The sequence below is a fragment of the Pseudomonas sp. Marseille-P9899 genome (assembly GCF_903166565.1).
Classification (GTDB): domain Bacteria; phylum Pseudomonadota; class Gammaproteobacteria; order Pseudomonadales; family Pseudomonadaceae; genus Aquipseudomonas; species Aquipseudomonas huaxiensis.
The window spans coordinates 742501-855348 of the sequence record NZ_CAESCG010000003.1 but is presented as its reverse complement, the minus strand read 5'-3'; the positions used below and the strand labels follow the sequence as shown (position 1 = coordinate 855348).

101 protein-coding genes, 2 tRNA genes, 2 rRNA genes, 1 pseudogene and 1 riboswitch (1 of these 107 only partly in view) are annotated in these 112848 nt (G+C 63.6%); of the genes and pseudogenes, 43 read left to right on the top strand and 63 right to left on the bottom strand.

Translation table 11 applies throughout. The features are described 5' to 3' along the window. Positions 1 to 93 precede the first annotated feature (93 nt). The 8 genes from HWV67_RS19630 to HWV67_RS19595 form a co-directional block, all read right to left on the bottom strand. Positions 94 to 534, bottom strand: a complete 441-nt coding sequence (locus tag HWV67_RS19630; protein WP_175652440.1) for a YkvA family protein — start codon at positions 532 to 534, stop codon at positions 94 to 96. Positions 535 to 785: 251 nt separating this feature from the next. Continuing rightward, the gene (locus tag HWV67_RS19625; protein WP_175652439.1) at positions 786 to 1532 is read right to left on the bottom strand and encodes an FKBP-type peptidyl-prolyl cis-trans isomerase; all 747 of its coding nucleotides are present in this window, start codon (positions 1530 to 1532) and stop codon (positions 786 to 788) included. A gap of 196 nt (positions 1533 to 1728) precedes the next feature. Beyond that, the gene (gene pcaQ, locus HWV67_RS19620; protein ID WP_175652438.1) at positions 1729 to 2661 is read right to left on the bottom strand and encodes a pca operon transcription factor PcaQ; all 933 of its coding nucleotides are present in this window, start codon (positions 2659 to 2661) and stop codon (positions 1729 to 1731) included. Positions 2662 to 2781: 120 nt separating this feature from the next. Then, positions 2782 to 3159: a nitrite reductase small subunit NirD gene (gene nirD / locus HWV67_RS19615; RefSeq protein WP_175652437.1), complete on the bottom strand. Its 378-nt coding sequence runs from the start codon at positions 3157 to 3159 to the stop codon at positions 2782 to 2784. After that, a complete protein-coding gene (gene nirB, locus HWV67_RS19610) occupies positions 3159 to 5717 on the bottom strand; it encodes a nitrite reductase large subunit NirB (RefSeq protein WP_175652436.1) in 2559 nt (852 codons plus the stop codon). Before nirB ends, nirD begins: the two co-directional genes overlap by 1 nt. Before the next feature lie 316 nt (positions 5718 to 6033). Continuing rightward, the gene (locus HWV67_RS19605) at positions 6034 to 10029 is read right to left on the bottom strand and encodes a bifunctional nitrate reductase/sulfite reductase flavoprotein subunit alpha (protein WP_175652435.1); all 3996 of its coding nucleotides are present in this window, start codon (positions 10027 to 10029) and stop codon (positions 6034 to 6036) included. A 335-nt stretch (positions 10030 to 10364) separates the two neighbouring features. Next, positions 10365 to 10441 (bottom strand) — tRNA-Asp (locus HWV67_RS19600). A gap of 13 nt (positions 10442 to 10454) precedes the next feature. After that, positions 10455 to 10530: transfer RNA gene (locus HWV67_RS19595), tRNA-Val, on the bottom strand. Between the two features lie 159 nt (positions 10531 to 10689). Between HWV67_RS19595 and rdgC the strand changes: the two genes are divergently transcribed. After that, complete coding sequence (gene rdgC / locus HWV67_RS19590) at positions 10690 to 11610, top strand: recombination-associated protein RdgC (RefSeq protein WP_175652434.1); 921 nt, start codon at positions 10690 to 10692, stop codon at positions 11608 to 11610. Positions 11611 to 11760: 150 nt separating this feature from the next. After that, a complete protein-coding gene (sugE, locus tag HWV67_RS19585; protein ID WP_095155435.1) occupies positions 11761 to 12078 on the top strand; it encodes a quaternary ammonium compound efflux SMR transporter SugE in 318 nt (105 codons plus the stop codon). Positions 12079 to 12097: 19 nt separating this feature from the next. Here sugE and HWV67_RS19580 read toward each other — a convergent pair whose 3' ends face one another. Both HWV67_RS19580 and HWV67_RS19575 read right to left on the bottom strand, forming a co-directional pair. Then, on the bottom strand, positions 12098 to 13972 hold the full coding sequence (locus HWV67_RS19580; protein WP_175652433.1) for an MFS transporter: 1875 nt from the start codon (positions 13970 to 13972) through the stop codon (positions 12098 to 12100). A 107-nt stretch (positions 13973 to 14079) separates the two neighbouring features. Then, positions 14080 to 15228, bottom strand: coding sequence for a TDT family transporter (locus HWV67_RS19575; protein ID WP_175652432.1), 1149 nt, complete (start codon positions 15226 to 15228; stop codon positions 14080 to 14082). Between the two features lie 271 nt (positions 15229 to 15499). Here HWV67_RS19575 and HWV67_RS19570 point away from each other — a divergent pair, with 271 nt between their 5' ends. Then, a complete protein-coding gene (locus HWV67_RS19570; protein ID WP_175652431.1) occupies positions 15500 to 18976 on the top strand; it encodes a PAS domain-containing hybrid sensor histidine kinase/response regulator in 3477 nt (1158 codons plus the stop codon). Here the strand turns inward: HWV67_RS19570 and rmuC are convergent. After that, positions 18948 to 20462: a DNA recombination protein RmuC gene (gene rmuC, locus HWV67_RS19565; protein ID WP_371929315.1), complete on the bottom strand. Its 1515-nt coding sequence runs from the start codon at positions 20460 to 20462 to the stop codon at positions 18948 to 18950. The two genes, HWV67_RS19570 and rmuC, sit on opposite strands and share 29 nt — an antisense overlap. 58 nt (positions 20463 to 20520) lie before the next feature. After that, positions 20521 to 20949 (bottom strand): tetratricopeptide repeat protein, encoded by a 429-nt coding sequence (locus tag HWV67_RS19560; RefSeq protein ID WP_175652430.1) that lies wholly within the window; start codon positions 20947 to 20949, stop codon positions 20521 to 20523. A 944-nt stretch (positions 20950 to 21893) separates the two neighbouring features. Here HWV67_RS19560 and HWV67_RS19555 point away from each other — a divergent pair. The 3 genes from HWV67_RS19555 (at position 21894) to HWV67_RS19545 (ending at position 24303) form a co-directional block, all read left to right on the top strand. Next, entirely contained in the window at positions 21894 to 22118 is a 225-nt protein-coding gene (locus HWV67_RS19555; protein ID WP_095155718.1) for a hypothetical protein, read from the top strand. 268 nt (positions 22119 to 22386) lie between these two features. Then, positions 22387 to 22869, top strand: coding sequence for a hypothetical protein (locus HWV67_RS19550; RefSeq protein ID WP_175652429.1), 483 nt, complete (start codon positions 22387 to 22389; stop codon positions 22867 to 22869). Between the two features lie 147 nt (positions 22870 to 23016). Then, entirely contained in the window at positions 23017 to 24303 is a 1287-nt protein-coding gene (locus tag HWV67_RS19545; RefSeq protein ID WP_175652428.1) for an OmpP1/FadL family transporter, read from the top strand. A gap of 45 nt (positions 24304 to 24348) precedes the next feature. On the opposite strand, the gene HWV67_RS19540 is transcribed toward HWV67_RS19545, so the two are convergent. Next, entirely contained in the window at positions 24349 to 25284 is a 936-nt protein-coding gene (locus tag HWV67_RS19540; RefSeq protein ID WP_175652427.1) for a LysR family transcriptional regulator, read from the bottom strand. Positions 25285 to 25403: 119 nt separating this feature from the next. Between HWV67_RS19540 and HWV67_RS19535 the strand changes: the two genes are divergently transcribed. Then, positions 25404 to 25664, top strand: coding sequence for a DUF2798 domain-containing protein (locus HWV67_RS19535; protein WP_110969183.1), 261 nt, complete (start codon positions 25404 to 25406; stop codon positions 25662 to 25664). Positions 25665 to 25676: 12 nt separating this feature from the next. On the opposite strand, the gene HWV67_RS19530 is transcribed toward HWV67_RS19535, so the two are convergent. The 14 genes from HWV67_RS19530 to cobO all read right to left on the bottom strand — a co-directional run bounded on the left by HWV67_RS19530 (position 25677) and on the right by cobO (position 36878). After that, on the bottom strand, positions 25677 to 26228 hold the full coding sequence (locus HWV67_RS19530; protein WP_175652426.1) for a glutathione peroxidase: 552 nt from the start codon (positions 26226 to 26228) through the stop codon (positions 25677 to 25679). A 39-nt stretch (positions 26229 to 26267) separates the two neighbouring features. Next, complete coding sequence (locus HWV67_RS31790; RefSeq protein WP_256680152.1) at positions 26268 to 26390, bottom strand: hypothetical protein; 123 nt, start codon at positions 26388 to 26390, stop codon at positions 26268 to 26270. Further along, the gene (locus tag HWV67_RS19525; protein ID WP_175652425.1) at positions 26387 to 27595 is read right to left on the bottom strand and encodes an MFS transporter; all 1209 of its coding nucleotides are present in this window, start codon (positions 27593 to 27595) and stop codon (positions 26387 to 26389) included. The genes HWV67_RS31790 and HWV67_RS19525 overlap by 4 nt, the downstream gene beginning before the upstream one ends. Before the next feature lie 63 nt (positions 27596 to 27658). Beyond that, the gene (locus tag HWV67_RS19520; RefSeq protein ID WP_175652424.1) at positions 27659 to 28063 is read right to left on the bottom strand and encodes a MarR family winged helix-turn-helix transcriptional regulator; all 405 of its coding nucleotides are present in this window, start codon (positions 28061 to 28063) and stop codon (positions 27659 to 27661) included. 45 nt (positions 28064 to 28108) lie between these two features. Continuing rightward, complete coding sequence (locus HWV67_RS19515; protein WP_175652423.1) at positions 28109 to 28846, bottom strand: adenosylcobinamide-GDP ribazoletransferase; 738 nt, start codon at positions 28844 to 28846, stop codon at positions 28109 to 28111. Continuing rightward, positions 28846 to 29415 (bottom strand): alpha-ribazole phosphatase family protein, encoded by a 570-nt coding sequence (gene cobC, locus HWV67_RS19510; RefSeq protein ID WP_175652422.1) that lies wholly within the window; start codon positions 29413 to 29415, stop codon positions 28846 to 28848. The genes HWV67_RS19515 and cobC overlap by 1 nt, the downstream gene beginning before the upstream one ends. Beyond that, positions 29412 to 30467, bottom strand: coding sequence for a nicotinate-nucleotide--dimethylbenzimidazole phosphoribosyltransferase (gene cobT, locus HWV67_RS19505; protein WP_175652421.1), 1056 nt, complete (start codon positions 30465 to 30467; stop codon positions 29412 to 29414). Before cobT ends, cobC begins: the two co-directional genes overlap by 4 nt. After that, on the bottom strand, positions 30464 to 30985 hold the full coding sequence (cobU, locus tag HWV67_RS19500) for a bifunctional adenosylcobinamide kinase/adenosylcobinamide-phosphate guanylyltransferase (RefSeq protein ID WP_175652420.1): 522 nt from the start codon (positions 30983 to 30985) through the stop codon (positions 30464 to 30466). Before cobU ends, cobT begins: the two co-directional genes overlap by 4 nt. A 1-nt stretch (position 30986) precedes the next feature. After that, the gene (locus HWV67_RS19495) at positions 30987 to 32441 is read right to left on the bottom strand and encodes a cobyric acid synthase (protein ID WP_175652419.1); all 1455 of its coding nucleotides are present in this window, start codon (positions 32439 to 32441) and stop codon (positions 30987 to 30989) included. Beyond that, positions 32438 to 33430, bottom strand: coding sequence for a threonine-phosphate decarboxylase CobD (gene cobD, locus HWV67_RS19490; protein WP_175652418.1), 993 nt, complete (start codon positions 33428 to 33430; stop codon positions 32438 to 32440). Before cobD ends, HWV67_RS19495 begins: the two co-directional genes overlap by 4 nt. Further along, entirely contained in the window at positions 33423 to 34331 is a 909-nt protein-coding gene (gene cbiB, locus HWV67_RS19485) for an adenosylcobinamide-phosphate synthase CbiB (RefSeq protein ID WP_175652417.1), read from the bottom strand. Before cbiB ends, cobD begins: the two co-directional genes overlap by 8 nt. Then, complete coding sequence (bluB, locus tag HWV67_RS19480) at positions 34328 to 34978, bottom strand: 5,6-dimethylbenzimidazole synthase (RefSeq protein WP_175652416.1); 651 nt, start codon at positions 34976 to 34978, stop codon at positions 34328 to 34330. The genes cbiB and bluB overlap by 4 nt, the downstream gene beginning before the upstream one ends. After that, positions 34975 to 36270 carry a cobyrinate a,c-diamide synthase gene (locus HWV67_RS19475; protein WP_175652415.1) on the bottom strand — a complete coding sequence of 432 codons (1296 nt, stop codon included), beginning with the start codon at positions 36268 to 36270 and terminating at the stop codon, positions 34975 to 34977. The genes bluB and HWV67_RS19475 overlap by 4 nt, the downstream gene beginning before the upstream one ends. Then, the gene (gene cobO / locus HWV67_RS19470) at positions 36267 to 36878 is read right to left on the bottom strand and encodes a cob(I)yrinic acid a,c-diamide adenosyltransferase (protein ID WP_175652414.1); all 612 of its coding nucleotides are present in this window, start codon (positions 36876 to 36878) and stop codon (positions 36267 to 36269) included. The genes HWV67_RS19475 and cobO overlap by 4 nt, the downstream gene beginning before the upstream one ends. A 145-nt stretch (positions 36879 to 37023) precedes the next feature. Beyond that, positions 37024 to 37243: riboswitch (cobalamin riboswitch) on the bottom strand. Between the two features lie 151 nt (positions 37244 to 37394). Between cobO and HWV67_RS19465 the strand changes: the two genes are divergently transcribed. After that, positions 37395 to 37973, top strand: coding sequence for a hypothetical protein (locus tag HWV67_RS19465; protein ID WP_175652413.1), 579 nt, complete (start codon positions 37395 to 37397; stop codon positions 37971 to 37973). A 97-nt stretch (positions 37974 to 38070) separates the two neighbouring features. Continuing rightward, positions 38071 to 39387: a PQQ-dependent sugar dehydrogenase gene (locus HWV67_RS19460; RefSeq protein ID WP_175652412.1), complete on the top strand. Its 1317-nt coding sequence runs from the start codon at positions 38071 to 38073 to the stop codon at positions 39385 to 39387. Positions 39388 to 39393: 6 nt separating this feature from the next. Here the strand turns inward: HWV67_RS19460 and HWV67_RS19455 are convergent, their stop codons facing one another. The 6 genes from HWV67_RS19455 to HWV67_RS19430 form a co-directional block, all read right to left on the bottom strand. Next, on the bottom strand, positions 39394 to 40044 hold the full coding sequence (locus HWV67_RS19455; protein WP_175652411.1) for an O-methyltransferase: 651 nt from the start codon (positions 40042 to 40044) through the stop codon (positions 39394 to 39396). Positions 40045 to 40061: 17 nt separating this feature from the next. Beyond that, positions 40062 to 40595 carry a C40 family peptidase gene (locus HWV67_RS19450; protein WP_110969167.1) on the bottom strand — a complete coding sequence of 178 codons (534 nt, stop codon included), beginning with the start codon at positions 40593 to 40595 and terminating at the stop codon, positions 40062 to 40064. A 136-nt stretch (positions 40596 to 40731) separates the two neighbouring features. Beyond that, positions 40732 to 41361 (bottom strand): C40 family peptidase, encoded by a 630-nt coding sequence (locus tag HWV67_RS19445; RefSeq protein WP_175652410.1) that lies wholly within the window; start codon positions 41359 to 41361, stop codon positions 40732 to 40734. Between the two features lie 115 nt (positions 41362 to 41476). After that, positions 41477 to 42181, bottom strand: a complete 705-nt coding sequence (gene hda / locus HWV67_RS19440; RefSeq protein WP_095155407.1) for a DnaA regulatory inactivator Hda — start codon at positions 42179 to 42181, stop codon at positions 41477 to 41479. Positions 42182 to 42336: 155 nt separating this feature from the next. After that, complete coding sequence (locus HWV67_RS19435) at positions 42337 to 43410, bottom strand: AI-2E family transporter (protein WP_175652409.1); 1074 nt, start codon at positions 43408 to 43410, stop codon at positions 42337 to 42339. Positions 43411 to 43422: 12 nt separating this feature from the next. Then, on the bottom strand, positions 43423 to 44484 hold the full coding sequence (locus HWV67_RS19430; RefSeq protein WP_175652408.1) for a DUF2066 domain-containing protein: 1062 nt from the start codon (positions 44482 to 44484) through the stop codon (positions 43423 to 43425). Between the two features lie 331 nt (positions 44485 to 44815). Between HWV67_RS19430 and purM the strand changes: the two genes are divergently transcribed. The 4 genes from purM to HWV67_RS19410 all read left to right on the top strand — a co-directional run bounded on the left by purM (position 44816) and on the right by HWV67_RS19410 (position 47615). Then, on the top strand, positions 44816 to 45874 hold the full coding sequence (purM, locus tag HWV67_RS19425) for a phosphoribosylformylglycinamidine cyclo-ligase (RefSeq protein WP_110969163.1): 1059 nt from the start codon (positions 44816 to 44818) through the stop codon (positions 45872 to 45874). Beyond that, complete coding sequence (purN, locus tag HWV67_RS19420) at positions 45874 to 46527, top strand: phosphoribosylglycinamide formyltransferase (protein WP_175652407.1); 654 nt, start codon at positions 45874 to 45876, stop codon at positions 46525 to 46527. Before purM ends, purN begins: the two co-directional genes overlap by 1 nt. 8 nt (positions 46528 to 46535) lie before the next feature. Next, positions 46536 to 47246: a DUF3108 domain-containing protein gene (locus HWV67_RS19415; protein WP_175652406.1), complete on the top strand. Its 711-nt coding sequence runs from the start codon at positions 46536 to 46538 to the stop codon at positions 47244 to 47246. Between the two features lie 186 nt (positions 47247 to 47432). Further along, positions 47433 to 47615 (top strand): hypothetical protein, encoded by a 183-nt coding sequence (locus HWV67_RS19410; protein WP_095155401.1) that lies wholly within the window; start codon positions 47433 to 47435, stop codon positions 47613 to 47615. Positions 47616 to 47664: 49 nt separating this feature from the next. Here HWV67_RS19410 and HWV67_RS19405 read toward each other — a convergent pair whose 3' ends face one another. The 7 genes from HWV67_RS19405 to HWV67_RS19375 all read right to left on the bottom strand — a co-directional run bounded on the left by HWV67_RS19405 (position 47665) and on the right by HWV67_RS19375 (position 55911). Continuing rightward, positions 47665 to 48204: a DUF2058 domain-containing protein gene (locus HWV67_RS19405; RefSeq protein ID WP_110969159.1), complete on the bottom strand. Its 540-nt coding sequence runs from the start codon at positions 48202 to 48204 to the stop codon at positions 47665 to 47667. 28 nt (positions 48205 to 48232) lie between these two features. Next, on the bottom strand, positions 48233 to 49063 hold the full coding sequence (mazG, locus tag HWV67_RS19400; RefSeq protein WP_110969158.1) for a nucleoside triphosphate pyrophosphohydrolase: 831 nt from the start codon (positions 49061 to 49063) through the stop codon (positions 48233 to 48235). Positions 49064 to 49129: 66 nt separating this feature from the next. Next, positions 49130 to 51370 (bottom strand): GTP diphosphokinase, encoded by a 2241-nt coding sequence (gene relA / locus HWV67_RS19395; RefSeq protein WP_095155399.1) that lies wholly within the window; start codon positions 51368 to 51370, stop codon positions 49130 to 49132. Between the two features lie 88 nt (positions 51371 to 51458). Next, positions 51459 to 52826 carry a 23S rRNA (uracil(1939)-C(5))-methyltransferase RlmD gene (gene rlmD, locus HWV67_RS19390; RefSeq protein WP_175652405.1) on the bottom strand — a complete coding sequence of 456 codons (1368 nt, stop codon included), beginning with the start codon at positions 52824 to 52826 and terminating at the stop codon, positions 51459 to 51461. Further along, on the bottom strand, positions 52826 to 53728 hold the full coding sequence (gene cysM / locus HWV67_RS19385) for a cysteine synthase CysM (protein WP_175652482.1): 903 nt from the start codon (positions 53726 to 53728) through the stop codon (positions 52826 to 52828). The genes rlmD and cysM overlap by 1 nt, the downstream gene beginning before the upstream one ends. Positions 53729 to 53822: 94 nt before the next feature. After that, a complete protein-coding gene (locus tag HWV67_RS19380) occupies positions 53823 to 55193 on the bottom strand; it encodes a sensor histidine kinase (protein ID WP_175652404.1) in 1371 nt (456 codons plus the stop codon). Position 55194: 1 nt separating this feature from the next. Continuing rightward, the gene (locus HWV67_RS19375) at positions 55195 to 55911 is read right to left on the bottom strand and encodes a response regulator transcription factor (RefSeq protein WP_175652403.1); all 717 of its coding nucleotides are present in this window, start codon (positions 55909 to 55911) and stop codon (positions 55195 to 55197) included. 203 nt (positions 55912 to 56114) lie between these two features. On the opposite strand from HWV67_RS19375, the gene HWV67_RS19370 reads away from it, so the two are divergent. From HWV67_RS19370 to HWV67_RS19355, 4 genes are all read left to right on the top strand, one after another. After that, a complete protein-coding gene (locus tag HWV67_RS19370) occupies positions 56115 to 58868 on the top strand; it encodes a response regulator (protein ID WP_175652402.1) in 2754 nt (917 codons plus the stop codon). A 67-nt stretch (positions 58869 to 58935) separates the two neighbouring features. Then, entirely contained in the window at positions 58936 to 59925 is a 990-nt protein-coding gene (locus tag HWV67_RS19365) for a 2-hydroxyacid dehydrogenase (RefSeq protein ID WP_175652401.1), read from the top strand. 30 nt (positions 59926 to 59955) lie between these two features. Further along, entirely contained in the window at positions 59956 to 60393 is a 438-nt protein-coding gene (locus HWV67_RS19360) for a hypothetical protein (RefSeq protein ID WP_095155392.1), read from the top strand. Continuing rightward, positions 60393 to 60797, top strand: coding sequence for an META domain-containing protein (locus HWV67_RS19355; protein WP_095155391.1), 405 nt, complete (start codon positions 60393 to 60395; stop codon positions 60795 to 60797). Before HWV67_RS19360 ends, HWV67_RS19355 begins: the two co-directional genes overlap by 1 nt. 98 nt (positions 60798 to 60895) lie before the next feature. On the opposite strand, the gene HWV67_RS19350 is transcribed toward HWV67_RS19355, so the two are convergent. Further along, positions 60896 to 61360, bottom strand: coding sequence for a TlpA disulfide reductase family protein (locus HWV67_RS19350; RefSeq protein WP_175652400.1), 465 nt, complete (start codon positions 61358 to 61360; stop codon positions 60896 to 60898). 86 nt (positions 61361 to 61446) lie between these two features. On the opposite strand from HWV67_RS19350, the gene arsC reads away from it, so the two are divergent. Genes arsC through HWV67_RS19335 form a run of 3 tightly spaced genes read left to right on the top strand, consistent with a single transcriptional unit; the run spans position 61447 to position 62811 of the window. Then, on the top strand, positions 61447 to 61800 hold the full coding sequence (gene arsC, locus HWV67_RS19345) for an arsenate reductase (glutaredoxin) (RefSeq protein WP_175652399.1): 354 nt from the start codon (positions 61447 to 61449) through the stop codon (positions 61798 to 61800). Beyond that, complete coding sequence (wrbA, locus tag HWV67_RS19340) at positions 61797 to 62402, top strand: NAD(P)H:quinone oxidoreductase (RefSeq protein WP_175652398.1); 606 nt, start codon at positions 61797 to 61799, stop codon at positions 62400 to 62402. The genes arsC and wrbA overlap by 4 nt, the downstream gene beginning before the upstream one ends. Continuing rightward, positions 62395 to 62811, top strand: a complete 417-nt coding sequence (locus HWV67_RS19335) for a DUF2069 domain-containing protein (protein ID WP_095155387.1) — start codon at positions 62395 to 62397, stop codon at positions 62809 to 62811. Before wrbA ends, HWV67_RS19335 begins: the two co-directional genes overlap by 8 nt. A gap of 103 nt (positions 62812 to 62914) precedes the next feature. Here HWV67_RS19335 and HWV67_RS19330 read toward each other — a convergent pair whose 3' ends face one another. Together HWV67_RS19330 and ttcA are read right to left on the bottom strand one after the other, a co-directional pair. Beyond that, positions 62915 to 63586, bottom strand: coding sequence for a DNA-3-methyladenine glycosylase I (locus HWV67_RS19330; RefSeq protein WP_175652397.1), 672 nt, complete (start codon positions 63584 to 63586; stop codon positions 62915 to 62917). 3 nt (positions 63587 to 63589) lie between these two features. Further along, entirely contained in the window at positions 63590 to 64414 is an 825-nt protein-coding gene (gene ttcA, locus HWV67_RS19325) for a tRNA 2-thiocytidine(32) synthetase TtcA (RefSeq protein WP_175652396.1), read from the bottom strand. 270 nt (positions 64415 to 64684) lie between these two features. Between ttcA and HWV67_RS19320 the strand changes: the two genes are divergently transcribed. From HWV67_RS19320 to leuD, 4 genes are all read left to right on the top strand, one after another. After that, positions 64685 to 65284 carry a Yip1 family protein gene (locus HWV67_RS19320; protein WP_095155384.1) on the top strand — a complete coding sequence of 200 codons (600 nt, stop codon included), beginning with the start codon at positions 64685 to 64687 and terminating at the stop codon, positions 65282 to 65284. 132 nt (positions 65285 to 65416) lie between these two features. After that, on the top strand, positions 65417 to 65911 hold the full coding sequence (locus HWV67_RS19315) for a SprT family zinc-dependent metalloprotease (RefSeq protein WP_175652395.1): 495 nt from the start codon (positions 65417 to 65419) through the stop codon (positions 65909 to 65911). Positions 65912 to 66092: 181 nt separating this feature from the next. Then, the gene (gene leuC / locus HWV67_RS19310; RefSeq protein WP_175652394.1) at positions 66093 to 67514 is read left to right on the top strand and encodes a 3-isopropylmalate dehydratase large subunit; all 1422 of its coding nucleotides are present in this window, start codon (positions 66093 to 66095) and stop codon (positions 67512 to 67514) included. Between the two features lies 1 nt (position 67515). Next, positions 67516 to 68124, top strand: coding sequence for a 3-isopropylmalate dehydratase small subunit (gene leuD / locus HWV67_RS19305; protein WP_175652393.1), 609 nt, complete (start codon positions 67516 to 67518; stop codon positions 68122 to 68124). Between the two features lie 49 nt (positions 68125 to 68173). Here the strand turns inward: leuD and ttdR are convergent, their stop codons facing one another. After that, positions 68174 to 69082 carry an L-tartrate utilization transcriptional activator TtdR gene (gene ttdR, locus HWV67_RS19300; RefSeq protein ID WP_175652392.1) on the bottom strand — a complete coding sequence of 303 codons (909 nt, stop codon included), beginning with the start codon at positions 69080 to 69082 and terminating at the stop codon, positions 68174 to 68176. Positions 69083 to 69206: 124 nt separating this feature from the next. On the opposite strand from ttdR, the gene HWV67_RS19295 reads away from it, so the two are divergent. Further along, positions 69207 to 70541, top strand: coding sequence for a 2-hydroxycarboxylate transporter family protein (locus tag HWV67_RS19295; RefSeq protein ID WP_175652391.1), 1335 nt, complete (start codon positions 69207 to 69209; stop codon positions 70539 to 70541). A 56-nt stretch (positions 70542 to 70597) separates the two neighbouring features. Here the strand turns inward: HWV67_RS19295 and HWV67_RS19290 are convergent, their stop codons facing one another. The 4 genes and pseudogenes from HWV67_RS19290 to HWV67_RS19275 all read right to left on the bottom strand — a co-directional run bounded on the left by HWV67_RS19290 (position 70598) and on the right by HWV67_RS19275 (position 74966). Further along, positions 70598 to 71926 carry a dicarboxylate/amino acid:cation symporter gene (locus HWV67_RS19290; protein ID WP_095155382.1) on the bottom strand — a complete coding sequence of 443 codons (1329 nt, stop codon included), beginning with the start codon at positions 71924 to 71926 and terminating at the stop codon, positions 70598 to 70600. A gap of 329 nt (positions 71927 to 72255) precedes the next feature. Further along, complete coding sequence (locus tag HWV67_RS19285; RefSeq protein ID WP_175652390.1) at positions 72256 to 73602, bottom strand: ATP-binding protein; 1347 nt, start codon at positions 73600 to 73602, stop codon at positions 72256 to 72258. After that, positions 73599 to 74276 (bottom strand): response regulator transcription factor, encoded by a 678-nt coding sequence (locus tag HWV67_RS19280; protein WP_175652389.1) that lies wholly within the window; start codon positions 74274 to 74276, stop codon positions 73599 to 73601. The genes HWV67_RS19285 and HWV67_RS19280 overlap by 4 nt, the downstream gene beginning before the upstream one ends. 87 nt (positions 74277 to 74363) lie before the next feature. Next, positions 74364 to 74966 (bottom strand): annotated as a pseudogene (locus HWV67_RS19275) (hypothetical protein). A 159-nt stretch (positions 74967 to 75125) separates the two neighbouring features. Here HWV67_RS19275 and HWV67_RS19270 point away from each other — a divergent pair. Beyond that, positions 75126 to 75914: a dienelactone hydrolase family protein gene (locus HWV67_RS19270; protein ID WP_175652388.1), complete on the top strand. Its 789-nt coding sequence runs from the start codon at positions 75126 to 75128 to the stop codon at positions 75912 to 75914. Positions 75915 to 76061: 147 nt separating this feature from the next. Continuing rightward, complete coding sequence (locus tag HWV67_RS19265; protein ID WP_175652387.1) at positions 76062 to 76715, top strand: 4'-phosphopantetheinyl transferase family protein; 654 nt, start codon at positions 76062 to 76064, stop codon at positions 76713 to 76715. Position 76716: 1 nt separating this feature from the next. Here the strand turns inward: HWV67_RS19265 and HWV67_RS19260 are convergent, their stop codons facing one another. The 3 genes from HWV67_RS19260 to HWV67_RS19250 are packed head-to-tail and all read right to left on the bottom strand — an operon-like array spanning position 76717 to position 79576. Next, positions 76717 to 77244: a (2Fe-2S)-binding protein gene (locus tag HWV67_RS19260; RefSeq protein ID WP_256680151.1), complete on the bottom strand. Its 528-nt coding sequence runs from the start codon at positions 77242 to 77244 to the stop codon at positions 76717 to 76719. Further along, positions 77241 to 78854 carry an ATP-binding protein gene (locus tag HWV67_RS19255; protein ID WP_175652386.1) on the bottom strand — a complete coding sequence of 538 codons (1614 nt, stop codon included), beginning with the start codon at positions 78852 to 78854 and terminating at the stop codon, positions 77241 to 77243. Before HWV67_RS19255 ends, HWV67_RS19260 begins: the two co-directional genes overlap by 4 nt. Further along, positions 78851 to 79576: a response regulator transcription factor gene (locus tag HWV67_RS19250; RefSeq protein WP_095155374.1), complete on the bottom strand. Its 726-nt coding sequence runs from the start codon at positions 79574 to 79576 to the stop codon at positions 78851 to 78853. The genes HWV67_RS19255 and HWV67_RS19250 overlap by 4 nt, the downstream gene beginning before the upstream one ends. Positions 79577 to 80347: 771 nt before the next feature. On the opposite strand from HWV67_RS19250, the gene HWV67_RS19245 reads away from it, so the two are divergent. Together HWV67_RS19245 and HWV67_RS19240 are read left to right on the top strand one after the other, a co-directional pair. Then, positions 80348 to 83251, top strand: a complete 2904-nt coding sequence (locus tag HWV67_RS19245) for a ribonucleoside-diphosphate reductase subunit alpha (RefSeq protein WP_175652385.1) — start codon at positions 80348 to 80350, stop codon at positions 83249 to 83251. Between the two features lie 217 nt (positions 83252 to 83468). After that, a complete protein-coding gene (locus HWV67_RS19240; RefSeq protein WP_095155372.1) occupies positions 83469 to 84713 on the top strand; it encodes a ribonucleotide-diphosphate reductase subunit beta in 1245 nt (414 codons plus the stop codon). 101 nt (positions 84714 to 84814) lie between these two features. Here the strand turns inward: HWV67_RS19240 and HWV67_RS19235 are convergent, their stop codons facing one another. Next, positions 84815 to 85480: a DUF2971 domain-containing protein gene (locus HWV67_RS19235; RefSeq protein ID WP_175652384.1), complete on the bottom strand. Its 666-nt coding sequence runs from the start codon at positions 85478 to 85480 to the stop codon at positions 84815 to 84817. A gap of 257 nt (positions 85481 to 85737) precedes the next feature. Here HWV67_RS19235 and HWV67_RS19230 point away from each other — a divergent pair, with 257 nt between their 5' ends. Next, complete coding sequence (locus HWV67_RS19230; protein WP_175652383.1) at positions 85738 to 86256, top strand: BRO-N domain-containing protein; 519 nt, start codon at positions 85738 to 85740, stop codon at positions 86254 to 86256. Between the two features lie 314 nt (positions 86257 to 86570). Continuing rightward, entirely contained in the window at positions 86571 to 87128 is a 558-nt protein-coding gene (locus tag HWV67_RS19225; protein ID WP_175652382.1) for a DUF1523 family protein, read from the top strand. Positions 87129 to 87305: 177 nt separating this feature from the next. Here HWV67_RS19225 and HWV67_RS19220 read toward each other — a convergent pair whose 3' ends face one another. Further along, positions 87306 to 88643, bottom strand: a complete 1338-nt coding sequence (locus HWV67_RS19220; protein WP_175652381.1) for an OprD family porin — start codon at positions 88641 to 88643, stop codon at positions 87306 to 87308. A gap of 296 nt (positions 88644 to 88939) precedes the next feature. Between HWV67_RS19220 and accB the strand changes: the two genes are divergently transcribed. From accB to HWV67_RS19170, 10 genes are all read left to right on the top strand, one after another. Beyond that, positions 88940 to 89386: an acetyl-CoA carboxylase biotin carboxyl carrier protein gene (gene accB / locus HWV67_RS31930; RefSeq protein WP_175652380.1), complete on the top strand. Its 447-nt coding sequence runs from the start codon at positions 88940 to 88942 to the stop codon at positions 89384 to 89386. A 4-nt stretch (positions 89387 to 89390) separates the two neighbouring features. Then, complete coding sequence (accC, locus tag HWV67_RS19210; protein WP_175652379.1) at positions 89391 to 90746, top strand: acetyl-CoA carboxylase biotin carboxylase subunit; 1356 nt, start codon at positions 89391 to 89393, stop codon at positions 90744 to 90746. A 2-nt stretch (positions 90747 to 90748) separates the two neighbouring features. Further along, complete coding sequence (locus HWV67_RS19205; RefSeq protein WP_175652378.1) at positions 90749 to 91156, top strand: acetyl-CoA carboxylase biotin carboxyl carrier protein; 408 nt, start codon at positions 90749 to 90751, stop codon at positions 91154 to 91156. A gap of 4 nt (positions 91157 to 91160) precedes the next feature. Next, positions 91161 to 91928, top strand: a complete 768-nt coding sequence (locus HWV67_RS19200; protein WP_175652377.1) for a LamB/YcsF family protein — start codon at positions 91161 to 91163, stop codon at positions 91926 to 91928. 127 nt (positions 91929 to 92055) lie between these two features. Next, positions 92056 to 92802: an SDR family oxidoreductase gene (locus tag HWV67_RS19195; RefSeq protein WP_175652376.1), complete on the top strand. Its 747-nt coding sequence runs from the start codon at positions 92056 to 92058 to the stop codon at positions 92800 to 92802. 94 nt (positions 92803 to 92896) lie between these two features. Continuing rightward, a complete protein-coding gene (locus HWV67_RS19190) occupies positions 92897 to 93598 on the top strand; it encodes an amino acid ABC transporter permease (RefSeq protein ID WP_175652375.1) in 702 nt (233 codons plus the stop codon). Between the two features lie 6 nt (positions 93599 to 93604). Further along, positions 93605 to 94363, top strand: a complete 759-nt coding sequence (locus HWV67_RS19185; RefSeq protein WP_175652374.1) for an amino acid ABC transporter permease — start codon at positions 93605 to 93607, stop codon at positions 94361 to 94363. Positions 94364 to 94377: 14 nt separating this feature from the next. Further along, positions 94378 to 95106, top strand: coding sequence for an amino acid ABC transporter ATP-binding protein (locus tag HWV67_RS19180; RefSeq protein WP_175652480.1), 729 nt, complete (start codon positions 94378 to 94380; stop codon positions 95104 to 95106). Positions 95107 to 95164: 58 nt separating this feature from the next. Next, positions 95165 to 95998 carry a transporter substrate-binding domain-containing protein gene (locus tag HWV67_RS19175; protein WP_175652373.1) on the top strand — a complete coding sequence of 278 codons (834 nt, stop codon included), beginning with the start codon at positions 95165 to 95167 and terminating at the stop codon, positions 95996 to 95998. A 169-nt stretch (positions 95999 to 96167) separates the two neighbouring features. Next, positions 96168 to 97370, top strand: a complete 1203-nt coding sequence (locus tag HWV67_RS19170) for a pyridoxal phosphate-dependent aminotransferase (RefSeq protein WP_175652372.1) — start codon at positions 96168 to 96170, stop codon at positions 97368 to 97370. An 84-nt stretch (positions 97371 to 97454) separates the two neighbouring features. Here the strand turns inward: HWV67_RS19170 and HWV67_RS19165 are convergent, their stop codons facing one another. Genes HWV67_RS19165 through HWV67_RS19155 form a run of 3 tightly spaced genes read right to left on the bottom strand, consistent with a single transcriptional unit; the run spans position 97455 to position 100667 of the window. After that, entirely contained in the window at positions 97455 to 98426 is a 972-nt protein-coding gene (locus tag HWV67_RS19165) for a biotin-dependent carboxyltransferase family protein (RefSeq protein ID WP_175652371.1), read from the bottom strand. Beyond that, complete coding sequence (gene pxpB, locus HWV67_RS19160; protein ID WP_175652370.1) at positions 98423 to 99124, bottom strand: 5-oxoprolinase subunit PxpB; 702 nt, start codon at positions 99122 to 99124, stop codon at positions 98423 to 98425. The genes HWV67_RS19165 and pxpB overlap by 4 nt, the downstream gene beginning before the upstream one ends. A gap of 31 nt (positions 99125 to 99155) precedes the next feature. After that, a complete protein-coding gene (locus HWV67_RS19155) occupies positions 99156 to 100667 on the bottom strand; it encodes an MFS transporter (RefSeq protein WP_175652369.1) in 1512 nt (503 codons plus the stop codon). A gap of 271 nt (positions 100668 to 100938) precedes the next feature. Between HWV67_RS19155 and nac the strand changes: the two genes are divergently transcribed. Next, positions 100939 to 101853 carry a nitrogen assimilation transcriptional regulator NAC gene (gene nac / locus HWV67_RS19150; protein ID WP_175652479.1) on the top strand — a complete coding sequence of 305 codons (915 nt, stop codon included), beginning with the start codon at positions 100939 to 100941 and terminating at the stop codon, positions 101851 to 101853. A gap of 35 nt (positions 101854 to 101888) precedes the next feature. Here the strand turns inward: nac and HWV67_RS19145 are convergent, their stop codons facing one another. From HWV67_RS19145 to HWV67_RS19125, 5 genes are all read right to left on the bottom strand, one after another. Then, positions 101889 to 102632 (bottom strand): class I SAM-dependent DNA methyltransferase, encoded by a 744-nt coding sequence (locus tag HWV67_RS19145; RefSeq protein WP_175652368.1) that lies wholly within the window; start codon positions 102630 to 102632, stop codon positions 101889 to 101891. 137 nt (positions 102633 to 102769) lie between these two features. Continuing rightward, complete coding sequence (gene katG / locus HWV67_RS19140) at positions 102770 to 104908, bottom strand: catalase/peroxidase HPI (protein WP_175652367.1); 2139 nt, start codon at positions 104906 to 104908, stop codon at positions 102770 to 102772. Positions 104909 to 105217: 309 nt separating this feature from the next. Further along, positions 105218 to 107653, bottom strand: a complete 2436-nt coding sequence (locus HWV67_RS19135; RefSeq protein WP_175652366.1) for a TonB-dependent receptor — start codon at positions 107651 to 107653, stop codon at positions 105218 to 105220. 96 nt (positions 107654 to 107749) lie between these two features. Continuing rightward, positions 107750 to 108703 (bottom strand): FecR domain-containing protein, encoded by a 954-nt coding sequence (locus HWV67_RS19130; protein WP_175652365.1) that lies wholly within the window; start codon positions 108701 to 108703, stop codon positions 107750 to 107752. After that, positions 108703 to 109206, bottom strand: coding sequence for a sigma-70 family RNA polymerase sigma factor (locus HWV67_RS19125; protein ID WP_175652363.1), 504 nt, complete (start codon positions 109204 to 109206; stop codon positions 108703 to 108705). The genes HWV67_RS19130 and HWV67_RS19125 overlap by 1 nt, the downstream gene beginning before the upstream one ends. A 191-nt stretch (positions 109207 to 109397) precedes the next feature. On the opposite strand from HWV67_RS19125, the gene HWV67_RS19120 reads away from it, so the two are divergent. Further along, positions 109398 to 109691: a hypothetical protein gene (locus tag HWV67_RS19120; protein ID WP_175652362.1), complete on the top strand. Its 294-nt coding sequence runs from the start codon at positions 109398 to 109400 to the stop codon at positions 109689 to 109691. A 119-nt stretch (positions 109692 to 109810) separates the two neighbouring features. Here HWV67_RS19120 and rrf read toward each other — a convergent pair. Continuing rightward, positions 109811 to 109926 (bottom strand): 5S ribosomal RNA (rrf, locus tag HWV67_RS19115). Positions 109927 to 110072: 146 nt separating this feature from the next. Continuing rightward, positions 110073 to 112848, bottom strand: a 23S ribosomal RNA gene (locus tag HWV67_RS19110) (it continues 114 nt past the right edge of the window).

Sequence of the window (112848 nt, the reverse complement as noted above, 5' to 3'; positions counted from 1 at the left end):
CCTTGTCGGACTTCTCGCATGTAATCTGTAGGCATAATCGTTATGCCAATAATATTACCAGCCAACGGGGGAATTGCAGCAGCCCGGTTTTACTCAGTGCCGGTTCTGCTCCAGGCGCAGGGCTTCCGGGGTGTCTGGCAGGCGTTCGACCACCCGCAGTTTTTCCGGAGATTGGCGCTCGCGCCAGGCACGGAAAGCGTCCAGTTCATCACTCACGGTCTTGAGCACCCAGCCCAGCACGGCAATGTCGTCGAGCAGGCCGACGCCGAGCAGCCAGTCAGGAATGGCGTCCAGCGGGCTGACGAAATACAGCAGGCCCGCCACGATGGTCACCAGCGCCTTTGGACTGATGGCCCGGTACTCGCCGCGCCACCAGGCGACGCAGAGCGCCTGCAGCAGCCGCACATCGTCCTTGAGCTGGCCCAGCCGCGGGCCTTTGCGGGCGACGGCGAACAGCAGCGCCGGCAAGCGGCCACGACTGAGCAGGCGTTCGGCCAGGGGCAGGAAGCGAGCGAAATTCCACGGTGCTTTCATGTGACCTCCAACGGCAATGCCGGAAGGTTATCCACATTAATTGTGGATAACCTTGTGAACAGAGCCTCTTTTTAGGCCCGCGAATCCCGGTGGGCAAGGCCCGGGGTTAAATCGGGCGTTTTTTACACACTTGTTTCAATCCGCAATCGTTTCGCGAAGGGCTTCACAGTCCGGCCGCAACCGCCCTTCCCGTCCCGCACAAACGACAACGCCCCGTCATGACGGGGCGTTGGACAACAGCATCGGCCGAATTACTTGGCAGGTGCTTCCGCAGGAGCTTCCGGTGCTTCAGGAGCATCCAGCTTGGCCTGGTCCTTGATGCCCAGCAGTTCCAGGTCGAAGACCAGAACCGAGTTGGCCGGGATCATAGGGCTCGGGCTCTGTGCGCCGTAGGCCAGGTCAGCCGGAATGAACAGCTTGACCTTCTCGCCGACGTGCATCAGTTGCAGGCCTTCGACCCAACCCGGGATCACGCCGCTGACCGGCAGATCGATCGGGCTGCCGCGCTCGACGGAGCTGTCGAACACCTTGCCATCGATCAGTTTGCCTTCGTAGTGAACAGTCACCACGTCGGTCGGCTTGGGCTGAACGCCGTCGGCCTTCTTGACGATTTCGTACTGCAGGCCCGAAGCGGTGGTAACGACACCGGTCTTCTTGCCGTTTTCTTCGAGGAATTTCTTGCCAGCCGCGGCGGACTCTTCGCTCATCTTGGTCAGGCGCTCTTCAGCACGCTTCTGCAAGGCGGCGAAGGCTTCGATCAGCTCTTCGTCCTTGAGACGCTGCTCTTTCTTGCCTACGGCGTCTTCGATGCCCTGGGCAACAGCCTTGGAATCGAGGTCGTCCATGCCTTCCTGAGCCAGACTCTTGCCCATGTTCAGGCCGATACCGTAGGAGGCTTTCTGTGCCGGGGTTTTCAGCTCGACGCTGGTCTGCGAATCGCAACCCGCCAGGACCAGGCTAACCAGGGCAACCGCAGCCGCCAACCGATGCTGTTTCATGCTATTTCCTTGTTCATGCGCCAAAGGGGCAATCGGGTAAAGCCGCGAGAATATCAGGCGGCCACGACCAATGGCTACCGGCAATAGGAACGAGAAAAGTCCTAGAAGTTCAGCAAGATGAACAGGTCTTCATACAAGCATCCGGCACAGGGCCAGTATGGAAGGTTCGACCAGGGCAAAAGTGCCATTGCGCGGCTTACGGATAGTCGCCATCGCGGTACTGCGCTGCAACTTCACGCAACACTTCACACAGCCATTGCGCCGGCAACGGCAGTGGCAAGGCGGCATTGCTGCAGATCCCCACCGAACCGCCCGGCTCGCTGACGCCCAGGTCCAGTTCGGCCAGCTCGCCCCGATCCAGGTCGACCCGTACCGCGTCGCGCGGCGCGACCCAGATCGCATCGCTGCCCTGCACATAACGCCGGCTCAGGGCGGGAGAAAGGGTTTCCAGGCGCTGGCGCGGCTGTTCGATGGCGCATTGCACGAACAGGCTGTCGGCATGCTTGCGAATGGTCGTGCCGGCCAGCGGCAACACCAGCGGATAGGCGCCGAGCTGGCTGCGCTCGATCGGCAGGCGCGCCAGCAATGGATGACCGGGACGCACCACCAGCGACATCGATTCGCTGTACAGGTGCTCGAACAACAGGCCCTGGATTTGCGGGCTGTCGGTCATGCGCCCGATCACCAGATCCAGTTCACCGACATGCAATTGCGCCAGCAAGTGCGCGCTCGGCCCCGTGGCGACACTGACCACCAGCGCCGCATGGCGCTGGTGCAGACGGCAGAGGACTTCCGGCATCAGCAGGCTTTCCACCGTCGACAGCACGCCCACCTTCACCTGCGGCGGCGCATGCTCTTCGCCGCGCAGAGTGCTGACCCCTTCCCGCAGCGCCTGCACGCAAGGACCGGCGTAGCGCATGAAACGCACCCCGGCCGGGGTCAGTTCAACGCCCTGGCGACCGCGCTCGAACAGGCGGGTCTGGAGCAGATCTTCCAGTTCCTTGAGGGTCTTAGAAATCGCCGGCTGGGTGATGGCCATGGCGTCGGCGGCCTTGGCGAAACTGCCCTGGCGGGCAATTTCGAGAAAGCACAGGAGGTGGCGAAATTTGATGCGGGAGTCGAGGTTCATGGTCGGAGTTTATCGGCTTCCAAGCTCTCAAGCTTCAAGTTGCAAGCTTCAAGCGGCAAGAAACAGCGGCCGGCGTCGCCGCTGCTTTCCTCTTGCAGCTTGCAGCTTGTAGCTTGTAGCTTACAGCTCGTAACTGCGTTCCCCGCCGATCTCGACCCGCCCCTCATTCACCCGCACCGCCCAGACCCGCAACGCGTGCCCCTCATCCTCCAGGCAGCGCCCGTCTCGCAGCGAGAAATGCTGCTTGTACAACGGCGACGCCACCACCAGTTCGCCTTTCAAGCTGCCGATCAGGCCACGCCCGATCACATTGGCACCAGAGCGCGGGTCATGGTTGTCCAGCGCATGCACTTCGGTCTCGGCACCCGGCACATAGAACAACGCCACCTGCGCGCCCTCGTGCCACACCACCACGCCCGACTGGGCTACCAGGTCGGTTTCGGCGCACACCGGGATCCATTGGGTTGGCGATTTCGCTGCAACGTTCGACAGGCTCATCAGAGCACCTCCTCGGTGGTCGGGATCAAATGGAGTTCAGCCGCAGCAATCGGCCGGCGCTGGCCGCGCTCACGGACGAAATGCACGCCCGGATCGGCGCGGTGGTCGTTGACGAAGGTGCGGAAGCGCTTGAGCTTTTCCGGGTCTTTCAGGGCGTTGGCCCACTCGCATTCGTAGCGGTCGACCACATGCTGCATCTGCGCTTCCAGCTCGGCGGCGAGGCCCAGGCTGTCGTCGAGGACCACTTGCTTGAGGTAGTCCAGCCCGCCCTCCAGGCTTTCGCGCCAGACCGAGGTGCGCTGCAGCTTGTCGGCGGTGCGGATGTAGAACATCAGCACGCGGTCGATGATGCGCATCAGGCTATCGTCATCGAGGTCGGTGGCGAACAGCTCGGCATGCCGCGGGCGCATGCCGCCGTTGCCGCAGACGTAGAGGTTCCAGCCCTTCTCGGTGGCGATCACACCGATGTCCTTGCTCTGCGCCTCGGCGCACTCGCGGGTGCAGCCGGACACCGCGAACTTGAGCTTGTGCGGCGAGCGCAGGCCCTTGTAGCGGTCCTCCAGCAGCAAGGCCATTTTCACGCTGTCCTGCACGCCGTAGCGGCACCAGGTGCTGCCGACGCAGGACTTCACCGTGCGGGTCGATTTGCCGTAGGCGTGGCCGGTCTCGAAACCGGCGGCGATCAGCTCTTCCCAGATCAGCGGCAACTCGTGCAACTGGGCGCCGAACAGGTCGATGCGCTGGCCGCCGGTGATCTTGGTGTAGAGGTCGTATTTCTTCGCTACTTCACCGATCACGATCAGCTTTTCCGGGGTGATTTCACCGCCAGGAATCCGCGGCACCACCGAGTAGGTGCCGTTCTTCTGCATGTTGGCCATGAAGGTGTCGTTGGTGTCCTGCAGCGGCACCAGCGCCGGGTCCATGATCGGCTGATTCCAGCACGAGGCGAGGATCGAGCCTACGGTGGGCTTGCAGATATCACAGCCGATATGACCCTTGCCGTGACGTTCCAGCAGTTCGGCGAAGGTGCGAATCCCCTCGACCCGCACCATGCCGTACAGCTCCTGGCGGGTGTAGGAAAAGTGTTCGCAGAGGCTCTTGTCCACGGTCACGCCGCGGGCGGTCAGCTCATGCTCGAACACCTGCTTGAGCAGCGCCGCGCAGCCGCCACACCCGGTGGCAGCCTTGGTGCAGCCCTTGACCGCGGCGAGGTCGCCGCAACCGCTGTCGATGGCCGCGCAGATCGCGCCTTTGCTGACGTTGTGGCAGGAGCAGATGGTCGCGGTGTCCGGCAGTGCGTCGGCGCCAAGGGCCGGAGCGCCGGAGGATTGCGGCAGGATCAGCGAAGACGGATCGGCCGGCACCGCGATGCCGTTCTGCACGTATTGCAGCAGGGTGTCGTAATAGCTGTTGTCGCCCACCAGCACCGCGCCGATTACCCGCTTGCCGCTGGGGTCCAGCACCAGCCGGCGGTAGGCGCTGCCGGCCTCGTCGATAAAGCGGTAGCTGCGCGCACCAGGCGTGGCGCCGTGGGCGTCGCCGATGGAACCGACGTCCACGCCGAGGAGCTTGAGCTTAGTGGACATGTCGGCGCCTTCGAAGGCGCTGAACGACTGCCCCGCCAGTGCCGCTGCGAGGTTGCGGGCCATGTTGTAGCCGGGCGCCACCAGACCGAAGACGCTGCCGTTCCAGGACGCGCATTCGCCAATGGCGTAGATGCGCGGGTCGCTGGAGCGGCATTCGCCGTCGATTACCACACCACCGCGCGGGGCAATCTCCAGGCCGCAGCCACGGGCCAGCGCGTCCTGCGGCCGGATGCCGGCGGAGAACACGATCAGGTCGGTCTCCAGGCTCTCGCCGCCGTCGAAGTTCATGCGGTAGCGGTAGTCCTGGCCGTCGACAATGGCCTGGGTCGCCCGCGAGGTATGCACGCCGACACCCAGCGCCTCGATCTGCGCACGCAGGGCCGCGCCGCCTTCGCTGTCCAATTGCACCGGCATCAGCCGCGGCGCGAACTCCACCACATGGGCTTCCAGGCCGAGGGACTTGAGCGCGTTGGCCGCCTCCAGCCCGAGCAGGCCCCCGCCCACCACCACACCGCGCCGGGCGTTGGTGGCGGCGATGCGGATGGCGTCGAGGTCATCGAGGGTCCGGTAGACCAGCCGCGCCGCGCCTTCGGAGCCCTGAATCGGCGGCACGAAGGGATAGGAACCGGTGGCCAGGATCAGCCGGTCGTAAGGGTAACGGCCTTCGGAGGTCACCACTTCGCGACGGTCGCGGTCCAGCTCCAGTACCGTCTCACCCAGGTGCAGGGCAATGCCATGTTCGGCGTACAACCCCGCCTCGCCCAGCGCCAGCGCCTCGGCGTCGCTGCCGCTGAAATACTCCGACAGGTGCACACGGTCGTAGGCGCGTTGGCGCTCTTCGCCAAACACCCGCACCTCGAAACGGGCCAGGGCGCCGCGCTCGATCAGTTGCTCGACGCAATGGTGGCCCACCATGCCGTTGCCGACGATGACCAGCTTTTCTCGTTGTTCGATGGACGCGATGGCGTTCATGTCCGGATCCTCACGGTGCGGGGCGTGCCCCGAAAAAAACACAAAAAAAGGCGCCTGGAGCCGAAGCTCCAGGCGCCTTTGCCTGGTCTTGAATCGTTATGTAGTCCGTAGCGGTGATCGACGTTGACCACCTGGGACGTTGTGGAGTTGTAAAAGCAGGGAGTGTGCCAAGTAGGGAAATCAGGGAAATTGCAGCGAAACCGTGGGGAAATCGAACCACGCTGGTGCAATTCATTCCGGAGGTGAACCCTAATGGGGCTGCTTCGCGAGCAAGCTCGCGCCTACCGAGTCGGCCCGGTTGAGCTGCCGCGAGGCTTCAATACACATCCCGCAGATAACGCTTGTCCCGCCCCATCTGCGCAACATAGAGCGCAGCATCCTCGGCACTAATCCCACCCTGCACGGCAATCACCTCTTTCAGCGCGGCATCCACATCCTTGGCCATCCGCGCCCCATCGCCACACACATAGAAGCAGGCGCCCTCCTCCAGCCATTGCCACAACAGCGCGCCCTGTTCACGCATGCGCTGTTGCACGTAGATCTTTTCCTCTTGATCCCGCGAAAAAGCCGTATCCAGTCGGGTCAGAACACCCCTGTCACACCACGCCATCAGCTCATCGCGGTAGTAGAAATCACAGGCCTCCCGCTGCTCACCGAAGAACAGCCAGTTACGCCCCTTGGCCTGCCGCGCCTCCCGCTCCTGCAGAAACGCGCGAAACGGCGCAATTCCGGTGCCGGGGCCGATCATGATCACCGGCACGCCATCATCCGCCGGCAACCGAAAACTCGCCGATGGCTGCGGGAAAATTTGCACCTTCAGGTTCTCGGCGCGATCCGCGAGGTAGCTGGAGCAAACGCCTTTGCGCTGGCCGAAGCGCACGGTGGACATGGTCAGGTGTACCTGCGTCGGATGCAGTTTCGGACTGGAACTGATGGAGTACAGCCGCGGCTGCAACGGTTTGAGCAGCGCCAGCCACTCTGCCTGGGAAAGGCTCAAGGGAAACTCGGCGAGCAGATCGACCAACTGCCGTCCCCAGAGCCAGTCATTCAAAGCGGCCTTGTCGCCGGGCAGCCCGGACACTTTGGCCAATACCTGCGGTGTGATGCGGCTGATATCCAGGTGCTCGCCCAACGCAACAGCCAGCGGCATCGGTTCCTTGAGATTGACCACCGCATCGCCGTCCAGCCCGCTGCAACGCAGGAACTCCTCCACCAGTTGCGGACAGTTGCGCGGCCAGATGCCCAGCGCATCGCCCGCCTGGTAACTCAACCCGCTGTCGCCAAGGTCGAAGACGATCTGCCGGGTTTCCTTGCTCGCCCCCGGCCCATTGAGCACGCGGTTTTCCAGCAGTTGCGCGGGCAGCGGATGGCTTTTGCCGAACGCAGGCTTTGCCACCTCGGCGACCGGTACCGGCGCTTCGGCGAGCTTGGCCGTCAGCGCCTGCAGCCAACTGGCGAAGGGCTCATCGAAATCCGGCTCGCAATCGACCCGTTCCAGTAGGCGCTCGCCACCCAGTTCAGTCAGACGCTGATCCAGTTTTCGCCCGAAACCGCAGAACTGGTCGTAGCTGGAATCGCCCAGGGCCAGCACCGCATAAGGCCGCTTCGCCCAGGCGGCGTCATCCTGCAACGCCTGCCAGAAGGTGGTGGCGCTGTCGGGCGCTTCGCCATCGCCGAAGGTGCTGGTGATCAACAACAGGCTGGCCGCTTCGCCGACTTGCGCCGGCTTCGCCGCTTCCATGCAGTCCAGGTGCACGCTCAGCCCCGCCTGCCGCAGGTGGCTGGCGCAACGCTCGGCGAGGGTCTGGCTGTTGCCGGTCTGGGAGGCCCAGAGCACCAAGTGCGAGGGCTTTTGCTCGATCGTCGCTAGCGCGCTGGTGGTCGACGCCTCGCTGCGGGAATACATCCCAGCCAGCAGCCCATCGACAAACAGGCGCCGCGCCGGGGCGAGGGGCGCATTGGCGGGCAGTACCGGCACACCACCGGGCGTCGCTGCGCCGAGTCCGAGCAGGAAGCCATGCAAATACTGTTGTTCGCTTTCGGCCAGGGCCAACGCGGGGGGCGCACCCAGGCCCAAGACCTGGCGCAAGGTGTCGGTCGGCATCAGCCCGGCCTCCTTGGTAATGACGGGATTCAGTTGAAGTGCATCGATGCGCTCGCCGCTGACCCGGGTCAGGGCCACAGCGCAGTGCTTGAACGCCGGCTGCAGGGAAATCGGGTCCACGGCATCGCAGGTCACGGCGTTGATCGCGAGTTGCTCGCCATACAAGTCGTTCCAGTGAAACGGCGCAAAGCAGTTGCCCGCCAGGACCCGCGCGCTGATTCGCGCCGGCAGCACGGCCTGGCCGCGGCGGGAACTGACCTGCACCTGGTCCTTGTCGGCAATGCCCAGCGCGGCGGCGTCTTCGGGGTTGATTTCGAGGAACGGCCCAGGCTCGAGCTTGTTCAGGCTGGCGACCTTGCCGGTCTTGGTCAGGGTGTGCCACTGGTGCTGGACGCGGCCGGTATTGAGCACCAGCGGGTAGGACTCGTCCGGTAACTCGGAAGGCGGCAGCCAGGGACGGGCGAAGAAACGGGCCTTGCCGCTGGCGGTAGCAAAAACGATGGCCGGGCGTTGACCCTCGACGCCGTCGCGTGGCGTCTGGCTCAGGCCGTCATTGAGGTAGCGCAGCGGACTGCGGCTGTCGGCCCGCCCCGGCTCGCACGGCCATTGCCGTGGACCTTCTCGCAGTTGCTGATAATCGAGACCGCGCAGGTCGTAGCCGGTCGCCGGGTTCCAGGCCTGACGAATTTCCTCGAATACCGCTTCGGCGTTGGCATAGCTGAAACCCTCGGCGTAGCCCATGGCACAGGCCACCCGGGCGATGATCTGCCAGTCCGGCAGGCTATCGCCGGGAGCATCCACCGCCTTGGTGGTGAGGGTCAGGTTGCGTTCGGAATTGATCATCACGCCTTCGGATTCGGCCCACAGCGCGGCGGGAAGAAGGATGTCGGCGTAGCGATTGGTTTCGGTGTCGAGAAAAGCGTCCTGGCTGATCACCAGTTCCGCAGCGCGCAGGCCGTCGATCACCCGCTGACGATTGGCGACACTGGCCACCGGGTTGCTGCAGATGATCCAGCAGGCTTTCACCTCGCCCCCCGCCATCTGCTCGAACAGGCCGATGGTGCCCTCGCCGCCTTCGGCGCGCAGGCTGCCCGGCGCAATGTTCCAGAGGCCTTCGACAAACTGGCGATCGGCCTCGACCAGCGCCGAACGCTGCCCGGGAAGGCCGGGGCCCATGTAGCCCATTTCCCGTCCGCCCATGGCATTGGGCTGGCCGGTCAGCGAGAAAGGTCCGCTACCGGGACGGCAAATCGTTCCGGTTGCCAGGTGCAGATTGCACAGTGCATTGGTGTGCCAGGTGCCATGGATGCTCTGGTTGAGGCCCATGGTCCAGCAGCTCATCCAGTCCTTCGCCGCACCAATCCAGGCGGCGGCCTGGCGGATATCGGCTTCGGCCAAACCGGTGATTTCAGCCACCCGCGCCGGCGGGTAATCGGCGAGGAAGGCCGGTATCTCGTCCCAGCCCTCGGTGTAGCGGGCGATGAACTCGTTATCGGTATGACCGTTTTCGTGCAGCAGGTGCAGCAGGCCGTTGATCAGGGCGAGGTCGGTACCGGGACGGATCTGCAGAAACAGGTTGGCCTTGTCGGCAGTGGCGCTGCGCCGCGGATCAACGACGATCAGCCGCGCACCGGCCTTGAGCCGATCGAGCAGGCGTAAAAAGAGAATCGGATGACAGTCGGCCATATTGGCGCCGATGACGAAGAACACCTCGGCGTGCTCGAAATCCTGATAGCTGCCGGGCGGGCCGTCCGCGCCCAGCGACAACTTGTAGCCGCTGCCAGCGCTGGCCATGCACAGGCGCGAGTTGGATTCGATATGGCGGCTGCGGATAAAACCCTTCACCAGCTTGTTCGCCAGGTACTGGGCTTCCAGCGACATCTGCCCGGACACATACAACGCCACGGCGTCCGGCCCGTCACGGTCGATGATTGCGCGCAGGCGGCGGGCGGTCTGCTCGATGGCCTGATCGATCCCCAGACGCACCGGGTCGCGCTGGCGTTGATCGCGCAGAAACGCCCACTCCATGCGCCCGGACTCGCGCAGCGGCTGATGGCAGCTCAGCCCTTTGGTGCAGAGCCGGCCGAAATTGCTCGGGTGCTGCTTGTCACCGCTGACCTTGGTCACCCGGTTGTCGGTCACGCTCATGACGATGCCGCAACCGACACCGCAATACGGACAGACACTGCGCACCGTCGTGCTGGTCATGACCCTGACTCCCCTGCCTTTTGCACAAAAACAAAAAGGCGCCCTGCCGCTCCGCCCTGAAAACAGGGGAAGCAGCACGGCGCCTTTGTCGTAAACGGGGCAATCGACGTTGATTGCCTGATGGGCAGGTGAAAGCAAGGGGCGCGCCAGAGTGCTCGAAGCCCTGATTCATTGGGCGTGGCGGTCTGGCGTAAGGAAATGGCTGCACCGTGATGGTGAGCTGTGCACCAAGGCGCGGCATGGGATGCCGAAGAAATCGCAGGCACAAAAAAAGCGACCCTAAGGTCGCTTCCTTTGTAACTTCCGGGTGTTCAGTGGGCCCTGGAAGTTGAATATGGCGCAGCGGACGGGACTCGAACCCGCGACCCCCGGCGTGACAGGCCGGTATTCTAACCGACTGAACTACCGCTGCGCTTAACACTGAGTGGTGGGTGATGACGGGATCGAACCGCCGACCCTCTGCTTGTAAGGCAGATGCTCTCCCGGCTGAGCTAATCACCCTTCGTCTCGGTGTGGCGCGCATTCTACGGAGCACCCAAGGGTCTGTAAAGCACTTTTTGAAAAAAATTTTTCAGGCGTTCCAACGACTTAGCGGGGTTGGCCTCAGCGGCTCCCTCGGAGAATAATGCCCCCCTTATATAGAGAGGAGTGATCCGCCCCATGTGGTTCAAAAACCTGCTGAGCTACCGCCTGACCCAGGACATCCCGTTCGATGCCGAAGCACTGGAAACTGCACTGGCCACCAAGCCCGCTCGCCCATGCGCCAGCCAGGAGTTGACCACCTACGGTTTTGTCGCCCCCTTCGGCAAAGGCGAAGACGCGCCACTGGTGCATGTCAGTGGTGACTTCCTGCTGATCGCCGCGCGCAAGGAAGAGCGCATCCTGCCGGGCAGCGTCGTGCGCGATGCGGTCAAGGAGAAGATCGAAGAGATCGAGGCCGAGCAGATGCGCAAGGTCTACAAGAAGGAACGCGACCAGATCAAGGACGAGATCATCCAGGCCTTCCTGCCGCGTGCCTTTATCCGTCGCGCCATGGTCTTCGCCGCCATCGCACCGAAGCTGGGCCTGGTGCTGGTCAACTCGGCCAGCGCCAAGCGTGCCGAAGACCTGCTGTCGACCCTGCGTGAAGTGATGGGCTCGCTGCCGGTGCGTCCGGTGACCGTGAAGATCGCCCCAACCGCCACCATGACCGACTGGGTGAAAAGCCAGAAAGCCGCCCCGGACTTCTATGTCCTGGACGAATGCGAACTGCGCGACACCCACGAAGACGGCGGCATCGTCCGCTGCAAGCGCCAGGACCTGACCAGCGACGAGATCCAGTTGCACCTGGGCACCGGCAAGCAAGTCACCCAACTGTCCCTGGCCTGGCAAGACAAACTGTCGTTCGTCCTCGACGACAAGATGGTCATCAAGCGCCTGAAGTTCGAAGAACTGCTGCAGGATCAGGCCGAGGAAGACGGCGGCGAGGAGGCCCTGGGCCAGCTCGATGCCAGCTTCACCCTGATGATGCTGACCTTCACCGAGTTCCTGCCGGCGCTGTTCGAAGCGCTGGGCGGTGAAGATATTCCGCAAGGCATCTGATGAAGCGCGGGGCCGCAGTTGCGGCCCCGCCTACATCCTGTTTGCCCTTCGCACCAAGACTGTGCACTATATTGCGCACTGCGAGGACGGCCTCGCGACGCACCGCGTGACCATCCGGGGACGGCCCCATCACCTGATGGAGTAACAAGCATGTCCTGGATCATTCTGTTTTTCGCCGGCCTTTTCGAAGTCGGCTGGGCTGTCGGCCTGAAGTACACCGACGGCTTCACCCGCCCCCTGCCCACCGCTCTCACCGTCGCCGCCATGGCTGTCAGCCTTGGTTTGCTCGGCCTTGCCATGAAGGAATTGCCGCTGGGCACTGCCTATGCAATCTGGACCGGTGTCGGCGCCGTGGGCACGGTGATCGCCGGAATCATCCTGTTCGGTGAATCCATGGCACTGGTGCGGTTGCTCAGCGTTGCGCTGATCGTCGCCGGCCTGATTGGATTGAAGGTCAGCGCAAGCTGACCTTCGTCGCTCACGTCACTTAGCGAATCTCGCCGCGCAACGCCCCTACCCGTTCGCGCAACAGCGCCGGCTCCGCCTGCTCACCCACAACAGCGGAGCCGGCCACCAGGGTCACCCGCGACCAGAACCGCCGGAAGAAGCCCTTGCCCGGATCGCGGCTGAAGAAACTCCCCCACAACCCCTGCAACGCCAACGGAATCACCGGTACCGGCGTGCGCTGCAGAATCAGCTTCATCCCGCCCTTGAACTCATCGATCTCGCCGTCGCTGGTCAGCTTGCCTTCCGGGAAGATGCACACCAGCTCACCGTCCTCCAGGTACGCGGCGATCCGCTCGAAAGCCCGCTCGTAGGTGGCGAGGTCTTCGCTGCGCCCGGCGATCGGGATGGCGCCGGCGGTGCGGAAGATGAAGTTCAGCACCGGCAGGTTGTAGATCTTGTAGTACATGACAAAGCGCATCGGCCTACGTACCGCACCGGCGATCAGCAGCGCATCGACGAACGACACGTGGTTACACACCAGCAGCGCCGCGCCTTCGTCCGGGATCTGCTCCAGGTCGCGGTGCTTGACCCGGTACATGGAATGGCTCAGCAGCCAGATCATGAAGCGCATGCTGAATTCGGGAACGATGCTGAAGATGTAGGCGTTCACCGCAATATTGAGCAGGGACACCACCAGGAACAGCTCGGGAATCTCCAGCCCGGCCACGCCCAGCAGAACCATGGTGACAATGGCCGAGACCACCATGAACAGCGCATTGAGGATGTTGTTCGCGGCGATGACCCGGGCCCGTTGGTCTTCCGGGGTGCGCGCCTGGATCAGCGCGTACAGCGGCACGATATAGAAGCCGCCGAATACGCCGAGGCCGACGATTGACAGCAGAATCCACCAGGCCTTGGCCATGCCCAGCAGCGCCAGCCAGTCATACGGCGCGACGCCGGCCGGGATATCGCCGGAATGCCACCACCAGAGCAGGCCAAACAAGGTCAGGCCGAACGAGCCGAACGGCACCAGGCCGATTTCCACCTTGCGTCCGCTCAAGCGCTCGCAGAGCAGCGAGCCGAGGGCGATGCCCACCGAGAACAGGGTCAGGATCAGCGTGACCACGGTTTCATCACCGTGCATCCACACCTGGGCATACGCTGGAATCTGCGTCAGGTAAATCGCCCCGACAAACCAGAACCACGAGTTGCCGACGATCGAGCGCGACACTGCCGGGGTCTGGCGCAAGCCCATGCGCAGGGTCGCGCCGGTCTGGGCGATGATGTTCCATTGCAGCTTGAGTTCCGGCGACGCTGCGGCAGACCTTGGAATAGAGCGGCTGGCGAGATAACCCAGGACCGCGGTGCCGACGATGCCAGTGGCCACCACGGGAGCATAGGTGCTGCTGGACATCATCACCCCGGCGGCAATGGTGCCGGCGAGGATCGCCAGGAACGTGCCCATCTCCACCAGGCCGTTGCCGCCTACCAGCTCTTCTTCGCGCAGGGCCTGGGGCAGGATCGAGTACTTCACCGGACCGAACAGCGCCGAGTGCGTGCCCATGGCGAACAGCGCCAGGAGCATCAGCCACAACTGGTTATAAAGGAAGCCAACCGCGCCGATGCTCATGATCACCACCTCGGCCAGCTTGATCGCGCGGATCAGGGCGTCCTTGGTGTACTTCTCGCCGAATTGCCCGGCCAGCGCCGAGAACAGGAAGAACGGCAGGATGAACAGCAGTGCACAGAGGTTGACCAGCATCGAGCCATCGCCGCCGATGCTGAGCTTGTAGAGGATCGCCAGGATCAACGACTGCTTGTACAGGTTGTCGTTGAATGCCCCCAGCGACTGGGTGATGAAGAAGGGCAAGAAGCGGCGTTTCTTGAGCAAGGCGAACTGCGAGGTGTGGCTCATCGTCCATGTACCTGAGTGGGCTTTGTGATTTGAGGCGTCGAGCGCGAGAAAAGCCACACTTTGCCGGATTGGCCGTCTTTCAATCCAGTGCCGCTTGCCCCGATCAGTCAGCCCTTCTTGCGACCACAATCGGCAATGCACGGCGAAACAAACAACTCTCCCCGCCACGCTCCACACACGGTGCGCCAGGCCACCACCGACCACATCCCGATCAACGCCAGCACCAGCACGCCGCCGAGGGTCTGGAAGAATCCGAGCTTGAGCCACACCGCCAGTTTCAGCGTCGCCAGGGCGTACACCCCCAGCGGAAAGGTAAAGCCCCACCAGCCCAGGTTGAACGGCATGCCCTGATGCAGATGACGCAGGGTGATCAGCACTGCGGTCAGTAACCACCAGAATCCACAGCCCCAGAGCACGATCCCGGCGATCAGGCCCAGGCCGCGGGCGATTTCGCCGAAACCGGCCAGGCCGTTGGCGGCGAAGATCGCCGGGGCATCACCGCCGAGCAGCAGCATGCCCAGCGCGCCGGTGCCAATAGGGCCGAGCGCCAGCCAGCTCGAGGCGGCCATGTGCGCCGGCGGCAGTTTGTGCAGGGCCATGCGCAGGATAAGGATGGTCAGGATGCTGAACGCCACCGGCAACGACACCGCCCACAGCACATAGCTGGTGATCAGCACCTGGAACTGCCGCGCGGCGTCGTCCAGATGAACCGCCAGCAAGCCGCCACTGGCCGCCGCCACTTCCGCCGCCACCACCGGCAGCAGCCAGACCGCCGTCATCTGGTCGATGCTGTGTTCCTGGCGGGTGAACATCAGAAACGGAATCGCCACGCCACACAGCAGCGCCAGCGCTACATCCAGCCACCACAGCGCTTCGACCCACGGCAGGAGGCCGTCGCCAAAACGCGCGAGGCCAAACGCCAGGGCGCCGTTGAGCAAGGTCGCCAGCGCCATGGGAATGGTGCCGAAAAACATCGACACGGTGGAGTGGGCGAAGATGCGCCGCGCTTCATCGAAGAACAGCACCCAGCGCGCACCATAAAGAACACAGAACAACACGAACAAACCGATGGCCAGCCACCACAGCGCTTCGCCTACCCCCGCCAGTGCCGGCATCGCCTGCGGCAAGGCCAGCGCCAGCACACCGGTGCCCATGACCACGGCAAACCAGTTCGGCGTGAACTGGCGAATCACCTCGCGGGGATGGGCCAACTGGTTGAAGGGGCGTAAGGGATGGGCAGTGGTCTGGCAAGTCATGGCGGTTATCTCCTGTCCTCTGATGAGGTAGGAATGAGCTTACAACTGACAGGAATATCCATATAACGGGTATTTTCTCTATTTATTATCGATTTTACCGATAACAGAACCCTGCAATTGCGCCACAACCCGTCTGGATCGCCGCTTCCCTGCGACACCCCGCCACTGCGACCTTGGTCGGCGCTGACGAAGCGTTGGCGGCGTGCCAGACTGATTGATCGAGGCTCGCCGTCTGCCATGCCGGCCAGCTCATTTTTTGTTCGGAGTTGTCATGTCGTTGTCCAGCGGGCTGATCGCGGTGGTCGCCCTGGCCTATATGGCCATCATGTTCGCTATCGCCTTCTACGGTGACCGTCGCAGCACCCCGCTGCCGCCGCGCCTGCGCGCTTGGGTCTACAGCTTGTCGCTGGCGGTGTACTGCACCAGTTGGACGTTCTTCGGCGCGGTCGGCCAGGCCGCCGAACAACTCTGGGCGTTCCTGCCGATCTACCTCGGCCCGGTGCTGCTGATGATCTTCGCGCCCTGGGTGCTGCAGAAGATGGTGGCGATCAGCAAACAGGAAAACATCACCTCCATCGCCGACTTCATCGCAGCCCGCTACGGCAAGTCGCAGGCGCTCGCGGTGGTGGTCGCGCTGATCTGCCTGGTCGGCGTGCTGCCCTACATTGCCCTGCAACTGAAAGGCATCGTCCTCGGCGTCAACCTGCTGATCGGCGCCAATGCCGACGCCACCGGCAGCCGGGTGCAAGACACCGCGCTGGTGGTATCGCTGGTGCTGGCGCTGTTCTCCATCGTGTTCGGCACCCGCAGCCTCGACGTTACCGAGCACCACCGCGGCATGGTCCTGGCCATCGCCTTCGAAGCCATCGTCAAGCTGCTGGCCTTCCTCGCCGTCGGCGCCTTCGTGGTGTTCAACCTGTATGACGGTTTCGACGACCTGTTCAGCCAGGCCAAGGCCTCGCCAGCGCTGGACGCCTACTGGCAAGAGACCATCAACTGGCCGTCGATGGTGGTGCAGACCGGGGTGGCGATGATGGCGATCATCTGCCTGCCGAGGCAGTTCCAGGTCACCGTGGTGGAGAACATCGAGCCGCAGGACATGCGCATGGCGCGCTGGGTGTTTCCGATGTACCTGGTGCTGGCCGCACTGTTCGTGGTGCCGATCGCCCTGGCCGGACAGATGCTGCTGCCGGGCACGGTAATTTCCGACTCCTTCGTCATCAGCCTGCCATTGGCCGAGGCCCATCCGAGCCTGGCCCTGCTGGCGTTTATCGGCGGTGCTTCGGCCGCTACCGGCATGGTGATCGTCGAGGCCGTGGCGCTGTCGACCATGGTGTCCAACGACATGCTGCTGCCCTGGCTGCTGCGCCGCAACAACGCCGAGCGCCCGTTCGAAGCGTTCCGCCACTGGATGCTCACAGTGCGCCGGGTGACCATCGTGGTCATCCTGCTGCTGGCCTATGTCAGCTACCGCTTGCTCGGTTCGACGGCAAGCCTGGCGACCATCGGCCAGATCGCCTTCGCTGCGGTCACCCAACTGACCCCGGCCATGCTCGGCGCGCTGTACTGGAAACAGGCCAACCGCCGCGGCGTATTCGCCGGTCTTGCCACCGGCACCTTCCTCTGGTTCTACACCCTGGTGCTGCCGATCGCCGCCCATAGCCTCGGCTGGTCGCTGGAGCTGTTCCCCGGCCTGGCGTGGCTGCACGGCAACCCGCTGGACCTGCCGATCACCCCGCTGACCCAAGGCGTGGTGCTGTCGCTGGCCGGTAACTTCACCGTGTTCGCCTGGGTTTCGGTGCTGTCGCGGACCCGGGTCACCGAGCACTGGCAGGCCGGGCGTTTCATCGGCCAGCAAAGCAGCGCGCGGCCGAGCAACCGCTCGCTGTTGGCGGTGCAGATCGATGACCTGCTGCACCTCGCCGCACGTTTTGTCGGCGAAGAGCGTGCACGGCAGAGCTTCATCCGCTTCGCCTACCGCCAGGGCAAGGGCTTCAACCCCAACCAGAATGCCGACGGTGAGTGGATCGAACACACCGAGCGCCTGCTCGCCGGCGTGCTGGGCACCTCCTCGACCCGCGCGGTGGTCAAGGCGGCCATCGAAGGCCGCGACATGCAGCTCGAAGACGTAGTGCGCATCGCCGACGAAGCTTCGGAAGTGCTGCAGTTCAACCGCGCCCTGTTGCAAGGCGCCATCGAGAACATCAGCCAGGGCATCAGCGTGGTCGACCAGTCGCTGCGCCTGGTGGCCTGGAACCGCCGCTATCTTGAGCTGTTCAACTACCCGGACGGGCTGATCAGCGTTGGCCGGCCGATCGCCGACATCATTCGCTACAACGCCGAACGCGGCCTGTGCGGCCCCGGCGAGGCGCAGGTCCACGTCGCCCGGCGCCTGCACTGGATGCGCCAGGGCCGCGCGCATACCTCCGAGCGACTGTTCCCCAACGGCCGGGTCATCGAGCTGATCGGCAACCCGATGCCGGGCGGCGGTTTCGTCATGAGCTTCACCGACATCACCCCGTTCCGCGAAGCCGAACAAGCGCTCAAGGACTCCAACGAAAGCCTCGAACAACGGGTCGCCGAGCGTACCCGCGAGCTGTCGCAACTGAACCTGGCGCTGACCGAAGCCAAGAGCCATGCCGAGGCGGCGAACAAGTCCAAGACCCGCTTCCTCGCGGCGGTCAGCCACGACCTGATGCAGCCACTGAACGCCGCGCGACTGTTCTCGGCGGCGCTGTCGCACCAGGCCGAGGGCCTGTCCGGCGAAGCCCAGCAACTGGTCCAGCACATGGACAGCTCGCTGCGCTCAGCGGAAGAACTGATCAGCGACCTGCTGGATATTTCACGCCTGGAAAACGGCAAGATCACCCCGGACGCCAAGCCCTTCGCCCTCAGCGAGCTGTTCGACACCCTCGGTGCCGAGTTCAAGGTGCTGGCCCGCGAACAGGGCCTGGACTTCCGCCTGCGCGGCAGCCGCCTGCGGGTCAACAGCGACATGAAGCTGCTGCGGCGCATCCTGCAGAACTTCCTGACCAACGCCTTCCGCTACGGCAAGAGCCCGATCCTGCTGGGCGTGCGTCGCCACAAGGACCACCTGTGGCTGGAAGTCTGGGACCGTGGCCCGGGCATCGCCGACGACAAGCTGCAAGTGATCTTCGAAGAATTCAAACGCCTGGACAGCCACCAGACCCGCGCCGAAAAAGGCCTCGGCCTGGGCCTGGCGATCGCCGACGGCCTGTGCAAGGTGCTCGGCCATCCGCTGGAAGTGCAGTCATGGACCGGCAAGGGCAGCGTGTTCCGGGTCAAGGTGCCGCTGGCCAGTGAGCGGGCTATCGAACCAGTGAAGACGCCGGAACAGGCCGGCCAGCCGCTGGCGGGCCTGCAAGTGCTGTGCGTGGATAACGAAGACAGCATCCTGATCGGCATGAACAGCCTGCTCAGTCGCTGGGGCTGCCAGGTCTCCACCGCGCGCAACCGCGAGGAATGCGCCGCTTTGCTGGACAAGGGCCTGCGCCCGCACTTGGCGCTGGTGGACTATCACCTGGACGACGGCGAGGTGGGAACGGAACTGATGGCCTGGCTACGCACCCGCCTGGGCGAGCCGGTGCCGGGCGTGGTGATCAGCGCCGACGGCCATGGCGAGACCGTGGCCAAAGTGCATGCCGCGGGCCTCGACTACCTGAGCAAGCCGGTCAAGCCGGCAGCCTTGCGCGCCCTGCTCAATCGCCATCTGAGCCTGGTGCAGTAAGCAGGTCGTTGGCCGGGTTGTCGCCGGCCTGCATGGCTCGCTCCAGCAAATCGGTCGGCAAGCTCTTGCTGGCCCGGGCGCCGAGCAGCTTGAGCTGCTCGCTGCGGCTGATCAGGTTGCCGCGCCCCTCGCAGAGCTTGTTGCGCGCCGCCGCGTAAGCCTTGTCCACCTGTTGCAGGCGATTGCCAAGCTCGTCCAGGTCCTGGATAAACAGCACGAACTTGTCGTACAGCCAGCCGGCGCGCTCGGCGATTTCCTTGGCGTTCTGGCTCTGCCGCTCCTGTTTCCACAGGCTGTCGATAACCCGCAAAGTGGCCAGCAGCGTGGTCGGGCTGACGACCACAATCTGCCGGTCGAAGGCTTCCTGAAACAGCGTCGGCTCGGCCTGCAACGCCGCCGAAAATGCCGCTTCGATCGGCACGAACAGCAGAACGAAATCCAGGCTGCGCAAACCTTCAAGGCGGCTGTAGTCCTTGCTGGACAAGCCTTTGATGTGGCTGCGCAACGAGTGCACGTGCTGCTTCAATGCGGCTTGGGCGACATCGTCCTCGGTGGCGGCGACGTACTGCTGGTAGGCGGTCAGGCTGACCTTGGAGTCCACCACGACCTGCTTGTCGTCCGGCAGGAAAATCAGCACGTCCGGCTGGAAGCGCTCGCCATCGGCGCTCTTCAGGCTGACCTGGGTCTGGTACTCGCGGCCCTTCTCCAGGCCGGCATGTTCCAGCACCCGCTCCAGAATCAGTTCGCCCCAGTTGCCTTGGGTTTTCTGCCCCTTGAGGGCCTGGGTCAGGTTGGTTGCCTCGTCGCTCAGGCGCAGGTTGAGTTGTTGCAGGCGCTCAAGCTCCTTGCCCAGCGAGAAACGCTCGCGCGCTTCCTGCTGGTAGCTTTCTTCCACCCGTTTTTCGAAGGCCTGGATGCGCTCCTTGAGTGGATCGAGCAACTGCCCGAGGTGCTGCTGGCTGGTCTGGGCGAAACGCTGTTCGCGCTCGTCGAAGATGCGCGTGGCCATTTCCGCGAACTGTGCACGCAATTCATCCCGCGAGCCTTGCAGGTCGTTCAGGCGTTGCTGATGGCTGTCCTGCTGCTCGCGCAGCTCGGCATCCAGGGCGGCGCAGCGGGCATCGAGGCGGCGCAGTTCGGCTTCGCGGGAAGTGCGTTCAAGATTCCAGGCGTGGGCGGCATCGCGCGCGTTATCACGATCGATCTGCAGCAGGTCCAGTTCGCGGGCCTGGGCGGCGAGATTGGCCTGTTTGACGGCGTTGGCCTGGCTGAGATCGCTGATCTCGTCACGGCTGGCGTCCAATTGCGCCTGCAGGCCTTCCTGAGCCAGCAGCGCGCTGCTCAGGCGCTCCTCGTGCAGAATCGCCAGGGCCTGGCGCTCCGTCTGCTGGCGCTGCCAACGCAACAGGAGCAGGCCCGACGGCACCAGGGCCAGCACCACACCCAGCATCACACTGGCCAGATCGATTGCAGCCATCGACAACATGCTCACCCCCGGAAAAAAGTCCCGCAGAGCTTAACAGCACCCGAGCACGCTGCAGCACTCAGCCGCGTGGCAGTTGCCCGAGCAGGCGGCTGGCCTCGGCCGAGCCCTTGGCCGCGGCCTGTTCAAGCCAGTGACGGGCCTGCTCCGGCTCGTTGACCTCGGGCTGGCTGCAGAGCCGGCCGTATTCCAGCTGCGCCCGCCGATCACCGGCCCGGGCCGCCTGGCGCAGCAGTTCATGGCCGATACGCCGGTCGCGGGCATTGCCGCAATCGCGGCAGAGCATCTGGCCCAAACGGCTTTGCGCCACCACCACGCCTTCGCGGGCCGGCTGCTTGAGCAGGCGACCGGCAAAATGCTTGACCTGGGGTTTGTCACCCAGCCGCGGGCTGTCGAGCAGCCACAAGGCTACCTTCAGCGAAAAGCGCCGAGGCTCGGGTGCGGACGATGACGAGGGATTGGAGTCTGAGGATTTACCGCGAAACTTCATAAAAACAGGGAAGGAATTTCTTGGGGCGCGCACTCTACCCGATTTTTCCGACGATCGCCTGGCTCATTTCTGAAGTTTTTTTCGATTCGGCTGAAGTTTTTTCTTGACCTTTCTTAGGTGATTTTTTAGCCAGTACTACGCCCAAGGCAAATTGTCCGACAGCCTTCGCCCCGCTAGCACGCCCGTCCTAGAGCAACCGCTCGGGACAATCCACAGAAGCTGTGGATAACTCGGTGGACAACCGCCCCTGACACCCCGCAAACCCCGGTGGAATGGGGCTCCCAGTCAAACTGACGATTTTTTCACCAGCTCAAAAAAGTGTTTTTTTTCATTGACTTGTCCGTTCGAGCAAGTCAATGGCTGGCGTATCTCGGGCTGTTACAGCGCTGTGACACAGGTCGCGCCAAGTGTGCACAAGCGCCCCAAAGCGAGGCGGCGCACTGCACCATCACTGCCATTCGCAGCAAGATGCGGGGCTTCACAGCGACCCGCAAAGTGGACATAATGCTCGGCTCGCCGGACGAAAGATAAAAAGCTTGCCAATAGCGGACGAGCCCTATACTCTTGCCGCCGTTAGTACCAAGCTGAAACTCATTCTGGCAAAAGCGGTCCTTGCAGCATCGCCCACTCTTTTGGGCCATCCTGCTGAAACAGGACCCGCCACTCGAAAGCTCCCCAGGCAAATCCATACCCGCCCTGCAGAGCCAAAAAGCAGACTGAACAGGATCCTCACCCAGAGGCGCAGAACCCTGCCCTGGCGTGTTGCCCGTCTTCTGAAGTACCTACCAGTCAGCCCAGGCGCCCACTTTTTATTGCGCTCTTCACTGGCTGCCCTGTTCCAGTCAGGTTCTGCGCATCGCCTCATTAAAGGCCAGCGTTACTGGAACGTTTGAAATATATACGGCTCAAACTTGCCGTATCTCATGCAGGAACTTCCAATAATGATGAATCAAAACACCCGTACTCAGGCTGCCATTCGCACCCTCTCCCAGGCTTTTGCGCCACTGAACTGCATCATTCTCGCCTCGCGCAAGAACAGCTTCAGCTTCACTCTGGTCGACGAAAACGGCATCGCTCAACACAGCGAGCGTCTGTACCCCGACCAATACACCGGTGCCGAGCCGCTGCAAGCGGTCATCGACCGGACCCGTCAGGCGCTCGTCGCCTGATGGACACACGCCCAAGCCCCTCATTCGAGGGGCTTTTGCTATCCGCATGGCCGTTCCGGCACGCCTGAAACACCCCTGTTTTTTAAGCACCTAACGGCATATGACCTATAACGAAAAGCCGGAAATGATTTAAAAACAGCCCTTTACAGCGCAAATATGACACTACACTTCAACTCAAGCGGCCGTGTCCGCTTCCGGCGGGCCTGCCCCCCGTCCACCTGCTGCCAAGCACCAGCGTCCCGCCGGCCACTTTCAGTTCGAGGGCATTATGGGTATCGCCGCGAGCGAGTTGAGCCAATACGTGATCCGTCCGACCTTGATCTACCTGGACCGTCACTGCCCCAGCGCCGAAGCCCTTCTACTGGGCGTAGCGGCCAGCCAGTCAGCCCTCGGCGCCGCCCTCCACGACCGCCGCGGCCATGGCCTCTACCGCATCGCCGAGCTGCGTCACCAATCCGTCTGGGATCACTTTCTCGCCCGCGATCCGGAACTGGCCAGCCTGGTGCGTGGTCTGGCTAGTCAACATGCCTTTCTCAACGGCCCGCACCTGGAACTGACGGTCAATCTTCGTTACGCGACCGCCATTGCCTGGATGCTGATCGAAGAACAGGCGCCACGATTGCCCGATGCCGATGACCTGCTCGGCATGGCGAAAATATGGCGCCAGATATTTCAGCCCCAGGGCCGGCTGCGCGACTTCACCCGGGCCTGGCAGGCGTGCGTCACGCCGTTGGAACGCCAGGCATGTTAGGAAAATAACTACATCAGCAAACGGAAAAAATTGCCAACAATGGTCTGATTGTCCTACAAAACCGCTCTATCTCCGGCGATACAGCCTATAGCGCATGTAGGAAAATGTTGGTAATTTGCGCCCCGGTGATCCCCTGGAGTTCTAATAATGAAAAAAGTCACACTCATCAAAACCACCCTCAGTCTTGCCGTTACCCTCGCCTCTTCCAACCTGTTCGCCAGCGGTTTCGCGCTCAACGAACAGAGCATCAGCGGCATGGGTACCGGTTTCGCAGGTCGTTCTTCTACTGCCGATGACGCCAGCACCGTATTTGGCAACCCTGCCGGCATGTCGCGCCTGAAGCGTGAACAAGTCACTGTTGGCGGCGCTGCCGTCATTGCCAAGACCGACATCAAGCACGCGAGCGGCACTTTCGGCGGCAGCAACGACGGCGACATGGTCCCCGTGGTTGGCGTCCCGATGGGCTACTACGTCAAGCCGATCGATGACCACTGGGCCTTCGGCTTCGGTATGTACGTACCGTTCGGCCTGCTGACCGACTATGAAAACGGCTTTGCTGGCCGTTACTTCGGGAGCAAATCCGAAGTACAAGTCGTCACCCTGCAGCCAACCATCAGCTACGCCTTCAACGACAAGGTCTCGATCGGTTTCGGCCCGACCATCAACCGTATCGAAGGCGCCCTGGAATCCGCTGCGCTGAACCGCGCAACCTTGGGCCGCAACGACGGCAAGGTGAAGATTTCCGGTGACGACACCGCTATCGGCTACAACATCGGCATCCTGGTGCAGGCCACCGACAGCACCCGCGTCGGCCTGACCTACCACTCGATGGTCGACTACAAGCTCGAAGGCGACACCAAGATCCAGGGTTCCGGCTTTGGCCCGCTGAGCGGCTCCAAGTACGACGCCTCGCTGAAGATCAAGACCCCTGAGTCGGTAGACTTCTCGGTTACCCACGAGCTGGACGACCAGTGGACTATCTACGCGGGCAGCACCTGGACCCGCTGGAGCCGCCTGGAAGCCATCACCGTCAACAACGACGGCGTACCGGCTGCCCTGGCGCCAACCCTCGGCCAGATCAGCGAAGAGCAGAACTGGCATGACACCTGGGCACACGCCATCGGTGCTTCCTACAAGCTGAACAAGGAATGGGTACTGCGTACCGGCTTCACCGTCGACCAGTCGCCGACCAACAACGTCAACCGCTCGCCACGCATCCCGACTGGCGATCGCAAGATCTTCAGCCTTGGTGCCGGCTGGAGCCCGAATGACGACATGACCATCGACGTCGCCTACTCCTACCTGTGGGAAGAAGACGCGAAGATCAACCAGACCACGTCGCCGACCGACCCTGCGCACTTCAAGGGCTCGTACCGCGCCACCTACGAAAACAGTGCACACGGTGTGGGCGCGTCCCTGACCTACCGCTTCTGATTTCGCGTCTGGCTGCATGAAAAAACCGCCCTGGTGGCGGTTTTTTCATGGCTGCGATTTCACCTTCCACTCATCGCCCAGGTTCGCCTGGAGAAACGCCTGGAACGCGCGCACCTTCGGCGTCATCGCCAAGCGGTCGGTGACGCACAGGTAGATATCCATCGGCTCGGTCTGGGCGTAAGCCTGCTCCCCGCCCCGGCCCTCGAACAGCGGCACCAACTCGCCGCGCTCCACATACGGCCGGGCGACGAATTCGGCAAGCCGCGTGATACCGCCATCGCGGGCGGCCATTTGCGCCAGGACGTCGATATCGTCGCTGATCAGCACATCGCCGAACTCGGCGTCGAAGCGCAGGCCATCGCGCACGAAGCCCCAGCGCAGAAAGCGCCCATCCACCGGGTAGCGGAATACCAGGCAGCGGCGCTGCTTGAGCGCTTCCGGGCTTTGCGGCCAGCCTTCGCGGGCCAGGTAGCCAGGGGACGCGCAGCAGACAAACGGCACTTGGGCGATGTGCCGCGCCAGCAGGCCGTCTTCAAGCTGTGGGGTGATGCGGATACTCACGTCGACACCTTGACGGGCGTGATCGACCTTGTTGTCACTCGTAAGCAATTCAATCGAAAGCCGGGGATACAGCGCGCTGAATTCCGGAATCAACCGCCCCAGCACATGCCGACCGAACGCCGACGAGGTGGAAATGCACAAGCGGCCCTGGGGCTCGCTGTCCACCGTGGTCACCGCCTGCTGGGCCTCTTCCAGGTCGCGCTCGATATAGCGGACTTTTTCGTAATAGAGCGAACCGCTGGAGGTCAACACCATGCTGCGGGTGGTGCGAGCCAGCAGGCGGACCTGCAGGTGCGCTTCAAGACGGGCGATATTCTGACTGACCGCAGCAGCACTCAGGCCGAGCGTGCGGGCGCCACCGGCGATGCTGCCGGCCTCGACCACCTTGATGAAACTCTTGATCAGGCCCAGCAGGTTCACGGTCAATCTCCGGGATTCGTAAGTTTCCCTTTATAAAGACCTAAGATCTGCCCGTCTACTTGCCTCGCGGAGGCCTTGTTAACCTGCGGCCACTCAACTGGATCCTTCGAGGAGCATTCATGACTTCATCCGCCGTCACCCGTCGCCCGAAACTCGGCGTCCGCGCCACGCCCTACGTCTTCGCGTTTTACATGTCGTCCATCATGGCCATGCTGATGTGCTTCGTGATCACAGCCGCCAACAGCGGTGTCAACGAGCATTACCTGGGCAACGTGCTGCGCGCCTATCAACTGGCCATGCCGGTCGCGTTTGCCTGCGTGCTGGTGGTCCGGCCGATCGTGATCAAACTGGTGTCGTGGACCGTCCACCCGCCGAAATAACCCCGCGCCGCATCAGGGCCGGGAGGCGATGGCTTTTTCGATGGCGGCCTTGAACTCCGGATCATCCGGCTTGGTCAGGCTGGAGAAATTGGCCACCACCTTGCCCTGGCGGTCGACCACGTACTTGTAGAAGTTCCACTTCGGCGCACTGCTCTGCTGCGCCAGCTCGCGGAACAGCGGCGTGGCGTCATCGCCGCGCACCCGCTGCGGCTCGGTCATGGTGAAGGTCACGCCGTAGTTGGCGTAGCAGACCTTGGCGGTCTTCTCGCTGTCGGCGTCTTCCTGCTTGAAGTCGTTGGACGGCACCCCGAGCATTTCCAGCCCCTGCCCGTGGTGCTCCTTATAAACCGCTTCGAGCCCTTCGAACTGCGGAGCGAAACCGCAGTAGCTGGCGGTATTGACCACCACCAGCGGCTTGCCGGCGAACTGTTCGCACAGATCGATCCGCTCTTTGGCGCGCAGTTTCTGCAGATCGCCCTGGAGCAAGGCCGGGCAGCCGTCGGCCAGGGCAAAACCACTGAAGCCGAGCAGGAGTGAGGCAATCAACAGGCGGCGGACGTGCATGAAGGTTCTCCTTTTAGGGTGCGAACCTTCAGCCTACGCCTAACAGACGCCCATGCCCAACTGCATCAACGCCAGGCCGCCGCGCTGCCAGCCCCACCAGGCCAGCGCCAGCAACAGGGTTGCCAGCGACAGCCCGAACAACCACAGGCCGTAGCGACTCACGCCGCCCCCGCCGTGGCTTGCAGACGCGCCACGGGACGCTCGCGCACCGGCCAGTTCAACGCCGCCGCCAGCAAGCTGAGGACGATGGAAATCTGCCAGACCAGATCGTAGTGACCGGTCTGGTCATAGACCACCCCGCCCAGCCAGCCACCCAGGAAGGCACCGAGTTGATGGAAGAGGAAGACGATCCCGCCCAGCATCGACAGGTTGCGCACGCCGAACAGGGTCGCCACGGTGCCGTTGGTCAGTGGCACGGTGGACAGCCACAACAGGCCCATGGCGATGCCGAACAGGTAGGCGCTGAACGTGGTGATCGGCGCCCACAGGAACAGCACGATAACCACGCTGCGCAGCAGGTACAACGCGGCCAGCAGGCGCGGCTTGGACATCCGCCCGCCAAGCCAACCGGCGGTGTAGGTGCCGACGATATTGAACAGGCCGACCAGCGCCAGCACCGTGGTGCCGGTAGTCGCCGGCAGGTGCTGATCCACCAGGTAGGCCGGCAGGTGCACCCCGATGAACACCACCTGGAAGCCACAGACGAAGAAGCCCAGCGCCAGCAGCCAGAAACCCGGGTGCGAACAGGCTTCACGCAGCGCCTCGCCGAGAGTTTGTTCATGTCCTTGGACTGGCAACGGACGGTCCTTGAGCATGCTCACCAACGGCACGATGAATGCCACCATCAGGCCCAGCGCCAGCAACGCCAGCGACCAACCCAACCAGTTGATCAGGCCGAGGGTGCCGGGAAGCATGGCGAACTGGCCGAACGAGCCGGCAGCGCTGGCGATACCCATGGCCATGCTGCGTTTTTCCGGCGGGACGGCGCGACCGACCACACCGAGGATCACCGAGAACGACGTGCCGGACAGGCCGATACCGATCAGCAGACCAGCGCTGAGGGACAGCGTGACAGGCGAATCCGACATGCCCATCAGCACCAGGCCACAGGCATAGAGGATGCCGCCGATGACCACCACTTTCGCAGCGCCCAGGCGGTCAGCCAGTGCGCCGGCAAAAGGCTGGGCCAGGCCCCAGACCAGGTTCTGCAAGGCAATGGCGAAGGCGAATACACCGCGCCCCCAGCCGAATTCCGCGCTCATCGGCGCCAGGAACAGGCCAAAGCCGTGTCGCACGCCCAGCGACAACGCCAGGATCAGGGCCGCGCCCAGCAACAGCCAACCACTGGTTCGCCATACGGATGTCATTATTCTTCTCTCCTGTGCCGGCAGCTATTTGCGGGTATATACCCGCTTAAGGTCGTTAAAAACTCAGGCCAACTGTTTCAGCAAGCGAACCAGCTCATCACGCTGGGTTTCACCGAGGTTGTCCACCAGCCGTTCCTGGGCCTGCTCCCAAGCAGGTTCGGCAGCCTGCACGCGGGCTTTGCCCTGCTCGGTGAGGAGCACCAGGCGATTGCGCAAGTCATCGCCCTCGGCCAGGGCCACCAGGCCATCAGCCTCCAGCACCTTGAGGTTGCGCCCCAGAGTGCTGCGGTCCAGGCCCATGGCCTCGGCCAAGGACGAAATGCTGGGCTTGTCGAGGCGTTGCAGGTTCCGCAACAGGGAAAACTGGGCAACATTGATGCCGAAGCCTTCGAGGGCTTCGTCGTAATGCCGGCTCACCCCACGGGCAGCGCGACGCAGATGGGTGCAGATGCAGATACTGGTCAACATAGATGCGTGTATATACCCGCACTTCGATGAACGCAACAGAATATTTCAGCCGAGCTTCAGGGCCAGGGTCAGCAAAACCACCATTTCCAGCAGCTCCAGCACGGCGCCAGCGGTGTCGCCGGTGGTGCCGCCCAGTCGTCGCATCATCGAACGGCGCAAGGCGAAAAAGGCCAGCGCCGCCGCCAGCAATGCCACCGCTGCCGCGCCTCCGCCCAGAAGCAAACAGCCTGCGCCACTCAGCAACAGCACCCCGGTCGCGCCGCGCCGCGGCAGGTGTTCGGCCAGCGCCTGGCCGAGGCCGCCGGGGCGCACATAGGGCGTAGAGAGAAACAGCGCCAGCATCGCCGCCCGACCTGTCACCGGCGCGAGCAACAGCAGAGCGCCCTGTCCCGCCTCGATCAGGGCCAGCAACGCGCAGAATTTGAGCAGCAGCACCAACACCAGCGTAACCACCGCAATCGGTCCGCTGCGCGGATCCTTCATGATGGTCAACGTGCGCTCGCGATCGCCGAAACCGCCCAGCCACGCATCGGCGCTATCGGCCAGACCGTCGAGGTGCAAGCCACCGCTGAGGGCAACCCATGCACTCAGCAGCAGCGCCGCATGCAACAGCGGCGGGCTGCCGGCCAACAATGTGTTCAAGCCCCAGAGCAGCACACCGAACAACAGCCCCACCAACGGATAGAACAGCAGCGACCGCCCGTTCTGCTGGGGCGATGGCATGCCCGGCAAGGTCACCGGCAGGCTGCTGAGGAACTGCAAGGCGATCCAGAACGGCAACATCAGCAGATCTCCCGCAACCGGCCATCCGCCTCGACATGCAGCCGATGCAGCGCACCATGGCCAACCTGCACCTGCAACAACTGCTCACGGGGCAAACCACGGGCGCGCGCCAGCAACAGGCGCATGACCCCGCCGTGCGTCACCAGCAACACCCGCTGATCGGCATAAGCCAATTGCAACCGCTGCAACGCGGCCAGCACCCGTGCGGAGAACGCCTCCACCGGCTCGCCCCCCGGCGGCGTGAAACCATAGGGATCAGCCCAGAATTCGCCCAGCGCTTGTTCGTGGTCTTGCATCAGATCGAGGGCGCTGCGCCCTTCCCACTCACCGAAATGCAGTTCCTGAAGCCCTGGCTCCAGCGCCAGCGGCAGCTCCAGACGCGTGGCCAGCACCTCGGCAAACCGCGCGCAGCGCTGCAACGGTGAACTCACCAGTTGATCCCAAGGCCCGGCCTCGGACACCGCAGCGTGCATCTGCGCCCAACCCTGCTCGGTCAAGGCGTCATCAAGGCTGCCGCGAAAGCCGCCGCCCAGTTCGGTTTCACCGTGCCGCAGCAGGTCGAGGATCATGCCGGACGGTCCGCCACTGCGGCTTCGGCGAAAGTCGCCATCTGCCCGTGCAGGTCGCAAGCCAGACGCAACAGCGGCACCGCCAGCGCCGCACCGCTGCCCTCGCCCAGGCGCAGGCCCAGTTCCAGCAGCGGCTCGCCGTCCAGTTCCGCCAGCACGCGGCGATGCCCTGGCTCGGCGCCGCGATGACCGAAGAACAGCCACTCGCGGCAAGACGGATTGATCCGCACCGCCACCAGCGCCGCCACGGTGCAGATAAACCCGTCCACCAGCACCGCCACGCCTTCCTGAGCACAGGCCAGATAAGCGCCGACCAGCGCCGCGATTTCCAGGCCGCCGACATGGAACAGCGCCTGCAACGGATCGCCGTTGACCTCGGCATGACGCTTCAGCGCCGCCTCGATCACTGCCGCCTTGTGCCGCACGCCCGCCGCGTCCAGGCCAGTGCCTGGCCCGCTCAGTTCAGTCGCCGGGCAGCCGAGCAAAGCGCAGGCCAGGGCGCTGGCGGCGGTGGTGTTGCCAATGCCCATTTCACCGCCGATAAACAGCCGCGCACCCGCCTCGACTGCATGCAACGCGCTGTCGCGACCCGCTTGCAACGCCTGCCGGCCCTGCTCGTCGGTCATCGCCGGCTCGCGGGCGAAGTTGGCAGTGCCGGGGGCGATGCGCAGATGGCGCACGCCGGGCAGATCCAGCGCCAGGTTCACCGTGCCGAGGTCGACCACCTCCAGCCGCGCGTCCAGTTGCCGGGCAAGCACGCTGATGGCCGCGCCGCCGCTGACGAAATTCAGCAGCATCTGCCCGGTCACTTCTTGCGGATAAGCGGAAATGCCTTCGGCAACCACGCCGTGATCACCGGCGAAAATGCTGATCCAGACCTGCTCCAGGGCCGGCTTCACCCGGCCCTGCAACGCGGCCAGGGTTACCGCCACCTGCTCCAGCCGGCCAAGGGAACCGGCCGGCTTGGTCAGTTGTTGCTGACGCGCCAGCGCGGCAGCGCGCACCGATTCGTCAGCGGCGCGACAAGGGTTCAGCCACCAGGTTTGACTCATGATTCGGCTCCTTTGAGGAAAAGCGGCAGGCCCGCGACAGTCAGCACCACGCGCTGGCAACGTTCGGCGATGGCTTGATGCAACCAGCCGGCTTCATCGACGTAACGCCGGGTCAGCTCGCCCATGGGCACCACGCCGAGGCCGGTTTCGTTGCTGACCAGGATGATCTCGCCCGGCAGCGTCGGCAGGCAGGCCAACAGCGCGTCGCGCTCGGCGGCCAGGCGCTGCGGGTTTTCGAGCATCAGCAGGTTGGTCAGCCACAGGGTCAGGCAGTCCACCAGCAGGCAACGGTCGCTGGCGGCTTCGGCCTGGAGGACCCGGGCCAGGGCCACGGGTTCTTCGATCAGGGCCCATTCGGCGGGGCGGCGCTCGCGGTGCAGTTGCACCCGGGCGTTCATTTCGCCGTCGAGCGGTTCGCTGGTGGCGATGTAGGTCACCGCCAGGCCGCTGTCCACGGCGCGCTGTTCGGCGAGGCGGCTCTTGCCCGAGCGGGCGCCACCGAGAATCAGGTTGAGCATGTCAGTCGAGCCCACAGAGTTGACGGAGCCGGACGCAATCCAGGTGCGTATCCACCAGATCGGCCAGGCGTTCGATATCGCGTTCGCGCAGGGCGTGATAGTCGACCCGCTGGACCTCGCTCAGCCCGGCCCAGCGCAGCAACGCGGCGCAAGAGTCCGGCGCTTCGAACAGGCCGTGCAAGTAAGTGGCGAGGATCTGCCCGTCGGCGCTGATGGCACCGTCGCGACGGCCATCGGCCAGGTGCACCGCCGGACGGCCCAGGGCCGCGCCGCTGGTCACGCCAGCATGAATCTCGTAACCGCTGATCGCCGCCTGCTCCAGCTCAAGGACGCCGCTGACATTGCGCAGTTGCTTGTGGGTTTCCAGCACCGTGGCGTAGTCCAGCAGGCCCAGGCCCGGACTGCTGCCTGCGGCGCCTTCCAGACCCAGCGGATCATGTACCTCGCGCCCGAGCATCTGCAGGCCGCCGCAAATCCCCAGAACCTTGCCGCCATAGCGCAGATGGCGGGCGATGGCCTGTTCCCAGCCGCGCTCGCGAAGTTGCGCGAGGTCGCCGCGCACGCTTTTGGAGCCGGGCAGGATGATCAGGTCGGCGGGCGGAATCGGCTGGCCCGGGCCGATGAATTGCAGGTCCACTTGCGGGTGCAGGCGCAGCGGATCGAAATCGGTGTGGTTACTGATGCGCGGCAGCACCGGCACGATCACCTTGAGCACCTGCGCGACCTTGTCGCCCTGGCGCCGATCGAGGCCGTCCTCGGCTTCCAGGTGCAGGTCGGTGACGTAGGGCAGCACGCCGAGCACCGGTTTGCCGGTGCGCGCTTCGAGCCAGTCCAGGCCCGGCTGCAACAGGGCGATGTCGCCACGGAAACGGTTGATGACGAAACCCTTGACCCGCGCCTGCTCGCTCGGCGACAGCAACTCCAGCGTGCCGACCAGATGGGCGAACACGCCGCCGCGGTTGATATCGGCGATCAGGATCACCGGGCAGTCCACCGCCTCGGCGAAGCCCATGTTGGCGATATCCCCCGCACGCAGGTTGATCTCGGCCGGCGAGCCGGCGCCTTCCACCATCACCACCGGCCAGGCGGCGCTGAGGCGTTGGTGCGAAGCCAGTACCGCCTGCATGGCGATGGCTTTGTAGTCGTGATAGGCCACCGCGTTCATGCTGGTGACCGCACGGCCATGGATGATGACCTGGGCACCGGTGTCGCTGTTGGGCTTGAGCAGCACCGGGTTCATGTCGGTGTGCGGTTCCAGACCCGCGGCCTGGGCCTGGACGGCCTGGGCGCGACCGATCTCGCCACCGTCGGCGGTCACCGCACTGTTCAGCGCCATGTTCTGCGGCTTGAACGGCACCACGCCGACGCCCTGGCGTTTCAGCCAGCGGCACAGCGCGGTCACCAGCGTGCTTTTGCCGGCATCGGAGGTGGTGCCTTGCACCATCAGGGTGGTCATGGCGTTTCCTTGCGGTAGTCGTCCAGCGCCACGGCCAGCCGCTGCCAGTCGGCGTCCTCGGCGGGCAGGCCGAAGCGCAGGCTCGGCGGATGATCGAACAGGCGCAGGAGAATGCCGCGCCGGGCCATGAAGTCGTGAATCGCGGCGGCCTGGTCATGGCGCAGGTACTGGAACAGGTCGCAGCCGCCGGCGGGCGTGAGCCCGGCGCTGTCCAGCAGCGCGGCGAGACGGGTGCTGGCGGCGGCGCAGCGTTCGGTCTGCTGGCGCTGGCTGGCCAGATCAGTGAAACAGGCCTGGGCCAGCACCCGGGTCGGGCCGCTGACAGACCACGGCCCCAGCTCTTCGGCCAGCGCACGCAGCAGCAACGGCTCGGCCAGCACACAGCCAAGGCGGACCCCGGCCAGGCCGAAGAACTTGCCGAACGAACGCAGAACGATCAGGCCCTCGCGCGCGCTGTGGGCGGCGATGCTGTGCGCCGGCGTGTTGTCCATGAAGGCTTCGTCCACCAGCAGCCAGCCGCCGTGGCGCGACAGGCGCTGATGCCAGTCGAGCAAGGTGTCCGCCGGCAGCAGGCGGCCCGTAGGATTGTTGGGGTTGACCACCACCAGCACGTCGAGGTGGTCGAGTTGCCCGGCGAGTTGCTCCTCGCTCAATTCCAGCACGTGATGCCCGGCACGGCGCCAGCCTTCGGCATGCTCGGCATAGCACGGCGAGAGCACGCCGACGGTGCCGCGCGGGCGCAAGCGCGGCAGCGCCTGGATCGCCGCCTGCGAGCCGGCTACCGGCAGCAGGTGCGAGACGCCGTAATACCCGGCTGCGGCCTGCTCCAGGCCATCATCGGTTTCAGGCAGTCGCGCCCAGGCGCGCAATGGAATCTCGGGGATGGGGAAAGACCAGGGCGCTATGCCGCTGGACAGGTCCAGCCAGTCCTCGCGGGCGATGCCGTAGTGCTCGATCGCCCGCAGCAGGCGGCCACCGTGTTCAAGCATAGAATTCGGCTCCCAGGCACAGCAGCAACAGCCACAACCAGACGCCCTGACACACCAGCCGCCAGCCGCGCTCGATGGAGCCGGCGTCGGCCGCCGGGCCTTCGCCCAGGCGGGCGCGCTCGTGCAACTCACCGTGGTAGACCGCCGGCCCACCCAGCTCGACGCCAAGGGCACCGGCCCCAGCCGCCATCACCGGGCCGGCGTTGGGGCTGTCCCATTGCGGCGCCTGCTGGCGCCAGCACTTCAGCGCCAGGCGGGTCTTGCCGAGCAGCGCGTAGGTTAGCGCCACCAGCCGCGCCGGCAGGTAATTGAGCACGTCGTCGATACGCGCCGCGGCCCAGCCGAAGCGCTCGAAGCGTTCGTTGCGGTAACCCCACATGGCATCCAGCGTATTGCTCAGACGATAGAGCACCACCCCCGGCGCGCCAGCAACGACAAACCAGAACAACGCGGCGAACACCGCGTCGCTGCCGTTTTCCAGCACCGACTCGGTCGCGGCGCGGGCCACGGCGGTTTCGTCCAGCTCGGAAGTCTGCCGGCTGACCAGATAACCCACGCGCTGACGCGCTTCGTCCAGGTTGCCAGCGCGCAGGGCATCGGCCACCGGCTGCACATGCTCACCGAGGCTGCGCAGACCGAGGGCGCAGTACAACGCGAGGATCTCCACCAGCCAGCCGATGTACGGCAGCCAGGACAAGGCCGTGGCCAGCAGCGTCAATGGCACCACCGCGAGAACCCAGGCGGTGACGCCATGGCTGCGCCAGCCGCGCCCGCCCGCGTTGAAACGCTGTTCCAGGCGCCCGGCCATGTTGCCGAACGCCACCAGCGGATGCCAGCGCCGCGGTTCGCCCAGCAGAGCGTCCAGCGCCACCCCGGCCACGGTCAGCAAGGCCACACTCATTCGGCTTCTCCCCATTGGTTTTCAAACAGCATGTCCGCCAGCGGTCGCGGCGTGGTCCAGCCTTCCAGCGCCAGCATCGGCGCCGGGTAAAATTCGTGCACCGGGCCCAGGCAGAGAATCGCCAGCGGCTTGGCGCCCACCGGCATGCCCAGCAGATCGGCCAGTGCCTGCGGATCGAACAGCGACACCCAGCCCATCCCCAGGCCTTCGGCGCGGGCCGCCAGCCACAGGTTCTGGATGGCGCAGGACAGCGAGGCGAGGTCCATTTCCGGCAAGGTGCGACGGCCGAAGATATGCGCCTCGCGCTTGTCCATCAGCGCGGCGACCAGCACTTCGGCGCAGTCGTTGATGCCTTCGACCTTGAGTTTCATGAACTCATCGGAGCGCTGCCCCAGCGCTTCGGCGGTGCGTATGCGCTCGTCCTCCACCAGCGCCTGAATGCGCTGGCGCAGGTCGCGGCGGGTAATGCGGATGAAGCGCCAGGGCTGCATCAAGCCGACGCTGGGCGCCTGGTGCGCCGCCTCCAGCAAACGGGCGAGCAACTCGGGCGCTACCTCGCCGCCGCTGAAATGACGCATGTCGCGGCGCTCGCCGATGGCGCGGTAGATCGCCGCGCGCTCGGCCTCGCTGTAGGCGTGTTCGCTCATGGTGCCAGCAGCGCCGCCGTCGCATCAGGGTTGGACGGGAAGTAGAAATGCACGTACGACGCGGTCAACCGGCCAAGGCGGTACACCGCTTCGGCGCCACGTCCGCCGTTGGGGCTCTGGCCGCGGGCGATGGGTTCCAGTTCGGTGCTGGTCAGCGAATGGTGGTAGGTGTGCCCGCGCAGGGTGCCTTCCGGCAGTTCCACCGCTTGCAGGGCCAGCGCGGCAAGGCGCTTCTGCATCACCGCTTCGCCGGACAGCAGCCCGGCCAGCTCGGCACGCTCGCCGACGACATCGGTCAGCGCATCGAGCAGGAAGAGCATGCCCCCGCACTCGGCCAGCAACGGCTTGCCCGCCTGATGGTGGGCGCGGATGGCCGCCAGCATCGGCGCGTTCGCGGCGAGGGTGTGGTGGTGCAGTTCCGGGTAGCCGCCGGGCAGGTACAGGCTGTCGGCCGGCGGGATTTCGCGGTCGTGGACCGGCGAGAAGAAACTCAGCTCAGCACCCATCGCCCGCAGCAGCTCAAGGTTGGCGCCGTAGGTGAAGGCGAACGCTTCGTCGCGGGCCACGGCAATGCGCACGCCCTCAAGACGACGCTCGATGCTGCGCGGCGCCGGCCCGCTGAACGCCACCGGCGGCGGTAAGGCCGACTGGCAACTGTCGCCCAGCGCCTTGGCGGCGGCATCGAGGCGGTGGTCGAGGTCGGTCAGTTCGCTGGCCTGGACCAGCCCGAGGTGGCGACTCGGCAGTTCGATGCCGGTCTCCCGCGACAGCCCGCCGTACCAGCGCAGCCCTTCGGTCAGGCTGCCTTCAAGCAGCTGCGCGTGGCGCAGCGAGCCGACCCGGTTGGCCAGCACCCCGGCGAACGGCAGGTCGGGCTGGTAACGCGCCAGGCCGAGGGCCAGAGCGCCGAAAGTCTGGGCCATGGCCGTGCCGTCGATCACCGCCAGCACCGGCACGCCGAAATGCCGCGCCAGGTCGGCGCTGGACGGCGTGCCGTCGAACAGCCCCATGACGCCTTCGATCAGGATCAGGTCGGCCTCGGCCGCCGCTTCCCAGAGCAGGCGCCGGCTTTCCTCGGCGCCGACCATCCACAGGTCGAGCTGGTACACCGGCGCGCCGCTGGCACGTTCGAGAATCATCGGGTCGAGGAAATCCGGGCCGCACTTGAAGACCCGGACCTTGCGCCCCTGGTTACGGTGCAGACGGGCCAGGGCCGCGGTGACGGTGGTCTTGCCCTGACCGGAAGCCGGCGCGGCGATCAGTACCGCCGGGCAATGCCGGGTGTCGCTCATAGTTCGACGCCCTTCTGGGCACGGATGCCGGCCTGGAAGGCGTGTTTGATCATGCCCATTTCGGTGACGGTGTCGGCCAGTTCGATCATCTCGTCCTTGGCGCCGCGGCCGGTCACGATCACGTGCTGCATCGGCGGGCGGGCCTGCAGGTCGGACAGCACCTGTTCGAGGTCGAGGTAACCGTGCTTGAGGGCGATGTTCAGCTCATCGAGCACCACGAAGCCGATGCTCGGGTCTTGCAGCAGTTGCCGGGACACCGCCCAGGCGGCTTCGGCGGCGGCGATGTCGCGCTGGCGGTCCTGGGTTTCCCAGGTGAAGCCCTCGCCCATCACGTGATAGCGCACTTCTTCAGGGAAGCGGCGGAAGAACAGCTCTTCGCCCGTGGCGTTGCGCCCCTTGATGAACTGCACCACGCCGCACTGCATGCCGTGGCCGAGAGCCCGGGCGAGCATGCCGAAGGCCGAGCTGCTTTTGCCCTTGCCATTGCCGCTGAGTACCAGCAACAGGCCGCATTCATTTGGGGAGTTGGCGATGCGCTCGTCGATCACCGCCTTTTTGCGCAGCATGCGCGCCAGGTGGCGTTCGTCACGTTCGGTGGATTCGGTCATCGGGATCTCCGCGGGCCACTGTCGGCGCGGCTTGTCCGCTGGAGCGACAAGGCTGGGGGCAACGACAGATGAAGGGGTGGTGGCACACGGAACGCGCAGGAGTCGGGCGGCAAGACCCGAAAAACCGCGCATCACCCTCCGTGATGCCGTTGACTGTTTGCAGGCCGGTCTCCGGGCTCATGAGCGGATTTCAGATCCTGGCCGGGCGCCTTCCCGGGTGACGACACCCAGTGGCCATGCGCAGCCTTGACTCATTTACCGTTGCGGGGGCAGCGCCGGAATCGCACGTCTGGCGTGCTCACCGGCTTCCCTGTTTCACCCTGTCGGCCGGCGGGCCACAGAGCACCTGAAACAAGCCGCAAAGGTTAGAGGGTTGGACCCGGAGCGTCAATGAAAGGCGCCCGGTACGAGGCGACCGATGGCGTTTCTGTCGTCTTGTGCAACACTCAGTCGAGTGATATCAAAGTGCCACGGTTTTCCGCTGTACTCGTACAACAATTACGAAAGGAGAGCAGCATGCAAGGCCTGATCATCAACAATCCTCGCCTGGAATTCCTGCGCCCGGCGCTGGAGCGTTGGGGCGAATGCATCGAACGCTTCAACCAGACCCTCGGCGACAACGAAGGACCTTACTGGCAAGGGCTCCAGGGCAACCTCGGGATCCTCTCGGCAGCCATCTGGCAAGCCGAGCTGGTCACCCTTCAGGATTTCCAGAGCAAGAAACAGCGCGACGAAGGCGAACGCGGTGCCCGCTGCGACTTGCTGATCGCCAGCCGCGATGAATCGGCGTACCTGCATGCCAGCCAGCGCTGGCCGAAGGTCGGCCGGCTGGACCTGAGCCCGGCCTTGCAGGAAGTCAGCGCCAGCGCGCGCAATGTCGCCTACCCGAGCCAGTTGAAGATCGCCGCGCTGTTCGCCAGCCCGTGCAAACTGGGCCAGCATGCCAGCCCCGAAGAATTGCAGGACCTGGTCGACGACCTGCAAAAACACAACGCCTGCGTTATTGCCTGGTGTTTCCCGTATGGCTATCGAAAGCTGCACGACGAGTTCGGCCAGTACTATCCCGGGGTTGCCCTGCTGTTGAAGCAGGCCTGAGGATTGCCGGGGTCGCCTTGCGGCCCCGGCGATTGAACCTCCCTCCTCCGATCCGCCTCTGACTCCTTGTAAGGACCCGTTCCCCGAGGAGTCGCTCATGTCTTCACTACGCATCGCCCTGCTACTGGCCATCACCACCGGACTGAGCGCCTGCGGTGAAACCGCCCGGCTCCAGGTCACCGACGGCAGCGGCCCGACCCCGCAATTGCCGGAACCGAACAAGACGCTGATCCCCACCGTCAACATCGCCCCTGCGGTCGGCTGGCCGAAAGGCGCCAAGCCCGTCGCGGCGCCCGGCACCCAGGTGGCGGCTTTCGCCAGCGGCCTGGACCATCCGCGCTGGCTGTACGTGTTGCCCAACGGCGACGTGCTGGTGGCGGAAACCAACGCCCCGCCAAAACCCGAGGACGGCAAGGGCATCAAGGGCTGGGTGATGAACAAGGTCATGGCCCGCGCGGGTGCTGCCGTCCCCAGCGCCAATCGCATCAGCCTGCTGCGCGATACCGACGGCGACGGCATCGCCGAAACCCGCACGCTCTTCCTGATAAACCTCAACTCCCCGTTCGGCATGACCCTCGTGGGCAACGACCTCTATGTGGCCGACACCGATCGCCTGCTGCGCTTCAAATACGAAACCGGCGCCACCGTGATCAACACGCCCGGCGAAGTCGTCGCCGAGCTGCCCGGCGGCCCGCTGAACCACCACTGGACCAAGAACGTGATTGCCAGCCGCGACGGCAAGAAGCTCTACGTCACCGTCGGCTCCAACAGCAACGTCGCCGAGAACGGCCTGGACAAGGAAGAAGGCCGCGCGGCGATCTGGGAAATCGACCCGGCCACCGGCAGCCACCGAATCTTCGCCTCAGGCCTGCGCAACCCCAACGGCCTGGCCTGGGAACCGCGCAGCGGGCAACTGTGGACGGCGGTGAACGAGCGTGACGAAATCGGCAGCGATCTGGTGCCGGACTACATCACCTCGGTGCGCGACGGCGGTTTCTATGGCTGGCCGTTCAGCTATTACGGGCAACATGTGGATGTGCGCGTGCAACCGCAGGACCCGAGCCTGGTGGCCAAGGCCATCGCCCCGGACTACGCGGTCGGCCCACATACCGCGTCTCTGGGCCTGACCTTCGCTGAGCCCGGCGTCCTGCCGCCGCCGTTCGACCAGGGCGCGTTCATCGGCCAGCACGGCTCCTGGAACCGCAAGCCGCACAGTGGCTACAAAGTGCTGTTCGTGCCGTTCAGTACCACGGGCAAACCAGCGGGCAAACCGATCGATCTGCTCACCGGCTTCCTCAATGACGACGGCAAGGCCATGGGCCGGCCGGTGGGGGTGATCAACGATCAGCGCGGCGGGCTGCTGGTGGCCGACGACGTGGGCAATGTGATCTGGCGGGTCAGCAAGGCGCCTTGAGGACGTTCAGCGCTTGCGACACAGCGTCAGGCCGTCACCCAGCGGCAGCAGCGACAAATCCACCCGCACATCGTCACGCAGCGCCAGGTTCAAGGCCTGGATGGCACGGGTGTCGTCGCTGTCGGGCTGCGCCTGCAGCACCCGGCCGCTCCACAAGGTGTTGTCGAACAGCACGACGCCGCCCTGGCGCAGCAGGCGCAGGGCTTCTTCGAGGTAGCGTGGATAGTTGGCCTTGTCGGCATCGATGAAGATCAAGTCGAACGCGCCGTCCGCCAGCGTCGCCAGGGTGTCCAACGCCGGACCAGGGCGCAGCTCGATACGGCTTTCCACGCCCGCCTCCCGCCAGTAGCGGCGAGCGATGTCGTGGTAGTCGCCCGGCAGGTCGCAGCACAGCAATTCGCCCTCCGCTGGCAGGGCTTCGGCCATGCACAACGCGCTGTAACCGGTGAAGGTGCCCACCTCGATCAATTTGCGCGCACCGCTCAATCGCACCAGCAGCGCCAGCAACTGACCCTGTTCGGGGGCTACCTGCCAATTGGAGTTCGGCCGCGCGGCGGTTTCAGCACGAAGGCGCGTGAGCAACGGCGTCTCGCGCAGGGAAACGCGCCGGAGGTAATCGTAGAGGGCGTCGTCGAGGTAAAGCGTCTGACCGGTCATCGCTTACCTCGGCGGAATCAGGGGTTGTGCGCCAGATGGTTGCCTTGCAACACGCGCTTGGCGTTGAGGTAGGACTTTTGCCAGTAGTTGTTCGACAGATAGTCCAGCCGCACCGTCCCGCCCGTGGACGGCGCATGGACGAAGCGCCCCTCGCCGACATAGATGCCCGCATGGTTGACCTGACTGCCACCGTTGGTGGCGAAGAACACCAGGTCACCGGACTGCAAGGCGTCGCGGGACACGTTCGGGGCGCCCATGACGATCATCTCGCGGGTCGAGCGCGGCAAGGCGATGCCCGCGGCGTCACGGTAGACGTAGCCAATCAGGCCACTGCAATCGAAACCGGCATCCGGCGTGTTGCCACCCCAGCGATAGGGTGTGCCCACCAGGCCAAGCGCGCGGAACAGCACATCTTCGGCAACCGGGGAGAAATACACCTGAGGAGAAGTGAACGCCGGCTGGACCACCTGGGGCGGGGTCGGGGCGTGGCTGGAACAGGCACTGATCAGTGCCGCCAGGGACAATACCGCTAAGCGCGCCATTATCGACATCGTCAGAACATCCTGTCTGAAGCTGCCCGGCTGGATGCCGGCAAAGTGGTGAGAATCAAGATTAGACGCTTTCTGTAAACACGCACGGCGACGAGCTTTTCAGCATCGTCGCCGTGTACATGACGCTACGAAGGAATCAGTTGCGCGAGAGCGTGGTCGGTGCCATTGCCAGCGCGCGCTTGGCTTCGATGAACGTCTTGCTCCAGTAGCGATCGCCGAGGCTATCGATACGCACGCCACCGCTGCGACGGCTGCTGGAGTGGATGAACTGGTTGTCGCCGAGGTAGATACCGGCGTGGCTGACGCGACCGCGGCCGTTGGTGCTGAAGAACAGCAGATCACCCGGCTTGAGGTTGTTGCGCGAGACCAGCGGGGCATCGACGTTGATCATTTCGCGGGTGGAGCGCGGCAGGTTCATGCCAGCTTCTTCGCGGAACAGATAACCGATGAAACCACTGCAATCGAAGCCCGACTGCTCGGAGGTGCCACCGAAGCGGTAGCGGGTACCGATCAGAGACATGCCACGCTCGAGGATGCTGTCAGCCAGCACCGGCAGTTGATAAGGCTTGGAAGAGGAGAATTGTTCCAGTTCTTCCTCGGTGGCCAGCTCTTCTTCGAACACCGAAACGTCGGCGGAAGGCTGGGTGGCGACCTTGGCAGCGATGGAACTGTGATCTTGCTGTTGCGAAACCGGGCTGTGGGCAGCGCAGCCGAAAAGCAGTGTCACGAGTGCGAGGGGCACGAGGGGTGCGAAGCGATTTAGCATGGGCACGACCGTGTCTGGAATTCAAAGGAGCCGAGACTATGCCTTCTATCGATTTGATTTGCAAATTCAATCGAAAAAAATGTGACTTTTATGTGCCGAGGCTCTGGGACGCTGTTTACCAGCCCAACGTCTCTTTCAAAAACGGGATGGTCAGCTTGCGTTGCGCCTGCAGCGACGCCTGATCGAGGCGTTCCAGCAGGTCGAACAGTGCACTCATGCTGCGAGTTCCGCGGGTGAGAATGAAGTGCCCGACCTCGTCGGTCATGTGCAGGCCGCGACGCGAAGCCCGCAATTGCAGGGCGCGCAGCTTGTCTTCGTCGGACAGCGCACGCATCTGGAAAATCAGCGCCATGGTCAGGCGCGACTTGAGGTCGGCGAGTTTGATCGGCAGTTCGCGCGGCGAGCTGGAGGCCGCGATCAACAGGCGCCGGCCGCTGTCACGCAGGCGGTTGAACAGGTGGAACATCGCCTCTTCCCACTCCGGCTTGCCGGCGATGGTCTGCAGGTCGTCGATGCAGACCAGTTCGTACTGTTCGAGGTGATCCAGGAGTTCGACGCCACGGTCGAGCAATTGCGCCAGAGGCAAGTAGACCGCCGGCTCGCCCATCTGCTCGAAACGCAAACAGGCCGCCTGCAACAGGTGGGTACGTCCGACGCCCTGCTTGCCCCACAGGTAGATCAGGCTCTCGGTCCAGCCGGCGTCGGCTTCGCAGAGTCGCTCGACGTAGCCCAGTGCGGCGGCGTTGGCACCCGGATAGTAGTTGATGAAGGTGGCGTCATCGCGCAGACGCACACCCAGGGGCAACTGGATCGGTTTCATGCTGGCTGGGCGGTTGCGAGGAACCGCAAAGGGCCCTTGGTAAAAGTCTGCAAAGTCTATACCCGTGACGTCAGTCGCACAATGAGCGAAGACCACAAGGAAAATCAAAGGCTTGCGCCGGACACTCAGGCACGGTGCAAGCCTTTAGCCATTACTTAAAGGTCGGGGTCTATTTTCTCGCCATACATGTCCGACCTTTTATAGAAGTCGTGCGCATGACGCAGCAGCACCATGATCACCGCCGCCGCCGGCAACGCCAGTAACACACCGGTGAATCCGAACAACTCGCCGCCGGCGAGGATCGCGAAGATCACCGCCACCGGGTGCAGGCCGATGCGGTCGCCCACCAGCAGCGGCGTGAGCACCATGCCTTCGAGCATCTGGCCGATCATGAACACCGCAGCGATCCCCAGCAGCGGATAGATGTCGCCGCCGAACTGGAACAGCCCGGCAATCATCGCCGCGCCAATGCCAATGATGAAGCCCATGTACGGCACGATGGCCGCCAGCCCCGCCAACAGGCCGATCAGCAAGCCCAGTTCGAGCCCCACCAGCATCAGGCCCGAGGCATAGATCACGCCCAGCGCCAGCATCACCAGCAACTGGCCGCGGACGAAGGCGCCAAGGACTTCATGGCACTCCCCCGCCAGCTCCACCACCTGCTCTTCACGTTGACGCGGCAGCAGGCTGCGCAGCTTGGCCATCATCAGGTCCCAGTCACGCAGCAGGTAGAAGCCCACCACCGGGATCAGCACCAGGTTGGCCAGCCATCCGAGCAGCGCCAGGCCCGATGCGGTCGCCTGAGCCAGCACCGCGCCGACGATATCGGTGGTCTGGCCCATGTGCGCGCCGATCGCCGCCTTGACCTTGTCGAACTTCCAGAAGCCATCGGCCAGCCCCAGCTTGGCCTGTACCCACGGCAGCGCCGCGTGTTCCAACCAGTCGAGCATCTGCGGCGTCAATTCATAGAGGCGCACTAGCTGCTTGGCCAGCATCGGGATCAGCACCAGCAGCATCGTCAGCATGATCAAGCTGAACAGGGTGAAGACCACCACCACGCCCGCCGTGCGCGAGAGTCCCGCGCGTTCCAGGCGATCCACCAGCGGGTCGGCCAGATAAGCCAGGAGAATCCCGACAAGAAACGGCGAGAGGATTCCGTGCAGCAAATACAGCAGCACGACCAGGAGAAACACCGCGCCAAGCCACATCCAGCGGCGTACATCTATCATCACCACAACTCCTTACCAGCGAAAACGCAGACCGTTGAACGGTGCGGGGGCCGGAGCAGGCGCGGCGCCAGAGGCGTCCGCGGGCGCCGCCGGGTTGGTGACCGGTGCGACCGGCGCGGCTTCGGCAGGGATCTCCTGCAAGCGCGCCAGCCCCAGTTGCGCGCGCAACTGATCGGCGGTGGCGGTGGCCTCCCAGGTCATGACATCGCCCTGCACTTCAATGATGCGGCCGCCGAACGGCTCCAGCACTCGGCCAAGTTCCGCGTAACGCTCCAGATTGACGCCCTGCACCTGGATCGCCTGCTCGCTGCTGGCGCCCGGACGGACGACGAAACGCGGCGCCAGACGCTGACTCACCGCCAACATCACGGCATCGGCCACGGCGGCCTGGTCGGCGCCCTCGACCTTGCCCTGCTCGCGCTGGTCACCCAGCCACAGGCGCCATGTGCCGCTCCATTTACCCTCGGCCTCGGTGGCATGCACCGCCAGCAGCGCATCGGCCCCGTAACGCGAGGATGCCGCCTTGAGCGGCGCGGGGTCGGTGCCTTCGAGATTCTTCGCGGTGGCCACAAGCTGTTCGTCGAGGTCACCCAGTGGCAGGCGCAGTGGCAAACCGCGGTGTTGCGCGGCGCGGCGCAGCGGCTCGGCAGCGCTCTGGCCGTCACCGACCAGGTTCGAACCGTCGGTACCGTCATTCAGCCACCAGCCGAGGATCGCCGGGCGATTGTTGCCCCACAGCGCCAGACCCGCCTTGCGCAGCGCGCGCTCGGTGCTGCCCGGATCGAATTCCACCAGCAGCGTCTCCGGCGGCCCGGCCTCGGTGCCGAACTGGCTGATGATCTGTTGCGGGTCCTTGCGAAGCTCCGCAAGGCCCGGGTTCTGCGGCGCCTTCGGATCGCCGGTCAGGCGCAGCACCAGGGTATCCAGCGCGGCCTGGGTCGCCTGGGCACGTGCTTCGGCGCCCTGCCCGCTGACTGGCTCACGAACCTGATACAGCCCACTGACGGTCTCGGCCTGAGCAGCGAGGCCGAATAGCGCAACACAGCAACCGAACAGATAAGAACGCAAACGCATGAAGGATTCCTGTCCAGATAAAGGAAGAAGTGAAAGGTGACGCGTGAAGCCAAGACCCGCGCCGCAGCGCAAAATTCATTCATGGGTCGGTGTTTCCCTTCCTATACCTTATACAGGCCGTGACAAGGCAACCACCCGCGCGCAGAGAATCGATGTTTTTCACCGGATTCAGGTCCAGCCCGTCGGCCTGAGGATGGCCGCTGCCGGGCAACCCTGATAAAATCGCGCGCCTTCGCAGACCGCCGACGGTCAGGCAGGCGGATCTTTTTCCCCGCTCCCTGGCAGGTCACGGTCGATTCCCCCGAATCCCTCCCCCCTAAAGGCCTGGATCATGAGCAAGCAACCCTCCCTGAGCTACAAGGACGCCGGTGTAGACATCGACGCCGGTGAAGCATTGGTCGAACGCATCAAAGGCGTCGCCAAGCGCACCGCGCGCCCCGAAGTCATGGGCGGCCTGGGCGGTTTTGGCGCCCTCTGTGAAATCCCGGCAGGCTACAAACAGCCGGTTCTGGTCTCGGGCACCGACGGTGTCGGCACCAAGCTGCGCCTGGCACTGAACCTGAACAAGCACGACAGCATCGGCCAGGACCTGGTCGCCATGTGCGTCAACGACCTGGTGGTCTGCGGCGCCGAGCCGCTGTTCTTCCTCGACTACTACGCCACCGGCAAGCTGAACGTCGACGTTGCCGCCACCGTGGTCACCGGCATCGGCGCCGGCTGCGAGCTGGCTGGCTGCTCGCTGGTCGGCGGTGAAACCGCTGAAATGCCTGGCATGTACGAAGGCGAAGACTACGACCTGGCCGGCTTCTGCGTCGGTGTGGTCGAGAAAGCCGAGATCATCGACGGCTCCAAGGTCGCCACTGGCGACGCACTGATCGCCCTGCCGTCTTCCGGCCCGCACTCCAACGGCTACTCGCTGATCCGCAAGATCATCGAAGTCTCCGGCGCCGACATCGAGCAAGTCCAGCTCGACGGCACCCCGCTGACCGAACTGCTGATGGCCCCGACCCGCATCTACGTCAAGCCGCTGCTGAAGCTGATCAAAGACACCGGCGCGGTGAAGGCCATGGCCCACATCACCGGCGGCGGTCTGCTGGACAACATCCCGCGCGTACTGCCAAAAGGCGCACAGGCCGTGGTTGATGTCGCGAGCTGGGAACGCCCGGCGGTCTTCGACTGGCTGCAAGCGCAAGGCAACGTCGACGAGCACGAAATGCACCGCGTTCTGAACTGCGGCGTCGGCATGGTCATCTGCGTTGCCCAGGACAAGGTCGAAACCGCCCTGAACGTCCTGCGCGAAGCCGGTGAGCAGCCATGGGTGATCGGCCAGATCGGCGTCGCCGCCGAAGGCGCTGCCCAGGTCGAGCTGAAGAACCTCAAGGCGCACTGATGCCAAGCAAGACCTGCGATGTCGTGGTGTTGCTGTCGGGTTCCGGCAGCAACCTGCAAGCCCTGATCGACAGCGCCCGTGCCGGGGATTCCCCGGTACGGATCCGCGCCGTGATTTCCAACCGCGCCGATGCCTACGGCCTGCAGCGCGCCCGCGATGCCGGTATCGACACCACCGTGCTCGACCACAAGGGCTACGACGGCCGCGAAGCCTTCGACCAGGCCCTGATCGAATGCATCGACGCCTTCTCGCCGCAACTGGTGGTGCTGGCCGGGTTCATGCGCATCCTCAGCGGCGGTTTCGTCCGCCACTACGAGGGGCGCCTGCTCAACATCCATCCGTCCCTGCTGCCCAAGTACAAGGGCCTGCACACCCATCAGCGGGCGCTGGAAGCCGGTGACCGCGAGCATGGCTGCAGCGTGCACTTCGTCACCGAGGAACTCGATGGCGGGCCGCTGGTCGTACAGGCAGTCATTCCGGTGGCGCCGGATGACACGCCAGAGACACTGGCGCACAGGGTTCACAGCCAGGAACATCAGATTTACCCGCTGGCGGTGCGCTGGTTCGCCGAAGGCCGTTTGCGCCTGGGCGAACACGGTGCTCTACTGGACGGCCAGCCCCTGGCGGCCAGCGGCCACTTGATACGACCCTAGGAGATTTTATGCGTCGCGCCCTGCTCTTCGCCCTCGCCGTGCTCGCGCTGCCGCTTCAGGCAGCCGACCTGAAACCGTTCTCGGCCAGCTACACCGCCGACTGGAAGCAACTGCCCATGAGCGGCACCGCTGAACGCAGCCTGGAAAAGAATGCCAACGGCACCTGGAGCCTGAACTTCAAGGCTTCGATGATGATCGCCAGCCTGACCGAGCAAAGCACCCTGACTCTGGACAAGGACACCCTGCTGCCGCAGAGCTACCACTTCGAACGTGGCGGCCTGGGCAAGGCGAAGAAAGTCGACCTGGACTTCGACTGGTCGACCAAGATGATCACCGGCAGCGACCGTGGTGACGCCGTCAAGCTGCCGCTCAACCGCGGCGTGCTGGACAAGTCTTCCTACCAGTTGGCCCTGCAGCATGACGTGGCCGCCGGCAAGAAGAGCGTGAGCTACCAGGTTGTGGATGGCGACGAGATCGACACCTACGACTTCCGCGTGCTCGGCACCGAGAAAGTCACCACCCGCACCGGCCTGGTCGATGCGGTGAAGGTCGAGCGCGTGCGCGACCCGAGCCAGAGCAAGCGCATCACCGAGCTGTGGTTTGCCAAGGACTGGGACTACCTGCTGGTGCAACTGCGCCAGGTCGAGACCGACGGCAAGGAATACGTGATCGTGCTGCAGGACGGTACGGTGAATGGCAAGGCGGTCGAGGGCAACTGACCGACCTGCTTGCCGGCAACACCCGAAACCCCGCCTTGTGCGGGGTTTTCTTTTGCCTGCGGTGCGGTTCCCCAGCCAACCATGAAACATCTTTCATGGCCCTTTTAATTTACTCAGCCAGCTAACAAACCCTATAAAAGAGTCCTGCGACAGAGTGCCGCAGTTAACCGGATTTGGAGTTTGCACATGACTGTCAAAGTAACTGAGCGCGACGAATCGAAACTGTCCCATGAAGGCGTGGCCGCAGGCGTGCGCATCTGGGATGTGCACCAGCAGGACCAACTGGTCGGCATGTTCCACAACGAAAGCGATGCCCACCACTACCGCATGGAACTGGAAATCTGGGAAACCCGGCAGACGAAGTCCTGACCCGCTCTCCCAGAAAGTACAAACCCCGCCGAGGCGGGGTTTGTCGTTGTTACCACATCAGGTCGTCGGGGATGACGTAGGCGGCGTACGGATCGTCGGCATCCGGTTCTTCCACCTGGGTGTTGAGCAACAGGATGCGCTGGGGATCGCGCTCCTGGATCTTCACCGCCGCTTCCCGCGGGATGATCTCGTAACCCCCGCCATGGGCGACGATGGCCAGCGAGCCGCTGCTCAGCTTGCTGCGCACCAGGGCATTGACCGCGATGCGCTTGACCTTCTTGTCGTCGACGAAGTTGTAGTAGTCCTCGGTGTTCAACTTCGGCAGGCGGGACACGTCGATCAATTGCTTGACCTGCGCGGCACGGGCCTTCTGTTCGGCCTTCTCCTGCTGCTGGCGGTTGAGTTCCTGGTCACGCGCGGCTTTCTCGGCCATCGCATCCTTGGCCAGGCGCTGCTGGCTGTCGTCGACCTCGACCTGGCCTTTTTGCTCCAGGCGTTTCTGTTTCTTCTGGTCTTTATTGACCTGCTTGACCTGCTTCTGGTTGACCAGACCGGCTTTGAGCAATTGGTCGCGAAGGGAAAGGCTCATTGATGTTCACTCACTTAATGCAAACAGCTCAGCCGCAGCTGGGCAGGTTCTTTTCCTGACGCTTGGCTTCGCCCCAGAGCGCGTCCAAGTCTTCGAGGGTGCAATCTTCAATCGGACGACCTATGTCGCGCAATGCCTGCTCGATAAAACGGAAGCGTCGTTCGAACTTGGCATTGGCGCCACGCAGGGCGTTTTCCGGATCGAGCTTCAGGTGCCGGGCCAGGTTGACGGTGGCGAACAGCAGGTCGCCGACCTCGTCGGCCATCGCCGCCGCGTCTCCGTCCGCCATGGCTTCGAGCACTTCGTCCAGTTCTTCGCGGACCTTGTCCAGCACCGGCAGCGGTCCCGGCCAGTCGAAACCGACCTGGGCCGCGCGCTTCTGCAACTTGGCCGCGCGGGACAAGGCCGGCAGCGCCGCTGGTACATCGTCGAGCAGGGAAAGCTGCTCGGGCACGCTTTTCTCTGCGCGCTCCTCGGCCTTGATTTCTTCCCAGCGCTGCTTGACCTGTTCTTCATCCAGCAACGGGGTGTCCAGCGGCGCATACAGCTCGCCGGTGGGGAAGACATGAGGGTGACGGCGGATCAGCTTGCGGGTGATGCTGTCGATCACCCCGGCAAATTCGAAACGCCCTTCCTCCCGCGCCAGCTGGCTGTAATAGACCACCTGGAACAGCAGGTCGCCGAGTTCGCCCTGCAGGTGCTCGAAGTCACCGCGCTCGATGGCATCGGCCACTTCATAGGCTTCCTCGAGGGTGTGCGGAACGATGCTCGCGTAATTCTGTTTGAGGTCCCACGGGCAGCCGTATTGTGGGTCACGCAGGCGGGCCATGAGGTGCAGCAGATCGTCCAGGGTGTACATCGTCGGCTCTCGTCTGGCAGATAAAACCTCACCGCCCGCCCCGGTTTCCGGAGCGGGCGGCGGGTATCAAGGCGTGCGGTTGCGGCGGGTCTCGATGATGTTCGGCAACTGCGAGATGCGCCCGAGCAGGCGCCCGAGAGCGTCCAGGCCGGGGATCTCGATGGTCAGCGACATCAGCGCGGTGTTGTCTTCCTTGTTCGAGCGGGTGTTCACCGCCAGTACGTTGATCCGCTCGTTGAGCAGGACCTGGGAGACGTCACGCAGCAAGCCCGGACGGTCGTAGGCACGAATGACGATATCCACCGGGTAGGTTTGCACCGGCACCGGCCCCCAGCTGACCTGGATGATCCGCTCCGGCTCGCGCCCGGACAGTTGCAGCACCGAGGCGCAGTCCTGACGGTGGATGGTCACGCCGCGGCCCTGGGTGATGTAGCCAACGATTGCGTCGCCGGGCAGCGGCTGGCAGCAACCGGCCATCTGCGTCAGCAGGTTGCCGACGCCCTGGATCTGGATGTCACCACGCTTGCCTGGCTTGTAGCCGGTGGCCTTGCGGGTAATCAGCTCGACTTCTTCGATGCGCTCCGGCTCGACCAGTTGCTGCGCCGCGTTGACCAGATGGGCCAGACGCAGGTCACCGGCACCGAGGGACGCGAACATGTCTTCGGCGGCCTTGAGGTTGGCCTTCTCGGCCAGCCGTTCGAAGTCCACCTGCGGCAAGCCGAGGCGGCTCAGTTCGCGTTCGAGCAGGGTCTTGCCGGCAGCGACGTTCTGGTCGCGGGCCTGCAGCTTGAACCAATGGACGATCTTCGCCCGCGCCCGCGAGGTGGTGACATAACCGAGGTTCGAGTTCAGCCAGTCGCGGCTCGGGTTACCGTGCTTGCTGGTGATGATCTCGACCTGCTCGCCGGTCTGCAGGCTGTAGTTGAGCGGCACGATGCGCCCGTTGATCTTGGCGCCACGGCAGTTGTGGCCGATCTCGGTGTGCACGCGGTAGGCGAAGTCCAGCGGCGTGGCGCCCTTGGGCAGGTCGATGGCGTGGCCATCGGGGGTGAACACGTAGACCCGGTCAGGCTCGATATCGACCCGCAACTGCTCGGCGAGGCCGCCGATGTCGCCCAGTTCCTCGTGCCACTCCAGCACCTGACGCAGCCAGGAGATTTTCTCTTCGTAATGGTTGGAGCCGGATTTGACGTCGGTGCCCTTGTAGCGCCAGTGCGCGCAGACGCCGAGTTCGGCTTCCTCGTGCATGGAATGGGTGCGGATCTGCACTTCCAGCACCTTGCCCTCGGGGCCGATCACCGCCGTGTGCAGCGAGCGGTAGCCGTTCTCCTTGGGGTTGGCGATGTAGTCGTCGAATTCCTTGGGAATGTGCCGCCAGAGGGTGTGGACGATGCCGAGCGCGGTGTAGCAGTCGCGCATTTCCGGGACCAGCACGCGCACCGCACGCACGTCGTAGATCTGGCTGAACTCCAGGCCCTTGCGCTGCATTTTGCGCCAGATCGAGTAGATGTGCTTGGCCCGGCCGCTGATGTCGGCCTTGACGCCGGTGGCCAGCAGCTCGTTCTGCAACTGGCTCATCACGTCACTGATGAAGCGCTCGCGATCCAGCCGCCGCTCGTGCAGCAGCTTGGCAATCTGTTTGTATTGCTCCGGCTCGAGGTAGCGGAAAGACAGGTCTTCCAGCTCCCACTTGATATGGCCGATGCCCAGGCGGTGGGCCAGCGGCGCGTAGATGTCGAAGACTTCGCGGGCGACCCGGTTGCGCTTCTCGTCATCGGCGCCTTTCACCGCACGGATCGCGCAGGTCCGCTCGGCCAGCTTGATCAGCGCGACGCGAACGTCGTCGACCATGGCCACAAGCATCTTGCGCAGGTTTTCCACCTGCGCCTGGGAGCCCAGCACCAGCGAATGGCGCGGGTTGAGACTGTCGGTGATGGCCGCCATGCGCAGCACGCCATCGACCAGCTTGGCCACCACCGCGCCGAAACGCTGGCCGACTTCGGCCAGGGTGGTCCGGCCTTCGCGCACCGCGCGATAGATCACTGCGGCTACCAGCGAGTCCTGGTCGAGCTTGAGGTCGGCGAGGATCTCGGCGATCTCCAGGCCAGCCTGGAAGCTCGAGGTGCCGTCGGCCCAGGAATGCTTCGCCTGGTTGCCCTTCTTCTCGACGTCCAGCGCGAACTCGCAGGCAACCTTGAGGGCTTGCCGGTCCAGCGCCGCGTCGACGCTGACCACATGATCCAGCCATGCATCGAGATTGATACTGCCGTCGGTGTTGACCGGCTGGTGCACTCTCACCTGTACCATCTTTGTTTACCTTTCCCTACAGCGCATCCGTGATGCGCTTGAAAACACGGGTGCCGTTCCGCCAGATCAGAGAACGCACACCGGGCGATCAGCGACGCTGATCCACCTCGAACAACGCCATGGCCTCGACATGCGCGGTCTGCGGAAACATGTCGAGGATCCCGGCCCTTTTTAACCGGTAACCCTGCTTGACCAACTCGAGCGTATCGCGGGCCAGGGTCGCCGGATTGCACGACACATAGACCAGCCTTTTTGCACCCAGTGCGGCGATATTTCTCACCACTTCGTAGGCACCGTCCCGAGGTGGATCCAAGAGTACCGCAGAAAACCCCTCGGCCGCCCAACCAGACGCACTCAAGGGTTGGGATAAATCCGCCTGAAAAAAGCGAACATTATTCAAATTGTTGCTACGGGCGTTGGCCGCGGCGCGGTCGACCATCACCTGCACACCTTCCACCGCCACCACTTCGGCGGCCTGTTGCGCCAGCGGCAGGGCAAAATTGCCGAGGCCGCAGAACAGGTCCAGAACCCGCTCGTCAGGTTGCACCGCGAGCCAGTCCAGGGCTTGTTCGATCATCGCCGTATTGACCCCGGCATTGACCTGAACGAAGTCGCCGGGCCGATACGCCAGTTCCAGCTTCCACGGCTCCAGGGCAAAACCCAGGGATGCATTCGACTCTACCGGAGCAGGTTCGCCCTCGCCTTGCAGCCAGAGTTGTACACCCGCCTCGCTACAGAACGCCTGCAGACGCGCCAGGTCAGTCTCGGCCAGCGCGGCGGTGTGGCGTACCAGCATGGCCAGCGCGGTGCCGGCGAACAACTCGACGTGTCCGACTACCCGTGGTTTGTCCAGACTCTGCAACAGCATCGGCAGGTGGCGCATCACCGACTGCAAGGGCTGTACCAGCACCGGGCAGTCTTCGATGGCAACGATGTCCTGACTGGCTTCGGCGCGGAAACCGACTTCCAGCTTCGCCGCGCGTTGATCCCAGCGCACCGCTACACGAGCGCGACGGCGGTAGCCGAATTCCGGCCCGCTCAGCGGCGCAGCCCATTGCTCCGGCGCAACGCCAGCGACCCGCTGCAACTGTTCGGCGAGCAGGCGCTGTTTGAGATCGAGTTGGTCGGCATGGGGCAGGTGTTGCAGGTTGCAGCCGCCGCAACGGGCGAAGTGCCGGCACGGCGCCTCGCGGCGCAGCGGGCTCGGGCTGAAGACCCGTTCCAGACGCGCCTCGACCACCTTGCCGTGGGCATTGAGCACACGCGCCTCGACCTCTTCGCCGGCCAGCGCACCACTGACGAACCAGGTGCGTCCTTCGAAGAAGGCGATGCCGCGGCCATCCCCGGCCAGGCGCTCAATGGTCAGGCGTTGTTTCTTGCCCGCAGGAACCTGGGGCGTGCGGCTGCCGCCGGCCGGCTGGAAGCGCAGGCCGCCGTTACGTTTGGCTTTGGACATCAGCGATCCGCGTCGAAAATGCCGGTCGACAGATAGCGGTCGCCACGGTCACAGATGATCGCCACCATCACCGCGTTTTCCACTTCGCGGGACAGGCGCAACATCGCCGCCACCGCACCACCGGAAGACACGCCACAGAAAATGCCCTCTTCGCGGGCCAGGCGGCGGGTGGTTTCCTCGGCTTCGCTCTGGGCCATGTCGACCACGCGGTCAACGCGCTCGGCCTGGAAGATCGAAGGCAAGTATTCGTGGGGCCAGCGACGGATCCCCGGGATCGCCGAGCCTTCCATGGGTTGCAGACCGACGATCTGGATGTTGGGGTTCTGCTCCTTGAGGTACCGCGAGCAACCCATGATGGTGCCGGTGGTGCCCATGGAACTGATGAAATGGGTGATGCCGCCTTCAGTCTGGCGCCAGATCTCCGGGCCGGTACTGACGTAATGGGCCTCGGGATTGTCGCCGTTGCCGAACTGGTCCAGGACCAGGCCGCGGCCTTCATCGCGCAGACGCTCGGCCAGGTCGCGAGCACCCTCCATGCCCTCTTCCTTGCTGACCAGGATCAGCTCGGCGCCGTAGGCGGTCATCGCAGCCTTGCGTTCGGCACTGGAGTTGTCGGGCATGATCAGGATCATCTTGTAGCCCTTGATCGCCGCCGCCATCGCCAACGCAATGCCAGTGTTGCCCGAAGTGGCCTCGATCAGCGTATCGCCCGGCTTGATCTGACCGCGCAGTTCGGCACGGGTGATCATCGACAGCGCCGGACGGTCCTTGACCGAACCCGCCGGGTTGTTGCCTTCGAGTTTCAACAGGAGGGTGTTGCTGGTGTCGCCCGCCATGCGTTGCAAGCGAACCAGGGGGGTGTTGCCGACGCAATCGGCGATGGTGGGGTACTGCAAGGTCATGGCGTTTTCGCAATCCAGACTGCCGGGGTCGCCTATCATACCGGCAATCCGCCCGGCTCCATATCACGCAATGTGTGGAGCTTATAGCCGATAGCTATAACTCCTGATCGGCACCGGGGGGCTTTGCCGCCTGCAGGCGAATGTTCAAACGCAGCCCGTGCCCGCTGTTCTGCGCCCACAAACGCCCGCCCTGGCGCTGCACGGCGTTGCGCGCGATGCTCAGGCCCAGGCCGAAGCCACCGTCGCCGGGACGCGAGCCATCGAGGCGGGTGAAGGCGGCGAAGATTCGTTCCAGTTCCGCCTCATCCACGCCGCCGCCTTCGTCTTCCAGCCAGAGCAGCCAGTGCTCGCCCTGGCGCTGGCCGCCGAGGCGAATCTGGCCAGACGCAGGCGAATGACGAATGGCATTGCGCAAGATGTTCTCCAACGCCTGCGCCAGGCTGTTGAGGTTGCCGAGCACCCAGCAGTCGCCCTCCAGGCTGCAGTGCAGTTGCTCACGCGGCCAGCCGCTCTCGAAGCAGGCATCCTCCACCAGCATCTCCCACAGCGCCTGGACTTCGATCGGCTCGCACGGCAGCGGCGCCCGCTCGGCATCCAGCCAAGCCAATTGCAGGGCGTCTTCCACCAGCCGCTGCATGCACTCCACTTCCCGCCCCAGGCGTTCGCGCAGGGCTGGCAGGTCCTGCTCGCTGTCGCTGGCGACTTGCAGGCGGCTCAGTGGCGTGCGCAGCTCATGGGACAGGTCGCGCAGCAGCTGCTGCTGCAACGTCACCGTGCCTTGCAGGCGCTCGGCCATGTCATCGAAGGCGCGCCCCAGTTCGCCAAACTCGTCATGGCGGCTGGTGGTGGCGCTGGCCACACGGGCGGTCAACTGCTCTGAGCGCCAGGCATTGGCCTGGTCGCGCAACTGATGGAGCGGGCGAATCAACATGCGGTACAGGCCGACGCAGAACAGAAACGTCAGCACGCCTGGAATCAGGCCGCTGGTGACCAAGCGCCAGAACACCAGGTTCCAGCGGTCGGGGATCAGTCGCTGGGGCAACTCGATCACCAGGCTGCCGAGGGCCGAGTCGCCGGGGAACGGCACGCGCATCCACGGCAAGGTGGTGGAGTGACGACTGACCGGCCGCTCCACGCCACGCAGGTTGGTCAGGTGCTCGGTTTCGGCGTCGGTCAGCGGCAGGCTGCCGAGCGATTGCAGGTCGGGGCCAATCACGCTGATAAAGCCGCTTTCACGCTCGCGCATGCCGGTCAGCCAGGCATCGATGCCGGCCGTGCCATTGCGGGTCAGGGCCTGCTCGGCTTCGGCGGCATAGGCTGCCAGCAGGGCCCGGGCTTGCGGCGCGAGATACGCGTTGCGCACCTCCATGTGCCGGCCCCAGGACAGGCTCAAACCGATCAGCAACAGGCAGAAACCCACCAGGAGAATGGCCAGCTTCCAGAACAGTGAATGTCGATTGGGCAACTCAATGGTCCTCGCCGGCGCTCAGGACATAGCCCTGGCCCCAGACGGTGCGGACCTGCCGCTCGTGATAACCGATGGCCTTGAGCTTGCGGCGAATCTGGCTGACATGCATGTCCAGGCTGCGGTCGTGGCGCGCGTAGCCACGCTGCAGAACATGCTGATAAAGGAAGGCTTTGCTCAACACCTCATCGAGGCTGCGGTGCAAGGTGTCGAGCAAGCGGTATTCGCTGGGGGTCAGGCCCGCCGCCTGACCGCCGTGGCGCACATCGCAAGCCTCGTCGTCGAACACCAGTTCGCCAGCGGCCGCCTGCACCACCGGCGGATGCCGCCGCTCCAGCGCCACGCGGCGCAGGATGGCTTCGATCCGCACGCGCAACTCGGCCATGCTGAACGGCTTGGGCAGGTAATCGTCGGCACCGCGCTGGAAACCGGTGATGCGATCCGCCTCGGCGCCCAGCGCCGACATCATGATCACCGGGGTGCTGCTGCGTTCGCGCAACTGCATCAGCGCATCGAGCCCGGTCATGCCCGGCAGCAGAATGTCCATCAACACCACGTCGAAATGCCGCTGGCGCGCCTGCTCCAGGCCGTCGCGACCATTGCGGCACCAGGTGACGAGGAAGCCACTACGCTCCAGTTGCTCGTGCAGATAGGCACCCAGCACCGGGTCGTCTTCGATGGCGAGGATGTTGGGATTGCGGATGACGGCGGGATTCATTGGCGGCTGCTAGCAATTCTCAATCGCGGGATTATTGAGCATTGCTCTCCCCCAGGCAACCAGACCAGGGTAGAAGGGCCGGCTCACCCGACCAGAGACAAATAAGTGCAATACACCGGCAGTCGCGGTAGTTTTCTTCCCTGGTCCTGTCGGCACAGCCCGACAGCGAACCTCCAGCGCAGCGCAGACACAGGAGATCGGGCGTGCTGAATCGTTTTGGAATCAGGACTCGCGTACTGCTGCTCGCCGTCGTTCCCGCCGCGACCATGGCGCTGGTACTGGGCGGTTATTTCACGTGGGTGCAACAAAACGAATTGCAGACCCAACTGCTCCAGCGCGGGCGGATGGTCGCCGAGAGCCTGGCGCCGCTGGTGGCGCCGGCCCTGGCGCGCAAGGACCGAGCGCAACTGGAGCGCATCGCCACCCAGACCCTGGAACAGCCCGACGTGCGTGCGGTGTCGTTCCTCTCCCCCGACCGCGGCAGCCTGGCCCACGCCGGCCCGAGCATGCTCAACCTGCCGCCCGCCGGTGGCGGCACCCAACTGCTGCAACGCTCCGGCAGCGATGCGACCCGGTACCTGCTGCCGGTGTTCGGTCGTCACCGCGACCTTGCCGACGACCCGGTACCCCAGGAAGTCGACCGCCTGCTCGGCTGGGTGGAGATCGAGGTGTCCCACGGCGGCACGCTGCTGCGCGGCTACCGCAGCCTGTTCGCCAGCCTGCTGCTGATCCTGATCGGCCTGATGGGCACCACCCTGCTGGCACTGCGCATGAGCCGAGCGATCAATGGCCCGATCGGGCAGATCAAGCACGCGGTCAGCCAGCTCAAGGACGGCAATCTGGAAGAGCGCCTGCCGAACATGGGCAGCTACGAGCTGGACGAGCTGGCGGGCGGCATCAACCGCATGGCCGAGACCCTGCACAACGCCCACGAAGAACTGCAGCACAGTATCGACCAGGCCACCGAAGACGTCCGGCAGAACCTGGAAACCATCGAAATCCAGAACATCGAACTGGACATGGCGCGCAAGGAGGCCCTGGAGGCCAGCCGGATCAAGTCCGAATTCCTCGCCAACATGAGCCACGAAATCCGTACCCCGCTCAACGGCATCCTCGGTTTCACCCACCTGTTGCAGAAAAGCGAGCTGACCCCGCGCCAGCTCGATTACCTGGGCACCATCGAAAAATCCGCCGACAGCCTGCTCGGCATCATCAACGAGATTCTCGACTTCTCGAAGATCGAGGCCGGCAAGCTGGTGTTGGAGAGCATTCCGTTCAACCTGCGCGACCTGATCCAGGACACCCTGACCATCCTCGCCCCGGCCGCCCACGCCAAGCAGCTCGAACTGGTCAGCCTGGTCTACCGCGACACGCCGCTGTCGCTGGTGGGTGACCCGCTGCGGCTCAAGCAGATCCTCACCAACCTGGTCAGCAACGCCATCAAGTTCACCCGCGAGGGCACCATCGTCGCCCGCGCCATGCTCGAAGACGAAAACGACGACAGCGTGCAACTGCGCATCAGCATCCAGGACACCGGAATCGGTTTGTCCGCGCAAGACGTGCGGGCGCTGTTCCAGGCCTTCAGCCAGGCCGACAACTCGCTGTCGCGGCAACCCGGCGGCACTGGCCTTGGGCTGGTGATTTCCAAGCGCCTGATCGAGCAGATGGGCGGCGAGATCGGCGTCGACAGCACGCCGGGCGAAGGCTCGCAGTTCTGGGTCAGCCTGAACCTGCCCAAGGCCCGCGACACGATCGAAGACCAGCCGCTGCCGATTCTTCAAGGTCGGCGCACCGCCATCGTCGACAACCACGAACTGGCCCTTCAGGCCCTTGAACATCAACTGGAAGACTGCGGGCTGAACGTCACCACCTTCAGTTCGCCAGAACATCTGCTCAGCGGCGTCGAGGCCGCGCGGCTAGCCGGCCAGCGCTTTGAGTTGGCGGTGCTCGGGGTCAACCTGCATGACCTGCCGCCCGAGCGGCTGGGCCAGTTGATCCAGCGTCTTGAGCATTTCGCCTGCCAGGCCCTGGTGCTGTGCCCGACCACCGAACAAGCGCTGTATCACCCCTTCCTGCCCAACGCCCACGGCCAGCTCTACGCCAAGCCGGCCTGCACGCGCAAACTGCGCCGGGCGCTGCTGGAACTCATCCAGCCACGGCGCAGCAACAGCGAGATAAAGCCCCCACCGGGCCAGCGTCTGCCCAAAGTGCTGTGCGTCGATGACAACCCGGCCAACCTGCTGCTGGTGCAGACCCTGCTGGAAGACCTCGGCGCCGAAGTGCTCGCCGTGGACTGCGGCGCCTCGGCGATCAAGGCGGTGCAGCAGGACAACTTCGACCTGGTGCTGATGGACGTGCAGATGCCGGGCATGGACGGTCGCGAGTGCACCGAGCAGATCCGCCGCTGGGAAGCCGGCCAGGGCGGCCAGGCGCTGCCCATCGTGGCGCTCACCGCCCACGCCATGGCCAACGAAAAACGTGCCCTGCTGCACAGCGGCATGGACGACTACCTGACCAAGCCGATCAGCGACCGGCAACTGGCCCAGGTGGTGCAGAAATGGACCGGTTTGCCGGTCAGCCTCAACCGCACCGAACGCCAGGCCGAGCCGTACCACGGCGGCAGCGAACTGAGGGTGCTGGACCCGGATGAAGGCTTGCGCCTGGCCGCCGGCAAACCGGACCTGGCCGCCGACATGCTGGCGATGTTGCTGGCGTCGCTGGAGTCCGATCGCCTGGCGATCCGTGCCGCCCGCGATGCCGATGACCGCGCCGCGACTATCGAGCGGGTCCACCGTCTCAATGGCGCGACCCGCTACTGTGGCGTGCCGCAATTGCGCGCCGCCTGCCAGCGCAGCGAAACCCTGCTCAAACAGGACGATCCGGAGGCGCCGCAGTCGCTGGACGAACTGGAACGGGCCATCGACCGCCTGACCTGGGCCGCGCGCCAGAGCGCCTGACCTGGGGCAAGGCGGTTTTTGCCGGCGTGGCTACACTGGCGCCATTCGATCGATCGGGAGCATGACCATGCGTGCCTTGTTTTTCAGCAGTCAGGCCTATGACCAGGACAGTTTCAACGCCGCCACGGCGGTGCCGGACCTGGAGCTGCACTTCCAGCCCGGCCGCCTGACCGAGGACACTTCCGCCCTGGCCGCCGGCCATGAGGTGGTCTGCGCCTTCATCAACGACGACCTGTCCGCGCCGGTGCTGGAGCGCCTGGCAGCAGGCGGCACGCGACTGATCGCACTGCGTTCGGCGGGCTACAACCATGTCGACCTGCCCGCCGCCCGCCGCCTGGGCCTGACCGTGGTGCGGGTGCCGGCCTATTCACCCCACGCCGTGGCCGAACATGCGGTCGCCCTGATCCTGGCGCTGAACCGGCGCCTGCACCGCGCCTACAACCGCACCCGCGAAGGCGATTTCAGCCTGCACGGCCTGACCGGCTTCGACCTGCACGGCAAGACCGTCGGCGTGGTCGGCACCGGCCAGATCGGCCTGGCCTTCGCCCGCATCATGGCCGGCTTCGGCTGCCAGTTGCTGGCCTACGACCCGTATCCCAACCCCGAGGTGCAAGCCCTCGGCGCCCGTTACCTGCCGCTCGACGAGCTGCTGCGCGAGTCGCGCATCATCAGCCTGCACTGCCCGCTGACGCCGCAGACCAAACACCTGATCAACCCGCGCAGCCTGGCCGACCTGCAGCCGGGCGCGATGCTGATCAACACCGGCCGCGGCGCGCTGGTGGACACGCCGGCGCTGATCGAAGCGCTGAAAAGCGGCCAGCTCGGCTATCTGGGCCTGGATGTGTATGAAGAAGAGGCGCAGATTTTCTTCGAAGACCGCTCCGACCTGCCGTTGCAGGATGACGTGCTGGCGCGGCTGCTGACCTTCCCCAACGTGATCATCACCGCGCACCAGGCATTCCTCACCCGCGAGGCGCTGGCCGCCATTGCCGGCACCACCCTGGACAACATTGCCCGGTGGATGGTCGGCCAGCCGCAGAATCTGGTGGAGGGATGAGGTAGGATACGCGGCAAATTTGGAGGCCCCATGGTCGAACACGATTTCCGCTACACCCTCTTCAACCCGCAACACACCCTGATCGAATGCCGCGCGCTGGTGCCGGGCCGTTACCAGGTCACCGGCAACGGCGGCTCGATCCAGAAAGGCGACGTCCTGCTGGTCACCCTCAAGGGCAGCAAGACCCTGTCGATGCGCCTGACCGTCGACAGCGTCCGCCACCTGATCAACCCGAGCGGCCAGTGGGTCGCGGTGGCCACGGGTCCGGTGTTCGGCGAACTGGCGATTCATCAGTGGCAGGTCAACTGCGACAGCTGCGAAGCGACCCTTGACTTCGAGTTCGCTGTCGACGCCAAACTGGGCAAGAAAGCCCAGCAACCGGCCGCCGTGGCACGCGTTGCCGAGCTGGGCTGGAGCACCAAGGGCGACAAGCACCAGTGCCCGAAATGCCGGGAGCAGGCGCGGTAATGAACAGGATTCTGTTGAGCGGACTGGTCGCCGCGGCCCTCGCGGGTTGCGCGGCCGAGCCGATGAAACTGGAGCAGGAACGCAGCTACGTGCTGGAGTGGATCGGTGAACGACCGCTGATGGACTACAGCCACCTGACCCTGACCCTCGCCGCCGATGGCCGGGCCTACGGCAATGCCGGCTGCAACCACTGGTTCGCGCCGTACACCCTGCAAGGCAGCACGCTGAGCTTCGGCGCCGTGGGCAGCACCCGCAAACTGTGTGCCCCGGCATTGATGGAGCAGGAAAAACGCTTCCTGCAGGCGCTGACCACGGTCCAGCGCTGGGACATCTCGCCGATCGAGCAGGTCAGGTTCTGGCCTGCCGAAGGCAAGCCGCTGCGCTTCTGGCCTGAAGAAGGCTAAGCCCGACCCGCCCAAAGCCCTTGTAGGAGCGAGCTTGCTCGCGAAGGACTGAGTTGCCGCCCATCGCGAGCAAGCTCGCTCCTACAGGAATGGCCTTATCAAGCGCCCTTGAGCGCCTTGATCTTCTCCACCAACCCCGCCTCGGTCTGCTCGCCCATCAACTGCTCCCGCACCTTGCCCTTGTCGTCGATGATGTAGGTCACCGGCAGCGCTTCGCTGCGTGGCAGGTCATAGCGCTCGGCAGGATCGTCGGCCAGCACGGTGAAACCGATGCCCATGGCTTCACTGGCCTTCTTCAGTTCGTCGCCCCGCAAACCGTCGAAATTCACCCCAACCACCGTCACGCCCTGGGGCTGCCATTCTTTGGCGAAGTGGTTCAGTTCGGGAATCTCGACGCGGCAAGGGCTGCACCATTCCGCCCAGTAGTTGAGCACTACCCAGCGGCCGTCGAGTTGTTCGGCTTTCACCGTGTTGCCGTTCTGGTCGAGGCCGTAGTCCGCACCGCAGCCACCGAGCAACAGGCTCGCGGTGATGGCCAGGGCTGCTGCCAAACGCCTTGTCATGGGTCAATCCTTCTTCAAGATTCAAGCAAAATGCCAATACGCTGCGGTTAGAATACCCGCCACTCACAGCCAGATGCGACCCTGACATGACTGACCTGACGCTTTACCACAACCCCCGCTGCTCCAAATCCCGTGGTGCGCTGGAACTGCTCGAAGAGCGCGGGCTGGCCCCGACCGTGGTGCGCTACCTGGAAACCCCGCCCAATGCCGCCACCCTCAAGGCGCTGCTGGGCAAACTGGGCATCGGCGCCCGGCAATTGCTGCGCACTGGCGAAGACGAATACAAAAGCCTCGACCTGGCCAACCCCGCGTTGAGCGACGAGCAACTGATCGCCGCCATGGCCGAGCATCCGAAACTGATCGAGCGGCCGATCCTGGTCGCCGGCGACAAGGCCGTGATCGGCCGTCCGCCCGAGAAGGTGCTGGAGATCCTGCCGTGAGCCAGCCCTACATCCTGGTTCTGTATTACAGCCGCCATGGCTCCACCAGCGAGATGGCCCGGCAGATCGCCCGCGGCGTCGAACTGGCCGGCCTGGAAGCACGCCTGCGCACCGTGCCGGCGATTTCCACCGAGTGTGAAGCGGTGTCGCCGTCGATCCCCGAGACCGGCGCCCTGTACGCCACCCTCGACGACCTGCGCCACTGCGCGGGCCTGGCCATGGGCAGCCCGACCCGCTTCGGCAACATGGCCGCGCCGCTCAAGTACTTCATCGATGGCACCAGCAGCCTGTGGCTGAGTGGCGGCCTGGTCGGCAAGCCAGCGGCGGTGTTCACCTCCACCGCCAGCCTGCACGGCGGCCAGGAATCGACCCTGCTGTCGATGCTGCTGCCGTTGATGCACCACGGCATGCTGATCATGGGCCTGCCTTACAGCGAGTCGGCGCTGGTCGAAACCCGTGGCGGCGGCACGCCGTATGGCGCCAGCCACCATGCCGGCGCCGATGGCAAGCGCGACCTGGATGCCGACGAAATCGCCCTGTGCCGCGCCCTTGGCCAGCGCCTGGCGAACACCGCCAAGCACCTGGAGAACGGCCGTGGCTAAGAAGCCGAAGATCCTTCCTGCGCTGGAATGGCTGGAACCGCGCGTACGCCTGACCCGGGCCCTGAGCCTGGCCGCATTCTTCGCGCTGATCGCCCTGCTGATCGTCAACACCCTGTTCTTCACCGACCTGCACGGTGCGCGGCCGTGGGTGGTTCTCGGCATTCAGTTGCTACCGCTGGCGCTGGTAGCGCCGGGCATGCTGGGCGGCAGCGCGCGGGCCCATGCCTGGATGTGCTTCGTGCTGAACCTGTATTTCATCACCGGCGTGGAAGCGGCATTCGACCCGTCGCGGGCGCTGTTTGGCTGGCTGGAAGTGGTGATCAGCCTGAAGCTGTTCGTCTGTGCGCTGCTGTATATCCGCTGGCGGTTTCAGTACGACCGGCGGTTGGCGGGGGAAGGCGCTGTTTGATTTGAAAGGCTCGCGGGTTGACGCAGAACCTGTAGGAGCGGTCCATCGCGGCTAACGGCCGCTCCTACAGGTTCCGCGCCGAATCACTGTGGTTGCCTGGAAATCAGTGATTGACCGTATGCGCCAGCATCACCGACAACTGGCACAGCGGTCGCCCGCTCTCGGCATGCCACTGGTTGAACGCCGCCTGCACCAGGGCCAGGTCACGCTGGCTGGTGGGCTTTTTGTCGATCACTTCCTGAGCGATCAGCGCGGCGGCCATGTCATCGGTGGGGATGAAGGTGTCCTTGCCGACCATGCGCAAAAAGCGTGGCGCCGATAACCCGCCCAACTGGTTGCCATGCTTGGTCAGGTACTTCCACAGCCCGGTGATGTCGGTTACCGGCCAGTCGGCGATCAACGCGCCGAAGCTGCCTTTTTCCTTCTGCACGTCGAGCACCATCTGCGCATTGCGCGGCACGCTCTTGAGCTTGCCCAGGTGACGGATCACCCGGGTGTCCTGCATCAGCCGCTCCAGGTGCTCGCCGCCCATCAGCACGACTTTCTCCGGATCAAAACCGAAGAACACCTCTTCGAACGCCGGCCACTTGGCATCCACCAGGCTGTGCTTGAGCCCGGCGCGGAAGACCCGCAGGGCCAGGGTCGAGAGATAGCGGTCATCACCGATGGCGCGCAACTGAGCCGGGGTTTTCGGCTGGGGCAGGTACGCCTCCAGCGCCGCGGCGGAGCCGAAGCGGTTCAGGCAGTACTCATACAGCCACTGGTAGTCGCGCATGGGTCAGATGTTCAGCACATTGAGGAAACGCGGGGTGGCCGTTTCATCGATGGAGAGGCTGGTGAAGTCGAACAGGTTGCGGTCGGCGAGCTGCGACGGCACCACGTTCTGCAGGCTGCGGAAGATACTGTCGGTACGGCCCGGGGTTTTGCGTTCCCACTCCACCAGCATGTCCTTGACCACCTGGCGCTGCAGGTTTTCCTGGGAGCCGCAGAGGTTGCACGGGATGATCGGGAATTCCTTCATGTCCGAGTAGGCCTGGATGTCCTTCTCGGAGCAGTAGGCCAGCGGGCGGATCACCACGTTGCGGCCATCGTCGGCGCGCAGCTTCGGCGGCATGGCTTTCATGGTGCCGTTGAAGAACATGTTGAGGAAGAAGGTCTCGACGATGTCGTCGCGGTGGTGACCGAGGGCCATCTTGGTCGCGCCGATCTCGTCGGCGAAGGTGTACAGCGTGCCGCGGCGCAGGCGTGAGCACAGCGAGCAGGTGGTCTTGCCTTCCGGGATCAGTTCCTTGACCACCGAGTAGGTGTCTTTCTCTACGATGTGGTACTCGACGCCGAGGGTCGCCAGGTAAGCCGGCAGTACATCCTCGGGGAAGCCGGGCTGCTTCTGGTCCATGTTCACCGCGACGATCTCGAACTTGATCGGCGCCACTTTCTGCAGGTGCAGCAGAACGTCGAGCATGGTGTAGCTGTCCTTGCCGCCAGACAGGCAGACCATGACCTTGTCGCCATCTTCGATCATGTTGTAGTCGGCGATGGCTTCGCCGGCGAGGCGCCGCAGGCGTTTTTGCAGTTTGTTCTGGTTGACCGAAAGGGTGCCCATAGCGCTTGAATCCGCGAGGTGTGACAAAAGGCGCGTATTTTACGCATAAACCGCTGCCGGACACAGACCCCTCCGATAAAGACTGCGAGGGAATCAAGCCCGACCCTGACAGCGCGATTTGCTCTAAAAAAGCGGGTTTGTGCGGCGAACGCCTTTCTATACTGCGACATAAGACCGCACCAATAGCGGTCTGTCCTGTCCGGCCCTGCCTTGTGGGCTAGCAAGCGCTCCGCTTGGGGGGCGACTGGAAACGACGTAGGAGTGATTGGCATGATCCATCACGTTGTAGGGCTGTTCACACACCCCGACCAGGAATGGCGGGAAATCCGTGGCGAAGAAGAATCCATCAGCCACATGTACCTCACCCACACCCTGATACTGGCGGCAATTCCCGCGGTATCGGCGTTTATCGGCACCACCCAGGTCGGCTGGGTCATCGGCGAGCGCGCCCCGGTCATGCTGACCATGGAAAGCGCAATATGGATGACCGTCATGTCCTACCTGGCCATGATCGCCGGCGTTGCGGTCATGGGCGCCTTCATCCACTGGATGGCGCGTACCTACGACGCCAATCCGAGCCTGGCGCAATGCATCGCGTTCGCCACCTACACCGCCACCCCGCTGTTCATCGGCGGCCTGGCGGCGCTTTACCCACACCTGTGGCTGGGGATGATCGTCGGCACGGCGGCCATCTGCTACACGGTCTATCTGCTCTACGTCGGGCTGCCGACCTTCATGAACATCCCTTCGGACGAAGGGTTCCTGTTCTCGAGTTCGGTGCTGGCCGTCGGGCTGGTGGTACTGGTTGCCATCATGGCGTTCACCGTCATCACCTGGGGACTGGGCGTGGGGCCCGTCTACACCAATTAGCAAAAATGCCAGTAACTTAGGGGCAATACCGTCAGGCCGCCGCAAGGCGGCCTGACTTCGTCTGCGGACCGGCGGTCTCGGCAGCGCGCTCATGGTTGCGGCATAATCGGCCGCTCAGGAGTACCCGACCACATGCCAGAGCTGCTCAAAACCCGCGTCGAAGACTGCTACAAGCAAGCCGAAGCCTTTTTCAAGCGTCCCTTCCACCGCCCCGACGTCAGCTTCAAGCTGCGCGGGCAGAAAGCCGGTGTCGCCCATCTGCACGAGAACCTGCTGCGCTTCAATCTCCAGTTGTACAAGGAGAACAGCGAGGACTTCCTGCGCCAGACCGTCGCCCACGAAGTCGCCCACCTGGTGGCGCACCAGTTGTTCGGCGACCGTATCCATCCGCATGGCGAGGAATGGCAACTGATCATGCGCGGGGTCTATGAACTGCCGCCCAATCGCTGCCACAACTACGACGTCAAGCGCCGCACCGTGACCCGGTATATCTACCGTTGCCCGTGCGCCGGGAGTGATTTCCCGTTTTCGGCGCAGCGCCACGGGCTGGTGCACAAAGGCCGGCGCTACCTGTGCCGCAAGTGCCGGCAGACGTTGGTGTTCAGCGGCGAAATCCGCCGGGAATAACGCCACCCTTCCCTGCCTTGCGCACGCCCCCACTAATCACGATTCGTGAAGCAATACATTCCATTACCTGGATTGATGCCTCATACGCATTGAATGATCCTTCATGGCAGGCCGGCCCTCCACGCAGGGGCCGCGCACTGATGTCTTCGGACTCGCATAACAATCACGCGCGAGAGCTGCCATGAATAGCCCGAGAACCCTCTACGACAAGCACATCGACTCCCACACCGTCTGCGCCCTGGACGACCACGGCCATGTGTTGCTGTACATCGACCGCCAGGTCGCCAACGAATACACCAGTCCTCAAGCCTTCAGCGGCTTGCGCGAAGCCGGGCGCAGCGTATGGCGGCCATCGGCGACCTTGTGCGTGGTGGATCACGTCAACCCCACGGCGCCACGGCGCATCGCCGCTATGCCCGACGCCGGGGGCGCCTTGCAGGTGTCGTACTTCGAACAGAACTGCCGGGACTTCGGCATCGAGCTGTTCGACGTGCTGGACAAGCGCCAGGGCATCGAGCACGTGGTCGCGCCCGAGCAGGGATTCATCCTGCCGGGCATGGTGGTCGCCGCCGGTGACAGCCACACCACCACCTACGGCGCACTGGGCGCCTTCGGCTTCGGCATCGGCACCTCGGAGATCGAACACCTGCTGGCGACTCAGACCCTGGTGTACAAGCGCCTGAAGACCCTGCGGGTCACAGTGTCCGGCGAGCTGGGCCTGGGCGTGACCTCCAAGGACATCATCATGGCCTTGATCCGCCGCATCAGCGCGTCCGGCGCCACCGGCTACGCCATCGAATTCAGCGGCCCGACCATCAACGCCCTCAGCGTCGAGGCGCGCATGACCATCTGCAACATGGCAGTGGAAGCTGGTGCCCGCGGTGCCTTCATGGCCCCGGACGACAAGGTCTTCGCCTACCTCAAGGACAAACCCCGCGCCCCGCGCGGCGAGCTGTGGGATCAGGCAGTGGCGCGCTGGCGCGAACTGTACAGCGACCCTGGCGCGGTGTTCGACGCAGAAGTCGAACTGGATGCCGCGGATCTGGAGCCGATGGTCACCTGGGGCACCAGCCCGGATCAGGCCGCACCGATTGGTGAACGAGTGCCGGACCCGAACCTGGAAAGCGACCTGATCCGCCGCCAGGACTTGCAGCGAGCGCTGCGCTACATGGGCCTTGAGCCCGGCGCGCGACTGGATCAAATCAGCATCAGCCATGCCTTCATCGGCTCCTGCACCAATGCCCGCATCGAAGACCTGCGCGACGCCGCCCGGGTGGTGCGCGGGCGCAAGGTGGCGGCCCACGTGCGGGCGATGATCGTCCCCGGCTCGACCCTGGTCCGCGATCAGGCGGAAGCCGAGGGCCTGGCCCATGTGTTTCGTGAGGCAGGGTTCGAGTGGCGGCAGTCCGGCTGCTCCATGTGCCTGGCGATGAACGACGACGTGCTCGGTGCCGGCGACCGCTGCGCCTCCAGCACCAACCGCAACTTCGAAGGCCGCCAGGGCGCCGGGGCGCGGACCCACCTGATGAGCCCGGCGATGGTCGCCGCCGCCGCAGTCAGCGGCTACCTGACTGACGTTCGCCACTTCGCCCTGGAGGCCTGACATGCAACCTTTCGATAGCGTTTGCGGCACCGCCACCCCCCTGCTGGCGGCCAACGTCGACACTGACGTGATCATGCCCAAGCAATTCCTCAAGGGAATCGACCGCGCAGGCCTGGACCGCGGTGTGTTCTTCGACCTGCGCTTTCTCGCCGACGGCCAGCCGAACCCAGAGTTCGTGCTGAATCAGGCGCCGTGGCAGTGGTCGCGCTTCCTGGTAGTGGGGCCGAATTTCGGCTGCGGCTCCAGCCGCGAACATGCGGTGTGGGGGCTCAAGCAACTGGGGATTCGCGCGCTGATCGGCAGCAGTTTTGCCGGGATATTCTTCGATAACTGCCAGCGCAACGGTGTGCTGCTGATCCAGTTGCCGGAAGAGCAGGTGCAAGAGATCGGGCGGCGGGTGGGGATGGCGGACAATTCCGAGATCTGCATTGACTTGCCGGCGCAAGAGATCCGCCTGTGGAACGGGCAAAGCATCCCGTTCGCGATTGATCCGCTACGCAAGGAAGCGCTGGTGCTGGGGCTGGATGCGATTGGCAGCACCTTGCAGCGGACCACGCAGATTCGGGCGTTCGAGGCGGGGCATTTACAGCGCAATCCCTGGCTGGCCTGATCGTTGGGCCTCATCGCTGCGGTTCGCCGCCGATGAGGCCAAAAGCCCCCTACCGATCCCGCAGATACCGCTCCAGAAACTCCACACACACCCGCAACTTGGCCGAGTCCGACAGCCGCGTCGGATACACCGCCCAGATGTTCGCGCTCTGGCTGTATTCATGCAGCACCTGCACCAGCCGCCCCTGCTCCAGCAGCGGCTGCACATCCCACTGCGAGCGCAGCAGGATGCCCTTCCCGCCCAGCGCCCACTGCAGCACGATCTCGCCATTGTTCGACGACAGCGCCCCGTTGACCCGCACCGACTCCTGTCGCCCGTCACTCTCCAGGTGCCACACCCCGAACGGGTTGTTGCGCTCCTTGAGGACCAGGCAATCGTGTTCGTCGAGGTCTTTGAGGGTCTTCGGCGTACCGCGGGCGGCCAGGTATTCCGGGGTGGCGCTGAGCACCCGATGATTGCTCACCAGCTTGCGGCTGATGTGCTGGCCGGGGATGTCGTCGCCCACGCGGATCTCCAGGTCGAAGCCCTCGGCGACGATGTCTACCACCCGGTCGAACACGTCCAGGCGCACTTCCAGGTCGGGATACAGCGAACTCAGCTCGGCGATCGCCGGAGCGATGTGGTTGCGACCAAAACCGAAGCTGCTGCAGATGTGCAGCATGCCCCGGGGCGCCTTGCGGGCTTCGGTCAGCTCGCCGACAAAATCGTCCAGGTCATCGAGGATGCGGATAGCCCAGCGCTGGGTGCGCTCGCCCGCCTCGGTCAGCGCGATACGTCGGGTGGTGCGATGCAGCAGCCTTGTCCCCAGCGTCTCTTCAAGAATGCGGATGCGCTTGCTGACATAGGCCGGAGACTGTCCCAGCTCATCGGCGGCACCGGCGAAACTGGCCTTGCGGATGACCGTGAGGAACACACGGAGGTCTTCGGGCAGCGGGGATTCGATACGAAGTGTGTTCATAGGTCTTATGGTTCGCGCGTTTATTCCACCAAACGCGAAGGATAGCATTCCTCCATCGACGCTCCGAGACGCGCATAGGGAGACGTCGCTTAGTCCTCCTACAACAACAAACAGAGGAAAAACCATGAGCCTGGTTTCCGATTCCGCGGTGGCGCACGACGACACTGCCACCTCTCCGCTACGCCGACTGCTGCGTTACGAAATCGGCGTGATTCCGCTGCCGTATTTCATCGGCATCGCCCTCATCGTGTTTCTCTCCGCCCATTTCGGCCTGCTGCCCAAGACCATGATCGGTGGCCTCGCCGTGATCATGACCATGGGCGTGTTCTTCGGCCAGATCGGCCAGCGCCTGCCGATCCTCAAGGAAATCGGCGGCGGTGCCATTCTTTGCCTGATGCTGCCGTCGGTGCTGGTGTTCTACGGCTTCTTCGGCAGCACCACCATCGACGCCACCAAGATGCTGATGAAGGACGCCAACTTCCTCTACTTCGTCATCGCCAGCCTGGTGGTGGGCAGCATCCTCGGCATGAACCGCTTCATCCTGGTCCAGGGCATGGTGCGCATGTTCGTGCCGCTGGTGGTGGGCACCCTGGCCGCAGTGGCCGTCGGCCTGCTGGTGGGCACGCTATTCGGCTACAGCGTCTATCACACGTTCTTCTTCATCATCGTGCCGATCATCGGCGGCGGCATCGGCGAGGGCATCCTGCCGCTGTCGCTGGCCTACTCCGCGATCCTCGGCGGCAGCCCCGACCAGTACGTGGCGCAACTGGTACCGGCGGCAGTGGTGGGCAATATCGTCGCGATCATCTGTGCCGGCGTGCTGGCCCGCCTGGCCTTGCGCAAGCCGCACCTGAACGGTGACGGCATGCTGATCCGGGCCAAGGAGGAAAACGACCTGTTCCGCGAACAGGAAGACAAGAGTGCGGGCATCGACTTCCGCTACATGGGCGCCGGTGTGCTGGTGATCTGCGCCTTCTTCATCCTTGGCGGCCTGCTGGAGAAGGTGGTGCACATCCCCGGGCCGGTGATGATGATTCTGGTGGCGGTGCTGTTCAAATACCTGCAAGTGCTGCCGGCCCGCCTGGAAGACGGCAGCAAGGCGTTCTACAAACTGGTGTCCACGGCCTTCATCTGGCCGGTGATGATCGGCCTGGGCATGCTCTACGTTCCGCTGGACAGCGTGGTCAAGGTGTTCTCGGTGGGCTACGTGGTGGTCTGCACCTCGGTAGTGATCGCCATGACCCTGGCAGGCTTCCTGGTCGGCAACCTGCTGAAGATGTTCCCCATCGAATCGGCCATCGTCACCTGCTGCCACAGTGGCCTGGGCGGCACCGGCGACGTGGCGATCCTGTCGGCGTCCAGCCGCATGTCACTGATGCCCTTCGCGCAGATTTCCACACGTATCGGCGGCGCCTCGACGGTGATTCTGGCGACCTTGCTGCTGGGGCTGTTCCACTGATTGGCAGGCACAAAAAAGCCCATCCGAAGATGGGCTTTTTGCAGTGCGCGATTCGCTTAGCGAACAGCCGGGCCTTCAGCCACACCCAGGTCATCGACCGGACGGGTTTCAGTCAGCGGCGAGCCACCGGAATCCAGCTCTTTGTGCAGCTTGTCTTCGTCCAGTTCCTTGACCCACTTGGCCACAACCACGGTGGCAACAGCGTTACCGATCAGGTTGGTCAGGGCGCGGGCTTCGGACATGAAGCGGTCGATACCGAGGATCAGCGCCAGGCCGGCAACCGGCAGGTGGCCGACAGCGGACAGGGTTGCCGCCAGAACGATGAAGCCGCTACCGGTGACGCCAGCAGCACCTTTGGACGCAACCAGCAGCACCAGCAGCAGGGTAATCTGGTGGGTGATGTCCATGGTGGTGTCGGTGGCCTGGGCGATGAACACCGCGGCCATGGTCAGGTAGATCGAAGTACCGTCGAGGTTGAACGAGTAGCCGGTCGGAATCACCAGGCCAACCACGGATTTCTTCGCGCCCAGGCGCTCCATCTTGGTCAGCATGCGTGGCAGCGCGGATTCCGAGGAGGAAGTGCCGAGCACGATCATCAGTTCTTCACGGATGTAGCGAATCAGTTTCAGAACGCTGAAACCGTGAGCGCGAGCGATACCGCCGAGGATCACCAGGATGAACAGCAGGCAGGTGATGTAGAAGCAGGCCATCAGGTAGCCCAACTGCACCAGGGAACCCACGCCGTACTGGCCAATGGTGAAGGCCATGGCACCGAAGGCACCGACCGGAGCCAGCTTCATGATCATGTTGATGATGTTGAACATGACATGGGCGAAGCGGTCGATCATGTCCAGCAGCGGACGACCGTAGGCACCCAGGCGATGCAGGGCGAAACCGAAGATCACCGAGAACATCAGCACTTGCAGGATGTCGCCGTTGGCGAAGGCGCCGACCACGGTGTTAGGAATGATGTTGAGCAGGAAGCCGATGGTGGTCTGCTGCGCGCCTGCGGCGGCGTAGGCTGCCACGCTGCTGGCGTTCAGAGTCGACACGTCGATGTGCATGCCAGCGCCAGGCTGAACCACGTTGACCACGACCAGGCCGATGATCAGGGCGATGGTGGAGACGATTTCGAAGTACAGCAGCGCGTAGCCGCCGGTCTTGCCCACCGATTTCATGCTCTGCATGCCGGCGATGCCGCTCACCACGGTGCAGAAGATGATGGGGGCGATGACCATCTTGATCAGTTTGACGAAGCCGTCACCCAGCGGCTTGAGGGCCACACCGGTTTCGGGATAGTAGTGGCCCAGCAGGATACCGATGGTGATCGCTACCAACACCTGGATATACAGCGATTTGTAAAGTGGCTGACGGGTTGTCGTCATGGCTATTTCCTCAAGGGTACCGGCCCGTCCTTCCCAGGACGCGAGGCACCTGACTCGCGAACCCTCCTGCACTGGAGGGATTTGTTGTGTCGAGCTGCGTGGCAGAACTCTGCGAGGTTCATAGCAAGCGCAATGCCAATTTGCGCTGTTGAGGTGCAACCCCGCGTTTTCGGGGGTTTCGCTGCACAATCCAGTGGCATTCATGCAGCGTGCACTTGGCGGATTTCCGCCCGTGGCGGGATTTATCCGGTTTGGCTTGGCGGTAATCCGCCTACAACCCGTGGGGAAATGGCTGGCGGGCGGAAATCCGCCAGCGCGGGCGTGGCGTGTCAGTCCACCAGAAAACGAATACGGAAGGCGGCACCGCCCAGAGGCGAGTCGGTGAGGGTGAGATGGGCGTCATAGCTGTCGATGATGTCCTTGACCACCGCAAGGCCGATGCCCTGCCCCGGGTTCTGCCGGTCCAGCCGCTCGCCGCGCTGCAGAATCCGCTCGCGCTGATCGGCCGGCACGCCAGGGCCATCGTCCTCGACGCACAGCTCAAGCTCGGCGCCGTCCTGAACCAGGCTCACCCTCACCTGCCCCAGGCACAGGCGCCAGGCGTTTTCCAGCAGGTTGCCGAGCATCTCCAGCAAAGCGCCCTGCTCCATCGGCACCCGCGCATCATCGGCCATGGCGAAATCGACCTGCACCGTCTTGTCGCGATAAACCTTGGCCAAGGTGCCGCACAGGCTTTCCACCAGGGGCCGCAACTGCACCTGATGGCGTACCAGACCGCTCTTGCGCAGGCTGGCGCGCTGCAACTGGTAGTCGATCTGCTGGCTCATGCGTTCGATCTGACTTTGCAGCCCCCGCGCCTGCTCGCGCTCTTCGGGGCGCTGGGCCATGCTTTCGCTGACGCCCTGCAGCACCGCCAGTGGTGTTTTCAGGCTGTGGGCCAGGTCGCCAAGGGAATCCCGGTAGCGCCCGCGCTGCTCGCGCTCGCTGTGTAGCAGGCGGTTCAGCGAGCGGGTCAGGCGCAGCAGTTCGCGGGGGTGCTCGCCACTCAGGCCTTCACGGGCGCCGGACTCCACCTGGTCCAGTTCCACGCTCATCTGCCGCAACGAGCGCAGGCCCCAGGTCAGTCCGGCCCAGAGCAGCAACAACAACACCAGCAGCGCGGCGCCGAAGCCCAGGTAGAGTTTTTCCCGCAGGCCGCTGATGGTCTGCTGGTACTCGCGCACCGGTTGCAGGGCCACGATGCTGAAGGCGGCGTTCTTGCCGCCGAGCAGCTTGACCTCGACGTCGTAAACGAAGAATTCCTCGCCGTCGTCCTGGCGGATCCGCGCGAACTCGTTGCCGCGACCGTCGTAGCGCGGCTGATAGTTGATGTTTTCGTTGGCGGTGGCCCGCGAGCGCCAGACCAGATTGCCCTGGCGGTCATAGATGTAGCCCAGCAGGCGGCTGTCGGGCAGGTTGAAGCGCTCGTCCGGCAGCAGCACCGGCATCATCAGTTCGTTGTTTTCGATCCGCGCGGCGGAAATCAGCGTGGTCACGTCCGACGCCAGGCGCTGCTCGATGGACTCCTGCAGGGCCAGACTGAAAGCCTTCTGCAACGCCGGCAGCAGCGCCAGCATGAACAGCAGCGCCAGCACGGCGGCCGCCAGCATCAGGCGCACGCGCAGCGAACGGATCATCGGCAGCGCTCGGTGAACAGGTAGCCGAGGCCACGCACGGTGTCGATCGGTTTGAAGCCCTGGCTGCCTTCCAGCTTGCGGCGCAGGCGGCCGACCAGCACTTCGATGACGTTCGGGTCACGCTCCTCGTCGTCCGGATAGAGTTGTTCCATCAGGCGCTCCTTGGCGACCACCTGCTGGTGATGGCGCATCAGGTATTCGAGGATGCGGTATTCGTAGGCGGTCAGCGCCAGCGGCTGCTCGTCCAGCAGCGCCTGTTTGCGGTTCAGGTCCAGGCGCAGCGGACCGGCGGTGATGGTGGCCTGGGTAAAACCGCTGGAGCGGCGCAACAAGGCGTTCAGGCGCGCCTCCAGCTCCTCGAACTGGAACGGCTTGACCACATAATCGTCGGCGCCGGCGGCCAGGCCCTCGACCTTGTCCTGCCAGTTGCCGCGGGCGGTGAGAATCAGGATCGGGAAGGTCTTGCCCTGGGCCCGCAGGCGGCCGATCAGGTCCAGCCCACTCATGCCGGGCAGGCCGAGGTCGATCACCGCGAGGTCGTGGTTGAACTGCTCGGCCTGGTAGAGCGCCTCCTCGCCGTCGCCCACCGCTTCGACCACGTGCCCGCTTTCGCTCAAGCGGCTGTAGAGGTGGTGGCGCAACAGCGCTTCATCCTCGACCACCAACAGTTTCATCACCTTCTCCCTTTGCAGTGCGCGGCGCGCAGAATAACAGCGAACCGGCCCTGTCCAGGGGCCGGTTCATCAAGCCTGGGCACGCAGTCAGAACCGGTAGTTGGCCGACAGGTAGGTCTGCGCGCTGCTGTCCAGGCGCAACGCCCCCAGTTTGTTGCCGCCGCTTTCGGCCAGCTCGGTGGTCGCGTTGCTGCGCAGGTAACGGTAGCCCAGCTCTACGGAGGTGTTGTCGCTGACTTGCTGCAACACGCCCGCTTGCAGACCGACCGCGTAACCGATGTCGCTGTCGCGGCTGGCACCCGGAGAGTCCTGTGTGAGCTTGGTCAGGCCGGCAGTTGCGCCGCCAAACAGCTTGGTGCTGCCGCCGACCGGATAGAACAGATCGTAGCTGCCGAGCAGATTTTCCTGACGCAGTTTGAGGCCGTTATGGGTGCCCGAGACATTGTCGTAGGTGGCGTAGTAGCGGCCTTACTCATTGATCTTGCCGAGGCGAATGCCCCAGGTGTCGTCCTTGCCGATGATCCCGTCGCTGTTGAGGTTGCCGACGTTCTCGGTGAGCAGCCCGGATTTCTTGACCTTGTCGCTGGTCTGACCGTAGGTGACGCTGGCGAAGGTGTCGTCGGCGGCCTGGACGGCCATGCTTGTGCCAAGGAAAGTCAGGGCGGCCAGCAGGGTGTTGAGGTTTTTCATGGGGATGTTCTCCACAGTGCTGCGGGTTTTGGAAATTGAGGTCTAGAGTAAGGCCCTGGCCCTGAACCGCCGCTGAACCCGGCCTGAACGCCGGCTGAACGTCTTTGATGTTCGAACCCATGTTTTGAAACCCATGCATTGAATCCAGGAGTACCGATCATGCGATTACTGTTTGCGGCCGTGCTGGTCGGCGCTGCCGGCCTGGCCCAGGCCGCCGTGCAAACCCGCGAGATTCCCTATCAGGACGCCGACGGCAAGCGCCTGGTCGGCTACTACGCCTACGACGATGCCGTGAAGGGCCCGGTGCCGGGCGTGGTCGTGGTGCATGAATGGTGGGGCCTGAACGACTACGCCAAGCGCCGCGCCCGCGACCTCGCGGCGCTGGGCTACAGCGCCCTGGCCATCGACATGTACGGCGACGGCAAGAACACCGAGCACCCGGCCGACGCCCTGGCGTTCATGCAGGCCGCCCTGAAAGACCCGGCCACCTCGGCCAAGCGTTTCGATGCCGGGGTCAAGCTGCTGAAAATCCAGCCGCAGACCGACAAGGAGCGTATCGCCGCGATTGGCTACTGCTTCGGCGGCAAGGTGGTGCTCGACGCCGCCCGCCGCGGCGAGTCGCTGGCTGGCGTGGCCAGCTTCCACGGCGCCCTGGTGACCGACACGCCGGCCACGCCCGGCAGCGTGAAGACCAAGATCCTGGTGGAACACGGCGGCGCTGACAGCATGGTCACCCCGCAGCAGGTGCAGGCGTTCAAGGACGAGATGAATGCGGCGAATGCCTCGTTCGAATTCGTCACCCTCGAGGGTGCCAAGCACGGTTTCACCAACCCAGACGCCGACCGCCTCAGCCATGGCGAACATGGCGGGCCGGACATCGGCTACAACAAGGCGGCGGATGAGAGCTCCTGGGCGGACCTGCAGGCGTTCTTCAAAAAGATCTTCTGACGCGTCAACGCTTCGCGACGGTTCGGCGCCCCGAACCGTCGCGATCAGCCCCACCGCCCTACCCTCTGGCCCCCCGACCGCCCACGGCACAATACCCGCCATGAACCGACCCCTTCCTGCTGCTCCCCCCTCCAACAGCACTGGCCCTTGCCCCGCCCGGTCCCCGGCGTGCAGTTGGTCAGTTGCGCCTTCGATCCGGCGCACCTCGCCAGCGACGATTTCCAGCGCGCCGCCATCGAGCAGACGCCGGCCCTGCAACGTTCAGTCGCCAAGCGCCAGGCCGAATACCTCGCCGGCCGGGTTTGCGCCCGCGCCGCGCTGCAACGCCTCGATGGCCGCGACTACGTGCCCGCCACCGGCGATGACCGCGCACCGATCTGGCCAGCCGGCATTAGCGGCTCGATCACCCATGGCAAGGGCTGGGCCGCCGCAGTGGTGGCACGCAGCAGTGATTGCGCGGGGCTGGGGCTGGATCAGGAAAGCCTGCTGGATGACGAACGCGCCGAGCGCCTGGCCAAGGAAATCCTCACCGAGGCCGAGCTGCTCCGCCTGGACCCGGCGCAGGTCGGGCTTACCGTCACCCTGACCTTCTCGCTCAAGGAAAGCCTGTTCAAGGCGCTCTATCCGCTGGTGCTCAAGCGCTTCTATTTCGAACACGCCGAAGTGCTGGAGTGGAACGACGCCGGCCACGCGCGCCTGCGCCTGCTCACCGACCTGTCGCCGGAATGGCACCACGGTCGCGAGCTGGAAGGACAGTTTTGTCTGATGGGCGACCAGTTGCTGAGCCTGGTCGCGGTCTGATTCAGGAAAGCAGCGGGCAGTGTTCGCAGTGCCCCACCCACTGAACTTTGTAGCTCAGGCAGCAGGTACGCCGTCGGCGGCGGCCTTGTTCGTCGTAGGACACTGCGGCGAACAACGGGCTGTCCGGTGCCTCCAGCCACGCCTTCGCCTGCGCGCCGGCCTGCTGCTCCAGGCAGTCCCCGGCATTGCCCCAAAGCACCGCGCGCGCCACGCCGCCAAGCCGCGCCAGACGCTCGATAAGCGGCGGCAGATGGCTTTCGATCGCTTGTGCCAGTCCGTTCAGCCCATCATCGGAATAAAAGCCGACGGGCAAGCCGCGCTCGTCCAGCGCTATCCGCAACCCGCCAGACAGCCGGGGCGCTCGTCCGGCCAGCGCTTCGCGCCAGAGCAACATGAAGTAGTACTTGGACCACTGCGACACCAGCACCGGTAACTGCGCCGGCATCAACTCCGGGCCATAAAGCGCCAGCAGCAGTGCATGAAAACGCTGCGGTTCCAGCAGTTCATCCAGTGCAACCGCCTCACTCATTGCGCACCCGGCGTCTGCTCGCGCGGCCAGCTCAGGCTGAAACAGGCGCCGCCCAGGTGCACGCTCTTGCCGATCAGCGCGCGACCGTTATGCCAGTGGATGATGCGCCGAACGATGGACAGCCCCAGCCCATGACCACCGGAAGACCGGGTGCGGCTGTCATCGAGGCGGGTAAAGGGCGTGAAGATCCGGTCCCAGGCGGTTTCCGGGACGCCGGGACCGTCGTCCTCGACATCGATACGGCACCGTTGCAGCCCCAACTGATAACTGAGGCTGACCTCGGATTCGGCATGGCGCATGGCATTGCTCACCAGATTCTGCAGGGCGCGGTGCAGGTAGCGGGGCTCGGCCTCGACCCACGCACCTTGGGCATCCTCACCACCCTGGCACGTCCCGCGCACCACCCGCACCTCGCGGCGCAGCGGCGCCAGCTCGGCGATTACCTGGTCGAGCAAGGCATCCAGGTCGACCCGCTGGAAATGCAGGGCCGGCGCGCCCTGTTCGAGGCGGGCATACATCAGCATCTCGTCGACCAGCTTGTCGAGGTCCTGAATGTCGTTGTCCATGCCCGCCAGGTACTTCTCGCGGGCCTGGTCGTTGCTGGCGCTGGCGATCATTTCGAGGCCGAAGCGCAACCGCGCAACAGGCGTGCGCAACTCATGGGACACCGCCCGCACCAGCTCGCGCTGGATGGTCAATGAACGCTGCAAGTGCTCGGCCATGCCATTGAAGGCCTCGGCCAGCCGCCCCACCGAATCGGCGCCCTGCACCACCACCCGGGTTTCCAGGCTGCCCTGGGTGATCTGCGTCGCAGCCGTTTCGACCTTGGACAGACGCCGCTCCAGTTGCCGCACCAGCAAGTAGACCACCAGCCCGATCAGGCTCAGGCCAAGGGCGGCGATGAGCACCAGCAATTGCGTCGGGTACGGATTCATCTGATACAGGGGGCCAATTTCCAGCACCCAGGGCGTTCCGGAGATACCGGCGAACACGCGGATCGAGTTGCCCTCCTTGCCCAAGGCCATCACCGTGTCGCCTTCTTCGACCCGGCGACGCTGGTCTTCGTCCATGTCGGCATCGGTCTGCGCCAGCAAGCGCAGGTCGAAGCCGAAACCCTTGCTCTGCTTGAGTTCTGCCAGGCGCCGGGCCTGTTCCGCCACCGGATAGCGGATCAACTCGTCCACCAGCAGGTAGATGGTGGCGCGGGCCAGTTGCTCGCTGATCTGCTGCACATCGCCGGTCAGCAACAGGTCTTGCCCCTTGAGCTGGCTGATGACCCGCGCCGCATGGGGACCGGTGTGTTCCACCAGCACCTGGCCGCGTTGCAGGCGGGTGCGCTGGCTGCCGTCGATGCCGACCTCGTTGCTGCTCTGCAACGCCAGGGGAATACCCAACAGGCGCTCCCACAGGGCCACGGCCCGCGTGCGCTCGACGCTGTTCATGCGTGTCAGGTTGTCGGCCATCAGGGTGAAGGTGCCGTGGGCCAGGCGCTCGCGGTACTGGTCGGAGCGCACTTCGTTGAGCAGGTGCAGGCTGAGGACGCCGAGCACCGCCACCAGCACCAGAACGCCAAGCATGCCGCCGTAGATTCGCAGGAAGATCGAGTTCATTCGGACAGGCCCATGGCCTCGGCGGCCTCGCGGACGAACAGGTAGCCCTTGCCGCGGATGGTCTTGATCATTCGCGGGTGGATCGGGTCGTCGCCGATGCGCGGGCGGATGCGCGAAATGCGCACATCGATGGAGCGGTCCTGGCCGTCGTAACCGACGCCGCGCAGGGAGGTGAAGATTTCTTCCCGCGAGAGAATCCGCCCGGCGTTGCTCACCAGCAGCCAGAGCAGGTCAAATTCGGCGCTGGTCAGTTCGATGCCGGCCTCGCCAAGCCAGGCCTCGCGCAGGGTGCTATCGACCCGCAGCGGGCCGAATTGCAGCGCTCGCCGCTCGGTGGTGGTGACGGGGCTTTCGCTGCGCCGCAACAGGGCGTTGATCCGCGCCAGCAGCAGGCGCGGACGCACCGGCTTGCACACATAGTCGTCGGCGCCCAGGTCCAGGCCCTGGACCTGATCGAGGTCGTCGCTGCGCGCGGTGAGCATCAGGATCGGCCCGGCATAGCGCTGGCGCACCTTGCGGCAGATGCTCAGGCCGTCTTCGCCGGGCAGCATCAGGTCAAGGATCACCAGGTCCGGCTGCTCGTTGATGATCCGCGCTGCGGCCTTGGCGCCGTCGCCCTCGACCTCGACGCTGAAGCCATTGGCCTGGAGGTATTCGCGGGTCAGTTCGGCGAGACGCTGGTCATCCTCGACGATCAACACCTGACTGCTCTGCTGCTCCAAGGGCCACCTCTGCTTGTTGTTATGGGATCGACGCCGCCGCCATCACCAAAGGGCAACATCGGCCCCGGATACTACGATGCGCACCGGCCACTGCCAACCGCGCGCACGGGCGAGGCAAATAGCCTGCCAACGACCTCGGTCAGCGCTGTTTTTTGTGATAGGGTTCGCGCCCCCAAAAATCCCTTCGTCGCCTTTTCTTACATTAAAAAAGGATGACAGGCGGTCTCATCGCGGCAGGACGGGGCCTACAGCGTTTTGTTCAGTTTCACTCACAATCTACCCACAAGTTATCCACAGGCCGTCGCCTTGCAATACCCCCGAGACCGCATTATCTTGTATCTCAGTCGCAGCAAAACACTACATCTTGGGTTTTCACGAAATCCCCAAGCACAAGACAAGCATCGAACTCAAGCCCTTCAGCGGCTGTTTTTTTTGCTTGAACTTAAAGTGATTTCAGCAGCCAAACCGCTCCTGCGGAGGCGACCGTTGCAAGCCCTTTGAGGGCCTTGTTCCGGGTATGGGTAGTGCAGGCCAGGGCCGCACCCCCAACAGCAACAGATTTTGGGTTGTCGACCCAAGACTTTTGACTTCGGCCAGGGAGCGGCATGCGAATGCCCCTTTTTCCTGATCCGTCCCGAAGTCGGGTATGTGCCCAGAGCGGCGCGCGAGAGCCTTTGAGCCACGCGCGTGCCAGGTGCCTGTCGGGCTTTTGGATGGAACGGTTGGCGCCCACCCGGCGCCTAAACAAACTTAAAGAACGTGGAGACACCCATGCAAACCGACACAACTCGCGAGAACCCGCAGGCCAAGGCGCCGCAGGCCGCAGATTCGAATCAGGATCTGGCAGCGACCGCCCCCGGCCAACTGCGCGTGATCAAGCGTAACGGCACTGTCGTTCCTTACACCGACGACAAGATCACCGTAGCCATCACCAAAGCGTTCCTTGCAGTTGAAGGCGGCACCGCCGCCGCGTCGTCGCGTATCCACGACACCGTCGCGCGCCTGACCGAGCAGGTCACCGCGACCTTCAAGCGCCGCATGCCTTCCGGCGGCACCATCCATATCGAAGAGATCCAGGACCAGGTCGAACTGGCCTTGATGCGCGCCGGCGAACAGAAAGTCGCCCGCGACTACGTGATCTACCGCGACCAGCGTGCCCGTGAGCGCGCCACCCGCAGCAACACCGACGCCGTCGTGCAGCCGCACCCGAGCATCCGCATCACCCTGACCGACGGCAGCCTGTCGCCGCTGGACATGAACCGCCTGAACACCATCATCACCGAGGCCTGCGAAGGCCTGGCCGAAGTCGATGGCGAGCTGATCCAGCGCGAAACCCTGAAGAACCTGTACGACGGCGTGGCCATCAAGGACGTCAACACCGCCCTGGTGATGACCGCCCGTACCCTGGTCGAGCGTGAGCCGAACTACTCCTTCGTCACCGCCCGCCTGCTGATGGACACCCTGCGCGCCGAAGGCCTGGGCTTCCTCGAAGTCGCCGACGCCGCCACCCACCACGAAATGGCCGACCTGTACGCCAAGGCACTGCCGGCCTACATCGCGAAGGGTGTCGAGTACGAACTGCTCGACCCGGCCCTCGCGACCTTCGACCTCGACCGCATGGGTCAGGCGATCAATCACGAGCGTGACCAGCAATTCACCTACCTCGGCCTGCAGACCCTGTACGACCGCTACTTCATCCACAAGGATGGCGTGCGCTTCGAACTGCCGCAGGTGTTCTTCATGCGCGTCGCCATGGGCCTGGCCCTGGGCGAGAAAGACCGTGAAGCCCGCGCGATCGAGTTCTACAACCTGCTGTCGTCCTTCGACTACATGGCGTCGACCCCGACCCTGTTCAACGCCGGTACCCTGCGCCCGCAACTGTCGAGCTGCTACCTGACCACCGTGCCGGACGACCTGTCGGGCATCTACCACGCGATCCACGACAACGCCATGCTGTCGAAATTCGCCGGAGGCCTGGGCAACGACTGGACCCCGGTGCGTGCGCTGGGCTCCTACATCAAGGGCACCAACGGCAAATCCCAGGGCGTCGTGCCATTCCTGAAAGTGGTCAACGACACCGCCGTCGCGGTCAACCAGGGCGGCAAGCGCAAAGGCGCTGTCTGTGCCTACCTGGAAACCTGGCACCTGGACATCGAAGAATTCATCGAGCTGCGCAAGAACACCGGTGATGACCGTCGTCGTACCCACGACATGAACACCGCCAACTGGATCCCTGACCTGTTCATGAAGCGCGTCTTCGATGACGGCAAGTGGACCCTGTTCTCGCCATCGGAAGTGCCAGACCTGCACGACCTGACCGGCAAGGCCTTCGAAGAGCGCTACGAGTACTACGAAGCCCTGACCGAGTACAACAAGATCAAGGTGTTCAAGACCATCCAGGCCAAAGACCTGTGGCGCAAGATGCTCTCGATGCTGTTCGAGACCGGCCACCCATGGCTGACCTTCAAGGACCCGTGCAACCTGCGCAGCCCGCAGCAGCACGTGGGCGTGGTCCACAGCTCGAACCTGTGCACCGAGATCACCCTGAACACCAACAAGGACGAGATCGCCGTCTGCAACCTGGGCTCGATCAACCTGCCGAACCACATCGTCGACGGCAAACTCGACCACACCAAACTGCAACGCACCGTGAACACTGCCGTGCGCATGCTGGATAACGTGATCGACATCAACTACTACTCCGTGCCGCAGGCTCGCAACTCGAACCTCAAGCACCGTCCGGTCGGCCTCGGCATCATGGGCTTCCAGGACGCGCTGTACCTGCAGCACATCGCCTACGGTTCCGACGCTGCCGTCGAGTTCGCCGACCGTTCGATGGAAGCGGTCAGCTACTTCGCCATCCAGGCCTCCTGTGACCTGGCCGACGAGCGCGGTGCCTACGAGACCTTCCAGGGTTCGCTGTGGTCCAAAGGCGTGCTGCCGCTGGACTCGCAACAGATCCTGATCGAGGCCCGTGGCGCCAAGTACATCGACGTCAACCTCGAAGAGCACCTGGACTGGGCACCGGTTCGCGAGCGTGTACAAAAAGGTATTCGTAACTCGAACATCATGGCCATCGCGCCGACCGCGACCATCGCCAACATCACCGGCGTGTCGCAGTCCATCGAGCCGACCTACCAGAACCTGTACGTGAAATCGAACCTGTCGGGCGAATTCACCGTGATCAACCCGTACCTGGTTCGCGACCTCAAGGCCCGCGGCCTGTGGGACTCGGTCATGATCAACGACCTGAAGTACTACGACGGTTCCGTGCAGCAGATCGAGCGTATCCCGCAAGAGCTGAAAGACCTGTACGCCACGGCGTTCGAAGTTGAAACCAAGTGGATCGTCGATGCTGCCAGCCGTCGCCAGAAGTGGATCGACCAGGCTCAGTCGCTGAACCTGTACATCGCCGGCGCCTCGGGCAAGAAGCTGGACGTGACCTACCGCATGGCCTGGTTCCGTGGTCTGAAAACCACCTACTACCTCCGTGCCCTGGCCGCGACCAGCACCGAGAAGTCGACCATCACCACCGGCAAGCTCAACGCCGTTTCCAGCGGTGGCGACAACAGCGCTCCGGTCCAGGCCCAGGCCGCTCCGGCCGCAGCCCCTGCTCCAGCGCCAGTGCCTAAAGCCTGCGCGATCGACGAGCCGGACTGCGAAGCCTGCCAATAAGGTGATCGTGAGGCTTCCTTCGGGAAGCCTCACTGCTGCCAGGATGAACGGCGTACTCATGATCGAGGCCGACGCCGTCCCTGAGCCAGAAACAAAAAGACCGAAGCCCCAAGGCTCCGGCTCTCAGATTTTGCGTGCACTGCAGTACCCGAACGCAAGCACCGCAACCAAGATCCACTGGCCATACTGAACATGGCCCTCAAGCAGGAGACCCACCATGCTGAGCTGGGACGAATTCGACAAAGAAGACGGCGAAGCCACCGCCAAAAGCGGTAATGCCCAAGCCGCTGCCACCGGTATCGACAAACTCGACAGCGCCGGCGGTGCCGCCGCCCTCGAAGCCCGCGCTGTGACCAGCACCGACTCTGACGCGGTGATCCGCGCCAAGGCCGCCCTGGACGACCTCGACATCGCCGAAGGCCTGGCCGAGCTGGAAGGCTCCGCCGCCCGCGTTGCCGTTGACGAAAAGCGCATGATCAACTGCCGCGCCGACCTCAACCAACTGGTCCCGTTCAAGTACGACTGGGCCTGGCAGAAGTACCTGGACGGCTGCGCCAACCACTGGATGCCGCAAGAGGTCAACATGACCGCGGACATCGCCCTGTGGAAGAGCCCGGAAGGCCTGACCGATGACGAGCGCCGCATCGTCATGCGCAACCTCGGCTTCTTCTCCACCGCCGACTCCCTGGTTGCCAACAACCTCGCGCTGGCCGTGTACCGCCTGATCACCAACCCCGAGTGCCGCCAGTACATCCTGCGCCAGGCCTTCGAGGAAGCGATCCACACCCACGCCTACCAGTACTGCATCGAATCGCTGGGCATGGATGAAGGCGAGATCTTCAACATGTACCACGAGATCCCGTCGGTCGCGAAAAAGGCCGCTTGGGGCCTGCGTTACACCCGCGCGATCTCCGACCCGGAATTCGATACCGGCACCGTCGAGACCGACAAGGAACTGCTGCGCAACCTGATCGCCTACTACTGCGTTCTGGAAGGCATCTTCTTCTACTGCGGCTTCACCCAGATCCTCTCCATGGGTCGCCGCAACAAGATGACCGGCGTGGCCGAGCAGTTCCAGTACATCCTGCGTGACGAGTCCATGCACCTGAACTTCGGTATCGACGTGATCAACCAGATCAAGATCGAAAACCCGCACCTGTGGGATGCCGAAATGAAGGAAGAAGCCTCGCAGATGATCCTGCAGGGCACCCAGCTCGAAATCGAATACGCTCGCGACACCATGCCGCGCGGCGTACTGGGCATGAACGCCGCGATGATGGAGGACTACCTCAAATTCATCGCCAACCGTCGCCTGTCGCAGATCGGTCTGAAGGAAGAGTACCCAGGTACCACTAACCCGTTCCCATGGATGAGCGAGATCATGGACTTGAAGAAGGAGAAGAACTTCTTTGAGACTCGGGTTATCGAGTATCAGACGGGTGGGGCGTTGAGCTGGGATTGATTATCGCCTCCTGACCCCTAGCCACCGAAGCCACCGCGCGAGATGCTCGGTGGCTTATTTATTTTCGCAACCAGCATCAAAAACCTCCTATTCTTAAAAGTCTAAAGCATATCTTCAGTTATCTCGGTGTCTTCTACCTTAATTAGTCGAGGCGAACGATAGAGGGCCGAACGAGTAACCTGACCTTTAAAGCCAAACTTATTTTTAAAATAAAACTTCAAAGCATCAACTAGCTCCTCCGGAGCGCGAGGATCAAGAAGTATATTGTTTACAAAATAATGAGGATCGACTTTTATGCTAATCCCCGACTTAACTACTGATCGATCTTCTTTTGGAGAAAATAAAGTGGCACGCCACTCTGTCTCGTGGCTAAAAGCGTCCCGCTTCATGTACAGCATGTCAACAGCTCGACCAACCGAATAGTGTTCTTTGAGGTCCTTTTCTATTTGAAGTGCTGTTTGATCCAGGTCCGTCTTAGACTTGTATTCCACTGCTCTCAACCGATACTTCAATTCAGACTCTTTAATAGCAGCCCTTATAGTTTCTCTCAACTTTCTTGGCGTAGTTGATATACGAACACCCAAACCATTGCTCGAATATATTCTCCACATAGCATCTGATATTCCCATTTGCCCCCAGCACTGAGCAAATATTGCATGATCATTTGGGTGTTTAAGCCGTTTCTCATACGGATCATCCCAAACGCTTGGATTAGCAAAGTATAGCGTTTCACTTTCAAAGATTTTAACAACCTTTGAAAAATCCATTATCCTATACAACCTCTTTGGCTCTTCAGAATCCACCTTCACGCCCCTAGAAGTCAAGAAACACCATTGACCAAACATCATTAATACAACACACGATTCTTACAGGCAACGATATTCTCTTACCTAAAAACATTTTTAGAGATTTGACCGACTATTGATTTCCATCTTAAATACTACTCTATAGCGCCTAAGAAACGCTTCACGCAGCGGCATCCCGTTCCCGAAAGCAACGGCTCTTCCTTTTTGGCAGGCCGATCATGACTCATTCCTATATCCCCACCCTCTTCACCCGCCACAACCGCCCTCTCCACACCCTCTGGCTCGAATCCCAAGCGTGGTTCTGCGCCCGCGAATTCGGGCGATTGATGGGCTGTTATGTCGATGAGCGCACCCTGCGCCGGCTCGATCCGGATCAGCATCGCAGTGTGATGTTGTTCCGCTATGACCGGTATGCCGAGACGCTGATGATCAGCGAGTCCGGCGCCTACACCGTGTTGGCGCATCACTATGTGCCGGAGAACCGCTCGCTGCGGCATTGGCTGACCCATGAGGTGGTGGCGGTGTTGCGGGATGGGCAGGACAACGCGGGCGAGGATGGGCCGCGACTGGGCCTGATGCGCTGGGGTCGGAAGCAGGTAGTCAGCCTGCTGTATTGGCAGAGTGAGCCTTGGGTGAGGTTGCGGGATATGCCTGTCGTAGTGGATGGGCCGCAGGTGATGCCACGCGAAGGGATGTCGGCCTGGAAGGCGTGGGTAAAGAGGGTCGTAAGTTTCTGATTCTTGTCCTGCCGCACCGGCGGCTCGTCGCGGCGGTCCGGCGTCCCGGTGAACCCGCGCTCATAGAACAAACATGGCTAATTGATTTGGCTGGACTCCGTAGGAGCGAGCTTGCTCGCGAAGGCGTTAGTGAGATCACCAGCGCCTTCGCGAGCAAGCTCGCTCCTACAAGTACAAGGCGTACCCGCGAACGCGGCCCTGAAAGGGTCACCTGCTTCTCAACTGGCTGGCGTTGACGCATTCTGTAACAACCATCCTGCGCAAACAGATGGCGTTACCCTCATATTCCTCCGTTTCTCGAGAGTGATCACTCAATGCCCTGGGTCAAACGTTCCATTGCCGTTCTCTGCCTGATAGTGGTAACAGTCGCTGCGCTGTGCTTTCACTACTATCTCCCACGCCACAAGGTGGTGCACATCACCGGCGTCGAAGTGAAAAGGATGGACGCAGATGGTGTCATCAATGCAGAAAATCCTGCAGATGGCCCTACCCGGGACGTGTACTTCATCAACACGGTATCGTCGGACGCTGATCGTGAAGTCGTCGTCTACCGCAATGAAGACACTGGCTGGGGGTTCCCTTGGTACTTCAAGTTCGACAGCGCTGATCTGCAGGCCAAAGCCCAGGACTATTCCCGTGATCAGAGCCAGCTAGCGGTGATTCGCTACTACGGGTGGCGCTTCCAGATCTTTTCAATGTTCCCGAACATCACTGACCTCAAGGCAACCACTAGCCGCTCGGAGCCTTTCCCGGTTTTCAACACCATCTTCTTCAGCGTGCTGCTGATCGTAGCGGTCACCATCGGCCTGGTGATCCGGCGACGGCTCCGGCTTAAGCGCGCGCCCATGGTCCCGAGTGACTCATCGCGGTAAGCGGCGTATGTGAGGCTGGCGTAGATACCCTGCTCCAGCACACGCACCATCAAGGCCTGGGTGGCTTTTTTGTATAACGCTGAAATCTTGATCCACCCGCGTCCGACGCAACACAAGGGCTACCTTCAGGAGCCTCAAGAAGGCGGCGGTCTTGAAAACCGCCGCCCTCCAGCTTGATCAGAACAGGTTAAGCGGATAGTCGATGATCACCCGGTACTCATCGGTGTCACGTTGCATGTCGGTACGGAAGGCGCCATAGCGCACCTGGGTGCTCAGGCCCTTGGCCGGGCCGCTCTGGACCACGTAGCCGAGGGTCATGTCGCGGGCCCATTCCTTCTTGTCGCCGCTGGCGGTCTCGATATGGTCGCCGTTGTAGTAGTTGGTCTTGAAGGTCAGGCCTGGCACACCGACGCTGGCAAAGTCGTACAGGTAGCGCAGTTGCCAGGTCCGCTCCCCGGCCCGCTGGAACTTGCCAGACATGGTTTCGGTAAAGAAGTAACTGGTCGTCCCCGCCCCTTCGTTGACCCACACCGCGTCGCTGTCACCATCCACCTGCTGATAGCCGGTGGAGAACGAATGCGCGCCCAGCGCGTAGGTGAACAGCACGCTGCTCAGGCGGCTGTCGACTTCGCCACGGGTGCGGCCGTTGCCGTAGTAGCCACTGCTATAGTAGTCCGGGTCGTGGCCGTTGCGCCCGTCGGAGCGGTTGTCCCAGACTCGCACGTCGGTGGTCAGGCGGCCGGGACCGAGATTGAAACCGTACACGCCGCCGATGAAGTTCTGTTTATAGAAGTTGGTCAGGTTAGCGTAGTAGTACTGCAGCATCAGGTCCGGCGACACCTTGTAGCGCCCACCGGCGTACCAGAACTCGTTGACGTGGGTGCTGCGGGTTGTGTTCACGCTCGGGTTGACCGGATCGACCGTGGCGTTGGAGCCGGCGATGGACAAGCCTTCCCAATCGGTCGACCCACGCTCCTTGACCCGGTCGATGCGTCCGGCGGTCAGGGTCAGGTTGTCGATGTCCTTGGACTCCACCTGGAAGCCGCGGAAGGTCTGGAACACCAGGCGGTCGCTGGCGAACAGCACCGGCAGTTGCGGCTGCAGGGTGCCGTAGCGGAATTCGGTGTTGCCCACCCGTGCCTTGAGGGTCGGGCCCAGGCTGGAAAAATCGCTGACCGCACGGCCATCGCTGTCGGTGGGGAAGATGTTGCCGTTGCTGGCGCTACTGGTGGGGTTGTAGTGACGCCCCTTGCCGGAATCCAGGCGAATGCCGAGCATGCCCACGGCATCCACACCGAAGCCTATCGGCCCCTCGGTGAAGCCCGAGTTGAAGTTGAGCACGAAGCCCTGGCCCCATTCCTGGGTGTAGTTCGGGTCGGCGGCGCCGTCGCGATTGTCCACGTGACTGAAGAAGTTACGCATCAGCAGGCTGGCGTGACTGTCGTCGATAAAACCGGCGGCGTGGCCGCTTTGGGCCAAGACCAGCCCGAGTACGCCCAACGGGTACTTCATCATCAGCAAATTCCCCAAGCCAAAAAAAGTGATCGGAAGTCGGCAGACAGATAAAAAGGTGCCGCCCCGTTCTGATTGAGGCCCGGGCTGCGTTATCGGACGGCCATTACACGCTACGGCCGTGGCGAACGGCCCGACCAAGACAACTTCGTTCTGGCTGGATAACGATCGCTTATGACCGTCGGGGGTCATAAGTCGCCCTTATCGCCCCACGCGCAAACCCTCTTGGCGCCGCCGGACAGCGCGCCTTTACAGTTCGGCCAGACGCAATCGACGCCCTGCCGCGAGAGGCCCTGCGAATGGAACAAACCCGCATCAAATCCCTGATCGACCTGATTCAGGCCAGCGACCTGAGCGAGCTCAGCCTGAGCGAAGGGGGCAGCACCCTGACCCTGTCGCGCCAGGCCACGGCGTCCCAGACCGCACCTGTCACTGCATCCGCTGCACAAGCAGTCCCGATGCCCGCAACCATCGTCGAAGCCGAGGCGCCCGCGCCGGCTGCTGCCGCCAGCCGCGATATTCCTTCGCCGCTCTACGGCATCCTCCACCTGACCCCCTCCCCTGGCGAACCGGCTTTCGTCACGGTCGGCCAGCGGGTCGAGGCCGGTGCGGTGCTGTGCATCGTCGAGGCGATGAAGATGTTCCATCAGGTCCAGGCGCCGTGCGCCGGGGTCGTCGAGGCACTGTTGGCCGAAGCCGGCAGCGAGGTCGAATCCGGCCAGCCTCTCGTGCGCATCGGAGACTGAGTTCATGTTCAATCGCGTTCTGATCGCCAACCGCGGCGAAATCGCCCTGCGCATCCAGCGCGCCTGTCACCAGTTGGGGCTGGAGACGGTGATGGTGTATTCCCAGGGCGACGCCGGCGCCGCCTACCTCGAACACGCCGATTTGGCGCTGTGCATCGGCCCGGCCGCACCTGGCCAGAGCTACCTCGATGCCGATGCCTTGCTCCAGGCCGCCCGCGCCTCGGGCGCCGGGGCGGTGCATCCGGGTTATGGCTTTCTGTCGGAAAACGCCGCCTTCAGCGACGCGGTGAGCGCCGCCGGCCTGACCTTCATCGGCCCCGACGGCGACTGCATCCGCCGCATGGGCGACAAGGTCGCCGCCAAGCGCGCCATGCGCGAAGCCGGCGTACCCTGTGTGCCGGGCCCGGACGGCGCGCTGCCGGCCGACCCGGAGCAGATTCGCAGCATCGCCGCCGAAATCGGCTATCCGGTGATCATCAAGGCCGCCGGCGGCGGCGGTGGTCGCGGCATGCGCGTGGTGCACGACGAGGAGGCGCTTGGCCAGGCCGTCAGCGTCACCCGCGAGGAAGCCCGCCGCGCCTTCGGCAACCCGGAGCTGTACATGGAGAAGTTCCTTGGCCACCCACGCCACGTGGAAATCCAGGTGCTCTGCGACCGCCACGGCAATGGTGTCTGGCTGGGCAGCCGCGACTGCTCGCTGCAACGCCGCCACCAGAAGGTTCTGGAAGAGGCACCGGCGCCGGGCATCGATGCCGATGAGCTGACGACGGTAGGCGAGCGCTGCGTCGAAGCCTGTCGCCATATCGGCTACCAGGGCGTGGGCACCTTCGAGTTCCTCTACGAGGACGGCGAGTTCTACTTCATCGAAATGAACACCCGGTTGCAGGTCGAACATCCGGTCACCGAGATGACCACCGGCATCGACATCGTCGAACAGCAATTGCGCGTGGCCCGCGGCGAACCCCTCGACCTGCGCCAGGAGCAGATCGTCACCTGCGGCCACTCGCTGGAATGCCGGATCAACGCCGAAGACCCGCGCACCTTCATCCCCACGCCCGGCACCGTGACCCGCTGGGATCTGCCCGGCGGCATCGGCGTGCGGGTCGACACCCACGTCACCACGGGCTACCGCGTGCCGCCCTATTACGACTCGATGATCGCCAAGCTGATCACCCATGGCGCCACCCGTGAACAGGCGATGGCAAGAATGCGCACGGCCCTTGCACAGTTTCGCGTCGAGGGCATTGCCAGCAACCTGCCGCTGCACCGGGAAATTCTCCAGGACCCGGCCTTCATCGCCGGCGCCGTGGACATCCACCACCTCGAGCACTGGCTCAACGACCGTCAGTCAGGGAACTGAACATGCGTATCGAAAAACTCCGCCAGTTGATCGGCTGGATGACCGATGCCGGGCTGGCCCGGATCGAATTCAAGACCACGGACTTCGAAGTCCGCCTGCAACGCAGCCCTGGCACGCCTGCCCCGGTGGCGGTAGCGCCAGCCGAAGCCGCGGTGGTAGTCGCCAGTACCAGCGTCACCTCCATGGGCTGCGGGCATTTTCACTCCCGCCATCCGGCCCGCGACACGCCACAGGCGAGCCCCGGACAGGCGATCCGTAGCGGCGATGTGATCGGCGTGCTGGCCGTGGGCGACCTGCTGCTGCCCGTCAGCGCGCAACAGGACGGCATCGCCGGCGACTACCTGGTAGCCGACGGGCAATTGGTGGATTACGGAAAACCTTTATTGGCATTGACTGGAACGGGAGCATGACGCCATGCGCATCGACCTGAACGCGGACCTGGGCGAAGGCTTCGGTCCCTGGAAAATGGGCGAGGACGAGGCCCTGATGGAGATCATTTCCTCGGCCAACGTCGCCTGCGGCTTCCATGCCGGCGACCCGCTGATCATGGACACCACCGCACGCCTGGCCCTGGCCAGGGGCATCGATCTGGGCGGGCATGTGGGCTTTCCCGACCTGCTCGGTTTCGGCCGGCGGCCCATGCAGGTGGATACACGGGAGCTGCAAACCTATGTCGTCTACCAGCTCGGCGCCCTGGCCGCCACGGCCCAGGTCAACGGCCACCGGCTAACCCACATGAGCTTCCACGGCGCCCTGGGCAACCGGGTGGCAGCGGACGCCGAACTGGCCGACGCGCTGCTGGCGACGGTCAAGGCTTTCGACCCGACGCTGATCGTCAGTTCCTCCACCAGCCAGGCCATGGAACGCGCGGCAGACCGGCACGGTTTGCGCATCGCCACCACCTTCCTCGCCGACCGCGCCTATGACCAGCACGGGCTGCTGGTGCCACGGGCACTGCCGGACTCGGTGATCAAGGACCCGGCACGGGTTCGCGAGCGGGTCCGGCAGTTTCTCGATAGCGGTACCGTGACCTGCTACACCGGCGAAGTCATCAAGGTACCGGCCTGCTCGATCCTGCTCCATGGCGACAACGCCAACGCCCTGGAACTGGCCCGGGCGATCCGCCGCGAAATCGAGAACGGCGGCGGACAGATCGTGCCGCTGTCGCAACTGGTCGGCTGAAACCAAGCAATAAGAAACGCTTATCGCCCGACAGCCAAACCGTCTTTGTCGACCGTTGAGCAGGGCCTTAGAGTCAATAAAACGCCCACCTGCTACAAGGGGGCGTCACACGATGAGGTACGGACACATGCCATTTTCCGATTACAAAACCGCGCTGGTCACCGGCGCTTCCTCCGGCATCGGCGCCGCCACCGTCGAGCGCCTGACCCGCGAAGGCATCACCGTCCATGCCCTGGCCCGCAGCGCCGACAAGCTCGCTGAACTGGCCCAACGTACCGGCTGCATCGTCCACGCCGTGGATGTCGCCGACCTCGCCGAAGTCACCCGCATCGTCGAAGGCCTGGACATCGACATCCTGGTCAACAACGCCGGCGTCGACCGTCCGGGCTCGATCCTCAATGCCCCCGCCGAAGGCATCGATGCGCTGATCGACGTCAACCTGCGCGCCGTGCTGCACCTGACCCGCCTGCTGGTGCCGGGGATGGTCGAGCGCGACCGTGGCCACGTGATCAACATCAGTTCCATCGCCGGCGCCTACAACTTCGGCGGCAACAGCACCTACCACGCCACCAAGGCGGCGGTGAGCATGCTCTCGCGCAACCTGCGCATCGACGTGTTCGGCAAGCGCGTGCGGGTCACCGAGATCTGCCCGGGGCGGGTCGCTACGGATATCTTCGAGCATGTACACGGCAACGGCGCCGAGATCCGCGCCAAGTTCATCGACGGCTTCGAGCTGCCGGTAGCGGCGGATATCGCCGAGGCCATCGCCTTTGCCATCGCCGCGCCGGTGTCGATGAATGTCGGGCATATGGAAATCACCCCGACCCTGCAGGTCCCCGGCGGCTTGCAGACCACCCGCCCGCAAGCCGACTGACCCCATCGCCGGACAAGAGCGGCGGGCCATGACCCAGCCGCCCCCCCACCCGGTTGCGAACGACCGCTGCCCTTGACCCGACAGGGTGATACCCATGTTCAAAGATTTCGATCTGGGGCCGATCCTGACCGGCGAATACGCCGATCTGTTGCTGCGCGGCGCCGGCCTGACCGCGCAGTTGATGCTCTACGCCTGGAGCCTGGCCATGGTCCTGGCGCTGCTGCTGGTGGTGATCCGCCTGACCAGCAAGCCGCTGGCCGAACACCTGGTGGCCGGCTACGTGTCCTACCACCGCAACGTGCCGACCCTGGTGCAACTGATGCTCTGGTACTTCGGCGTGCCGACCCTGCTGCCGGAGAACCTGCAACTGTGGCTGGCCAACTTCAGTACCGAGTTCATCTTCGCCGTGATCGCCCTGGGCCTGTGCCAGGCGGCGTACTTCTCCGAAGACCTGCGCGCCGGCCTGCGCGCCATTCCCGCCGGGCAGACCGAGGCGTCCCGCGCCCTGGGCCTGGGCTACATACGCTCGATGCGCTACGTGATCCTGCCGCAGGGAGTACGCAACGCCCTGCCCTCGCTGATCAACCACACCGTGCTGCTGTTCAAGAACACCAGCCTGGCAATGGCCATTGGCGTGGTCGAGCTGACCTACGTCACCCGCGAGCTGGAGAACTACACCTTCCGCACCTTCGAATGCTACCTGGTGGCGACCCTCGGCTACCTGGCGGTCTCGCTGCTGCTGATGGGGGCTGGCGCGCTGCTGGCCCGTCACTTCAATCAAGCCCGGGCGAGGTAAGCGGCCATGTTCGACGTATTCGTGATTGTCCGCGACAACTGGGAGCTGTTCCTCCTCGGTCAGTACCCGCACGGACCGCTGGGCGGCCTGGTCAACACCCTGGTGCTGTCGGCGCTGGCGCTGCTGATTGCCTTCCCGCTGTCGCTGCTGGTGGTGATGGCGCGCATCTCGCCGTTCGCCTGGGTGCGCTGGCCGGCCACGGTGTGGGTCTACGTGCTGCGCGGCGTGCCGCTGATCATGGTGATCTTCTGGACCTACTTCCTGGTGCCGCTGCTGATCGGCCGCAATATCAGCGGCTTCACCACCATGCTCTGCACCCTGGTGATCTACCAGAGCGCGTACCTCTCGGAGATCGTCCGCGCCGGCATCCAGGGCCTGCCACCCGGCCAGCTGGAAGCGGCGCGGGCCCTGGGCCTGGGCTACTTCCGCGCGTTCGGCTGGGTGATCCTGCCGCAGGCGCTGTTCAATGCCCTGCCGAGCCTGATCAGCCAGTTCGTCTCGATCATCAAGGAAACCACCCTGGGCTACATGATCAACGTGCAGGAGATGACCTTCGCCGCCAACCAGGTCAACAACCAATTGCTGACCCAGCCATTCCAGGTCTACGCCATCCTCGCCGTCACCTACTACCTGCTGTGCTACGGCCTGACCCGTCTGGCCACCGCCGTGGAGCGGCGCATCGAGCGCAAGCGCCAGGGTGACCGTGGCCAGCCGCAAGCGGCCACCGGCGGTGCTGCCCTTCCCACTTCCGAAGCTTCGAGATGACCGCCATGAACCCGATGATCATGTTTGCCAATGTCGACAAGTGGTACGGCGAGTACCGCGCCCTGACCACCATCAACGCCGAGATCCGCCAAGGTGAAGTGGTGGTGGTCTGTGGGCCTTCGGGCTCGGGCAAGTCCACCCTGATCCGCACGGTCAACCGCCTGGAGGCCATCCAGGGCGGACAGATCCTGTTCGAGGGCCACGACATCCACGGCACCGACGCCAACCTCAACCGCCTGCGTTCGCGCATCGGCTTCGTGTTCCAGAGCTTCAACCTGTTCCCGCACATGTCGGTACTGGACAACATCGTCCTCGCGCCGACCAAGCTGCGCGGCCTGCGCCCGGGCGCGGCGAAGAAACAGGCGATGGAACTGCTGGAGCGGGTCGGCATGGCGCACAAGGCAGGGGCCTACCCCGGCCAGTTGTCCGGCGGCCAGCAACAGCGGGTAGCGATCGCCCGGGCCCTGGCCATGGAGCCGCCGGTGATGCTGTTCGACGAGCCCACCAGCGCCCTCGACCCGGAAATGGTCGGCGAGGTGCTGCAAGTTATGCGCGGCCTGGCCCGCGACGGCATGACCATGATGTGCGTGACCCACGAGATGAACTTCGCCCGTGAAGTCGCCGACACCATCTGGTTCATGGATGCCGGGGAAATCCTCGAGCGGGCCACGCCCGAGCAGTTCTTCAGCCGCCCCGAACACCCGCGGGCGCAGCGCTTCATCAGCGACCTGCGCGCCCACTGAACCTCTCTCTTTTTTGCATGACTGCCCACTTCCGTCTCATTCTTCGAGGATCACCGCAATGCACAAAAAGCACGCCCGCCTGGCCCTGATGCTGCTGCCCCTGATCGCCGCCAGCGCCCACGCTGACCAATGGGCCGATATCCAGTCGAAGCAGACCCTCGGCTGTGGCGTCTACTCCGACGTACCGCCGTTCTCCTCACCCAGCCCGTCCACCCGCCAGCTCGAAGGCATGGATGTCGACCTCTGCGCCGCCCTGGCCAAGCACCTCGGCGTGAAGCTGGAGCTCAAGCCGCTGTCGGGCGAAGCGCGTATCGCCGAGGTGAAGATGGGCCGCGTCGATGTGGTGGTGGCCAACCTCGCCTACACCAAGAGCCGTGGCCAGCAGATCCAGTTCTCCGATCCCTACTACGTGGCCAAGGAAGTGCTGGTGGTGAAGGCCCCGCTGGCCGACAAGCCCAAGGCGTACTTCGAAGGCAAGCGCATCAGCGCCACCAAAGGATCGACTTCCGAGCAATCGATCCGCATGGCCAAAGCCACGCCGGTGACCTTCCAGGACACGGGCTCGGCCTACCTCGCCGTGCAGCAGAACAAGGTCCTGGGCGTGGTCACCAACACCATGTCGGCGAAGAAGCTGGTCAGCCAGGCCAAGGCCGGTGGCGTCGAGCTGGGCATCACCGCCGAGCCGATGGCGCTGGAGCCCATCAGCGTCGGCATGAAGCTTGAGCAGCCGGTGCTGCTGGACAAGGTCAACCAGGCCCTCTACGCCATGGACGCGGCCGGCGAGATCGATCAGATCTGGAACAAATGGATTGGCCCGCAGACCGAGTACAACCTGGTGCGCGAAGAGCGCGTGCAGAAACTTGCCGAGATGAAGTTCGAAGCCCTGGAATAACCCGTCCCCTTCTTGCTCCACTGCCCGGCCGCGCATCGGTCGGGCTTTTTTTTGCCTGCCCGGCGATCCATCCGATTCCCTTATGACTCCACAGCAAAGGGCTATTTGGGCAGGCCCGCAACGCACTTTTAAGCTGGGCGCAGTGTTCCCCCACCGCGAAGCCACAGCCATGCCCAGTATTGCCGAACGCCTGAACAACGTTTCCGTCTCCGCCTCGGTCGCGATGACCCAGAAAGCCCGCGAACTCACTGCCCAGGGCATCCAGGTGATCAGCCTGTCCTCGGGCGAGCCGGACTTCCCCACCCCGCCCCACGCCATCGAGGCGGCCCACGCCGCGGCCCTGGCCGGCGACACCAAGTACCCGCCCATCGAAGGTACCCCGGCGCTGAAGCAGGCGATCCAGGGCAAGTTCAAACGCGACAACAACCTCGACTACGAACCTTCGCAGATCCTTGTGGCTGGCGGCGGCAAGCAGGTGATCTTCAACGCCATGCTCGCCACCCTGAACCCCGGTGACGAAGTGGTGATCCCGACGCCCGCCTGGATCAGCTACGCCGATATCGTCAAGTTCGCCGGCGGCGTGCCGGTAGCCGTGCCCTGCAGCCAGGACAACCAGTTCAAGCTCAAGGCCGAGGACCTGGACGCCGCCATCACCCCGAAGACCAAATGGCTGCTGCTCAACTACCCGAGCAACCCCACCGGTTCGGCCTGCTCGCGCCAGGAAATGGCAGCCATCGCCGAGGTGATGCTGCAACACCCTGACGTGTGGATCATGACCGACGACATGTACGAGCACCTGATCTACGACGGCTTCGAGTTCTGCACCATCGCCGAGGTCGAGCCGCGCCTGTACGACCGCGTACTGACCGTCAACGGCGTGTCCAAGGCCTATGCCATGACCGGCTGGCGCATGGGCTACTGCGCCGGTCCGAAGGCGTTGATCAAGGCCGTGAGCAACGTCAATACGCAGAACAGCGGTGGCGTTTGCACCCTCACCCAGGCCGCCGCCACGGCGGTGCTCAACGGCCCGCAGGATCTACTGGCAGAACGCGCGGCGATCTACCAGCAGCGCCGCGACTTCGTCCTCGAGCGGCTGGCCGGTGTCGCAGGCCTGACCTGCCACAAGCCGGAAGGAGCGTTTTACCTGTTCCCGAACATCGGCGAGTTCATTGGCCGCACCAGCGCCAAGGGCCGCAGGATCGGCAACGACACCGACTTCTGCATGGCGCTGATGGAAGAACACCACGTTGCCACCGTGCAGGGGGCGGCGTATGGCCTGAGCCCGTTCTTCCGCCTGTCGTATGCCACCAGCGTGGAAATGCTGGAACAGGGTTGCGCGCGGATCGCCGAGTTCTGTGCCGGACTGCGCTGAATCGCCGAAAAATGAAAGGGGCCGCAAAGCGGCCCCTTTCATTTCCAGTGCACGTACCTGAACAGCAAGAGCCGCGAAGGCACTCTACAAGCGCCTTTCCACCAAGCGCCGAACCCCGGCCAGATACCCCTCGACCGCCACTTCAGCAGCAATCGCCTCTCGCGGTGTCACTTCGACAAAGCGAATACGGCTGCCAATTGCCGCCTGGCCCAGGCGCCACAGATCCGCCTCGATCACCCCCGCCACCTTGGGATAACCACCGGCCGTATTGGCGTCGCTCAGTTGCACGATCGGCTCGCCACCTGGCGGCACCTGTACCACCCCGGGCACCAGGCCGTAGGAGCGCATCTCGCTGCGGTGCTCGGGCTGGATCGGCTCACCGGAGAGGCGATACCCGGTGCGGTTGCTCTGTGGCGAGATCTTCCAGGACTGCGCCCAGAAGCGCGGCAGGTCGTTGCCGAACCAGTCCGCCTCGCCCGCCGCAATCGCCCGCAGCGGCAAACTGCCATCGGCTGGCAACGGAAATGCCTCGGCCATGGCCACGCCCGGTGGCTGCACGCCGTAACCGCCCGGGCCAATCGACAAGGCCGCCGCCACGCCCACCGCCAGGTTGTCGCCGGCCTGCAACGGGCGCCCGTCCAACCCACCGAAGCCGCCCCGCAGCGCGGTGCTGCGCGAGCCCATCACCTGCGGCACATCGATGCCCCCCGCGACACACAGATAGACTCTCGCCCCCTGCCGTGGATAGCGTATTTCCAGCTGCTGCCCGGCCTTCACCGGCAATGCCCACCAGGGCAGCAACTCGCGGCCGTCGAGAGTGGCACGGCCATCGGCGCCCGTCAGGGCGATCACCCCGTCCGCGGCAAAACGCACGGTCAGTGGAAAGGTCTGCACCTCCAGCGCCGCCGCGTCGGCGGCGTTGTTCAACATCAAGTTGCCGGTGCGCAGGGCCAGGTTGTCCATGGCGCCGGCACTGGCCACGCCGACATGGCGATGGCCCGGACGGCCGAGGTCCTGGACGGTGTTCTGCGGGCCAGTGGCGATGATTTCGATCACAGTTCGATCCTCTCGGGCAGGAAACAGACGGTATCGCCGGGGGCGAGCAAGGTGGGTTGCGCAGCCTGGGCATCGAACATCGGCGTATCGGCGAAGCCGATGGCGTTCCAGCCATTGGGGCCGTCGAGCACAGCGATGCCCGACTGCATGCCGCCAATGGTGACCATGCCCTTGAGCATGTGCAGCGACGGAATCTTTTTGCGCGGCATATGGATCGCCGGGTCGAGACCACCGAGGTAGCCGAAGCCGGGTGCGCTGGCCACGGCGAACACGCTGTAGCGCGACTGGTGATGACGGCGCACCACCTCGTGATCGCTGAGTCCGGAGTGGTCGCACAGCGCCGCCAGGTCGATGGCGTGTTCGCCGCCGTAGTGCACCGGGATTTCATGGACGCGGCCAACGCGGTCCAGCGGATCGGCGGCGCGCCAGAGCTGTTGCAGTTGTTCGATGACAGGTTGCGGCTCGGCCGGGATCTGGCGGAACAGCACCAGCAGGTTGGTCATGCCCGGGACGGTGGCTTCCACCTCCGCACGGGACAGCAATGCCTGGGAAAGTGCCCAGATCCGCCGCTGCGCTTCCAGGGTCAGGTCGCCCGGCGCTTCGAGCAGGTAGGCGCGGGCGCCGATCAGCGAGACCCGCGCCGCGGGTTCGGCGATGTAGGCCGCAAGCGGTCGCACGGCAGCCAGGGGTTGGTTCATGGAGGGATTCCTGTCACGGGGGATGAAGGGTTCAGCGCCGGGTATGCAGGTCGACCTGCGGCAAGCGCCAGGTCAGCCACACCGCCAGCAGCGCAGCCAGGGCACAAAGCAGCAAGCCACTGGCAATGGCCTGGGCCAGCGCGGTGCGGGCCAGCAGCAACCAGTCGGCGGGCAAGTCCGCAGCGCCACTCATCAGCACCTGCGGATCGCGCAGACGCTCGAAGGCGGCAGATTGGCCAGCAGCGTCCAGCGCCAGACGGATGTGCCGGGCGTACAACAGGTTGACCAGCGACCCCATCACCGCCGTGCCCAGCAACCCGCCGACCAGTCGCAGCGACTGCTGCAAGGCGGTGGCGATGCCTAGGTGCTGGCGCTCGGCGAGGGTCTGGGTGAATACGCTGAGGTTGAGCATGACGAAGCCCAGGCCCAGGCCCGCCAGCAGGATCAATCCGGTCATCTCTGCGAAGCGGGTGTCCTGCCCCGTGGCGGCCAGCCCGGCACAGGCACAGCACAGGGTGGTAAAACCGGCCAGAGGCAGCCAGTTGGGATTGGCCAGGCGGGTCATCAAGCGGCTGTTGACCATCGCGCCAAGGGTGATGCTCAAGGCCAGCGGGGTGATCAGCATGCCGGCCTTCTCCGGCGAATAACCGAAGCCCCCCTGCAACAGCAACGGCAGATAGAACAGCAGGGTAAACATCACTCCGCCCGCCAGCAGCGCGAGGCCGAACAGCAGGCGCATGCTGCGCTGTGCGAACAACGCACCCGGCACCAGCGGCGACGCGCAGCGCCGCTCCTGCCAGACCAGGCCCAGCAAGGCCAGCAGCGCCAGCACGCCTAGCGCCAGGCTCACTCCGGCGCTGCTGCGCCCCAGCCCCTCGACGAACAGTTGCAGCCCGCCCAGGGCCAGCACGATCAGCAATCCGCCGAGCCAGTCCAGACGCACCGGCGCGTGCAGCCTCGGCCGATACCACGGCAGGTAGCGCCAGGCGAAGAACAGCGCTGCCAACCCCAGCGGCAGGTTGAGCCAGAACACCGAGCGCCAGCCGAACTGGCCGGTGAGATAGCCACCGAGGCCGGGGCCGATGGCATTGACCACGCTGAACATCGCACTCAGCAGCAGTTGCCAGCGCAGGCGCTGGCGGGTATCGGGAAACAGCTCCGGCACGCAGGCGAAGGCAGTGCCCACCAGCATGCCGCCGCCGAAGCCCTGCAACACCCGCCCGGCCACCAGCCACGGCATGCTCGCGGCCAGCGCGCAGATCAGCGAGGCGAGCATGAAGATCACGGTGGCCACCAGCACGAAGGGCTTGCGTCCGTAATAGTCGCCGAGGCGACCGAAGATCGGGATGGTGACGATGGAGGCCAGCAGGTAGCCGGTGGCAACCCAGGCGTACAGGTCGAAGCCGTGCAACTGGGCAACGATACTCGGCAGCGCATTGCCGATCACCGTCTGGTCCAGCGCCGAGAGCATCAGCACCAGGGAAATGCCCAGCATGGCCAGCAGGGCCTGGCGAAAGCTCAATGCGGCGGGTTCGGCGATCATCTGCACACTCACAGGCTCAAGGAAATCTGAGTGTCACGGTACGAGCGCCGTGTGCGAGTGAAAAAGAGGACTTCGCTCTGGACGAATAAGGTCGGCTTATGACCCGCGCACCATTAACGAGCACTTCCTCGGCAAAGCACCTGTTTCAGTGCCGCAGCCGCATGGTTTTCAACGCCCAAAAGCCGCTCATAGGCGTTTCTTATGACCGCACGACGAGCTGGCGCGCTGCTTGCAAAACCTTCGGCACCACCGTTCTACCGAGTACCCGCCGATGAACCTGCGCCGCCTTAAATACTTCGTGAAGATTGTCGATATCGGCAGCATGACCCAAGCCGCCGATGTGCTGCATATCGCCCAGCCGGCCCTGAGCCAGCAACTGGTCACGCTGGAGGCGGAAATGCAGCAGCAGTTGCTGATCCGCACCAAGCGCGGCGTCACTCCCACCGAAGCGGGCAAGGTGTTGTACGCCCACGCCCAATTGATTCTGCGTCAGTGCGAACAGGCCCTGAGCGACGTGACGTCCAGCAGCGACGCACTGACCGGCAACGTCTCGGTGGGGCTGGCCCCCGGCACGGCGGCGTCGAGCCTGGCGGTGCCACTGCTCAAGCGGGTGCGCGAACTGCACCCCGGTATCACCCTCTACCTCAATGAAAACTACGGCGTAACCCTCAGCGAACTGATCATGAGCGGACGCATGGACATGGCCGTGCTGTATGGGGGCCGCGAAATCCATGGCCTGAGCTTTATCCCGCTGCTGCGCGAGCAGCTCTACCTGGTCAGTGCCGACGACAAGCTGGCCGGACGCGGTCAGATTCCGCTGACACGGGTCGCCGAGATGGACCTGCTGTTGCCGCGGCAATACAACATCGTCCGGCGCCTGGTAGACGATGCCTTCGCCCGCCTGGAACTGACCCCGAACGTGATTGCCGAGGTCGAATCGGCCACCACCCTGCGCAGCGCCGTGGTCGAACGCTTTGCCGCCACCATCCTGCCGGAGTCAGCCGCGCTGGCCGTGGGTGCGCAGAGCGGCGTGCACCTGAGCCGGATCGTCGAACCGGCGATCGAAGCGCCGCTGACGTTGTGCCTGTCTGGACACCTGCCGTTGTCGGTGCCGGCGCAGGCGGTCAAAGCGATTCTGCTGGAGCTAGTGGCGAGGATGCGGGATACGATGCCGTCGGCTGCTTGATCAGGGGGTGGCGGTGTCTGTGATCCGCCCTCGCCTCAGCTCTTCACGCAAGCAAACAATGCGTTCCCCGAGGCCTGATCCCACGGCACCAGCTTCTCGTAATCATGCTCCAGCACATGCACCTCGAAGTACGGCGCCAACAGCGCCTGCAGTTCGTCGAAGCTCACCGCCACCATCGGGTGTTCGTCATGCCAAACCTGGGTTTCCTCTGCCAGCGTCCGCTCGATGCTCAACCTCAGCGACTGCCGCTCGCCCTCCCCTTCGTAATGCCAGGCTGAACGAAACGCGAACCGGGCCTCGTCGAGAGTGTCGGTGTGGGAGACGAACGAACCGTTATCGATCCGCTGCTTGTCCACGGCGTTGAAGCAGAACACGCCCCCCGCCGCCAGTGCCGCATGCACGCTGGCGATGCAGGCTTTGAGCCGTTCGATACCGCCGCTGTAGTGGACGGAGTAGAGAAAACAGGTGATCAGGTCCACCGGCTCGGCGACACTGAAACCGCACATGTCACCGAGGGAGAATTGCGCTTCAGGGCAACGTAGCGCGGCTAGATCCAGCATCGGCTGGTTGATGTCGAGCCCGGCGCTCTGGTAACCGGCATCGATGAAGTGGCGCACATGAGGACCGGTGCCGCAGGCGAGGTCCAGGTGGCGTTTGCCGCCGTTGCCGAAGAGCTGCTGCAGGCGGTGGGCGCAATGGCTTTGCCCGCGGTAATCGATGCTGGCGCACATCAGGTCGTAGTAGCCCGACAGGTCGGTATAGAGAGCGTTGCCGGACATGGAAACCTGGATGTGAAGGGGTCGAGGGGGCGGCATTGTAGCCGAAGCGAATGCAAAAAAAGCCCGGTGAAGCAGAACTTCACCGGGCCTTCATCACGTCAACAGATCACCTGCCTTGCGACAGGCGCCGCTCTGCCTCAGGCGAGGTCGAAACGGTCCAGGTTCATCACCTTGGTCCAGGCGGCGACGAAGTCTTTGACGAACTTCTCCTTGGCGTCGCTGCTGGCATACACCTCGGCGTAGGCCCGCAGGATGGCGTTGGAACCGAACACCAGGTCGTTGCGGGTGGCGGTATATTTCACTTCGCCGGTCTTGCGGTCGCGACCTTCAAACAGCTCGGTGGAGTCGCCCACGGCTTTCCACTGAGTGCTCATGTCCAGCAGGTTGACGAAGAAGTCATTGCTCAACTCGCCGACGCGCTGGGTGAAGACGCCGTGCTGGCTGCCATCGTAGTTGGCGCCCAGAACCCGGAGGCCACCGACCAGTGCGGTCAGTTCCGGCGCGGTCAGGGTCAGCAACTGTGCGCGGTCGATCAGCAACGACTCGGTGCTGGCCGGGCTGTCGGTGTTGCGGTAGTTACGGAAACCATCAGCCAGTGGCTCCAGGTATTCGAAGGACTCCACGTCCACCTGATCCTGACGCGCATCGACGCGACCCGCAGCGAACGGCACATGCACGTTCACACCCGCCGCCTTGGCCGCCTGTTCAACACCCACCACACCGGCCAGCACGATCACGTCCGCCAGCGAAGCCTTGTTGGCCGCCTGCTGCACCGCTTTCAGACGGTCCAGGGTGCCGACCGCGAGTGCGTTGACCGCCCAGTCCTTCTGCGGTGCCAGCGCCAGCCGTGCGCCGTTGGCGCCACCGCGCTTGTCGCCGCCACGGAAGGTCGAGGCCGAAGCCCAGGCCACCGAGACCAGTTCGCTGACCGACAGACCCGATTCGGCGATACGCGCCTTGATGTCGGCGATGTCGTCCGCGCTCGGGTGATACAACGCTGCCGGCAGCGGGTCTTGCCAGATCAGGTCTTCGTTCGGCACTTCCGGGCCGAGGTAGCGGGCTTTCGGGCCCATGTCGCGGTGGGTCAGCTTGAACCAGGCGCGGGCGAAGGCATTGCTGAACGCTTGCGGATCATTGAGGAAGCGCCGCGAGATCGCTTCGAAGCCAGGGTCGAAACGCAAGGTCAGGTCGGTCACCAACATGGTCGGCTTGCGTTTTTTCGACGGGTCGAACGGGTCGGGCATGATCTCCGGCGCGTCCACCGCTTCGAACTGAATGGCACCTGCCGGGCTGCGCGTCTGCACCCATTCGAACTTGAACAGGTTCTCGAAGAAGTTGTTGCTCCACTGGGTCGGGGTCTGCGACCAGATCACTTCCAGGCCGGAGGTGATGGCGTGGGCGCCGACACCGCTTTCATAGGTGCTGGCCCAACCCAGGCCTTGGGCCTCGATGCCGCCGGCTTCCGGGTCGACACCAACGTGGGTGGCGGCGCTGGCACCGTGGGTCTTGCCGAGGGTGTGACCACCGGCGATCAACGCGACGATTTCCTCATCGTCCATCGCCATGTTGCCGAAGGTGGCGCGGATCGCGGCGGCGGCCGAAGCAGGATCACCGCTGGCGTTGGGGCCTTCGGGGTTGACGTAGATGAGGCCCATTTCAGTGGCCGACAGCGGGTTCTTGGCCAGGGTTTCCGGGTCGCGGTGAGTCAGCCAGGCTTTCTCGTCGCCCCAGTTGACGTCCAGGTCCGGTTCCCACACGTCCTCGCGGCCCGCGCCGAAACCAAAGGTGCGGAAGCCCGAGGACTCCAGCGCCACGTTGCCGGCCAGGATCATCAGGTCAGCCCAGGAAATTTTCTGTCCGTACTTTTGCTTGATCGGCCACAGCAGGCGGCGCGCCTTGTCCAGGCTGACGTTGTCGGGCCACGAGTTCAGCGGCGCGAAGCGCTGCTGGCCACGGCCCGCACCACCACGGCCATCCACTGTGCGGTAGGTACCGGCGCTGTGCCAGGCCATACGGATGAACAAGCCGCCGTAGCTGCCCCAGTCGGCCGGCCACCAGTCCTGGGAATCGGTCAGCAGCGCCTTGAGGTCGGCCTTGAGCGCGGAGTAGTCGATCTTTTTGAATTCTTCGCGATAGTTGAAGTTCTCCCCGAGCGGGTTCGAACGGTCCGAATGCTGGCTAAGCAGCTCTACACGCAGTTGGTTGGGCCACCAGTCGCGATTGCTGGTGCCACCACCGGCTGTATTGTGGAACGGGCATTTACCTTGGTTCGACATGCTGCTTTCTCCTTTTTCCTCAGCAGACCGGCCCTCTGTGTAGCGACCGACGATAGAGCAAGACTAAAACGGCGCCACCGATGAAACAAATTTATGAATTTTATTGAATCGATAGCTATTTCCTTCTTGGCGACACGAAGGAAATGTCCATCGATCATTAAGTTCCATTCCGTATGACGAATCGTCGACGGGCGGTGGTGGTTGCGGGGAGAAAGTAAAGCAGAGGCGCCGGGACTGCTCCATAGCCCCGGGGGGATGAAAGGTTCACAGATCATTACCAAGAGAGGCCTGGAGTAGCCGTGGGCATGGTCAGAAATCGACTGTTGCAGACAATTTCAGCGTCCGTGGCTCACCCTGGGTCAGGTAATTGTTGGCTGTCGACGCCGAAGCCCAATACGCCTTGTTCGCCACGTTCTCGACATTGGCGCGCAGGGTGATGTACTTGTCGTCCGCCTTGAAGCCATAGCGTGCGCCGAGGTCGACGCGGGTCCACGCCGGGATGCTCAGGGTGTTGGCCGCGTTGACGTATTCGCCGCCGGTACGCAACAGGCGACCACTGACCGCCGCCCCTTCAATGCCCGGCACATCCCAGTCAGCGCCGACGTTGAACTGGAAGCGCGGCACGCCCGCAGCACGGTTGCCGTCGGTGGCGCCGTTGGAGGTTTTCTTCTGTTCGGTGTCCATCCAGGTCGCACCGGCCAACACCCGAAAGCCATCCACCGGTTCGCCGAACAGGTTCAGCTCGACACCCTGGTTGATTTGCTCACCATCGACGCTGAATACGTTATTCGTCGTGGCATTGTTCGGTTGTTCGATGCGGTACACGCCGAAGGTGGCACCGTAACTATCCCAGTCGAGCTTCACGCCGGCTTCGGTTTGTTTGCTGCGTTTGGGCGGGAACACCTCGTCGCGGTTGCTGACTGTAGATGGCGCCGTCGGGCCTTGGGCCAGTCCTTCAATGCGGTTGGCGTAGAACGACACATGCTCCCAGGGCTTGATCACGACCCCATAGACCGGCGTGGTGATGGACTCTTCATAGTTGGCGTTGCGCGCACCGCTGCTGGTCGCCCAAGCGTCAACCTCGATGGTTTGGCGACGTACACCGAGGGTCAGCAGCACACGGTCATCGATAAAGCCAAGGGTGTCGGACAGGGCGATACTTTTGATGCGATTTTTCCCGACGATGCGTGGGTCATGGATATCACTGCCGAAGTAGGTGTTGGTCGGGCGGGGAATCTGGATCGGGTTGTAGAGGTTACCGGGCTGGCGATTTGCAGCCAGGATCGCCTCGAACGACGACCGCTGCTCGCCCCACATGCCAGACAGGCCAAAGTTCATCTGATGGCTGACCGCACCGGTGTTGAAGCGACCATTGAGACCGGCCACCGCGCTCTTGTTGTCTTCATCATGGGGCGAATAGAGAAAGCCCGTACGCGCACTGCCGTCGTTGCCGACATAAAGCGAGGAATACTCGCCATTCTCCCGGGTGTGCTTGGCACCGATACCGGCGTAGGCGGTCCAGTTGTCGTTGAGGTCGTATTCGCCGTTGACCATGCCGTAGGTGTCTTCCAGCTCCGACCAGCTCCAGTCCTGGGCGTAGTTGTCCTTGGCCGACGGGGCGTCCGGGACCTTGGTGCCGTTGGGGTAGACCACCGAACGACCGTTGTTGATCCGCTGTTTCTGGTAGCCGAAGTCAGTCGACAGGCGCAGGCGCTCACCACGGTAGTCGAGGCCAACAGCGATCAGCGAGGTGCGTTTGTTTTCGTCGTCAATGGCGGTGTCGCCGCCGCGCTGGGCCAGGTTGATCCGCGCACCAAAGCGGTTGTCTTCACCGAAGCGCTGGCCCAGATCGAGGTGGCCACCAACCTGGGTGTCGCTGGTGTAATCGAGGGTGACGCTGCGGGTCGGGGTGTCATCAGCCCGCTTGGGCACCAGATTGACGCTGCCCCCAATGCCGCTGCCCTGTGGTGCAACGCCGTTGAGGAAGGCGTTGGGTCCCTTGAACAACTCGACCCGCTCCACCGCTTCGGTATTGATGATCTGCCGTGGCAGCACGCCGTAGAGACCGTTGAAGGCGATGTCATCGCTCTGCAGCGGCAACCCGCGAATGGTGAAGACCTGGGAGAAGTTGCCGAAGCCCGCCGATTGGCGCACCGAGGCGTCGTTGAGCAGCACGTCACCGATGGTGCGGGCCTGCTGGTCGGCCATGGCCTTGGCGGTATAACTGGTGACGCTGAAGGGCACATCGTTGATCGAGCGGTTGCCCAGCACGCCAAGCCGCGCACTGCGCGCCACCTGGCCGCCGGCGTAGGTGTCGCCGATCATGCTCGAGGCGGCATCGACATTGGTCGCGCCCAGTTCCAGCACATCGCCGCTGGACAGCGGGGCCAGTGTGTAGCCGTTGCCGCCGGCGCTTTGCAGGGTATAGCCGCTGCCCTGAAGCAGCAGCGCAAAGCCGGCCTGCGCGGTATAGCTGCCTTGCAAGCCGGGGCTGCGGCGGTCATTGAGCATCTTCGCGTCGAACGACAGCGGCACGCCGGACATAGCCGCGAACTGGGCCAGCACGTCAGCCAACGGACCGGGCGCGATGCTGTAGCTACGGGCACCGCTGTTCGGCATGGCATCAGCGGCCATCACGCTGTGCGCCGGCATCAACGCCGCGAGAGCGACAGCCAGGCTCAGGGCCTTCATGGCTACACGTGGTGGGCTGATTCGGGAGATGGACTGCAACGGCCTGGACGTCATTCGGAGCTCCTGTCGGCGCCTGAAAAGTGAGGGTTCACTTGCACACCGAAGGAGCGGGAAAAAGGTATCAGTCTGCGCACGATTTTCTTTCGTGGCTCAGGCCGGTTCGATCGCGACCCAGTAACGGGTCAGGCTGCTGATGCGGATCGGCAGGGTGTCCTGCAGCAAACGCAGGCTGGCGTCGGTGTCCGTCAAGGGGAACGCGCCGGAGACGCTGAGCCCGGCCACCCTCTCATGACAGCGCAGTACGCCGGGGCGATAACGGCCAAGTTCGGCGAGCAGATCGCTCAGGCGCATATTGCGGGCGACCAGCATGCCGTGCTCCCAAGTCAGGGCAGCGGCGTCCAACGGTTCGGCGGCGGCAGTGCGGTCAAGGCCGAACGCACTCTGCTCACCGGCCTTGAGAATCAGGCCCTGGCGCGCATGAAGCGGCAACATTTCTACCGCCCCTTCGCTCACCGCGACATGGCTGAGCTGCTCGCCGACCCGGACGCTGAAACGCGTGCCCAGGGCGCGGGCGGTGCCGTGGCGGGTCTCGACCATAAAGGCGCGGGACGGGTCCTTGGCGGTGCTGATCAGGACCTCGCCTTCCAGCAGTTTGATCCGCCGTTCCTGGGCATTGAAGGCGATGTTCAGGGCGCTGCCGGTGTTGATCAGCAGTTGGGTGCCATCGGGCAAGGTCAGGTTTCTCTGTTCGCCGATGGCGGTGCGCTGGTCGGCGCTCCATTGCTGCCAGGGCAGCTCGCGGGATGCGATCCATACGGCGGGGCCCGCTAACAGGAACAGGCCGAGGCGATGCAGCGCCTGACGACGGCCGATTCGCTTGCTGTCGTTCAGCCGCTGGAAGGTGTCGCTGGCCACATTGCCAGGTACGGCGCGCAGATCGCCCAGCAGGGCTTCAGCCCGCTGCCAGGCCTGAGCGTGTTGCGGGCTGCGGTCGCGCCAAAGCTGGATGGCGTGATGATCGGCTTCGGTAGCGACGCCGGACTGCAGTTGTACCAGCCAGTCAGCGGCTTCGCCGAGGATCAGCGGGTCGATGGACGAATTCATCAGGCCACGCTCAGGCAAGCGAGGAAGGCGTCGCGCATGTCGCGTTTGACGGTGATCAGCGAGACGCCGAGTTGTTCGGCGATGTCGTTGTAAGTCAGGCCGTCGATCTGTGAGAGCAAGAAGGTCTGGCGGACGCGGCTGGGCATCTCGCGGAGCATGGCATCGATGCGATGCAGCGCTTCGAGGATCAGCCAACGGGTTTCCGGCGACGGGACTTCGAGCTCGGACAGGTAAGCGATGGACTCCAGGTAGGCGCGCTCGACTTCCTGGCGCCTCCAGCGGTCGACCACCAGGCCTTTGGCGATATGGGTCAGCAGTGCGCGGGGCTCAGAGCCAAAGGTTCTGCTCTGGCGCGTCAGCAGGCGTATGAAGGTGTCGTGGGCAAGGTCCGCAGCATCGCTGGCATTGCCCAGTTTGCGGCTGAGCCAGCCATGCAGCCATCCGTGATGTTCGCAGTAAAGGTTTTCGATATGCAGATGAGGTGCGCGATCAGTCGACGACATAGAGACCACTGAACACCGGCCTACGACGGCTGGATGTAATTAAGAATTGCTATCAATTCTATCTGTAGGCCGTCGCTGATGGCAATTGCAACAAGGTAAGTACTGACCGACGGGACGCGGTACCTGGCTGTCGTCCTGTGCGAAAATGCCGGGCTTTTTGTTCACCCGATTGGAGATTTACAGTTTTGGTAATGCATTACTCAACGAACGGCGATGCGGTCGCCTGTGGCCGCGCTGGCAATAACCTGAGCACTACTGCAGTGGAAGCCGATGTGGATTGCAAATCGTGCCAGCGCTCACTGACCAAGGTCGAAGCCGCCCCCGTGAAAAAGGCACCGTCGCTGGCGGAACTGCGCAAGCAGCGTCAGGCGAGCCAAGTGAAGGCCACTCCGTTCTGCTTCAAGGCCAACTGGCGCGTGCGCCTGTCGGCCCGTCCTGATCGCTGCCGTCTGCCACGAGGCGTTGCACCTCAGGCATTCGTGTAAGCCAGCCCGCGGGGTTCAGCCCCGCGACTTCCTTGAAGTGTTCAATTGCAGTTCCGAGATAAAAGCCGGAAAAGACAAAACCCCTACCTGCATACGCAGATAGGGGTTTCGGAATTTAATCTTGACGATGACCTACTCTCACATGGAGAAGCTCCACACTACCATCGGCGATGCATCGTTTCACTGCTGAGTTCGGGATGGGATCAGGTGGTTCCAATGCTCTATGGTCGTCAAGAAATTCTGTGTGCTCGTCCGCCTTTCGACGTCCGCGCAAATCGGGTATGTGATGTTTTGTGGGTTCACGAATTTTCGAGCGTTTCGTCTTCACCACCACAATTCGGTGCCCTGTCTCCAGAAGCAGTCAAATTGCTTGGGTGTTATATGGTCAAGCCTCACGGGCAATTAGTATTGGTTAGCTCAACGCCTCACAGCGCTTACACACCCAACCTATCAACGGCGTAGTCTTCGACGGCCCTTCAGGGAGCTCAAGGCTCCAGTGAGATCTCATCTTGAGGCAAGTGTCCCGCTTAGATGCTTTCAGCGGTTATCTCTGCCGAACATAGCTACCCGGCAATGCCACTGGCGTGACAACCGGAACACCAGAGGTTCGTCCACTCCGGTCCTCTCGTACTAGGAGCAGCCCCTCTCAAATCTCAAACGTCCACGGCAGATAGGGACCGAACTGTCTCACGACGTTCTAAACCCAGCTCGCGTACCACTTTAAATGGCGAACAGCCATACCCTTGGGACCGGCTTCAGCCCCAGGATGTGATGAGCCGACATCGAGGTGCCAAACACCGCCGTCGATATGAACTCTTGGGCGGTATCAGCCTGTTATCCCCGGAGTACCTTTTATCCGTTGAGCGATGGCCCTTCCATACAGAACCACCGGATCACTAAGACCTACTTTCGTACCTGCTCGACGTGTCTGTCTCGCAGTCAAGCGCGCTTTTGCCTTTATACTCTACGACCGATTTCCGACCGGTCTGAGCGCACCTTCGTACTCCTCCGTTACTCTTTAGGAGGAGACCGCCCCAGTCAAACTACCCACCATACACTGTCCTCGATCCGGATAACGGACCTGAGTTAGAACCTCAAAGTTGCCAGGGTGGTATTTCAAGGATGGCTCCACGCGAACTGGCGTCCACGCTTCAAAGCCTCCCACCTATCCTACACAAGCAAATTCAAAGTCCAGTGCAAAGCTATAGTAAAGGTTCACGGGGTCTTTCCGTCTAGCCGCGGATACACTGCATCTTCACAGCGATTTCAATTTCACTGAGTCTCGGGTGGAGACAGCGCCGCCATCGTTACGCCATTCGTGCAGGTCGGAACTTACCCGACAAGGAATTTCGCTACCTTAGGACCGTTATAGTTACGGCCGCCGTTTACCGGGGCTTCGATCAAGAGCTTCGCGTTAGCTAACCCCATCAATTAACCTTCCGGCACCGGGCAGGCGTCACACCCTATACGTCCACTTTCGTGTTTGCAGAGTGCTGTGTTTTTAATAAACAGTCGCAGCGGCCTGGTATCTTCGACCGGCATGGGCTTACGGAGCAAGTCCTTGACCCTCGCCGGCGCACCTTCTCCCGAAGTTACGGTGCCATTTTGCCTAGTTCCTTCACCCGAGTTCTCTCAAGCGCCTTGGTATTCTCTACCCAACCACCTGTGTCGGTTTGGGGTACGGTTCCTAGTTATCTGAAGCTTAGAAGCTTTTCTTGGAAGCATGGCATCAACCACTTCGCGCTCTAAGAGCGCTCGTCATCAGCTCTCGGCCTTAAGATCCCGGATTTACCTAAGATCTCAGCCTACCACCTTAAACTTGGACAACCAACGCCAAGCTGGCCTAGCCTTCTCCGTCCCTCCATCGCAATAACTAGAAGTACAGGAATATTAACCTGTTTTCCATCGACTACGCTTTTCAGCCTCGCCTTAGGGACCGACTAACCCTGCGTCGATTAACGTTGCGCAGGAAACCTTGGTCTTTCGGCGTGGGAGTTTTTCACTCCCATTGTCGTTACTCATGTCAGCATTCGCACTTCTGATACCTCCAGCAAGCTTCTCAACTCACCTTCACAGGCTTACAGAACGCTCCTCTACCGCATCACCTAAGTGATACCCGTAGCTTCGGTGTATGGTTTGAGCCCCGTTACATCTTCCGCGCAGGCCGACTCGACTAGTGAGCTATTACGCTTTCTTTAAAGGGTGGCTGCTTCTAAGCCAACCTCCTAGCTGTCTAAGCCTTCCCACATCGTTTCCCACTTAACCATAACTTTGGGACCTTAGCTGACGGTCTGGGTTGTTTCCCTTTTCACGACGGACGTTAGCACCCGCCGTGTGTCTCCCATGCTCGGCACTTGTAGGTATTCGGAGTTTGCATCGGTTTGGTAAGTCGGGATGACCCCCTAGCCGAAACAGTGCTCTACCCCCTACAGTGATACATGAGGCGCTACCTAAATAGCTTTCGAGGAGAACCAGCTATCTCCGAGCTTGATTAGCCTTTCACTCCGATCCACAGGTCATCCGCTAACTTTTCAACGGTAGTCGGTTCGGTCCTCCAGTCAGTGTTACCTAACCTTCAACCTGCCCATGGATAGATCGCCCGGTTTCGGGTCTATACCCAGCGACTAAACGCCCTATTAAGACTCGCTTTCGCTACGCCTCCCCTATTCGGTTAAGCTCGCCACTGAATATAAGTCGCTGACCCATTATACAAAAGGTACGCAGTCACCTAACAAAGTAGGCTCCCACTGCTTGTACGCATACGGTTTCAGGATCTATTTCACTCCCCTCTCCGGGGTTCTTTTCGCCTTTCCCTCACGGTACTGGTTCACTATCGGTCAGTCAGTAGTATTTAGCCTTGGAGGATGGTCCCCCCATATTCAGACAAAGTTTCTCGTGCTCCGTCCTACTCGATTTCATTGATAAGAGATTTTCGTGTACGGGGCTATCACCCACTATGGCGGCACTTTCCAGAGCCTTCCACTAATCTCAAATCAACTTAAGGGCTAGTCCCCGTTCGCTCGCCACTACTAAGGGAATCTCGGTTGATTTCTTTTCCTCAGGGTACTTAGATGTTTCAGTTCCCCTGGTTCGCCTCTTACACCTATGTATTCAGTGTAAGATAACCATCTTATGATGGCTGGGTTCCCCCATTCAG

Excerpts from the sequence above, each read along its gene's own strand:
- HWV67_RS19630 (WP_175652440.1), bottom strand. The coding sequence starts at position 534 with ATGAAAGCACCGTGGAATTTCGCTCGCTTCCTGCCCCTGGCCGAACGC.
- HWV67_RS19625 (WP_175652439.1), bottom strand. The coding sequence starts at position 1,532 with ATGAAACAGCATCGGTTGGCGGCTGCGGTTGCCCTGGTTAGCCTGGTC.
- pcaQ (WP_175652438.1), bottom strand. The coding sequence starts at position 2,661 with ATGAACCTCGACTCCCGCATCAAATTTCGCCACCTCCTGTGCTTTCTC.
- nirD (WP_175652437.1), bottom strand. The coding sequence starts at position 3,159 with ATGAGCCTGTCGAACGTTGCAGCGAAATCGCCAACCCAATGGATCCCG.
- nirB (WP_175652436.1), bottom strand. The coding sequence starts at position 5,717 with ATGAACGCCATCGCGTCCATCGAACAACGAGAAAAGCTGGTCATCGTC.
- HWV67_RS19605 (WP_175652435.1), bottom strand. The coding sequence starts at position 10,029 with ATGACCAGCACGACGGTGCGCAGTGTCTGTCCGTATTGCGGTGTCGGT.
- rdgC (WP_175652434.1), top strand. The coding sequence starts at position 10,690 with ATGTGGTTCAAAAACCTGCTGAGCTACCGCCTGACCCAGGACATCCCG.
- sugE (WP_095155435.1), top strand. The coding sequence starts at position 11,761 with ATGTCCTGGATCATTCTGTTTTTCGCCGGCCTTTTCGAAGTCGGCTGG.
- HWV67_RS19580 (WP_175652433.1), bottom strand. The coding sequence starts at position 13,972 with ATGAGCCACACCTCGCAGTTCGCCTTGCTCAAGAAACGCCGCTTCTTG.
- HWV67_RS19575 (WP_175652432.1), bottom strand. The coding sequence starts at position 15,228 with ATGACTTGCCAGACCACTGCCCATCCCTTACGCCCCTTCAACCAGTTG.
- HWV67_RS19570 (WP_175652431.1), top strand. The coding sequence starts at position 15,500 with ATGTCGTTGTCCAGCGGGCTGATCGCGGTGGTCGCCCTGGCCTATATG.
- rmuC (WP_371929315.1), bottom strand. The coding sequence starts at position 20,462 with ATGTTGTCGATGGCTGCAATCGATCTGGCCAGTGTGATGCTGGGTGTG.
- HWV67_RS19560 (WP_175652430.1), bottom strand. The coding sequence starts at position 20,949 with ATGAAGTTTCGCGGTAAATCCTCAGACTCCAATCCCTCGTCATCGTCC.
- HWV67_RS19555 (WP_095155718.1), top strand. The coding sequence starts at position 21,894 with ATGAATCAAAACACCCGTACTCAGGCTGCCATTCGCACCCTCTCCCAG.
- HWV67_RS19550 (WP_175652429.1), top strand. The coding sequence starts at position 22,387 with ATGGGTATCGCCGCGAGCGAGTTGAGCCAATACGTGATCCGTCCGACC.
- HWV67_RS19545 (WP_175652428.1), top strand. The coding sequence starts at position 23,017 with ATGAAAAAAGTCACACTCATCAAAACCACCCTCAGTCTTGCCGTTACC.
- HWV67_RS19535 (WP_110969183.1), top strand. The coding sequence starts at position 25,404 with ATGACTTCATCCGCCGTCACCCGTCGCCCGAAACTCGGCGTCCGCGCC.
- HWV67_RS19530 (WP_175652426.1), bottom strand. The coding sequence starts at position 26,228 with ATGCACGTCCGCCGCCTGTTGATTGCCTCACTCCTGCTCGGCTTCAGT.
- HWV67_RS19525 (WP_175652425.1), bottom strand. The coding sequence starts at position 27,595 with ATGACATCCGTATGGCGAACCAGTGGTTGGCTGTTGCTGGGCGCGGCC.
- HWV67_RS19520 (WP_175652424.1), bottom strand. The coding sequence starts at position 28,063 with ATGTTGACCAGTATCTGCATCTGCACCCATCTGCGTCGCGCTGCCCGT.
- HWV67_RS19515 (WP_175652423.1), bottom strand. The coding sequence starts at position 28,846 with ATGTTGCCGTTCTGGATCGCCTTGCAGTTCCTCAGCAGCCTGCCGGTG.
- cobC (WP_175652422.1), bottom strand. The coding sequence starts at position 29,415 with ATGATCCTCGACCTGCTGCGGCACGGTGAAACCGAACTGGGCGGCGGC.
- cobT (WP_175652421.1), bottom strand. The coding sequence starts at position 30,467 with ATGAGTCAAACCTGGTGGCTGAACCCTTGTCGCGCCGCTGACGAATCG.
- cobU (WP_175652420.1), bottom strand. The coding sequence starts at position 30,985 with ATGCTCAACCTGATTCTCGGTGGCGCCCGCTCGGGCAAGAGCCGCCTC.
- HWV67_RS19495 (WP_175652419.1), bottom strand. The coding sequence starts at position 32,441 with ATGACCACCCTGATGGTGCAAGGCACCACCTCCGATGCCGGCAAAAGC.
- cobD (WP_175652418.1), bottom strand. The coding sequence starts at position 33,430 with ATGCTTGAACACGGTGGCCGCCTGCTGCGGGCGATCGAGCACTACGGC.
- cbiB (WP_175652417.1), bottom strand. The coding sequence starts at position 34,331 with ATGAGTGTGGCCTTGCTGACCGTGGCCGGGGTGGCGCTGGACGCTCTG.
- bluB (WP_175652416.1), bottom strand. The coding sequence starts at position 34,978 with ATGAGCGAACACGCCTACAGCGAGGCCGAGCGCGCGGCGATCTACCGC.
- HWV67_RS19475 (WP_175652415.1), bottom strand. The coding sequence starts at position 36,270 with ATGAGCGACACCCGGCATTGCCCGGCGGTACTGATCGCCGCGCCGGCT.
- cobO (WP_175652414.1), bottom strand. The coding sequence starts at position 36,878 with ATGACCGAATCCACCGAACGTGACGAACGCCACCTGGCGCGCATGCTG.
- HWV67_RS19465 (WP_175652413.1), top strand. The coding sequence starts at position 37,395 with ATGCAAGGCCTGATCATCAACAATCCTCGCCTGGAATTCCTGCGCCCG.
- HWV67_RS19460 (WP_175652412.1), top strand. The coding sequence starts at position 38,071 with ATGTCTTCACTACGCATCGCCCTGCTACTGGCCATCACCACCGGACTG.
- HWV67_RS19455 (WP_175652411.1), bottom strand. The coding sequence starts at position 40,044 with ATGACCGGTCAGACGCTTTACCTCGACGACGCCCTCTACGATTACCTC.
- HWV67_RS19450 (WP_110969167.1), bottom strand. The coding sequence starts at position 40,595 with ATGTCGATAATGGCGCGCTTAGCGGTATTGTCCCTGGCGGCACTGATC.
- HWV67_RS19445 (WP_175652410.1), bottom strand. The coding sequence starts at position 41,361 with ATGCTAAATCGCTTCGCACCCCTCGTGCCCCTCGCACTCGTGACACTG.
- hda (WP_095155407.1), bottom strand. The coding sequence starts at position 42,181 with ATGAAACCGATCCAGTTGCCCCTGGGTGTGCGTCTGCGCGATGACGCC.
- HWV67_RS19435 (WP_175652409.1), bottom strand. The coding sequence starts at position 43,410 with ATGATAGATGTACGCCGCTGGATGTGGCTTGGCGCGGTGTTTCTCCTG.
- HWV67_RS19430 (WP_175652408.1), bottom strand. The coding sequence starts at position 44,484 with ATGCGTTTGCGTTCTTATCTGTTCGGTTGCTGTGTTGCGCTATTCGGC.
- purM (WP_110969163.1), top strand. The coding sequence starts at position 44,816 with ATGAGCAAGCAACCCTCCCTGAGCTACAAGGACGCCGGTGTAGACATC.
- purN (WP_175652407.1), top strand. The coding sequence starts at position 45,874 with ATGCCAAGCAAGACCTGCGATGTCGTGGTGTTGCTGTCGGGTTCCGGC.
- HWV67_RS19415 (WP_175652406.1), top strand. The coding sequence starts at position 46,536 with ATGCGTCGCGCCCTGCTCTTCGCCCTCGCCGTGCTCGCGCTGCCGCTT.
- HWV67_RS19410 (WP_095155401.1), top strand. The coding sequence starts at position 47,433 with ATGACTGTCAAAGTAACTGAGCGCGACGAATCGAAACTGTCCCATGAA.
- HWV67_RS19405 (WP_110969159.1), bottom strand. The coding sequence starts at position 48,204 with ATGAGCCTTTCCCTTCGCGACCAATTGCTCAAAGCCGGTCTGGTCAAC.
- mazG (WP_110969158.1), bottom strand. The coding sequence starts at position 49,063 with ATGTACACCCTGGACGATCTGCTGCACCTCATGGCCCGCCTGCGTGAC.
- relA (WP_095155399.1), bottom strand. The coding sequence starts at position 51,370 with ATGGTACAGGTGAGAGTGCACCAGCCGGTCAACACCGACGGCAGTATC.
- rlmD (WP_175652405.1), bottom strand. The coding sequence starts at position 52,826 with ATGTCCAAAGCCAAACGTAACGGCGGCCTGCGCTTCCAGCCGGCCGGC.
- cysM (WP_175652482.1), bottom strand. The coding sequence starts at position 53,728 with ATGACCTTGCAGTACCCCACCATCGCCGATTGCGTCGGCAACACCCCC.
- HWV67_RS19375 (WP_175652403.1), bottom strand. The coding sequence starts at position 55,911 with ATGAATCCCGCCGTCATCCGCAATCCCAACATCCTCGCCATCGAAGAC.
- HWV67_RS19365 (WP_175652401.1), top strand. The coding sequence starts at position 58,936 with ATGCGTGCCTTGTTTTTCAGCAGTCAGGCCTATGACCAGGACAGTTTC.
- HWV67_RS19360 (WP_095155392.1), top strand. The coding sequence starts at position 59,956 with ATGGTCGAACACGATTTCCGCTACACCCTCTTCAACCCGCAACACACC.
- HWV67_RS19355 (WP_095155391.1), top strand. The coding sequence starts at position 60,393 with ATGAACAGGATTCTGTTGAGCGGACTGGTCGCCGCGGCCCTCGCGGGT.
- HWV67_RS19350 (WP_175652400.1), bottom strand. The coding sequence starts at position 61,360 with ATGACAAGGCGTTTGGCAGCAGCCCTGGCCATCACCGCGAGCCTGTTG.
- arsC (WP_175652399.1), top strand. The coding sequence starts at position 61,447 with ATGACTGACCTGACGCTTTACCACAACCCCCGCTGCTCCAAATCCCGT.
- HWV67_RS19330 (WP_175652397.1), bottom strand. The coding sequence starts at position 63,586 with ATGCGCGACTACCAGTGGCTGTATGAGTACTGCCTGAACCGCTTCGGC.
- ttcA (WP_175652396.1), bottom strand. The coding sequence starts at position 64,414 with ATGGGCACCCTTTCGGTCAACCAGAACAAACTGCAAAAACGCCTGCGG.
- HWV67_RS19320 (WP_095155384.1), top strand. The coding sequence starts at position 64,685 with ATGATCCATCACGTTGTAGGGCTGTTCACACACCCCGACCAGGAATGG.
- HWV67_RS19315 (WP_175652395.1), top strand. The coding sequence starts at position 65,417 with ATGCCAGAGCTGCTCAAAACCCGCGTCGAAGACTGCTACAAGCAAGCC.
- leuC (WP_175652394.1), top strand. The coding sequence starts at position 66,093 with ATGAATAGCCCGAGAACCCTCTACGACAAGCACATCGACTCCCACACC.
- leuD (WP_175652393.1), top strand. The coding sequence starts at position 67,516 with ATGCAACCTTTCGATAGCGTTTGCGGCACCGCCACCCCCCTGCTGGCG.
- ttdR (WP_175652392.1), bottom strand. The coding sequence starts at position 69,082 with ATGAACACACTTCGTATCGAATCCCCGCTGCCCGAAGACCTCCGTGTG.
- HWV67_RS19295 (WP_175652391.1), top strand. The coding sequence starts at position 69,207 with ATGAGCCTGGTTTCCGATTCCGCGGTGGCGCACGACGACACTGCCACC.
- HWV67_RS19290 (WP_095155382.1), bottom strand. The coding sequence starts at position 71,926 with ATGACGACAACCCGTCAGCCACTTTACAAATCGCTGTATATCCAGGTG.
- HWV67_RS19285 (WP_175652390.1), bottom strand. The coding sequence starts at position 73,602 with ATGATCCGTTCGCTGCGCGTGCGCCTGATGCTGGCGGCCGCCGTGCTG.
- HWV67_RS19280 (WP_175652389.1), bottom strand. The coding sequence starts at position 74,276 with ATGAAACTGTTGGTGGTCGAGGATGAAGCGCTGTTGCGCCACCACCTC.
- HWV67_RS19270 (WP_175652388.1), top strand. The coding sequence starts at position 75,126 with ATGCGATTACTGTTTGCGGCCGTGCTGGTCGGCGCTGCCGGCCTGGCC.
- HWV67_RS19260 (WP_256680151.1), bottom strand. The coding sequence starts at position 77,244 with ATGAGTGAGGCGGTTGCACTGGATGAACTGCTGGAACCGCAGCGTTTT.
- HWV67_RS19255 (WP_175652386.1), bottom strand. The coding sequence starts at position 78,854 with ATGAACTCGATCTTCCTGCGAATCTACGGCGGCATGCTTGGCGTTCTG.
- HWV67_RS19245 (WP_175652385.1), top strand. The coding sequence starts at position 80,348 with ATGCAAACCGACACAACTCGCGAGAACCCGCAGGCCAAGGCGCCGCAG.
- HWV67_RS19240 (WP_095155372.1), top strand. The coding sequence starts at position 83,469 with ATGCTGAGCTGGGACGAATTCGACAAAGAAGACGGCGAAGCCACCGCC.
- HWV67_RS19235 (WP_175652384.1), bottom strand. The coding sequence starts at position 85,480 with ATGGATTTTTCAAAGGTTGTTAAAATCTTTGAAAGTGAAACGCTATAC.
- HWV67_RS19230 (WP_175652383.1), top strand. The coding sequence starts at position 85,738 with ATGACTCATTCCTATATCCCCACCCTCTTCACCCGCCACAACCGCCCT.
- HWV67_RS19225 (WP_175652382.1), top strand. The coding sequence starts at position 86,571 with ATGCCCTGGGTCAAACGTTCCATTGCCGTTCTCTGCCTGATAGTGGTA.
- HWV67_RS19220 (WP_175652381.1), bottom strand. The coding sequence starts at position 88,643 with ATGATGAAGTACCCGTTGGGCGTACTCGGGCTGGTCTTGGCCCAAAGC.
- accB (WP_175652380.1), top strand. The coding sequence starts at position 88,940 with ATGGAACAAACCCGCATCAAATCCCTGATCGACCTGATTCAGGCCAGC.
- accC (WP_175652379.1), top strand. The coding sequence starts at position 89,391 with ATGTTCAATCGCGTTCTGATCGCCAACCGCGGCGAAATCGCCCTGCGC.
- HWV67_RS19205 (WP_175652378.1), top strand. The coding sequence starts at position 90,749 with ATGCGTATCGAAAAACTCCGCCAGTTGATCGGCTGGATGACCGATGCC.
- HWV67_RS19200 (WP_175652377.1), top strand. The coding sequence starts at position 91,161 with ATGCGCATCGACCTGAACGCGGACCTGGGCGAAGGCTTCGGTCCCTGG.
- HWV67_RS19195 (WP_175652376.1), top strand. The coding sequence starts at position 92,056 with ATGCCATTTTCCGATTACAAAACCGCGCTGGTCACCGGCGCTTCCTCC.
- HWV67_RS19190 (WP_175652375.1), top strand. The coding sequence starts at position 92,897 with ATGTTCAAAGATTTCGATCTGGGGCCGATCCTGACCGGCGAATACGCC.
- HWV67_RS19185 (WP_175652374.1), top strand. The coding sequence starts at position 93,605 with ATGTTCGACGTATTCGTGATTGTCCGCGACAACTGGGAGCTGTTCCTC.
- HWV67_RS19180 (WP_175652480.1), top strand. The coding sequence starts at position 94,378 with ATGATCATGTTTGCCAATGTCGACAAGTGGTACGGCGAGTACCGCGCC.
- HWV67_RS19175 (WP_175652373.1), top strand. The coding sequence starts at position 95,165 with ATGCACAAAAAGCACGCCCGCCTGGCCCTGATGCTGCTGCCCCTGATC.
- HWV67_RS19170 (WP_175652372.1), top strand. The coding sequence starts at position 96,168 with ATGCCCAGTATTGCCGAACGCCTGAACAACGTTTCCGTCTCCGCCTCG.
- pxpB (WP_175652370.1), bottom strand. The coding sequence starts at position 99,124 with ATGAACCAACCCCTGGCTGCCGTGCGACCGCTTGCGGCCTACATCGCC.
- HWV67_RS19155 (WP_175652369.1), bottom strand. The coding sequence starts at position 100,667 with ATGATCGCCGAACCCGCCGCATTGAGCTTTCGCCAGGCCCTGCTGGCC.
- nac (WP_175652479.1), top strand. The coding sequence starts at position 100,939 with ATGAACCTGCGCCGCCTTAAATACTTCGTGAAGATTGTCGATATCGGC.
- HWV67_RS19145 (WP_175652368.1), bottom strand. The coding sequence starts at position 102,632 with ATGTCCGGCAACGCTCTCTATACCGACCTGTCGGGCTACTACGACCTG.
- katG (WP_175652367.1), bottom strand. The coding sequence starts at position 104,908 with ATGTCGAACCAAGGTAAATGCCCGTTCCACAATACAGCCGGTGGTGGC.
- HWV67_RS19135 (WP_175652366.1), bottom strand. The coding sequence starts at position 107,653 with ATGACGTCCAGGCCGTTGCAGTCCATCTCCCGAATCAGCCCACCACGT.
- HWV67_RS19130 (WP_175652365.1), bottom strand. The coding sequence starts at position 108,703 with ATGAATTCGTCCATCGACCCGCTGATCCTCGGCGAAGCCGCTGACTGG.
- HWV67_RS19125 (WP_175652363.1), bottom strand. The coding sequence starts at position 109,206 with ATGTCGTCGACTGATCGCGCACCTCATCTGCATATCGAAAACCTTTAC.
- HWV67_RS19120 (WP_175652362.1), top strand. The coding sequence starts at position 109,398 with ATGCATTACTCAACGAACGGCGATGCGGTCGCCTGTGGCCGCGCTGGC.